The sequence below is a fragment of the Muriicola marianensis genome (assembly GCF_014638095.1).
GTDB classification, from domain to species: domain Bacteria; phylum Bacteroidota; class Bacteroidia; order Flavobacteriales; family Flavobacteriaceae; genus Muriicola; species Muriicola marianensis.
Map to the genome: position 1 here is coordinate 1,249,227 of NZ_BMFH01000001.1, position 115,343 is coordinate 1,364,569.

At 48.9% G+C, this 115,343-nt stretch carries 98 protein-coding genes and 3 tRNA genes (1 of these 101 only partly in view); 29 read left to right on the forward strand and 72 right to left on the reverse strand.

The features are described 5' to 3' along the window. The 5 genes from IEV19_RS05725 to IEV19_RS05745 form a co-directional block, all read right to left on the reverse strand. The coding region (locus IEV19_RS05725; protein WP_229732494.1) for a Calx-beta domain-containing protein at positions 1–771 on the reverse strand (771 nt) is incomplete at its 3' end. A 241-nt stretch (positions 772–1,012) separates the two neighbouring features. Beyond that, positions 1,013–1,903 carry an ACP S-malonyltransferase gene (fabD, locus tag IEV19_RS05730; RefSeq protein WP_188369709.1) on the reverse strand — a complete coding sequence of 297 codons (891 nt, stop codon included), beginning with the start codon at positions 1,901–1,903 and terminating at the stop codon, positions 1,013–1,015. A gap of 49 nt (positions 1,904–1,952) precedes the next feature. Beyond that, complete coding sequence (locus IEV19_RS05735; RefSeq protein WP_188369710.1) at positions 1,953–2,471, reverse strand: gamma carbonic anhydrase family protein; 519 nt, start codon at positions 2,469–2,471, stop codon at positions 1,953–1,955. Between the two features lie 40 nt (positions 2,472–2,511). Further along, the gene (locus IEV19_RS05740; protein ID WP_188369711.1) at positions 2,512–3,243 is read right to left on the reverse strand and encodes a LytR/AlgR family response regulator transcription factor; all 732 of its coding nucleotides are present in this window, start codon (positions 3,241–3,243) and stop codon (positions 2,512–2,514) included. Next, entirely contained in the window at positions 3,240–5,207 is a 1,968-nt protein-coding gene (locus IEV19_RS05745; RefSeq protein ID WP_188369712.1) for a tetratricopeptide repeat-containing sensor histidine kinase, read from the reverse strand. The genes IEV19_RS05740 and IEV19_RS05745 overlap by 4 nt, the downstream gene beginning before the upstream one ends. A 200-nt stretch (positions 5,208–5,407) precedes the next feature. On the opposite strand from IEV19_RS05745, the gene IEV19_RS05750 reads away from it, so the two are divergent. Then, a complete protein-coding gene (locus IEV19_RS05750; RefSeq protein ID WP_229732495.1) occupies positions 5,408–6,544 on the forward strand; it encodes a vWA domain-containing protein in 1,137 nt (378 codons plus the stop codon). Positions 6,545–6,594: 50 nt separating this feature from the next. On the opposite strand, the gene IEV19_RS05755 is transcribed toward IEV19_RS05750, so the two are convergent. Further along, positions 6,595–7,590 carry a PorP/SprF family type IX secretion system membrane protein gene (locus IEV19_RS05755; RefSeq protein ID WP_188369714.1) on the reverse strand — a complete coding sequence of 332 codons (996 nt, stop codon included), beginning with the start codon at positions 7,588–7,590 and terminating at the stop codon, positions 6,595–6,597. Between the two features lie 120 nt (positions 7,591–7,710). Here IEV19_RS05755 and IEV19_RS05760 point away from each other — a divergent pair, with 120 nt between their 5' ends. The 4 genes from IEV19_RS05760 to IEV19_RS05775 all read left to right on the forward strand — a co-directional run bounded on the left by IEV19_RS05760 (position 7,711) and on the right by IEV19_RS05775 (position 11,891). Then, positions 7,711–8,610 (forward strand): NifU family protein, encoded by a 900-nt coding sequence (locus tag IEV19_RS05760; RefSeq protein ID WP_188369715.1) that lies wholly within the window; start codon positions 7,711–7,713, stop codon positions 8,608–8,610. A 70-nt stretch (positions 8,611–8,680) separates the two neighbouring features. After that, positions 8,681–8,881, forward strand: a complete 201-nt coding sequence (locus IEV19_RS05765) for a dodecin family protein (RefSeq protein WP_188369716.1) — start codon at positions 8,681–8,683, stop codon at positions 8,879–8,881. Between the two features lie 65 nt (positions 8,882–8,946). After that, positions 8,947–10,995 carry a thioredoxin domain-containing protein gene (locus IEV19_RS05770; protein ID WP_229732496.1) on the forward strand — a complete coding sequence of 683 codons (2,049 nt, stop codon included), beginning with the start codon at positions 8,947–8,949 and terminating at the stop codon, positions 10,993–10,995. A gap of 74 nt (positions 10,996–11,069) precedes the next feature. Next, on the forward strand, positions 11,070–11,891 hold the full coding sequence (locus IEV19_RS05775; RefSeq protein WP_188369718.1) for a mechanosensitive ion channel family protein: 822 nt from the start codon (positions 11,070–11,072) through the stop codon (positions 11,889–11,891). A 26-nt stretch (positions 11,892–11,917) separates the two neighbouring features. Here the strand turns inward: IEV19_RS05775 and tsaB are convergent, their stop codons facing one another. From tsaB to ruvB, 29 genes are all read right to left on the reverse strand, one after another. After that, entirely contained in the window at positions 11,918–12,589 is a 672-nt protein-coding gene (gene tsaB, locus IEV19_RS05780; protein WP_188369719.1) for a tRNA (adenosine(37)-N6)-threonylcarbamoyltransferase complex dimerization subunit type 1 TsaB, read from the reverse strand. Positions 12,590–12,606: 17 nt separating this feature from the next. Beyond that, complete coding sequence (locus IEV19_RS05785) at positions 12,607–13,947, reverse strand: TolC family protein (protein ID WP_188369720.1); 1,341 nt, start codon at positions 13,945–13,947, stop codon at positions 12,607–12,609. 58 nt (positions 13,948–14,005) lie between these two features. After that, a complete protein-coding gene (locus tag IEV19_RS05790; protein WP_188369721.1) occupies positions 14,006–15,139 on the reverse strand; it encodes an efflux RND transporter periplasmic adaptor subunit in 1,134 nt (377 codons plus the stop codon). Positions 15,140–15,175: 36 nt separating this feature from the next. After that, positions 15,176–16,438: an ABC transporter permease gene (locus IEV19_RS05795; protein ID WP_188369722.1), complete on the reverse strand. Its 1,263-nt coding sequence runs from the start codon at positions 16,436–16,438 to the stop codon at positions 15,176–15,178. A 1-nt stretch (position 16,439) separates the two neighbouring features. Continuing rightward, a complete protein-coding gene (locus IEV19_RS05800; protein WP_188369723.1) occupies positions 16,440–17,672 on the reverse strand; it encodes an ABC transporter permease in 1,233 nt (410 codons plus the stop codon). Then, the gene (locus IEV19_RS05805; RefSeq protein WP_188369724.1) at positions 17,665–18,366 is read right to left on the reverse strand and encodes an ABC transporter ATP-binding protein; all 702 of its coding nucleotides are present in this window, start codon (positions 18,364–18,366) and stop codon (positions 17,665–17,667) included. The genes IEV19_RS05800 and IEV19_RS05805 overlap by 8 nt, the downstream gene beginning before the upstream one ends. 96 nt (positions 18,367–18,462) lie before the next feature. Continuing rightward, positions 18,463–19,575 (reverse strand): efflux RND transporter periplasmic adaptor subunit, encoded by a 1,113-nt coding sequence (locus IEV19_RS05810; protein ID WP_188369725.1) that lies wholly within the window; start codon positions 19,573–19,575, stop codon positions 18,463–18,465. A gap of 29 nt (positions 19,576–19,604) precedes the next feature. Continuing rightward, complete coding sequence (locus IEV19_RS05815) at positions 19,605–20,864, reverse strand: ABC transporter permease (RefSeq protein WP_188369726.1); 1,260 nt, start codon at positions 20,862–20,864, stop codon at positions 19,605–19,607. 13 nt (positions 20,865–20,877) lie between these two features. Beyond that, entirely contained in the window at positions 20,878–22,122 is a 1,245-nt protein-coding gene (locus IEV19_RS05820; RefSeq protein ID WP_188369727.1) for an ABC transporter permease, read from the reverse strand. A gap of 88 nt (positions 22,123–22,210) precedes the next feature. Beyond that, positions 22,211–22,453 (reverse strand): CAMCR motif-containing small membrane protein, encoded by a 243-nt coding sequence (locus tag IEV19_RS05825; RefSeq protein ID WP_188369728.1) that lies wholly within the window; start codon positions 22,451–22,453, stop codon positions 22,211–22,213. A 16-nt stretch (positions 22,454–22,469) separates the two neighbouring features. Beyond that, the gene (locus IEV19_RS05830) at positions 22,470–23,000 is read right to left on the reverse strand and encodes a DUF420 domain-containing protein (RefSeq protein WP_188369729.1); all 531 of its coding nucleotides are present in this window, start codon (positions 22,998–23,000) and stop codon (positions 22,470–22,472) included. 1 nt (position 23,001) lies between these two features. After that, positions 23,002–23,730, reverse strand: a complete 729-nt coding sequence (locus IEV19_RS05835) for an SCO family protein (RefSeq protein WP_188369730.1) — start codon at positions 23,728–23,730, stop codon at positions 23,002–23,004. Beyond that, a complete protein-coding gene (locus IEV19_RS05840; protein ID WP_188369731.1) occupies positions 23,727–24,362 on the reverse strand; it encodes a hypothetical protein in 636 nt (211 codons plus the stop codon). Before IEV19_RS05840 ends, IEV19_RS05835 begins: the two co-directional genes overlap by 4 nt. A gap of 71 nt (positions 24,363–24,433) precedes the next feature. Continuing rightward, positions 24,434–24,817, reverse strand: a complete 384-nt coding sequence (locus IEV19_RS05845) for a cytochrome C oxidase subunit IV family protein (protein WP_188369732.1) — start codon at positions 24,815–24,817, stop codon at positions 24,434–24,436. A gap of 33 nt (positions 24,818–24,850) precedes the next feature. Continuing rightward, a complete protein-coding gene (locus IEV19_RS05850; RefSeq protein WP_188369733.1) occupies positions 24,851–25,828 on the reverse strand; it encodes a cytochrome c oxidase subunit 3 in 978 nt (325 codons plus the stop codon). A 99-nt stretch (positions 25,829–25,927) separates the two neighbouring features. Beyond that, a complete protein-coding gene (locus IEV19_RS05855; RefSeq protein ID WP_188369734.1) occupies positions 25,928–26,506 on the reverse strand; it encodes a cytochrome c oxidase subunit 3 in 579 nt (192 codons plus the stop codon). Between the two features lies 1 nt (position 26,507). Further along, on the reverse strand, positions 26,508–27,410 hold the full coding sequence (gene cyoE / locus IEV19_RS05860) for a heme o synthase (RefSeq protein WP_188369735.1): 903 nt from the start codon (positions 27,408–27,410) through the stop codon (positions 26,508–26,510). Between the two features lie 240 nt (positions 27,411–27,650). Continuing rightward, a complete protein-coding gene (locus IEV19_RS05865; protein WP_188369736.1) occupies positions 27,651–28,355 on the reverse strand; it encodes an energy transducer TonB in 705 nt (234 codons plus the stop codon). Positions 28,356–28,414: 59 nt separating this feature from the next. Continuing rightward, the gene (locus tag IEV19_RS05870) at positions 28,415–28,807 is read right to left on the reverse strand and encodes a VanZ family protein (RefSeq protein WP_188369737.1); all 393 of its coding nucleotides are present in this window, start codon (positions 28,805–28,807) and stop codon (positions 28,415–28,417) included. Next, complete coding sequence (gene gcvH, locus IEV19_RS05875) at positions 28,800–29,180, reverse strand: glycine cleavage system protein GcvH (protein ID WP_188369738.1); 381 nt, start codon at positions 29,178–29,180, stop codon at positions 28,800–28,802. The genes IEV19_RS05870 and gcvH overlap by 8 nt, the downstream gene beginning before the upstream one ends. Positions 29,181–29,247: 67 nt before the next feature. Then, on the reverse strand, positions 29,248–36,357 hold the full coding sequence (gene sov, locus IEV19_RS05880; RefSeq protein ID WP_188369739.1) for a T9SS outer membrane translocon Sov/SprA: 7,110 nt from the start codon (positions 36,355–36,357) through the stop codon (positions 29,248–29,250). Between the two features lie 5 nt (positions 36,358–36,362). Beyond that, positions 36,363–36,944, reverse strand: coding sequence for a Holliday junction branch migration protein RuvA (ruvA, locus tag IEV19_RS05885; protein WP_188369740.1), 582 nt, complete (start codon positions 36,942–36,944; stop codon positions 36,363–36,365). Positions 36,945–36,976: 32 nt separating this feature from the next. Further along, the gene (locus IEV19_RS05890; protein WP_188369741.1) at positions 36,977–39,280 is read right to left on the reverse strand and encodes an NADP-dependent malic enzyme; all 2,304 of its coding nucleotides are present in this window, start codon (positions 39,278–39,280) and stop codon (positions 36,977–36,979) included. 119 nt (positions 39,281–39,399) lie between these two features. Then, positions 39,400–40,704 carry an MFS transporter gene (locus IEV19_RS05895; RefSeq protein ID WP_188369742.1) on the reverse strand — a complete coding sequence of 435 codons (1,305 nt, stop codon included), beginning with the start codon at positions 40,702–40,704 and terminating at the stop codon, positions 39,400–39,402. 125 nt (positions 40,705–40,829) lie between these two features. Next, positions 40,830–41,762 carry a tRNA epoxyqueuosine(34) reductase QueG gene (queG, locus tag IEV19_RS05900; RefSeq protein WP_188369743.1) on the reverse strand — a complete coding sequence of 311 codons (933 nt, stop codon included), beginning with the start codon at positions 41,760–41,762 and terminating at the stop codon, positions 40,830–40,832. 129 nt (positions 41,763–41,891) lie between these two features. Continuing rightward, positions 41,892–42,416, reverse strand: coding sequence for a hypothetical protein (locus tag IEV19_RS05905; RefSeq protein WP_188369744.1), 525 nt, complete (start codon positions 42,414–42,416; stop codon positions 41,892–41,894). Between the two features lie 88 nt (positions 42,417–42,504). After that, positions 42,505–43,485 (reverse strand): helix-turn-helix domain-containing protein, encoded by a 981-nt coding sequence (locus tag IEV19_RS05910; protein ID WP_188369745.1) that lies wholly within the window; start codon positions 43,483–43,485, stop codon positions 42,505–42,507. 192 nt (positions 43,486–43,677) lie between these two features. After that, positions 43,678–45,006: a cytochrome P450 gene (locus IEV19_RS05915; protein ID WP_188369746.1), complete on the reverse strand. Its 1,329-nt coding sequence runs from the start codon at positions 45,004–45,006 to the stop codon at positions 43,678–43,680. Beyond that, positions 45,007–46,029 carry a Holliday junction branch migration DNA helicase RuvB gene (gene ruvB / locus IEV19_RS05920; protein ID WP_188369747.1) on the reverse strand — a complete coding sequence of 341 codons (1,023 nt, stop codon included), beginning with the start codon at positions 46,027–46,029 and terminating at the stop codon, positions 45,007–45,009. Positions 46,030–46,187: 158 nt separating this feature from the next. On the opposite strand from ruvB, the gene pckA reads away from it, so the two are divergent. Then, the gene (gene pckA, locus IEV19_RS05925) at positions 46,188–47,789 is read left to right on the forward strand and encodes a phosphoenolpyruvate carboxykinase (ATP) (protein WP_188369748.1); all 1,602 of its coding nucleotides are present in this window, start codon (positions 46,188–46,190) and stop codon (positions 47,787–47,789) included. Positions 47,790–47,842: 53 nt separating this feature from the next. Here pckA and IEV19_RS05930 read toward each other — a convergent pair whose 3' ends face one another. From IEV19_RS05930 to IEV19_RS05970, 9 genes are all read right to left on the reverse strand, one after another. Further along, positions 47,843–48,685 carry a GIN domain-containing protein gene (locus IEV19_RS05930; RefSeq protein WP_188369749.1) on the reverse strand — a complete coding sequence of 281 codons (843 nt, stop codon included), beginning with the start codon at positions 48,683–48,685 and terminating at the stop codon, positions 47,843–47,845. Positions 48,686–48,836: 151 nt separating this feature from the next. Next, positions 48,837–50,660, reverse strand: coding sequence for a cytochrome c oxidase subunit I (locus tag IEV19_RS05935; RefSeq protein ID WP_188369750.1), 1,824 nt, complete (start codon positions 50,658–50,660; stop codon positions 48,837–48,839). Between the two features lie 47 nt (positions 50,661–50,707). Further along, a complete protein-coding gene (locus tag IEV19_RS05940) occupies positions 50,708–51,766 on the reverse strand; it encodes a cytochrome c oxidase subunit II (protein WP_188369751.1) in 1,059 nt (352 codons plus the stop codon). Positions 51,767–51,795: 29 nt separating this feature from the next. After that, positions 51,796–53,169, reverse strand: coding sequence for a quinol:cytochrome C oxidoreductase (locus IEV19_RS05945; RefSeq protein WP_188369752.1), 1,374 nt, complete (start codon positions 53,167–53,169; stop codon positions 51,796–51,798). A gap of 16 nt (positions 53,170–53,185) precedes the next feature. Next, a complete protein-coding gene (locus IEV19_RS05950; protein ID WP_188369753.1) occupies positions 53,186–53,746 on the reverse strand; it encodes a c-type cytochrome in 561 nt (186 codons plus the stop codon). Positions 53,747–53,756: 10 nt separating this feature from the next. Then, positions 53,757–54,278 (reverse strand): DUF3341 domain-containing protein, encoded by a 522-nt coding sequence (locus IEV19_RS05955; RefSeq protein WP_188369754.1) that lies wholly within the window; start codon positions 54,276–54,278, stop codon positions 53,757–53,759. Between the two features lie 2 nt (positions 54,279–54,280). Beyond that, positions 54,281–56,005, reverse strand: a complete 1,725-nt coding sequence (locus tag IEV19_RS05960; protein ID WP_188369755.1) for a helix-hairpin-helix domain-containing protein — start codon at positions 56,003–56,005, stop codon at positions 54,281–54,283. A 33-nt stretch (positions 56,006–56,038) separates the two neighbouring features. Next, on the reverse strand, positions 56,039–59,128 hold the full coding sequence (locus IEV19_RS05965) for a TAT-variant-translocated molybdopterin oxidoreductase (RefSeq protein WP_188369756.1): 3,090 nt from the start codon (positions 59,126–59,128) through the stop codon (positions 56,039–56,041). Between the two features lie 33 nt (positions 59,129–59,161). Further along, positions 59,162–60,535, reverse strand: a complete 1,374-nt coding sequence (locus IEV19_RS05970) for a cytochrome c3 family protein (protein WP_188369757.1) — start codon at positions 60,533–60,535, stop codon at positions 59,162–59,164. Between the two features lie 232 nt (positions 60,536–60,767). On the opposite strand from IEV19_RS05970, the gene IEV19_RS05975 reads away from it, so the two are divergent. Beyond that, positions 60,768–61,136: an SPOR domain-containing protein gene (locus IEV19_RS05975; RefSeq protein ID WP_188369758.1), complete on the forward strand. Its 369-nt coding sequence runs from the start codon at positions 60,768–60,770 to the stop codon at positions 61,134–61,136. Between the two features lie 65 nt (positions 61,137–61,201). On the opposite strand, the gene infB is transcribed toward IEV19_RS05975, so the two are convergent. The 3 genes from infB to rimP are packed head-to-tail and all read right to left on the reverse strand — an operon-like array spanning position 61,202 to position 65,604. Next, entirely contained in the window at positions 61,202–63,856 is a 2,655-nt protein-coding gene (infB, locus tag IEV19_RS05980; protein ID WP_188369759.1) for a translation initiation factor IF-2, read from the reverse strand. Positions 63,857–63,898: 42 nt separating this feature from the next. Next, positions 63,899–65,131: a transcription termination factor NusA gene (nusA, locus tag IEV19_RS05985; RefSeq protein ID WP_188369760.1), complete on the reverse strand. Its 1,233-nt coding sequence runs from the start codon at positions 65,129–65,131 to the stop codon at positions 63,899–63,901. Between the two features lie 11 nt (positions 65,132–65,142). Beyond that, entirely contained in the window at positions 65,143–65,604 is a 462-nt protein-coding gene (gene rimP / locus IEV19_RS05990) for a ribosome assembly cofactor RimP (RefSeq protein WP_188370741.1), read from the reverse strand. Between the two features lie 199 nt (positions 65,605–65,803). On the opposite strand from rimP, the gene IEV19_RS05995 reads away from it, so the two are divergent. Further along, positions 65,804–67,114: a cation:proton antiporter domain-containing protein gene (locus tag IEV19_RS05995; protein WP_188369761.1), complete on the forward strand. Its 1,311-nt coding sequence runs from the start codon at positions 65,804–65,806 to the stop codon at positions 67,112–67,114. 64 nt (positions 67,115–67,178) lie between these two features. Here the strand turns inward: IEV19_RS05995 and IEV19_RS06000 are convergent, their stop codons facing one another. Further along, positions 67,179–68,432 (reverse strand): S8 family serine peptidase, encoded by a 1,254-nt coding sequence (locus tag IEV19_RS06000; protein ID WP_188369762.1) that lies wholly within the window; start codon positions 68,430–68,432, stop codon positions 67,179–67,181. 181 nt (positions 68,433–68,613) lie between these two features. Beyond that, a tRNA-Gln gene (locus tag IEV19_RS06005) sits at positions 68,614–68,685 on the reverse strand. Positions 68,686–68,858: 173 nt separating this feature from the next. Here IEV19_RS06005 and IEV19_RS06010 point away from each other — a divergent pair. Further along, the gene (locus IEV19_RS06010) at positions 68,859–72,194 is read left to right on the forward strand and encodes a glycosyltransferase family 117 protein (RefSeq protein WP_188369763.1); all 3,336 of its coding nucleotides are present in this window, start codon (positions 68,859–68,861) and stop codon (positions 72,192–72,194) included. 46 nt (positions 72,195–72,240) lie between these two features. Here IEV19_RS06010 and IEV19_RS06015 read toward each other — a convergent pair whose 3' ends face one another. The 3 genes from IEV19_RS06015 to IEV19_RS06025 all read right to left on the reverse strand — a co-directional run bounded on the left by IEV19_RS06015 (position 72,241) and on the right by IEV19_RS06025 (position 74,635). Beyond that, the gene (locus tag IEV19_RS06015) at positions 72,241–72,537 is read right to left on the reverse strand and encodes a thioredoxin family protein (RefSeq protein ID WP_163691579.1); all 297 of its coding nucleotides are present in this window, start codon (positions 72,535–72,537) and stop codon (positions 72,241–72,243) included. 91 nt (positions 72,538–72,628) lie between these two features. Next, positions 72,629–73,858 carry a metallophosphoesterase gene (locus IEV19_RS06020; protein ID WP_188369764.1) on the reverse strand — a complete coding sequence of 410 codons (1,230 nt, stop codon included), beginning with the start codon at positions 73,856–73,858 and terminating at the stop codon, positions 72,629–72,631. A 54-nt stretch (positions 73,859–73,912) separates the two neighbouring features. Then, positions 73,913–74,635, reverse strand: coding sequence for a copper homeostasis protein CutC (locus tag IEV19_RS06025; protein ID WP_188369765.1), 723 nt, complete (start codon positions 74,633–74,635; stop codon positions 73,913–73,915). Between the two features lie 43 nt (positions 74,636–74,678). On the opposite strand from IEV19_RS06025, the gene IEV19_RS06030 reads away from it, so the two are divergent. Both IEV19_RS06030 and polA read left to right on the forward strand, forming a co-directional pair. Continuing rightward, positions 74,679–75,668, forward strand: coding sequence for a glycosylasparaginase (locus IEV19_RS06030; protein WP_188369766.1), 990 nt, complete (start codon positions 74,679–74,681; stop codon positions 75,666–75,668). A 55-nt stretch (positions 75,669–75,723) separates the two neighbouring features. Further along, the gene (gene polA, locus IEV19_RS06035) at positions 75,724–78,558 is read left to right on the forward strand and encodes a DNA polymerase I (protein ID WP_188369767.1); all 2,835 of its coding nucleotides are present in this window, start codon (positions 75,724–75,726) and stop codon (positions 78,556–78,558) included. Positions 78,559–78,607: 49 nt separating this feature from the next. On the opposite strand, the gene IEV19_RS06040 is transcribed toward polA, so the two are convergent. Continuing rightward, the gene (locus IEV19_RS06040) at positions 78,608–79,096 is read right to left on the reverse strand and encodes a lipocalin family protein (protein ID WP_229732497.1); all 489 of its coding nucleotides are present in this window, start codon (positions 79,094–79,096) and stop codon (positions 78,608–78,610) included. A 244-nt stretch (positions 79,097–79,340) separates the two neighbouring features. Between IEV19_RS06040 and rplM the strand changes: the two genes are divergently transcribed. The 4 genes from rplM (at position 79,341) to tsf (ending at position 82,418) form a co-directional block, all read left to right on the forward strand. Then, the gene (gene rplM, locus IEV19_RS06045) at positions 79,341–79,796 is read left to right on the forward strand and encodes a 50S ribosomal protein L13 (RefSeq protein ID WP_188369769.1); all 456 of its coding nucleotides are present in this window, start codon (positions 79,341–79,343) and stop codon (positions 79,794–79,796) included. Further along, positions 79,796–80,182 carry a 30S ribosomal protein S9 gene (rpsI, locus tag IEV19_RS06050; RefSeq protein ID WP_188369770.1) on the forward strand — a complete coding sequence of 129 codons (387 nt, stop codon included), beginning with the start codon at positions 79,796–79,798 and terminating at the stop codon, positions 80,180–80,182. Before rplM ends, rpsI begins: the two co-directional genes overlap by 1 nt. A 219-nt stretch (positions 80,183–80,401) precedes the next feature. Next, the gene (gene rpsB, locus IEV19_RS06055) at positions 80,402–81,535 is read left to right on the forward strand and encodes a 30S ribosomal protein S2 (RefSeq protein WP_188369771.1); all 1,134 of its coding nucleotides are present in this window, start codon (positions 80,402–80,404) and stop codon (positions 81,533–81,535) included. A 58-nt stretch (positions 81,536–81,593) separates the two neighbouring features. Continuing rightward, positions 81,594–82,418, forward strand: coding sequence for a translation elongation factor Ts (gene tsf / locus IEV19_RS06060; RefSeq protein ID WP_188370742.1), 825 nt, complete (start codon positions 81,594–81,596; stop codon positions 82,416–82,418). Positions 82,419–82,467: 49 nt separating this feature from the next. Here tsf and IEV19_RS06065 read toward each other — a convergent pair whose 3' ends face one another. After that, positions 82,468–84,339, reverse strand: a complete 1,872-nt coding sequence (locus IEV19_RS06065) for a M61 family metallopeptidase (RefSeq protein WP_188369772.1) — start codon at positions 84,337–84,339, stop codon at positions 82,468–82,470. 147 nt (positions 84,340–84,486) lie between these two features. Here IEV19_RS06065 and pyrH point away from each other — a divergent pair, with 147 nt between their 5' ends. Continuing rightward, complete coding sequence (pyrH, locus tag IEV19_RS06070) at positions 84,487–85,194, forward strand: UMP kinase (protein ID WP_188369773.1); 708 nt, start codon at positions 84,487–84,489, stop codon at positions 85,192–85,194. A gap of 40 nt (positions 85,195–85,234) precedes the next feature. Continuing rightward, entirely contained in the window at positions 85,235–85,789 is a 555-nt protein-coding gene (gene frr / locus IEV19_RS06075) for a ribosome recycling factor (protein ID WP_188369774.1), read from the forward strand. Positions 85,790–85,805: 16 nt separating this feature from the next. Here frr and IEV19_RS13885 read toward each other — a convergent pair whose 3' ends face one another. After that, a complete protein-coding gene (locus IEV19_RS13885; protein WP_262890082.1) occupies positions 85,806–85,934 on the reverse strand; it encodes a hypothetical protein in 129 nt (42 codons plus the stop codon). A 166-nt stretch (positions 85,935–86,100) separates the two neighbouring features. Here IEV19_RS13885 and IEV19_RS06080 point away from each other — a divergent pair, with 166 nt between their 5' ends. From IEV19_RS06080 to IEV19_RS06095, 4 genes are all read left to right on the forward strand, one after another. Then, positions 86,101–88,506, forward strand: a complete 2,406-nt coding sequence (locus tag IEV19_RS06080) for an efflux RND transporter permease subunit (RefSeq protein ID WP_188369775.1) — start codon at positions 86,101–86,103, stop codon at positions 88,504–88,506. 89 nt (positions 88,507–88,595) lie between these two features. Continuing rightward, the gene (gene asnS / locus IEV19_RS06085; protein WP_188369776.1) at positions 88,596–90,029 is read left to right on the forward strand and encodes an asparagine--tRNA ligase; all 1,434 of its coding nucleotides are present in this window, start codon (positions 88,596–88,598) and stop codon (positions 90,027–90,029) included. A gap of 43 nt (positions 90,030–90,072) precedes the next feature. Further along, complete coding sequence (gene rpoN / locus IEV19_RS06090) at positions 90,073–91,530, forward strand: RNA polymerase factor sigma-54 (RefSeq protein ID WP_188369777.1); 1,458 nt, start codon at positions 90,073–90,075, stop codon at positions 91,528–91,530. Further along, positions 91,530–92,135, forward strand: coding sequence for a phosphatase PAP2 family protein (locus IEV19_RS06095; protein ID WP_188369778.1), 606 nt, complete (start codon positions 91,530–91,532; stop codon positions 92,133–92,135). Before rpoN ends, IEV19_RS06095 begins: the two co-directional genes overlap by 1 nt. Before the next feature lie 13 nt (positions 92,136–92,148). Here IEV19_RS06095 and IEV19_RS06100 read toward each other — a convergent pair whose 3' ends face one another. The 8 genes from IEV19_RS06100 to IEV19_RS06135 all read right to left on the reverse strand — a co-directional run bounded on the left by IEV19_RS06100 (position 92,149) and on the right by IEV19_RS06135 (position 97,501). Further along, complete coding sequence (locus tag IEV19_RS06100; RefSeq protein ID WP_229732498.1) at positions 92,149–92,769, reverse strand: porin family protein; 621 nt, start codon at positions 92,767–92,769, stop codon at positions 92,149–92,151. Positions 92,770–92,922: 153 nt separating this feature from the next. Further along, positions 92,923–93,405, reverse strand: coding sequence for an ExbD/TolR family protein (locus IEV19_RS06105; protein ID WP_163691597.1), 483 nt, complete (start codon positions 93,403–93,405; stop codon positions 92,923–92,925). 19 nt (positions 93,406–93,424) lie between these two features. Continuing rightward, positions 93,425–94,033 carry an ExbD/TolR family protein gene (locus IEV19_RS06110; protein WP_188369780.1) on the reverse strand — a complete coding sequence of 203 codons (609 nt, stop codon included), beginning with the start codon at positions 94,031–94,033 and terminating at the stop codon, positions 93,425–93,427. Positions 94,034–94,047: 14 nt separating this feature from the next. After that, the gene (locus tag IEV19_RS06115) at positions 94,048–94,491 is read right to left on the reverse strand and encodes a hypothetical protein (RefSeq protein ID WP_188369781.1); all 444 of its coding nucleotides are present in this window, start codon (positions 94,489–94,491) and stop codon (positions 94,048–94,050) included. Positions 94,492–94,514: 23 nt separating this feature from the next. Then, positions 94,515–95,306 carry a MotA/TolQ/ExbB proton channel family protein gene (locus IEV19_RS06120; protein ID WP_188369782.1) on the reverse strand — a complete coding sequence of 264 codons (792 nt, stop codon included), beginning with the start codon at positions 95,304–95,306 and terminating at the stop codon, positions 94,515–94,517. A 187-nt stretch (positions 95,307–95,493) separates the two neighbouring features. Further along, a tRNA-Ser gene (locus IEV19_RS06125) sits at positions 95,494–95,581 on the reverse strand. Positions 95,582–95,651: 70 nt separating this feature from the next. Next, on the reverse strand, positions 95,652–96,689 hold the full coding sequence (locus tag IEV19_RS06130; RefSeq protein ID WP_188369783.1) for an asparaginase: 1,038 nt from the start codon (positions 96,687–96,689) through the stop codon (positions 95,652–95,654). A gap of 44 nt (positions 96,690–96,733) precedes the next feature. Next, a complete protein-coding gene (locus tag IEV19_RS06135) occupies positions 96,734–97,501 on the reverse strand; it encodes a TatD family hydrolase (protein WP_188369784.1) in 768 nt (255 codons plus the stop codon). 39 nt (positions 97,502–97,540) lie between these two features. Between IEV19_RS06135 and IEV19_RS06140 the strand changes: the two genes are divergently transcribed. Further along, positions 97,541–97,993, forward strand: a complete 453-nt coding sequence (locus tag IEV19_RS06140; protein ID WP_188369785.1) for a retropepsin-like aspartic protease — start codon at positions 97,541–97,543, stop codon at positions 97,991–97,993. A 30-nt stretch (positions 97,994–98,023) separates the two neighbouring features. On the opposite strand, the gene odhB is transcribed toward IEV19_RS06140, so the two are convergent. Genes odhB through IEV19_RS06155 form a run of 3 tightly spaced genes read right to left on the reverse strand, consistent with a single transcriptional unit; the run spans position 98,024 to position 103,053 of the window. Continuing rightward, positions 98,024–99,253 (reverse strand): 2-oxoglutarate dehydrogenase complex dihydrolipoyllysine-residue succinyltransferase, encoded by a 1,230-nt coding sequence (gene odhB / locus IEV19_RS06145; protein ID WP_188369786.1) that lies wholly within the window; start codon positions 99,251–99,253, stop codon positions 98,024–98,026. Between the two features lie 23 nt (positions 99,254–99,276). Beyond that, positions 99,277–100,245, reverse strand: a complete 969-nt coding sequence (locus IEV19_RS06150; RefSeq protein WP_188369787.1) for a M23 family metallopeptidase — start codon at positions 100,243–100,245, stop codon at positions 99,277–99,279. 3 nt (positions 100,246–100,248) lie between these two features. Then, positions 100,249–103,053, reverse strand: coding sequence for a 2-oxoglutarate dehydrogenase E1 component (locus IEV19_RS06155; RefSeq protein WP_188369788.1), 2,805 nt, complete (start codon positions 103,051–103,053; stop codon positions 100,249–100,251). A 100-nt stretch (positions 103,054–103,153) separates the two neighbouring features. On the opposite strand from IEV19_RS06155, the gene IEV19_RS06160 reads away from it, so the two are divergent. Beyond that, positions 103,154–103,687, forward strand: coding sequence for an alpha-ketoglutarate decarboxylase (locus tag IEV19_RS06160; RefSeq protein ID WP_188369789.1), 534 nt, complete (start codon positions 103,154–103,156; stop codon positions 103,685–103,687). 4 nt (positions 103,688–103,691) lie between these two features. On the opposite strand, the gene IEV19_RS06165 is transcribed toward IEV19_RS06160, so the two are convergent. From IEV19_RS06165 to IEV19_RS06175, 3 genes are read right to left on the reverse strand one after another with little or no spacing between them, the layout of a single operon-like run. Then, positions 103,692–104,057, reverse strand: coding sequence for a hypothetical protein (locus tag IEV19_RS06165; RefSeq protein WP_188369790.1), 366 nt, complete (start codon positions 104,055–104,057; stop codon positions 103,692–103,694). A 57-nt stretch (positions 104,058–104,114) separates the two neighbouring features. Beyond that, positions 104,115–105,131, reverse strand: a complete 1,017-nt coding sequence (gene galE / locus IEV19_RS06170; protein WP_188369791.1) for a UDP-glucose 4-epimerase GalE — start codon at positions 105,129–105,131, stop codon at positions 104,115–104,117. 6 nt (positions 105,132–105,137) lie between these two features. Then, complete coding sequence (locus IEV19_RS06175) at positions 105,138–106,286, reverse strand: DegT/DnrJ/EryC1/StrS family aminotransferase (protein WP_188369792.1); 1,149 nt, start codon at positions 106,284–106,286, stop codon at positions 105,138–105,140. 92 nt (positions 106,287–106,378) lie between these two features. Here IEV19_RS06175 and IEV19_RS06180 point away from each other — a divergent pair, with 92 nt between their 5' ends. From IEV19_RS06180 to IEV19_RS13890, 3 genes are all read left to right on the forward strand, one after another. Further along, positions 106,379–107,620, forward strand: a complete 1,242-nt coding sequence (locus IEV19_RS06180; RefSeq protein ID WP_188369793.1) for a 3-deoxy-D-manno-octulosonic acid transferase — start codon at positions 106,379–106,381, stop codon at positions 107,618–107,620. A gap of 62 nt (positions 107,621–107,682) precedes the next feature. Further along, on the forward strand, positions 107,683–109,023 hold the full coding sequence (locus tag IEV19_RS06185) for a sugar porter family MFS transporter (protein ID WP_188369794.1): 1,341 nt from the start codon (positions 107,683–107,685) through the stop codon (positions 109,021–109,023). 133 nt (positions 109,024–109,156) lie between these two features. Beyond that, positions 109,157–109,288, forward strand: a complete 132-nt coding sequence (locus IEV19_RS13890; RefSeq protein WP_262890083.1) for a hypothetical protein — start codon at positions 109,157–109,159, stop codon at positions 109,286–109,288. A gap of 149 nt (positions 109,289–109,437) precedes the next feature. Here the strand turns inward: IEV19_RS13890 and IEV19_RS06190 are convergent, their stop codons facing one another. After that, positions 109,438–111,990 carry an adenosylcobalamin-dependent ribonucleoside-diphosphate reductase gene (locus IEV19_RS06190; protein ID WP_188369795.1) on the reverse strand — a complete coding sequence of 851 codons (2,553 nt, stop codon included), beginning with the start codon at positions 111,988–111,990 and terminating at the stop codon, positions 109,438–109,440. Positions 111,991–112,380: 390 nt separating this feature from the next. After that, positions 112,381–112,462: transfer RNA gene (locus IEV19_RS06195), tRNA-Leu, on the reverse strand. A 253-nt stretch (positions 112,463–112,715) separates the two neighbouring features. Between IEV19_RS06195 and IEV19_RS06200 the strand changes: the two genes are divergently transcribed. Further along, a complete protein-coding gene (locus IEV19_RS06200) occupies positions 112,716–114,071 on the forward strand; it encodes a hypothetical protein (RefSeq protein WP_188369796.1) in 1,356 nt (451 codons plus the stop codon). A gap of 36 nt (positions 114,072–114,107) precedes the next feature. Here IEV19_RS06200 and IEV19_RS06205 read toward each other — a convergent pair whose 3' ends face one another. Next, positions 114,108–114,371 carry a CBU_0592 family membrane protein gene (locus IEV19_RS06205; RefSeq protein WP_229732499.1) on the reverse strand — a complete coding sequence of 88 codons (264 nt, stop codon included), beginning with the start codon at positions 114,369–114,371 and terminating at the stop codon, positions 114,108–114,110. 213 nt (positions 114,372–114,584) lie between these two features. Between IEV19_RS06205 and IEV19_RS06210 the strand changes: the two genes are divergently transcribed. After that, positions 114,585–115,100 carry a ClbS/DfsB family four-helix bundle protein gene (locus tag IEV19_RS06210; RefSeq protein WP_188369797.1) on the forward strand — a complete coding sequence of 172 codons (516 nt, stop codon included), beginning with the start codon at positions 114,585–114,587 and terminating at the stop codon, positions 115,098–115,100. 70 nt (positions 115,101–115,170) lie between these two features. Next, a protein-coding gene (locus tag IEV19_RS13840) for a hypothetical protein (protein ID WP_229732500.1) crosses the window boundary here: on the forward strand, positions 115,171–115,343 show its 5' portion. 700 nt of this gene lie beyond the right edge of the window; the window shows 173 of its 873 coding nt (coding positions 1–173); it begins with the start codon at positions 115,171–115,173; its stop codon lies off the right edge, out of view.

Below are 115,343 nucleotides of genomic sequence, written 5' to 3' on the forward strand. Positions count from 1 at the left end.
GCCTCCACTAGCCTCCAAATCCGAGGCTGATGCCCCGGAGAATTCTACCGTAACACTATCATCATCGGTAATGGTATAGGTAGTGGTGGTCTGTGCACCTAAACTCGCATCCCCCGTAGGTGCACTTAAGGTTAATCCAATCGTCTCACTGGGATTCTCCACTATTGCATCATCCACAATCGATAAGGTCGGGATCGCGATCTCCGTGCCCGCTGTCCCATCATAGGTCCCCGCCGGGATATTAACCACCTGAGGAGAAGTAAAACTGTAATCCGTGCCCCCTCCGGTAGCCGTACCGCCCGTGGCCGTCACCGTCACCGTAGTGGCCGCCGTGACCGTTCCGGTAACATACAACGTTGGAAGATTACCTCCACTGGCCTCCAGATCCGAGGCCGTAGCGATTGAGAACTCCACCGTCACACTGTCATCATTGAGAATAGTACCTATACCTGTGTCGTCTGTGATCGCACCCTGATCGGTATTAGTCAAAACCACGGAAAGTGTTTCATCCGGTTCAACTTTTAAATCAGAATTGGTAACAACTGTGATAGTCGTCGACAAGGACAATGCGGGAAGAATGACCTGGGAATCATTATCTACATAATCTGAATCTGCAACAGTCGCGGATCCGTCATTTGTTATGTAATCTATCGTCGTATCAGAAACAAAAGCTAATGAAGTTGAGACTGTAAAAACGAGATTCCCTCCTTCTGACACAGAAACATCATCTATTGTGATATTCTGGCCAAGGACAGCGCTACTGACAAACAAAATTGAAAAGGTAAGGAAGCCCGAGGACCGAATTGACTTGACCAGATTACTTGCCCAGTGAAATAATGAATTTCTTTTCATATACAATCCCAAACAGGTAATGTATTTGCACTTTCATCGACAAACAACACTCCAAAAAAAGGGAATCAATAATAAGAAAAATACATCCCCTACACTAATAAAAAGGCCATATTAACCTTTTTTCAGTTATACGGTGTGTATTCTCAGATATAAGCTGGTTTTAACCTTCCGGGAGCTCTGCAGAAGAAGCGACTGCATTGGGGTCGATCTTTTTCACCAGCCCCTGCAATACCTTGCCCGGGCCAACCTCGGTAAAATCAGAGGCACCGTCTGCGATCATCTGCTTCACGCTCTGTGTCCAGCGTACCGGTGCCGTGAGCTGGGCGATCAGGTTCTTCTGGATTTCGGAAGCCTTTTTTACTGCTGCAGCAGTTACATTCTGGTAGATCGGGCAGGCTGGTTCCGCGAAGCTCGTACTTTCTATAGCCGCAGCCAATTCTTCCCTGGCGGGTTCCATCATCGGCGAATGGAAGGCCCCACCTACCGGCAACACCAGTGCTCTTCTCGCTCCGGCTTCCTTTAGTTTTTCGCAGGCTTTTTCCACGGCACTGATCTCTCCGGAGATCACAAGCTGGCCGGGACAATTGTAGTTGGCGGGTACCACTACCCCTTCGATAGAAGCACAGATCTTTTCCACTACCTCATCTTCCAGCCCTAAAACTGCGGCCATGGTACTCGGGGTCTTTTCACAGGCCTTTTGCATGGCCATCGCACGTTTTGATACGAGGGTAAGCCCATCCTCGAATTTGAGGGCGCCGTTTGCAACCAGGGCAGAAAATTCTCCCAGGGAATGACCGGCCACCATGTCGGGCCGAAAACCATCGCCCAGGACCCTGCTGAGAATGACAGAATGTAAAAATATCGCCGGCTGGGTTACCTTGGTCTCCTTCAACTGGTCTGCCGTGCCTTCGAACATGATATCTGTGATCGCAAAGCCTAAAATGTCATTGGCTTCCTCGAATAATTCCTGTGCCTGTGGGTACTTCTCATACAGGTCGAGCCCCATCCCACTAAACTGTGCCCCCTGCCCGGGGAATACGTATGCTTTCATCCTCGATCGAGTTTAATTTGAATTCAAAAATAAGTATTTCAGGTCGATCCTATTCCGGTTCCTTAAACCAACTGGCATATTTCACGTAGGAATTCGCGATCCTTCGGATCTCTCCTTCACTTAGATCCTTGTTCACCTCCTTGATCTTCCTGGCCGGCATGCCGGCATATACGCTACCCGGAGGAACTATCGTTCCCTTGGTCAGCACAGCCCCAGCTGCGATAATGCTATTGGATCCCACCACACAATCGTCCATAATGATACTGCCCATCCCGATCAGTACATCATCCTCGATTGTACAACCGTGGACAATAGCATTATGCCCTATGGATACGTTATTGCCAATGTTCGTTGGGGCCTTCTGATAGGTACAGTGAATAACGGCTCCATCCTGTACATTCACCCTGTTACCCATCCGAATATAATGTACATCACCCCGAACCACAGCGTTGAACCAGACGCTGCATTCATCTCCCATCACCACATCCCCAACAACTGTCGCATTTTCAGCAAAAAAACAGTCCTTTCCGAATTCGGGCGACTTACCATTAACCGCTTTGATGATCATAACTTCACTTTGAATTTTATGTCGAATCGGGCAAACCGATTCATTCGTAATGCGAAAGTAATATCTTTTTCCTGGAAGCAGAGACCGTGAGTTCCTTTCCATTGGAAAGAATTACACTGCCCCCTTTACCTTTTTTATATCTGACCACCTCGTTGATATTTACCAGAAACGACTTGTGAATTCGAACAAAGGGGAAATCAGAAAGAGCGTCCTCGAAATACTTAAGTGTCTTGCTTACCAGAAGTTTCCTCCCTGCCAGATAGATCTCCGTGTAATTATCATCGGCCTTGCAAAACAGTATTTCCGACACATCCAGCACCTGGAATCCGTCCTGCTGAGGCAAGGTGATTTTACCCTCTACCTTCGGCGTCATGGAGGTGAGTACCCGATCCTTTAACGTTTCTTCCCGCCTGATGACTTCTTCTACATAGGTCACAGCCCTGATCAATTCGTCTATATCGATAGGCTTCATAAGGTAATAGGCCGCATGCTGGTTGAGGGCGTCCATGGCGTATTGGTTGTAGGCGGTCACAAATACGGTCTCAAAATTTCTGTCCGGCAGTGCCTCCAGCAGGTCAAAGGCATTGCCGAAAGGCATTTCAACATCGAGAAAAACTAACTGCGGATTTACCTTCCGGATAACCTCTACCCCTTCCGCAACCGTACCAGCCTCGCCTGAGACGGCTACCTGAGCACAATATTGTGAGAGATAATTCCGGAGGATTTCCCTGCTGGTCTGCTCGTCGTCGATTATGACTGCTTTCAGTTTCATCTTCCTTTACCTAAGTTAAGTACTACACGGGTACCGGTTCCATTTTGTTCCAGATCCTCTACAATGACCTCAATCCTGGTCTTATACATATCATTGAGGATGGCTATACGCTCCTTTATATTGCGCATGGCTGTGGATCGCTGCCTTTTTTGGTGGTCTGTCTTTAATTCCGCGGACTTCTTCCTGCCTATGCCATTGTCCTCTATACAGATCTCCAGGGTATCGGTATCCTTTTTACTGACCTTCATGAAAAGTAAACCTTTATCCTCTCTGTATCGAAGTCCGTGCCAAACCGCATTTTCCAGATAAGGTTGCAGGAGCATTGGAGGAATTGTGTAGGCTTCCCTGTCTATGGATTTGTCTACCTCCACCTTGTATTCAAATTTGTCCGGGAAACGGGAATGTTCCAGTTTTAAGTATAATTCGAGCAACTCGAGCTCCTTGCTTAAAGAGATAAAGTCCTTTTCGGAATTCTCGAGGACGGTCCGCATCAGCTTAGAGAAATCACTCAGGTATCTGTTAGCACTCCTTTCATCACGGTTAGATATGAAATTGTTTACCGAATTCAGGGCATTGAATATAAAGTGAGGATTCATTTGAGACCTAAGTGTCTTAAGGGCCAGGAGGTTGTTCGCCAATTTCTGTTTCTGATTGCTGCGATAGAAGAAAAATGCCGTGAGTGACATCAGGAACATCCCGAACAAAAGGGAATAAATGATCCAAAGTTGCCGCTTATTGCTCTCTTCCGTAAGGCGTTGTTCTGCCAGTGCCAGATCGTATCTGCTTTGTGACAGTTCCCTCTCCTGCTCCAGGCCTGTGATCCGGTTCTGGATTGAGGCAATTTCCCGGTTCAGTTGAGTCGCTCTTGAGATCTCCTGTTCTTTTCTCAAATACAGGGTGTCAACCACCGCCACGTATTTCTGATAGGTCTCCAGCGCCTTGGTAAAATCCCCTTGCTTGCGATACACTTCAGACAGGCTCCGGGTAGCCTCTTTTTGAACCACGAGGTCCTCTTCCAGATCTGCCTCTGCAATACTCCGCTCTAAAAAGGGAATTGCCTGCGCATACTGGTCCTGAGCTATATAGGCATTTGCGATCTTATAGTTAATGCCTTGCCTTGTGACAGAATCAGCGTTCACTGCCATTCCCATCTCCGGTTTTGATGGTTTTGGGATGGCCTCCAGATCTTTCAGGCTACTTTTGCGAAGCTGGATCTCGTCCTCATACCGGCTTCTCTTATTCAGGAAATCTGCCACCTTTTCCTTTTCTTTCACCGCTCTTTGAGGGGCCTGTTTCTCTGCCTCCTTCAGTGAATTATCGTAGTAGGCACCTGCTTCTTCCATTCGATTTACACTGGCATAGGTATCCGCGATTTTGGAATTCAGATCCGGGATCTTTGGGGTGACCTGATTTTTTGTAGCTATGGTCAGGCCTTCCCGGTAATAGGCCAGGGCCTTGTTCACCTCCCCTAACCCGGCCTGGGCTTCTCCCAGGGCTTCAAAGATCTCTACCCTGTTATAAGGGGCTAAGGTCTTGTTATCCTCCAATGGTGAAAGAATTGCGACAGCCTCCCCCCACTGACGGTTTCGGACATAGGTCTTCCCCAACGAAAGGGAAGTCATATCACTGTATCGGGTATCAAGAGCCTCCTTGTAATTGGCAATTGCCAGGTCAAATTGCCCGTAGAATGTATATACCTCCGCCAGGAGCACAAGGGATTCAGCCAGTTCCTTCCTGTTCTCCCGTGCGTCAAGTTCAGAAATGGAGCGGGAAATATAGTCTATGCTCTTACGGATGTCGGTCGTCTTAAATGTCCTTGCAGAGTCTAAATATGCCCAGTGCCGACTTACCCTGACCTCCACATCTGCCACGTTGCTGACAGGGCTCTTGTCCTGCGTTCTCCCGAAGGTGGTCATGAGCAGGGCAAAACCGATCAAAATACATTTGTACGAATTGCGTATCATCAAGTAAACTTAGTCCATTTACCCCGATTTGAAAAACGGTCTCTACCGTGTTTTATCCAAAATATCAATGAATTACAGGCTTTTACTAGGCGAGAGGACTCATTCCCTCAACCAGAAGTTGCCTTCCCTCATTTCCGTTTTTTATTGAAGTTTTTCCGGTCTACTTTTCACCTGAAACAAATCCAAAAATGATGAAGACGATGAAAAAAATTGCACTAAAATCAATGGTATTCCTGGCCCTGATGTTCATGGGAACAGGTCTTGCTTCCACAACACATAAGGAAGACAAAACGAAGCCTGAGCACCCCACCGTAAGGATCGCTCTGCTGTTGGATACCAGTAACAGTATGGACGGCCTCATCAACCAGGCCAAATCACAGCTCTGGGATATCGTAAACCAGTTCACGTATGCAAAATGCGGAAATGAAGGACGTCCCAGGCTGAAGATCGCCCTTTACCAATACGGCAACAATGACCTTGCACCTGAGGAAGGTTATATTCAGCAGGTCCTGGGATTTAGCTCTGATCTGGACGAAATATCCGCTAAACTTTTCTCTTTGACCACCAACGGAGGTGAGGAATACTGCGGACAGGTGATCCATCGATCCATGAAGCAATTAGACTGGGGGAAAAATCCCGATGACCTGAAAATGATCTTTATCGCCGGTAATGAACCCTTTACTCAGGGCAGGAAGGATTTCAGGGAAGCCGTTTTAAATGCGAAGGAAAGCGACGTCATCGTCAATACTATTTTTTGCGGGACGTATACCCTGGGGATCAATACCCACTGGCAGGAAGGCGCACGTTTGGGAGGGGGAGAATATATGGCCATAGATCACAACAGGCAGGTTGTACACGAAAAAACCCCTTATGATGAGATCATCATCAAATTGAACAAAAGGCTTAATAATACCTATGTCTCTTACGGCAGCAAGGGGGCGGATCGAATGGCCGTACAGGCACAGCAAGACGCAGAGGCGATGGAGTTACAGGAAGCGGTAGCCGTCAAACGGGCCGTTAGCAAGAGTTCCGCCTATTACAACAATTCAGGATGGGACCTGGTTGATGCATCTTCCCGGGAAGATTTTGATCTGGACGGAGTGCGTAAGGAAACGCTACCTGAAACGCTGAGGGGAAAGTCGGATCGTGAAATAAAGGCATATCTGGATGAAAAAAGAGAGGAACGCAGGAAAATCCAGGCAGAGATCCAACAGACCAACCTTAAGAGAGAAACTTATTTAAAGGATCTCCAAAAGAATGAAGCGGGAGAACTGGAAAAGGCGATCCTAGAGGCAATCAAAAAACAAGCTTCGAAAAAGAACCTGTATTGGGAGTAAGGAAAAGGAGTATTGGAAAAGGACTTCGGGATGATACCAGGAGTCCTTTTTTAATTCGCAGCAGGGCAGAAACAGTCGTACCTGTTCTGCCTTTCCGGACCGAAATCATACCCGAGAGTGATCTGGTGGAAACCGCCGTTATCGAAACGAATATCCCCATTCTGGTAGGAATAATTATAAGAGAACATAAAGCGGTTGTAGTTCAGTCCGATGATAGGCGTAAAAAGCTGAAGCCGTTGCTCCCCAAACTGACCGTTGGCCTGGTATTGAGCCCCGTCAAAACTGCGGCGATAGGAAAGTCCGGCCCATACCGTTCCGAAGGATACATCCCTGTACACCTTCGCATTGATATCTACGGTTTCCTCCTCTGTAAATTCTGTTAACTGGAAAAGAACGGAAGGTTCGACCCTCCAGTCGCCCTTTCCGAAAATATAGCCCACAGAGAATAAATATCTTCTCAAATTGTCGAATTCAATAGCCGTATAGAGGTCCCGACCTGTACCCAGTGCATTGAGAAGGGTGGCATGGGCATAGAATTCCATGTAGTTGTAAGACATCCCGAAATCGACATTGAAATACCCCACGCTGTTCCTGGCTCCACTGATAATTGGATCCGGGATCACGGACCTGAATTCCGTTTCATCCAGACTGCTCAATATAAATCCGGCGCTGAGACCAAAAGACAGCTGGTTGAGTAGTCTGATATCCTCACCAAATTGCAAATGGTGAGCGTAGGTCGCCTTTAATCCGGTTTGAGAATGGTAGCCGTTGGCATCGTTAAACAGGATGGCCCCTACCCCACTGGGAGTTTCACCTATTCGGTAATTCACACTTAATGTCTGTAGATTTGGTGCCTCATCAACGTTGAACCATTGCTTTCGGGCTGTAAGCCTGATCTTACCTCCGGGACCGATCCCCGCCATGGAGGGGTGCACTAGGTAATAATTGTCTGAGAGATAATCAAAATAAACCGGAATTCCCTCCTGCGCCTGGACAGCACCGAGATAACTCAGGGAAGCGAGCAAAAATAAAAGGATTTTTCTCATCTAGGATGGAACAAGGTGATTGGCCGGGTGTTCAAATATAAAGTATAACGGTTCAATACAGACATTATTATATCTTCTCCAGCCCGAAAAATGGTTGTATTTTTGCATAAAATAAGGACTATGAAAGAGTATGTCATTACGGTGAAGGAAACAAATAACAAGGCCATCCTGAAATTCGAGGCCAACCACTTCCTTACAACCCAGTCTAATTACGAATTCAAGAACATCGATGAGGCTAAGGCCTCTCCCCTTGCCCAGCAATTGTTTTACCTGCCTTTTATCAAGACAGTCTACATTTCGGGCAACTTTATAGCCCTGGAGCGATATGACATTGTGGAGTGGGATGATGTAAGGGATGAAGTGGCGCAACAATTGGTGGAATATTTGAATTCCGGTGCCCCCGTGATCATTGAGGATACACCAAAGGCCAGTGTTCCTGTAACCCTGTACGCCGAGGTGACACCCAACCCTGCGGTCATGAAATTTGTAGCCAACAAGAAGCTGGTACCCGCTTCTTTTGAATTCAAGAATATAGACGAGGCCAAAGACTCAGAACTGGCCCGGGCCCTCTTCCATTTGCCCTTTGTAAAAGAGGTATTCATGGATGAGAATTACATATCAGTGACCAAATTTGAGATGGCAGACTGGAATGAGATCACCATGGAACTCCGTGAGATGATCAGAAACCATATTGCCCAAGGAAAAGAGATCGTTTCAGACAAGGCTGAAAGTACCGTTCATAAAAATGCTGAAAAAAATGGTGCTCCCCTGGCAGAAGATGAGACTTCCCTTCAGATCATACAGATCCTTGAAGAATATGTAAAACCGGCGGTGGCCAGCGACGGTGGAAATATCCTTTTCCAGTCCTATGATGAAAAGGACCGCACCGTCAATGTTATCCTTCAGGGGGCATGCAGCGGATGTCCATCCTCTACCTTTACCCTGAAAAATGGGATAGAAACCATGTTGAAGAACATGCTGGGTGATAAGGTGAACGAAGTGGTTGCCATTAATGGTTAATAGGCTCCTGTTTATTTGTATTTGTCTCAATTTCTTTCGACCTTTAAAAGAACCATAAAATCAATACAACATGGCAATTTTAAAAGTTATAGAAGTGCTTGCAAATTCCAGTAAAAGCTGGGAAGAGGCAACCCAAAACGCAGTAGAACAGGCGTCCAAAACCGTTAAGAATATCCGCTCTGTCTATGTGCAGGAACAAAGCGCGACCGTAAAAGGTGGAAAGGTCGATGATTACAGGGTCAATGTGAAGATCACATTCGAAGTCAGCTAAAAAATCAACGCATACGAAAAGCACCTTTGAGGGTGCTTTTTTTTTGCCGAAAAACCATTGCAGCCTTGAGCAAATCTCAAAAACATACCAACTCCCTGATCCATGAGACAAGTCCGTATCTCCTGCAGCATGCTCACAATCCGGTAGACTGGTGCGCATGGAGCACAGAGACCCTGGAAAGAGCTGAAAAGGAAGACAAACTCCTACTGGTAAGCATAGGGTATGCAGCTTGTCACTGGTGTCATGTAATGGAACACGAGTGCTTTGAGGACGAGGATGTTGCCAGGGTTATGAACCAGCACTTTATCAATATAAAGATCGATAGGGAAGAGAGGCCGGACATCGACCATATTTACATGGATGCTCTGCAGATGATGACGGGAAGCGGAGGCTGGCCGCTCAACGTCGTCACCTTGCCGGACGGGCGTCCTTTCTGGGGGGCTACTTACGTGAAAAAGGAGCAATGGATCAAGGTACTCGAACAGCTCTCCCAGTTATACAAAAAGGACAAAGCCCGGGTGCTCGAATACGCAGACCAACTCACTCAGGGCCTAAGGTCCATCAACCTCATCCCTTCCCCGGAAAAAGATGAACCCATTGACCTGGAAGAACTAAAGTCTGCTGTCAAAAATTGGTCCCAATATTTCGACACTTTCCTGGGGGGTTACCGTAGAGCCCCAAAATTCATGATGCCTGTGAATCTGGATTTCCTCCTGCATTACGGCAAGCTCACAGGAGATTCCGAGATCGAAGACTATGTACACACCACCTTGAGACGGATGGCTTACGGCGGGGTATACGACCATATCGGAGGGGGTTTCTCCCGTTATGCGGTCGATGTAAAATGGCATGTGCCTCATTTTGAAAAAATGCTATATGACAACGCCCAGCTGATCTCCCTGTACGCCAAAGCCTATGCAGCCACAGGGGAAACCTTGTACAAAAATGTGGTTGAAGAATCCATAGCCTTTGTATGCCGGGAACTGAGATCGCCAGGGGGTGGGTTCTATTCCTCCCTGGATGCGGATAGCCTGGACACGAAGGGAGTTCTGAAAGAAGGTGCTTTTTATGTTTGGAAGGAGGAAGAACTTAGGGAATTACTCAAAGGAGATTTCCCCCTCTTCGCGGATTATTACAACATCAATGATTACGGACTTTGGGAAGAGGATCTCTACGTGCTTATCCGCGATGCTTCCAGGGAAGAGGTTGCAAATAAACACGGACTGACGAAGGAGATGCTAGACCAAAGAATCCATGCCTGTAAAGAAATACTCTTGGCAAAGCGTGAGTCCCGATCGAGACCCAGGCTGGACGACAAGATCCTCACCTCATGGAATGCCCTGATGGTCAAAGCCCTAGTCGAAGCTTCCCGTTACCTGGATAACGACACCTACCTCAACATGGCAATGGAGACCACTGAATTTATGGAACGTAGCATTGTCAGTGAAGATGGGAGCCTGTATCACAATCACAAGGAAGGGAAAAGTACCATTGCCGGGTTTTTGGAAGACTATGCCCTCCTCATAGATGGTTACATACATCTATACGAAGTGACCTTCACAGAACATTGGATACACAGGGCCCGGGAGCTTACAGACCACTGCCTGGACCATTTCCTGAATCCGGCGGGAGATCTCTTCTTTTTCACTTCAGATAAGGAAGCGGTGACGGTCAGGAGATCGGTGGAAACGGCTGACAATGTCATCCCCGCTTCCAATTCGGTCATGGCAACCAACCTGTACAGACTTTCCCTCCTTTTCCCAGACCGGAACTATGATGAAACTGCCAGCCGGATGCTCAGGACCATGAGGGAGAGCATCCTGGAAAACCCTAACAGCCATGCGCACTGGATGCATCTGCCCCTTTATAACTCGTATTCCTTTAGGGAAGTAGTTATCACCGGGGAGTCGGCTAATGATTACCGAAAGTCTTTGCAGCACCATTATCTTCCGAATACCCTCTTCGCAGGGGCTGTTCAGAAGGGGTCTCTGAGTTTGCTCCGCGACCGAATCCAAAAGGACAAAACCCTGGTCTATATCTGTGAAGCCGGTGCCTGCAAGCTGCCGGTTTCCTCTCCCGAAGAGGCCCTTGTACAGCTTCAGGCCGGGGGCTGACTTAACAAGACTTTATAGTTCCTGATTTGATATTGGGCCTTATTTTTGTTTGTTTTGCACAAAAACAGACCCATATGGCATCATTTTCAGAATATACAGAATATCTAGATCAGGGAATGAACTGGGTGATGGAGATCATTCCAAATCTCATCACCGCAGCTATCATTCTGGTTGTTGGTTGGTGGATCGTAAAGTTTATCAACAGAATGGTCCGCCGTTTTTTCCAGAAGAAGGACTACGACCAGGCGCTGGAGACTTTTCTGCAAAGTTTTATCAGTATTGCCCTGAAACTCCTGCTGTTTGTCCTGGTGATCACTCAGCTCGGTGTAAAATCTTCTTCCCTGGTCGCCCTGGTGGGTGCCGCAGGTCTTGCCGTCGGTCTGGCACTGCAGGGATCCCTTTCCAATTTTGCCGGTGGCGTTCTCATCCTGATCTTTAAACCTTTTAAAGTAGGGGATTTTATCTCTGCACAGGGGGTTGACGGGACGGTAAAGGAAATCACCATTTTCACCACTAAACTGAATACATTCGGGAATCAGCTTGCCATTCTTCCCAACGGGCAGTTGTCTAACAACAACATCATAAACTACAATGCTGAAGATACCCGAAGGGATAAGATCGACATCGGAATTGGTTATTCCTCCAACATTAAAAAGGCCAAGGACATTCTTCTTGAGATATGCTCGGAACACAGTGGAATTTTAAAAGATCCCGCGCCAGTAGTTTTTGTAGGGGAACTCGCCGACAGCTCGGTAAACCTGACACTCAGATTCTGGGCTAAGAACGAGGATTTCTGGGCAGCCCATTTTCACGTCATAGAAGAAACCAAGTTGAGGTTTGACAAGGCCGGCATTGAAATCCCGTTCCCACAGCTCGACGTGCATCAGAAAGCCTAAATGTATGTAAAACTTTTGATCCGGGACTACTTCGACTTGGGTTTCAGGATAAAATCCTTTAAATAATAAGGTTCAAAATAGGCGACGTCTTCAAACTGTTTCGCCTGAAACTTTTCATAGGCCTCTTTGCACATGGTCGTAGATGTAGGGACCAGGTGATCCAGTATCCTGAAGTTGGGGTGCTGCAGAAAATCCCTGCATTTACCGGCCCCACTGCCTACGAGATAGACCGGACCTTTTTGAGCGTAATCCTGGAAGGAATCCGTTTGTAGGATCAGGGCCTTAGTTGGTTCCAGTTCTTTGTGATCGACAGAAAATACAGCCGTATACACCTCCATTCTCCTGGCGTCCAGCATGGGGATGATCACCCCTTTCTCTTCTTTGATTTGAAGGGCAAGGGACCTGAGGGTCCTGGTCGAAATCAGGGGTATGTCCAGGGCGTAACAAAGTCCTTTGGCGCTGGAAACCCCGATTCTAAGTCCGGTATATGATCCCGGTCCCTTACTCACAGCGATGGCATCCAGATCCTGGAGAGAGATCCCTGATTTTGCGATCACTTCCTCAATGAAAATGTGCAATTGCTCGGAGTGGGAAAAAGACGGGCTGTTATGCTCTCTGCTAGAGAGGAGAATACCGTCTTGAGCCACTGAGACCGAACAGTTCGTGGATGCCGTTTCTAAATGCAGTATATAGGCCATAGGGCCGCAAAGATAGTCTAGTTCAGGACAATCGGAAGTCCGTAGAAGAATTCGAGAACCTTGATCCTGAATATATAATTGTACTTGTTTCGCACCACCTCAGCCTCGGCGTTGTCCACTCGGGACTGAGCCTGACTGAAATCAAAGGCATTCATGAGTCCAACCTCAAACCGGTCCTTGGTATATTCATATGCTGTTCTTCTGGCATCCAGGGTTTTCTGGGAAGCTTCATAGGCTTTGGCCGTATTCTGTACATCCACATAGGCCTGATTGATCGTCGTCTCCAGGTCGAGCTTGGTTTGCTCCAGTTGGAGTCTGGCCTGCTCTACGTTGATCTGGGAACGGCGGATATTGTTCCTCGTACTGAATCCATTGAATATCGGAATCGAAAGCTGAGCCCCGTAAGAGATACCGTCATTGATCCAGAGCTGGTCCTTAAAGGCAATCTTTTCCCCGGTAATAAAATCCCTGGTCTGGTCGGAATACCTTGTGTTGTAATTGAAAAAGGCCCCTATGGTAGGATATACGGCACCTTTGGCAATCTGCAGGTCCTTTTCTGCAAGATCTACTCCTGCCTCGGAAAATTTAATGTCGTTTCGAAAGGTCAGGGCCTTGTCGAAGATCACTTTGGGAGAATATTTAAGAATGTCCGAAGGAGGGACATCGAATTCCTCATCGGCAATGTCAAAATTCTCGTAATCCGTGATCTGCAGTAACTGTGCCAGGGCGATCTTTGACAGCAAAACCTGGTTCTGGTTATTGATGATGGTCTGTTCCTGTGTTGCCGCGGTGGCTTCCACCTCCAGGAGATCCCCCCTGGGAACCACCCCTGATTCTACCAGTTCCCTGGTGCGCTTCAGGTCCTCTACGGTCACAGCGTATTGGGCCTCCGCCACTTTCAGGGATTCCTTGTTGGAAAGGATGTTCAGGTAACTGTTCGCCACGTTGAGGCGGATATCATCTACCAGATTATCCAGTCTGTACTGATTGGCGATCTCATTGAGTTTGGCTCTGTTAAGGCGATGAACATTCCTAAGTCCGTCAAAAAGGTTAACTCCTGATGTAACACTACCATTGGCAGAAAAAATGGTGGACGTGACAAAAACGTTGGTAGTAGGGTCCAGGACAAGACCGGTGTTCCCTGCGGTGCTCATCTGAGCGTTCAGGCTGGGCAGGAAATTGCCAATGGCATCAGACCTGTCTACCCGCGCATTCTCTAGGTCGAGTTCAAACTGCTCTACCGTCAGGTTATTATCTACAGCATAGGCCACGCATTCCTCCAGGGTCCACTTTCTCATTTGCGCGGTGAGTGTCCCCACCGTGAGCAGGAATAAAAAGAGGGTGATTCTATATCTCATGATCTCGTTTCTTTTTTTGATTGCTTATTTATTTGATTACGGTTTTCATTCATTATGATCAGCTGGTGGCTTCTTCTTCCTCATCCTCCCCGCGTTTGATCGGTTCGGTCTTATTCCAGACCTTCACCTCGTCCTCTTCGGTCAGGCCGGAAATGATCTCGACATTCACCCCGTCGGAAATACCGATCTCGATATCCCTTCTTTCAAACTGCTGATCGCCGGTGGCTATCTCCACATAGGGCTTATCCGTTTCCTTATCAAATTGAAGCAAGGCTTCCGGGATCACCATGATACTGTCCTTTTTCTCAAGGACGAGTGAAGCGTTAGCGCTGTATCCCGCCCTGATAAAGATGGAATCATTCAGGGCCACATCCCCTTCGATCTTGAATTGAACTGCCCCGGCCTCTTCGATACCTTTTGGGGCGATAAATTTCAGTTTAGCCTCCAGTTTCTGATCCTCAATGGCGCCCAGGCTGATCTCCAGAGGCATCCCGATCTTCAACTTTCCTACTTCCCCTTCGTCTACCTTTCCTTCAAAGATCATGGTCTTGAGGTCTGCGATAGTGGCTATGGTAGTCCCGTCATTGAAGTTGTTACTCTGTATGACCTGGTCTCCTACCTCTACGGGTATCTCGAGGATGGTACCGTTCACTGTAGCCCGGATATTGGTATTGGCACTGGCCGACCCCCCTGCTGATCCCAGCCTGATGATCTGGTAATCGGCCCTTGAGTTTTCGAGTTCCAATTGAGCCTGATCATATCTCAGCTGCAGGTTATTGAAATCCTGGCTGGAAATCACACCACGATCAAAGAGCTGCTTATTCCTATCGTACTCAATCTTTACATTACTCAGTGCTGCCTCGGCATTCCTCACCCTTCCCAGGGCTGAATTAAGCGCCTGTTCGTTCGGCACCACCTTGATAACGGCAATCAGGTCTCCCGCTCTGACATCTTCGCCTTCCTCCAGAAAGATCTTGTCAATGATCCCTGAGATCTGAGGTTTGATCTCCACCTCTTCCTGGGGGATGACCTTACCCGTCGCAACCGTTTTCTTCTCAATACTGGAGATAAAAGGTTTTTTGGTATCGTAGGTAATGGCTCCCTTGCTGTTCGATTTGATAAAGAAAGCTGCCGCCCACAAGGCGCCTAATACCAGGACTCCGATCAGTCCGTATTTTACATATTTGTTCATCTTCTTACCGTGTTATTTATTTAAAGTTGTTAGTTATTATTCTTCTCTCAATGCGTCAATTGGTTTGATACTGACGGCTCTCTGAGCCGGGATAAGACCGATAAGTGTTCCCAGAACCACCATCACCAGAAGTGCTCCGATCACCAGGGGGATAGGCACCGTTGGATTGGTATAGGGAAACTCAATGTCTTGTGTGGCATTGTTGATGAGGTTGAGCACCCCGGCACCCATAATGATCCCCACAATACCGGCGATCATGGTCAGGAATACCGATTCCAGGATGATGAGCGACCTCACCTCCCTGGGGGTGGCCCCCAGCGCCCTTCTGATCCCCAGTTCTTTGGTTCTCTCCTTGACCGAGATGAGAAGTATATTGCCAATACCAATGACACCAGCTAAAATAGTGGCCAGGCCTACAATCAGGGATACGAACGTCAGACCATTGGCAAAGCCCATGATCTTACCGAATACCTCCCCCAGGTTAAAAGCCCCAAAGGCCCTTTCATCGTCAGGGTGTACATTGTGTATACTCTTCAAAACCGATTTGATGTCTTTTTCCACCTGTACCACATCGGCATCATCAAAGGCGGCTATTGTAAAGTACTGGGCATTGTCTCCCGTGTTGTAAAGTTTTCTGAACGTCGAGAAAGGTATGTAGACGTCACCGTCTGTGCCAAAAGGGGTGGTCTGCGTAAATTTATGGACCCCCACTACCTGAAAATAGATCCCGTCTAACCGGATATACCCGCCTATAGGATCCTCGTCCTTTTCGAACAATTCCTGCTGGGTCCGTTCCCCGATCACACAGACCTTACGCGCCTGATCCTCGTCCTCTTCATTGATAAATCGGCCGTTGTCGTAGATCTTCTGGGTGGCCATCTTGGCAATTACCGGGAAATACCCATACACAGGGTAACTGTTAGACTTCAGGCCCCGAACGCCCAGGGCGGCCTCTCCCCCAAATACGCCTTTGGTATTTACAGGGGCGATATATTGGATCTCAGGAATACGATTTTGTAAAGTAGTAGCGTCCTGTACCTTAATGGTTAACCTCCTGCCGGTTTTATAACCCGCATAGGGCATGCTGGTCGACTGTGACCAGGTCCAGATACTGTTTTTGGCTACCGATTCAAAATTGCGCTCGAAACCGTTGTCAAGTCCGGTCGAGGCACCGGCGAGGACGATATAGATAAAGATCCCCCATAAAACGCCGATAACGGTTATGATCGTCCTAGTCTTGTTCTTCCCAATAGAACCGAAGATCTCCTGCCATGTATTCTTGTCAAATAAAAACTTCATGCTATTCGTCTCTAAGTGCTACTATGGGTTTAATTCGGGCAGCCCGTTTGGCAGGGACATAGCCCGCCAGGGTGCCGAAAATGATCAACAGGAGGGTGGCGAAAACAGCCAGCCCGGTCCCGATTCCCGGATTTAGGATAAAATAATCATCCATGAGCTTATCCCCCAGGGTACCGAGCAGGGCGATACCTATAAACATCCCCAAAAAGCCCGATATGGTGGTGATAAAAATGGATTCAAGCAAGATCACGGAGATCACTGATCTGGGGGTAGCCCCGATCGCCTTGCGAATACCGATCTCCTTGGTCCTTTCCTTGACCACATAAACCATAATGTTAGAGATCCCGATGATCCCGGCTATGATGGTCCCGAAGGCCACCAGGGCCGCGATAATGGCCAGTACAAAGGCAAAATCCTGGTTTTGCTTTAACTGATCTGCTACATTTCGGATGAAGAATCCGTTGTTGTCCTCCGGACTGATAAATTTTTTCTGTTTCAGGTATTTCTCCAGGCTCCGCTGAAAGGCCATGGCCCCGGTATATCCCAGTTCTTCCTTAAACCCGATCACGATCTGGCCGATCTTATCAGTGTTCTTTTCTATGAGCTGGCGGGTGGTGTACGGAATATACAATTGTCGTTCTTCATTATCTCCCCCATCGTCCTGGAATACGCCAACGACCTTGAAGACACTGCCACCCACATCGATATACTTGCCCATGGAGTTCATGTTGCCAAAGAGGTCCTGTTCTACCAACCTGCCAATGACGGCATTCTTGGTCCGGTTCTTTACATCCTCCTGGTTGATATACCGGCCTTTCATCATAATGGTCTTTTCAGCGAATTGCTGCCCCCAGTCGACCCCGATCGTGGTGTAGTTATTGGACTCTTCCTTGTACTTGACCAGTGCGCTGCGGAAGATCCTGGGAGAGATATACTCCACGAACATGGGAAAGTCCTTTTTGATGTCTTCCAGGTCACTGTTCTCCAATTCGATCTGCCGAAGTGCCTTATATCCTTTGTAGGGCATTGAAGTACGGCCCGGGAAGATGTACATCACATTGGTGGCATCCTGGGAAAAGAAATATTCAAAGGTGTTCTGGAGCCCGTTCGTCAGCCCAACAAGGCCTACAAAGATGAGTATCCCCAAAGACACCGTAAACCCGGAAAGAACGGTTCTGAGCTTGTTCTTCCGGATGGTGAGAAATATTTCCTGCCAGGTATCTCTGCTAAACATTTACTTTGGCCCTAACTTGTTTGACTTTTTCATCCTTGACGATCACTCCGTCCTTCAGGTGGACAATGCGCTTACACATCTGCGCGATATCCGGCTCATGCGTTACCACCAGGATGGTATTTCCCTGGTCGTTGATGTTCTGTATAAGTTCCATCACCTCATAGGAGGTCTTACTGTCCAGTGCTCCTGTTAACTCGTCCGCAAGCAGTACTTTGGGTTCTGCAACCATAGCCCGGGCGATGGCCACCCTTTGCTTCTGCCCTCCAGATAATTCGCTGGGTAAATGGTGCGACCATTCTTTCAATCCCACCTGCTCCAGGTATTTCATCGCCTTCTCTTGTCGCTGCTTTCTGGGCATCTTCTGGTAGTAAAGCGGAAGGGCCACATTTTCCAGGGCCGTTTTATAGTTGATCAGGTTAAAAGACTGGAAGATGAAACCCAGGAACTTGTTGCGGTAGTTGGCAGCCTTGGTCTCGTTGAGATTCTTAATAGGGATGCCATCGAGGACATACGTACCTGAGTCAGCTTCGTCAAGCATCCCGAGGATATTCAAAAGAGTTGACTTGCCGGAACCCGAAGACCCCATGATGGCTACCAGTTCACCATCTTCAACATTAAAGTTGATCCCTTTGAGTACGTGGAGGGAATTGCTTCCCATTTTGTACGATTTGTGCAGATCTTTTATTTCAATCATGGTTGGTGCGTTTCTTTTTTCAGATTCCGTCCTGTCATTGGACTGACAAGGTGCGGAAATGTTACAAGATTTAATTAAAAATAGTGTTAAAATAGCCTAGCCGCCGAATGATTCGGGTTGAATGGCATTCCAGACCTTGATCCTGTCTTCGGAAGAGAGTCCGGACTGTACCTCCACATAGATCCCGTCGCTGATCCCCAACTCTATATCCTTGCGGGTAAACTGCTGTTCTCCTGTGGCCACTTCCACAAAGGGCTTCTTGGTCTCCGGATCGAATTGTACAAGGGCTTCCTTGATCGCCAGAACACTGTCTGCCCTGGCCAGGATGATAGATGCGTTAGCACTCAGACCGGCACGGATAAATACTGTATCTCCCTTCTCCAGGGTCCCTTTGATCTCGAACTGTATAGCGCCATTTTCGGCCTTCCCTTTGGGAGCGATGTAATCCAGTACTGCATTGAACACCTTGTTCTCAATAGCTCCCACGGTAATTTCGAGAGGCAGATCTTCTTTTATTTTCCCTACTTCCGATTCGTCTACCTTTCCCTCAAAGATCATCTTGTTCACATCGGCAATCGCTGCAATGGTAGTGCCTTCATTAAAGTTGTTGCTCTCGATCACCTGGTTGCCCACTTCTACAGGCACTTCCAGGACCATCCCACTGACGGTCGCACGGATCAGCGTATTGGCCGCATTGCTGAGTCCGCTGGTTGTACCGGTCTGAACGATGTCATAGCGTTTATTGGCAGCAGAATAGGCTTGTTTGGCCTGGTCATAGGTCACCTGGGCCCGCTCCAGATCCACCTTCGAGATCACGCCCCGTGAGAACAGCTCACTCTGGCGATCGAAGTTCCGTCTTTGGTCCTCCAGGCTGATCCTGGCATCTTCAATCGCATTTTTTGCATCGTTCAGGGCATTGAGGTTGGGCACCACCCTGATCCTGGCGATCAGATCCCCGGATTTAACATAGTCTCCCCCTTCCACATAGATCTCGTCGATGACCCCGGAAATATTAGGCTTGATCAGGACCTCTTCCAGGGGAAGGATACTGCCCGTCGCCACAGTTTTTTTGATGATGGTTCGCTTCTCTGCCTGTTCAGTCTCATAGACTACCGGATCCTCAGCGTTCTTTTGATAGAGGTAGATCATGGCTCCGCCGAAGGTGATCACAATAAGCAGGAGGATGATAACGGTAACAGATTTTTTCATTTTCAATTGGATTATTTCAGTTTGATTCTTTATTCAGTTCTCAGGGCGTCTATCGGTCGGACCTTGATCGCGCTCTGGGCCGGTATAAATCCTGCCAGGAGTCCGGAAATGATCAGGATAAACAAAGCCGCGGAGACCACTCCGAGGTTGACGCTGGGATTCATAAACATATCTACGGGCCCGTTGGCATCGAGAAGGGCGTTGACCCCGTAGATGAACAAGGCACCCACTACGATACCGGCCATACCGGAAATAATGGTCAGGAAGATCGACTCGAGCAGGATCTGTTTCCGGATAGACCAGGGATCTTCCCCCAGGGCCCTTCGGATCCCGATCTCCTTGGTACGCTCCTTAACCACAATAAGCATAATGTTGCTCACCCCTATGATCCCGGAAAGAAGGACGAGAATACCCACAAAATATCCGATAAAGCTCATGGCACCGAACAGGCTTTCCACCCTATTGAATTCTTCATAGAGATCAAAAAAGCCAATAGCGCGGGTGTCTTCAGGGTGTATTTTATGCACCCGTTTCATCTCATTAACAATCCCCATCTTCAGGCTGGTAATAGGGAATTCATCCTTTGCCGTAATGGCCATCCAACCCACATTATTTCCCCGGTTAAAGGCCTGGGAAAAAGAGGTAAAGGGAACATAGATCTCTTTCTGGCCTTCTTCGCCATTTCCATTTCCGGATCTTTTCTTGTAAGTCCCGACAACTAAAAAGTTAACTCCCTGAATCTTGATATAGGAACCCAGGATCTCTTCTCCTGCCTCGTAAAGTTCATTCTTAACACCAAGACCAATCACAGCCACCTTCCTCTTGTTCTCTATATCGCTCTGGTTGATGAACCGTCCAGCAGTAATAGCCATAGGTTCTTGCTGGATAATCTCAGGATAGTCGCCATAGACGTTATAAGCACCAGTCTTAAGGCCCCGAATCACATTGTTATTCCCGCCAAATCCCCCGAGTTGGTTCCGGGGAGATATAAATCTAAGCTGTGGAAATTTCTCCCAGAGGGTTTCGACATCTTCTGTTTTGTAATTGAAGTTCCGGCCTATCGGCAGTCCCATATGCGCCTTGGTCGTACTCCGTGTCCACATGAACATAGTGTTGGTCGCAATGTCACCAAAATCGGCTCGTATCCCATTTTCCAGCCCCTTTCCTGCAGAAAGCAGGATGATGAGAATAAGGATTCCCCAGAACACCCCAAATGCGGTCAGGACCGTCCGGAACCAGTTGGTGGTCAGCACTTCTAAAATCTCTTTCCAGCGATCCCGGTTAAACATCTTTTATATCTTTTTATTCATCCCTCAGGGCATCAATGGTATGGATATTGGCGGCACGCCAGGCTGGAAAGAATCCTGCCACCGTTCCCGCCAGTATCAGAACAAAAACCGTCGCCAGAGCGACATTGAAATTTACTGAGGGGTTGACGACGTAATCCACCTGTACATGGGGTCCGACGATCTCAAGGATAGCCATGCTGAAGATAAGGCCGGCAAAACCTGAAATAGCCGTTACAAAAATGGCCTCGTGCAGGATCATGAGTATGATCGACCAGGGTTTGGCACCCAGAGCCTTTCGGATCCCGATCTCCCTCGTCCTTTCTTTGACCACAATGAGCATGATATTGCTTACCCCTACCACCCCTGCGATGATGGTGCAGATCCCGACAAACCAAAAGAAGAACTTGATATTGCCGATAAGGCTGAAGTAGCGTTTGGCTTCCTCAAGAGCACTCCAGACCTGAATGGCACTCGTATCATCGGGAGCTACGGTATGTGCCTGCTGAAGATAGGAGCGGAGATTTTCCTTAAAGGAAACGGCCTGTGCCACGGCCTGGTCAAAATTATCGACCTTAGGCAGGGTGTAAGAAATATTGCTGATCCTGTCTGCACCATTAAATACCTTCTGAGCGGTTGTGACAGGAATATAGATACGTTCTTCCTCCCGCTCTTCCCGTTCGTCAAAAACACCGATGATTTTAAAAAGAACCCCTGAGATATTGATAAATTCTCCAATGGGGGTTTCCACATCGAGGAACACATCATCCTTTATCTTTTTACCGATGACCGCCACCTTGCCCGTACTGGTCATATCCTTGAGATTCAGGAACCGGCCTTCGTGCAATCTGGCATTTTCTATAAACTGGTAATCCTGAGAAACTCCTCGCACGGAATAGACGAGCGCTTCCTTCCCGTAGTTGACACTGACATTATTGACAAAGACCAGGGGCGATTTGTATTCAATTTCTTTACTGTAAAGCGAATTTGCAGTTTGGTAGTTCTCGTTCCGCAGCTGTATCCTCCTTCCAGGGTTTAACCCCATATATCCCTTTGTAGTCACTCCTGGCCAAACCTCTACTTCTGTAGTCGCATCCTCTTCGAACTCATAACTGATCCCATTCTGCATCCCTTGGCCAAATCCCAGGAGGATCACAAGGATAAAGATCCCCGAGGCTACAGATAAGCCGGTGAGAAAGGTGCGCAGTTTGTTTTTGCGGATGGTGTCGAAGATCTCTTGCCATCTCTCCAGATCGAACATTGGGTTAGTGTTAGGATTCCCGGGATACTAAAGAGACTCTCCAAGGTCCGATTTGTTACAGGAAGTTACATTAAATGAATGTTAAAATTCAGGCTGAGGACCTCATCTTCCGATAGATAAAGAAAAACAATGCCCCGATCAGGATATAGGGTATGGCCATCAGGTAGACGATCCCATTGTTGATGCCCTCGGCTACCGACGTATTTCCTTCGCTCTCCAGTACTGCGCGGCACATGGCACATTGGGCCTCAGCGATCCCAGGGAAAGCCAGCACTGCCAAAAGAAGCAGGAAAGGCAGAATTTTACGGGAATTTATTGGAAGCGTTTTCATCGCGTTCAAAGGATCCTTAGGTGTAATAGGGAGAGATCATCAAATATACAACAACCCCTGTAACGGCTACATACAACCACACCGGGAAGGTGATCCTGGCGAGTTTTCTATGTCTTTCGAAATTTTTCATGTACGCCCTGGCATAGGTATGAAGTACCAGAGGAATAATCGCGATGGAAAGAACTATATGTGAGATCAGGATAAAATAGTACAAGTATCTAATCCAACCTTCCCCTCCGTATGGGGTGCTGTCAGAGGTCATGTGATAGGCCACATACATCACCAGGAAAACCAGGGAAAGACCTATGCAGGTGGTCATCAATCGCTGATGCAACAGTCGTTTTCCGTTTTTAATGGCCCATACTGCCGCTATCAATAATACGGCGGTTAATCCATTGATCCCTGCATATATGGGGGGCAGGAAACTCAGGGGTTCCACATCAGGTAGTCTTACGCCAAACAATACAGCAACTACAATGGGGATCAGGATAGAGATAATTGTAATTCCCCTGTTTACCTGTTTTTCTGTTAATGTCATTGTACTCATCTTATTCTAGCAATAGTTTTTTTATGTCTTCTTTGAGAATACTTATCTGTTCCTGTTCTCCTTCAAAATTCTCACCCTGGGATTCGGTGATGGTTCCACGGTAATAGACTAAGGGATTACCGTAGGGGTCCTTTCTGGATCGGATATATCCGTTTTTGTCCACCAGGGCAAAAAGACCTGAATGCTCAAATCCGCCAGGGACGTTTGGGTCGCTTGCCGCAAAGATGTTAAAGCCTTCATTGGCCAGTTTCATCACTTCCTCCTGACTGCCGGTAAGGAGGTTCCAGTCCATATCCGTAATCCCGTACTTTTCCGCATAAGCCTTGAGGACGATGGGAGTGTCATACTCCGGATTGATGGTAAAGGAGGCGATCCCGAAATTGTCGAATTCGCGGAATTCATCCTGTATCTCTACCAGGTTCTGATTCATGATGGGGCAGATGGTGGGGCAGGTGGTAAAGAAGAATTCCACAACGTAGACCTTGCCTTTGTAATCCTCATTTGAGATCAGGAGACTGTCCTGGTTGAGAAAACTGAATTCAGGGACACGCCTCTTCTTGTTGTTGAGGGTGATATACTCCAGGGGCCTTTCCGTACCCTGGACTACGTTCATCCGGGTGTTCTCAACAACGCTGCCCGACTTCACCCTTTCTATGATCCTCGGGATAAAAATGATACCGAAGACGAGAATGACGAGAGAGACCCAGACGTAGGTGTACTTGTTTTTCATCCCTTCTTCCTTTGGGCGTTATTCTTTTTAAGGGCGAGGCGGTATTCGGCAAGGATGATCTTTACATCGTCTTCCATCTTGTTGTTCAATTCTGCTACGGAATTGGTATTGAACCCGTATTTGGTCCCTTCGTCCTCATCGTCTTTTCTCCCCCTAAGGTTCCTGTCTTTGTCTATGATAAAGACATAGGGGGTGCCCAGGCCTTCATCCAGCTGCAGGTCCGAATTCAGAGATGTGAACAACTCCTCGATCGCCTTGTCTTCTGCAAAGACGAAATTCCAGTTAGATGTATCGGTAAGGTTGCTGAGTTCCTCCCTGATCTCGTCCGCTATGTCCTCCGTTCCCTTCGGCATGACCATCACCATCTGAAAATCGTTGAATTCATAGAAGCGTTTGTAGATCTTCTGATTCAGGTTAAAGGCGTTTCCTTTCCTCAGAGAAGCATCTCTCCCCAGAAAACCCAGGATGGTGATCTTGTCCTGCAACCTCACTTCTGTATCCATCGCGTCCAATTCGGAAACGTTTTCGGTAAGGGTGGGAAGGCGTCCAAAGTTGTTTACCCCCGAGGCAAAAAAGAGGTAGGCCACCAGGGGAAGAATAAACAGGACAACAAGTACAAAGGTCTTTTTCATGCTGCTTCAAAAGCTTTACAAAAATAAAAAAGACGGTTGTGATACCGTCTTTTTAAGTTGTTAATTCAATGTTAGAAATTCCATTGCAAATACCCGTCCTTAAAGACATTATAGATATAATCGGCCTCGAAGAGGAGGATAAAGATCAGGTAGCTTACCAGGAAGATCGGGGTCCATACTATAGCCCTTCTCAATGAACTCTTCTCATCCCTGAGGTGCATAAAATCCCAGGCTATGTAATATGCCTTCACCAGGGTCAGGATGATGAAGATCCAGTTGAGTAACTTCATCCCAATAAGTGTATTCCCGGTGAGTATCTCAGGTTTGGTGATACCCAGGGCTACTTCTACGGTTGTCACAATCGAGAGGAAGATCAGGACACCCCAAATTTTTTGGGTGTTCGACTTAAATTTCAGTGTTCCCCTGAAGATTGCTAATTTATGTTCGTGTGCCATGCGAGATGCTTTTTATTCTTGTATTTATATGATTTAAACGAGGTAGAAGAACGTGAAGACGAATACCCAGACAAGGTCTACAAAGTGCCAGTACAACCCTACCTTCTCCACCATTTCGTAATGTCCCCGTCGCTCATAGGTTCCCAGGATGATATTGAAGAAGATGATCACGTTGATCACTACCCCGGAGAACACGTGAAATCCGTGAAAGCCCGTGATAAAGAAGAAAAAGTCTGCGAAGAGCCGGCTGCCGTATTCATTTCGGATCAGGTTGGCGCCTTCCACAACGAGCGTGGCATCCTTGATCTTGGCCAGGGATTCTTCCCGGGTCAGCAAGGTTTTCTCCCCTTCGGCGTTCAGTGTCTCTGTGCGGATCAGGATATTGGGATTAGACAAAAATCCCTGTTTTACCTCTTCCAGGGAATAAGAGGGAAGTGAGGATTCACTGGAGAACCATACTCCGTCATTCCGTTGAAGGGTTTCCCTTTCTGAAGGGATCACCTGAGCGAAGTCGGCCAGAGCCGCACGCTGTCCTGTATCGGCTTGTACAAACTGGAGGATACGCCCTCCTTTGGTCTCAAGGGCTCCGTAATCTCCTTTGATAAAGGTAGCCCATTCCCATGCCTGTGAGCCCACGAATATGGCCCCGCCTATGATGGTCAGGAACATGTAGAGGATCACTTTGTTTTTCATCATCCTGTGGCCAGCGTCTACAGCCAGTACCATTGTCACAGAAGACATGATGAGGATAAATGTCATAAAGGCCACGTAGTACATGGGGAAATTCCCGTGTATGAAAGGCACGTGGGTGAACACCTCATCGGCAATAGGCCAGGTCTCGATGAACTTGAATCTGGAAAATCCATAGGAAGCCAGGAAACCGGAGAAGGTAAGGGCATCAGAAACGATAAAGAACCACATCATGAGTTTGCCATAACTCGCCCCCAACGGACGGTTACCGCCACCCCATACACTTTCTTCTTCAGCTCCCGTAGAGATTGTCGTATCCATATAAATTTGGTCTTGTTAAGATAAGTTTAGCAAAAATACATTTTTTTACAGGAAAGAAAAGCGAATCCCATGGCAATGGGAGTGTTTTTTTTCCCTCTATTAGAAGAAATAGAAAAAGAGAACCAGGTATACCCATAAAAGGTCCAGGAAGTGCCAGAAGGTGGCCCCCAAATCCATCCCCAGCATATCATCCGGTATGTACTTGCCCCTGATCTGCCTGAACAGGACCACCAGGAGGGAAATGATCCCGGCTACCACGTGCAGGATATGCACGGCTGCGATCAGAAAAATATATGACATGGTGATATTGCTGGTCGGACCGGTAAAATAATACCCCTGTGCAATGATCTCGCTGAATCCCGCAAATTGAAGTACAATGAACACGATACCCAGTACAAGGGTACCAACCAGCCACCCGGTGGCCGATTTCTGGTCTCCTATCTTTACAGACTTTCGGGCGAGAATATAGGTAAGGCTGCTGAGCACGATCACCGCCGTGCTGTAATAGAAGGCTGTGGGCAGACTAAAATCGGTCAGCCAGTCTTCACGGGAGCTGCTCACGATAAAAGCACTGGTCCATCCGGCGAATCCCATCAGCAGACTGATGATCCCGAACCAGAGCATCATCTTCTTGGCTCTTTCGTTCTTTTGCTTTTGTGTTCCTTGTGTCAGATCCATATTAAGAAATGAATTTATCAGCTACGTATACCAGTTGCATAAGACTTATGTAGGAGACGCTGGCGAGCATGAGTTTCCTGGCAGAGGCATTGTCTCTTTTCTCGAAGAGCCTGAAGGCAAATCCGAGCATAGCCAGCCCCATCATCAGGATGACGATACCCCCCGCCAGGGAGAGTTGCAGGCGCCCGGTGATCCCAAAGTAGGGTATCACTGAGATGATGATCATCCAGACGGTGTACATGATGACCTGTACAGCTGTACCCTTGTCCTTTTTACCCGTGGGCAGCAAGCGGAAGCCGGCTTTCCTGTAGTCATCATCCAGCATCCAGGCCAGTGCCCAGAAATGGGGAAATTGCCAGAAGAACTGTATCATGAACAAGGTACCGGGTTCTATGCCGAAATCATTCGTAGCCGCCACCCATCCCAGCATAAAGGGAATGGCCCCGGGGATCGCACCCACAAAAACTGCCAGAGGGGTAACGGTCTTCAGGGGAGTATATACACTGGTATAAAGAAAAATCGAAATGGCCCCGAACATGGCCGTCTTTGGATTCAGAAAATAGAGGATGATCACACCCAGGACGGTCATACTCACGGCAATGGTCAGCGCGGTTCTTGTAGACATTCGCCCTGAAGGCACAGGCCGGTTCCTTGTTCTTGACATTAGGGCATCCAGGTCTTTTTCGATTACCTGATTATACGCATTGGAAGCCCCGACCATGCAATATCCACCTACAGCCAGTAGTGCCACGGAGGTCCATTCGATCTCATACGCTCCCAAGAAATATCCGGCGATCGAGGAAAAGACCACGCTCAAGGCCAGCCTTGCTTTGGTGATCTCCTTAAAGTCAGAAAAATTCAATATCCAGGAATATGAGGTTACCGTGCCTACTGCCGACTTCATCCACATTTTTATAAGGCTGCAAAGATACGGTCCGCAGTATATTTTTGCAACGAAATGAAGGGCTTTATACTATCTTTAGGATTCAGCACAAATTCCTGCCGATCAAAGGCTTTATACCCCGTTTCATCAGGTGAACTCTCTGCAAATTTCAACTCTATTTACAGGGTGATAAACGTTTATGTAATAATCAAAAAAACCCCGACTATCGTCAGGGTTTTCTGAATTGAATATGCTTTTCTTTTACTGAAGCTTAAACACGATCGGGATACTGAAGGGTACCCTTACCGGTCTTCCCCTTTGCTTCCCTGGAGTCATCCTCGGAAGCTTTTCGATAATTCTCAGGGCTTCAGCCTCCAGGTTCTTGTCCGGACCTCTGTAGCGGATATTACCAATCGTTCCGTCTTTTTGGATAGTAAACATCACGTTCACCCTTCCCTGTACTCCCATCTCCTGGGCGATCTCGGGATAGCGGAAATTCTTGATGATATGCTTCTGCATCATTTCGTTAAAACAAGCCCTCTTGTCACTGGCTCCTTCACAGCCGGGGAACACAGGTACGTCTTCGATGACCGCAAAGGGCACATCCACATCGATGTCATCCTCTTCAACAGCAACATCTTCTACCTCGATGATCTCTTCTTCCTGACTGGTCTCAGTAGACTCGATGATGGTCTCTTCCACTTCTTCCTCATCTTCTACAACTTCGATCACTTCAGGTGCTGCAGGTGGCGGTGGTGGCGGTGGGGTTTTGATCTGTTCCGTCATAGGAACTTCCTCATCCAGCATGTCTTCCACGTTTAGGGAGATATCGTAGTCAGCTACCTTGTCATAGGTCTTCCATTCGAAGGCGATGAAGACCAAAAGCATAACTACAGCCAGCCCGAGGACAAAATAGAGTCCGCTGTTCTTTCTTAAATCGGCTTTTGGATTCTTTTTCAGTTCCATATTTATTGATTTACAGGTTCGCTAATTTAACCATTAATTTATAAAAACCGTAATTTTTTTCAATTCGCTACGGCTCCTTTCCTATACACTACCCGGATTAGCAGTATTCCAATTATCGCCCCGACAGAATTCGCGAGGATATCCAGTAATTCGGCACTCCTGTAGGTCGTAAAGCTCCCTTGAAATACTTCAATAATTATACCATACCCTATGAGTCCGAATAAGAATTTCAGGAACAATTGTTTGTTTGCTTTTACCTTTTGTTTTGAGGAGAGCAAGAAAAGACCCCCCAGGACAGCGGCAATAAAGTAAAAGGTAAAGTGTACAATCTTATCGAAATATGGAATTTCCAGATCCAAAGAGGTGTCATCGTCAAAGGATACGAGACTTAGGACAGTGATGAACACCATCCAGGTGATAAAGGCAATACCGAAGAGGTTCCGCTTAGGCACCCACGAGTTCCTTATAATCCGAATCGCTCATTAAATCCTCGATCTCGGCTGCATCACTGAACTTGATCTTGATCATCCATCCTTCTCCGTATGGATCAGTATTTACCTTTTCAGGCTCGTCTTCAAGGGCTTCGTTAAAGGCGATGATCTCCCCGCTCAGAGGCAGAAAGAGATCAGACACTGTCTTTACGGCTTCCACCGTACCGAATACCTCTTCCTTATCGAGGGTCTCGTCCAGGGTCTCTACTTCCACATAAACGATATCGCCCAGCTCACCCTGTGCAAAATCTGTAATGCCTACCGTTGCGGTATCCCCCTCAATCCGGACCCACTCGTGATCCTTGGTATACTTCAAATCGGATGGTATGTTCATCTTCTGAAAATTAGTTGTGCAGGCAAATGTAACGGATTCTGTCTTGGTTTTCAAAAAACAAAACCCCTTAATTTCCGAAGTTGTAGCGCAGGGTAAAGCCCGTGTTGATCGTGGTCTGGGGAAAGGCTGTGGAGACCGCGAACTGGGAGAAGGAATGGTCGTAGAAGAAGAGGGCATTCAGGCTCTTGGTCAGGGCGTAATCTGCCGTGAATTTGATCGATAATAAATTCTGCCCTGAGGTGATCTGGTTGTTGTCGAGGTCAAGGTTTCTGATGATAGTGATGTTGTCCCTAAGGCTCACATCTGCCTTAAGGTTAAGGTCCCCTTTAAGCCTCTGTTTTTCTCCGCCGATGTTGGTCACAAAAGTGACGTCCTTGAACCGGTATCCGAGTCCCACCGTGTATTCCTTCCCGTTGATCTCCGTGAGCAGGTTGTTGTCAAAGCTCAAAGACAGGGCCCTGTCTGCCCTGACTTCTGCCACTACACTCAGGGAATTTTTCATTTCGAAGTCGACTCGCATCAGGGGATTAAACTGGTCTGTCAGGACCACATTATTGATGATGTTCGTGGGAAGGAGATCCTGAGTCTCCGGATCTATTGTCCCGTTCTGCCGTTCGAGGTTGGTCTGGAAGCTATTAATACTGTAGGCAGCCCTGTACCCATGACTGAGGGAAAAACGCTTGAACTTGCTCTTAAACCATTTGTTGCGCATGAGCCCTGTGTATTTGATATTCCAGTTGGGGATGGGGATCTCCCTGAATGCATCCAGGTTCACCCTGTTCACATCCTGACCCGTATAGGCCGCAAAAAATGCAGGCAGGAGTACGTCTTGGCTTGTTTTCCCATAACGGAGTGGGAACCCATCGGCGTCCAGGCCTTCATCGGCCCCGCCCCGGTCTGAAAGAATACGATTGGCGATGACGATCCTGTTCTCCTTAAAGGTCTCGAAATTTTCTGAGGTAAATTCATCGCTCTTGGAGAAGAACGTACCGAGCATCATGGTGGAGATACTAAAATTCCCAAAGGTATTCGGGGTCTGTACGATGTACTCCCCGTCCTGCACCTTAAAATTCTCCTGCAGGCTGCTAGAGAACTGCCTGTCTGCTACCAGGTCAATAGTGAGGTCCTGAACAGGCTGGGCAGTAGCGGTTACGTTTAATTGCTTGTTGGTCCTTTTGATGAATTGCTGATTGAATTCCGGGAAGACCGTTAACCAGCCGTTCCTGGCAGCTTCGAAACGTACATCGGCCTGGCTGCCGAATACAAATCCAAGGGAAGGTCTCGTCGTTCCAATAAACCCGATGGATTGGGTATATCCCGGCAGGACCTGCCCGTTGTTTTCGTTGTAGTTGATGTTCAGCCTCTTGACCATGGTAAGCACATCTACCGCTGTATTCCAAAGTCCGCTCGTCTTCTTGGGTGCGGCCGCTGCCTGGGCACCGGTGGGCAGGTTGCCTGCCTTATCTCTCCTTACAGTTGTCGCCGACACCTTTCCGGTTTCTTTCTTGAGTCCGATCTTGTCGTAAAACCGCTGCATGTTCAGGGTGGCGGTCAGGTTATGCGTATTGGCATTCTGAACGGTATTGATATCCTCTCCGGTCACTTCCCGAATGGCATCTCCCCCCCTCTGCCAGTCGAAGTTACTGGTATAGGTGTACTGTGCATTGATAAAATCGAGGATGGGTACCTTGTTGAGGGGCAGCTCGTAGTTCAGCTGCATCTGTTGTGCATGGCGGTTGGGTTCCCCTATGTCAAAGAAACCATCCCAGATGTTGAGTTGCTGATCGATCAGGGAGTTAGGATTCCCTTCTTCTTCGAAATAATTCCTCACGATGTTATTATTGGAGGCTGTGAGGTTGAGTCGAAGCGATCTCGTAATGCTGTAATTGAGTGCGTATTGCCAGTTAAACAGATAATTCCGCTGCTGCAGAAGGGGCAGTTCGAGCCTTTCAACCCCGGGTTCCAGTACGTCCCTGAATCGCTGCTGGTTGAACTGACGGTTGATGTCTGACTGGAGGGAGATACTCGTCGGCAGCAAGTTGAAGTTGAGGTCCTTCAGCCATTTCCAGTAATTCCCCCTGAAGAGTGAGTCGTTTTTGGCGAAGGGAGCCACGTTGGCCGGCCTGAAATTGTGGTTGTAGACAAAGCCTGCCCTCACATTCTGATCCCTGAGGCTGGCAACCTCAAAATCGCGATGCTCGGTTTCATTGTAGGAGTAGTTAAAGGTAAAATTCTCCACATCAAAGAAATTCGCCTCGGCTTCTTCCCCACGGTTCTTTCTGACGCCGATAAAGTTGATACTAGTGCGTTTGGTATAATCTTCGGCCTGCTCCCTTATCTCTTCGGCTTCCTGAGCAGTATTGGCTGCGGCAATCCTGTCTTCCAGCTTGAGATCGTCATAAACCGGGTCGAATTCAGGGGTGATCAATTGCTCGGAAATACCGTAGTTAAATGGAATCTGCAGATTCCAATTCCTCGGGAGGAGCTGACCCAGCTCTACGTTTGTCACCACGTCATAGGAGATCGCATCTTCCCTGGCCCTTTCATTAGGCATCTGGTCTATGGCTCCAAAGCCAGACGTACTCTTGCTTCCCGTAGCGGAAACATTGGCAAAATCGGCTATATTTCCATCAAAGGCCGCGATAGCTGCCCATCCGCCTTGGTTGTCAAGTCCGGCCAGACGGAGTTCGTTGAACCACACTTCTCCCCGTGCGGGGACATTGTCTATGTTCTTAACACCCACCATCATGCTGCGTATGCTTCCGAGGGAAGGGTTACCCCTGATCCCGATCCGGATCTGTCCCGGGGTCCTCGGTGCGAATTCTGTCACGGGGACTACGGTCCCACCGATGATCTCGTAATAGCTTATATCTCCGAGAGTCTGATCGGCAATGCCCTGGGATTTTACCTTTTTCAGATCGTCCAGGGCAATGTCCAGCTCGTTGATGGCGGGCCAGATATCTTCAGCCTGGGAAGCACCAAAAGATGTGAATTGGAGGGGAACCTCTATCTGGTAAAAGTTCTCAGAAAAATCAGTTCCTATCCTCAAGAAGCCCACCAGGGGAACATCGTCATCGAGGTAGTCCGAATCCAGGATCTTTTCGGCGTGCATGAACATTTTCAGGCGCTCATATTGCCTCAGGTCCATATTCACGTTCTTGAACACCCCTCTTGAATCCTCGGGCTCCAGGTTTTCCAGCAGGAAGGAAAGCGACTGCTCATTCTGGCGGATGATGGTATTGTTGTTGTTCAACTGTTCCCTGAAGACTCCCGGGGGCAGTACATAGGGGATAGGTATACGGGAATTGTTCTCTTCGATGTTGACTGTATTCACATCCACCAGCGTTCCATCGTCCGAGGGGTCGTCCCCGTTAGATTGCAGACTTTTCAGATAATTTCTCCAATCACCCCTGACCAGGTCGAGAGTGGCAAATCGAAGGACCACATCATCGGTAAAGCCCGTGAGGTACATCCGCATAAAGCTGATGGACCTGAAATCAGAGATCCCGCCAACTGCATTTGTAAAATCACTCAGGGGGATCTTGTACTGTATCCAGCGCCGGTTCAGTTGCGAGCCATTGGGCAGGTTGGGGGTAATGCCCTCCTTGATGTCAGTAACATAGGGATCATTCACTGTTGTGTTGGGCCTTATCTGAATTCGGTACTCGTAATAGCTGTTAATGGTATTCATAGTCAGGTCGCGGTCTATATCCTCCACGTCCGGTAGGGTTGTAGAACCCCGGTTCGTATTGCTTACTGCAACCGGTGAATTGCCATCAGGGTTATTGAAGTCGAAATAGCGCTCAAGGATGCCCCCTTCCCTGTTGAGGTAGTACTGGTAGTTGTCGAGGGCAGGGTCTTCGGGCGGACCGTTATATCCCTGTGTAGCTTCCTGGCTGTCATCCAGACCGTCAAAACCGAGGTCCTGCAAGGTCCTGTTGGTCTCGTCTGCATCGAAGGCATAGACCAGGGACTGGGTGGCAGGGACCCTACCCCAGATGGTACTGGTGGTCAGGTCATTGCTGTTCACCCCGGGCAGGCCATTCTCGTATTGCTTGCGCCCGTCGGCGAGGATATCTTCCGAAATGTTCCCCAGGTTGATAACCAGTTCCCCCGGGCCGGTAGCTATACCGTCCACATAGGGATCCATCACCCAGAACTGTACGAATTCCACATTCGACTGTTCAAAATTGGTACTGCTGAGGGAGCGCATGATCCCCGCCCACTTTTCTGTGGGTTGCTCCCCGGCAAAATTGGGGTTGGCATTGTAGGGACCCTTTTGGTTGGGGTAATAGGCGATATCCAGCGTATTCTGTACAGTGGTCTGCCCCTGTGCGATGTCGATCTGGGGGAAGACCTCATCAATAAACACCCTCCGGGTCTCATTGGTAGAGAGGTCGTTGTCCGAGATTCCCGGGGGTCTCTGGTTGGTAAAGAATATAGGGTCTATGGTGTACCAGGCCATTTTTGCCCTTTCATATCCGGTTTCCAGGCCCGTTTCCCCTTCATCTAAAAATTCAAGTGGCGTACTCGCCAGGGTCCAGCCCAGGGAAGCCCGTATATCGATCAGCGCCTGCGCCCCTTCAAAATCATCCAGATAGGTGGTCGTTTCTCCACGGAAATCTGCATTCTTTGGCGAATTCGGGATGAGATAAGCCACCTCGCTCCTCAGGGAGATGTTCGAGGGTACATCTGTGTCGATATTCGGCAATTTATTGACCAGGCGGGTCAGGAAGGGAACTTCGGTTGAGAAATTTCCATTAAGGCCAAAGATGGTATTGTTAACAGGCTCTATCCCGAAATTGGATTTTTGGGTGAGGGGTCGCTCATTCAGGTTAAGCAGGGTCCCTCCCAAAACGAACTTCTCATTGAACTGGTGCTCTATGTTCACCCCGGTGAATCGGCGGGTCTGCTGGCCAAACACCGCATTGTTCTCCACCGAGATGTTGATGGGCGTATCGGAATTCTGCAGGCTCGGATCGAGGATCTGTACCGTTCCTGCCTGGTAGTTGACCGTATAATCAATTCCTTCCTGCAATTGCCTTCCCCCGGCCGTGACGCGCACAGAACCCCTGGGTACGTTAAAAGCCCCGATGGGAATTCCGTTGCTGCCTTCCGATTTATATCGTCCCTTGAGCCGGAACCGGTTCTTTTCCGCATCCTGTAGGGAGGCTGCCTTCGTATTGGCGTACATATTCCGGAATACATATTTCTGTTGATTTACATTGTATCCCTGGTCATTATCGACATCATAGGTTCCACCCCCTAACAGGTTAAACAAGTACTCCCCGAAAGGCTCTACCTTGGTAAAGATGATCTGCCCTCCCTGGGTGTTGACCGTGATCCCGGGGACGAAGTCGAAGAATCCATCTCCTCCGGGTTGCACATCCCGATACACATTCAGGCGATCCAGGTTGAAGACATCCAGCAGGATTCGGTCTTCCAGGGGTTTGGGCACATCGGGCCAGCCCGCGTTGGGGTCAACAGGCGTGATATAGTTCCTGGGCGTGGGATCTGAGTAAAGGATATTCAGCTTAAAATCCTCCTCGCTCAACTGAAAAGCCCCTGTGGCGTATATGTTTTTCATCATGAGGTCCCAGATAGGATCGCCCACATTGGTGATATTGCTCTTGAGCAACTTCAGGACCAGGGTATTGTTGGTGATCTCCGGGGTCACTCCTCCGGCTACGGTAGTCGCGTCGAGGCCCCCGTTGGCAAATTCACCCACCTGGTAGACCTCTCCGTTGAAGGTGTACTGGAAAGCCACGGCCAATACCTCATCATTGCTGAGGCGCTGGTTGAGGGAAATGTACCCCAGCTGGGAATTGAACTGGTAATCCCGGGTGGGTTCCAGCTTACGGGCATTTTCAAGGATGGCGTAATCAAACCCCTGGTTGATCTGGTAGCCGGTAGAAATATTAAATCCGTTATCTACGGTCGCGATATCCCGGATATCCTCCGTCAGGACTCCTCCGCTCCCGATTAAAGCCGGGTCAAAATCGTTTGCCCCGTTCCTGGGAAGTTCCGGATTGGTGCCCGAGACATTAAAGAATCCGGCGGGTTCGCCATTGAGCCTGCCGATCCTGGTCTTCTCATCCAGGGCCTCTCCAAGGTCCTGCAGAGCCACAACATTCCGGACATTAAGGGTTTGCTGGCTGCGGTTGGTCACCCATACCTCGAGCCGGGTGATTTGCACCTGGCTGCGGATAAAAGGATAGTTGGCCAGGGCCTGATCATACTGGTCCCTGAAGTACTGGGCTAGGAAGAAGTGGCGATCCTCATCATAGTCGAGGGCGGTGAGTTCAAATTCGTTTACGGTTCCTCCCCCCTGCGCCACTACAGTATTGTTCTGCGAACGCTGCTCGGAAAAGACCGCGGTAACCGTGGTCTTACCGAACTGCAACTGGGTTTTCACCCCGAACAGGCTTTGGGCGCCTGTGATCAGGGAACTGTTCAGGGGCATGTTGACATTTCCCACTTCGATCTTTTGGATGATATCATCCTCAGTCGGGGTGTAATCCAGTTTTACAAGGTTTTGAAAGTCGAAGGTAGCCTCCGTATCGTAATTAGCTGTAACCTGCAGGCGCTCCCCTACCTTCCCGAGCATGCTCAGGCTGATACGCTGGTCGAAATCGAAGGAAAGGTTGGTCCTGTTCCTGGGAGAGAGGGCCGGGTTGTCATTCTTTTGCCAGATCACCCCGAGGTCCATGGCTACAGAACCCTGAGGTATCACTTCGATGGTATTTCCCCCGAAGACGGACTCAAAGAAATTGCTGTTGACATAGAAATTCGGAAGTAGGTTTCTCCTGGCTTCCTCGCTACCTTCTTTTTTCCCGGAATAGGCATCGATCTTGTCCTTGAAATAGCTTTTCATATTCTCCTTTCGCACCAGGGCCAGGTACTGGGCAGGAGTCAGGATCACAGGATATCCGATATCGTAATCGCCGATGGTCTCGGTGTAGATATAGCGATCTAACTGGGGGTCGTACGTATATTTGGAAACAATGCTCTTGGGGTTGGGCATCTTTATTTTCCCAAGGGCTATTCCGGTCTGGACTGAATCGGCAGCCGGTTCATCGGTTTCCTGGGACGTGGCAGTTCCGGTCCAAAGGAAAATGAAGAATAGGAAAAAAAGCTTAAATGAAAATTTAAGAAAAGTCTTTGCCCCTGTTTTCAAACTTTTTACAAATTTTTCAGCGCATGTTTGATAATGTTCTCTACGCTAAGCGAAGCATCCTGACTGATCACTTTGTCCACCGCCTTTTCGGCCTGCTTTCTCGGAAAGCCAAGAACCTCTAAAGCAGATAACGCTTCATCTTTCTTTGTATTGTTTGAATTTGAGTAAACTTCGTCCTGATCGTGAATTTTTAAAATCTTGTCCTTGAGGTCCAGGATCACCCGCTGGGCGGTCTTTGCACCTATCCCCTTGATTCCCTGGATCACAGGTACATTTGCCTGGGCTATGGCGTCCATGATCTGGTGTGGATCCATAGAGGAAAGCATGGTTCTCGCAATACTGGTTCCTATTCCCGAAACCGATATCAGCAAACGGAACAACTCCCGTTCGGATGCTTCCATAAACCCGAAAAGAGTATGGGAGTCCTCCTTTACCTGCAGATGTGTGAGCAGGCGGATGTTCTCACCCTCGGGCAACTGTGAGAAGGTATTCAGGGATATATTCACAAAATATCCAATGCCCTGACAGTCGATGACCACGTGTGTGGGGTGTTTTTCAACGAGTCGTCCCTGAAGGTGTGTAATCATAGGTCAATCCTTAAGGCAGACAGGTAACGGTCTTATTGTTTGTTTTGTTTTTTCTTCGCATTCCTTCGCTTTTCCCTTTCCTGAGCATCGATCACTGCCACTGCCGTCATATTGACCATTTCCTCCACGCTGGCGCCCAGCTGTAAGATATGTACAGGCCGTTTTAACCCGAGCATGATGGGTCCGATCGTGTCGGCGGCGTGCAATTCCTTGAGGAGTTTATAGGTGATATTTGCGGCTTCCAGGTTGGGAAAAATGAGGGTATTCACTTTCTTTCCTGCCAGCTTGGAGAATGGAAACTGGCTTTCGTGCAACTCACGGTTGAGGGCGAAATCTGTCTGGATCTCTCCGTCTACGACAAGTTCAGGATGGGTCTCATGCAAGATCCTGACTGCCTCTTTTACCTTGCTGGCGTGAGGGTGGTTAGAAGAACCGAAATTGGAGTAGGACAGCAGAGCCATCACCGGGTCGAAACTGAATGCCTTGGCCAGGTTAGCCGTCATGACAGCGATTTCAGCCAATTCTTCGGCGGACGGGTCGATATTGATCGAGGTGTCAGCCAGGAACAACGGACCCCGGCTGGTGATCATGATATGCACCGTAGCGGCCTTAGAGACGTTAGAAGCCCTGCCTATCACTTCAAAAACAGGTTTGATGGAGGTGGCATAAGACCTGGAATACCCGGAGATCATCCCATCTGCATCCCCTTCCAGGACCATCATGGAACCGAAGTAATTCCGCTCCCTCATACGGCTTTTTGCACTGTATAGGGTGGCCCCGTTCCTCCTTCTGGCCTCCCAGTATTTTTGGGCGTAATACATGCGCTTTTCGTAGGAATTCTGCCCGTACTGATCGATAATGGGAACCTCCGCATCGAACTCGAGTTCCTTTTTTAGCTCTTTGATGACCTCAGTGTTCCCCAGCAGGATGGGCATGGCGATCCCTTCCTCGTAAGCGATCTGCGCAGCCTTCAGAACATCCAGCTGATCTGCCTCGGCAAAGACGATTCGTTTGGGATTACTCTTGGCCCTGCTCATCAGGAGGCGCATTACCTTGTTGTCATCCCCGGAGCGCTGCAACAATTCTTCCCGGTATTTCTCCCAATCCGTGATAGGCATTTTCGCAACCCCGCTTTCGATCGCTGCCTTGGCAACAGCAGGTGGGATCTCCGAAATTAGCCGGGGATCGAAGGGTTTAGGGATGATATATTCGCGGCCAAAGGTGAGGCGGGTTTCCCCATAGGCTATATTCACCTGTTCAGGAACCGGTTGCTTTGCCAGCCTGGCCAGGGCTTTTACCGCGGCCATTTTCATTTCTTCGTTGATCTTGGTCGCCCGAACATCGAGCGCCCCCCGAAAGATGAACGGGAAACCCAGCACATTGTTCACCTGGTTGGGGTGATCAGACCTGCCTGTGGCCATGATCACGTCCTTCCGGGTCTTAACGGCCAGGCTGTATTTGATCTCGGGGTCGGGATTAGCCATGGCAAAAACAATGGGATTCTCGGCCATGGATTTCAACATGGCAGGAGTCATGATATCGGCAATGGAAAGTCCGATAAACACATCCGCATCTTTTAGGGAATCCTTGAGATCGTGGAAGTCGCGCTCCGTGGAGAACTCCAATTTCTCTTCAGAGAGGTTTTCCCTGTCCCTGCGGATTACCCCCTTGCTGTCTAACATGATAATATTGCCGGCCTTTGCTCCCAGGGCCTTGTACAGCTTGGTACAGGAGATCGCTGCGGCACCCGCACCGCTTATCACGATCCGCACATCTTCTATTTTCTTTTTAGCCAGTTCAAGTGCATTGAGCAGCGCAGCAGCTGAGATGATCGCGGTACCGTGCTGATCGTCATGCATCACAGGTATATCGAGTTCTTCTTTTAGCCGGCGTTCAATCTCAAAGGCCTCGGGTGCCTTGATATCTTCCAGGTTGATACCGCCAAAAGTGGGGGCTATTGCCTTGACCGTTTCGATGAACTTGTCGATGTCCTTGGTATCTACTTCAATATCGATCCCATCAATATCCGCAAAGATCTTGAACAGGAGGGATTTCCCTTCCATCACGGGTTTAGAAGCCTCAGGGCCTATATCTCCCAACCCCAAAACCGCCGTACCGTTGGAGATCACCGCTACCAGGTTGCCCTTGGCCGTATACTTGTATACATTTTCAACATCCTTGGCTATTTCCAGACAGGGCTCGGCCACCCCGGGGGAATAGGCCAATGCCAGGTCTCTTTGTGTGGAATATGGTTTTGTCGGGACTACCTTGATCTTACCCGGAGTGGGTTTCGCATGGTAAATAAGGGCTTCCCGTCTCTTTTTATCTTTCCCCATATGGTAAATGTCTTTCGCAAATGTAAGGGTATTTCCCTTTAAAATAAACCGGTCAACCCTCTTCAATGCAATTTGAGGACACCGGGAAGTGTATTCGAAAAATTATAGCAATATCCGAATTACTGGTGCTCTTTGGTGACCCTGAGTCGGGTCGCTAGAAGCGCCGCTATCACAAAGAAGGTCCCGGCAAAAAACATGGCATTCACAGAATTGGCCCCCAGCAGATTCTTGAAGATGGGACCAAAGGTAAGGGTCTGTATCCCCATCGGGATCACTATCATCATGTTGAGAATCCCCATGTATACCCCTCTTCGTTCCTGAGGTACGATTTTGGAAACCATACTGTACGGAATCCCCATCATGGCCGCCCATCCTATCCCAAAGAATACCATGGGGTAAAGCACATAAACAGGGTCTGTGATATTCGGAATGGTGAATAGGGCAACAGCTGTTCCCAGGAGACTTAAAGCATAGATCTTTTTTCCTCCAAATCTCATGGTCAGGGGTACCAGGACCAGGGCCACTACCGTGGTTACCACATTGTAAGTAGTGCTCATTTTGGCCGCCTGCGCAGCTGCCTGTGAAGTGTCGAAGCCCATGGTGGCCCTGAATAGCGGAGTGATAAATTGCCAGTAAATAAAAAGCGCATACCACTGAAAAAGATATACCGCCGAGAGTCTCCACATAAAATTGGGCATATCCTTGACCGCCTCAGCAATCTCCTTAAAGGGCAGTTTAAACCGGGCTGAAAAGGACATTTGCCTGTGGCTTCTGATCTCAGCTAATTCCTCATCTGAAGGGGGTATTTCCGGGGTTTTTAAGACCGACCATAAGATCGTGGCTATAGACAGGAAAGAGCCGATAAAGAAAGAGTAGTACAGCCATTTTGGAACTTCACCGGAAATTTCCTCTCCTCCTCCAAACCAGTCCTGGAACAGGAAGATTGAAGCATTGGCCAGCAGTATCCCGGCCCCTACGAACAAACTTTGCATCTGATATCCAAGGCTTAATTGCCTGTCCGGAAGTTTATCGCCTACGAATGCCCTATAGGGTTCCATGGCCATATTATTCCCCACATCGAGGATCCAGAGTAAACCCACTGCGAACCAAAGAGCCGGACTCAGGGGAAAGGCGAACAAACACATACTCCCCAGCAGGGCCCCTATGAGAAAAAAAGGTTTTCTTCTCCCCCATCGCGGAGACCAGGTCTTATCGGAAATTGCGCCGATCAGGGGCTGAACCACCAGTCCGGTAACCGGCCCGGCGATATTAAGGATGGGTAGTATTTCTTCAGACGCCCCTAAAAACAGGAAAATGGGATTGATCGCACTTTGCTGCAGTCCAAAACTGTATTGTATCCCCAGGAACCCGACATTCATATTAAATATCTGCCAGAAACTGAGTTCGGGTTTGCTGATCTTCATACTTTCTAGAATTTACCCGGTGCCCGGGGTGATTTTCGAGGTTAAACAGCTGTCAAGATAGTATTTTATCTCCCTCTTCCTAAAAATTCTTCCTAAAATACGGGGCATATCCCCCTGTTGGGCGGCTAATCTCCGGAGCCCAGGAAGGCTATATTCCTTTTCAGGCCCAGGAATTTGGTCCGCTTGACTGCCGATCCTTTAAACACCTTCTGGAATACCTCTTCCGTGATCTCCTCCCAATCCCTCTTGCTCATCCCCAGCAGGTCCGGATGGGGCTCAAATTCAGGCTCTGTGTGGGGCTTGGAGAATCTGTTCCACGGGCACACATCCTGGCAAACGTCACACCCAAAAGCCCAGTCGTCCATCTTGCCCCTGAAAGAGGTTGGGATCTCATCCCTCAATTCAATGGTGAGGTAGGAGATGCATTTGCTTCCGTCTACCACATAGGGTTGTATTATGGCCTGGGTCGGGCAGGCATCGATACAGGCGGTGCAGGAACCACAGTGATCTGTTACAGGGGTATCGTACTCCAGTTCCAGGTCTACGATCAGTTCGGCGATAAAGTAAAAGGACCCCACCTGCTGGGTGAGCAGGTTGCTGTGCTTGCCTATCCATCCTAGGCCGCTTCTGGCCGCCCATACTTTGTCTAAAACGGGAGCAGAATCCACGAAGGCCCTGCCTTGCACCTCCCCGATTTCCCTGTTGATAAACGCGTGTAACTCCCGGAGTTTGCTCTTGATCACCTGGTGATAGTCCTTGCCGTAGGCGTATTTAGAGATCTTATAGGTCCCTTCCTCCTGTTGCTGAGAAGGGTAATAATTGAGCAGGAGGGAGATTACAGACTTTGCCCCATCGACCAGCTTTCGGGGATCGAGCCTTTTGTCGAAGTGATTCTCCATATACCCCATCTCACCGTGCATGCCTTGCCTGAGCCATTTTTCAAGCCTGGGTGCTTCCTCCTCCAGGAATTCTGCTTTGGAGATCCCACAGGAGAGAAAACCAAGTCTATTGGCTTCCCTCTTAATGAATGCGGTATGTTTTGAAATGGGATTGCTCAATGCTCAGTAATTGATTTCAAACGAAAATAGGAAATTAGTATTATGCAGCCTCCCGAGCAGAGCGTGGTGCTGAATAAAAAAAACGCCCCGATTACTACAGGGGCGAAATTTTTTAAAACACTCAAGGTCTTATCCCATCGATTCCCCTTCCACACTTAGCTTCAGGTTCTTTTTGGCGCCGTCTTTTACGATCGTCACGGTGAATACTCTTCTGATATCACGGCCATCTTTGAATCGAACCAGGTAGTTGTTATCGGTAAGTTCCCATCCTGGATACTGGGAATGGACAGTATTTCTTACACCCGAAGGCAAGGAAATATCCTTATACCTCTCAACTGTGGTCAATATCTTGCCTGTTTTATCATAAGTCGCGAGGATACTGCCTTTGGAATTTTTAAAGATGATTTCATAGGCATCCATACTCTTGTCGTATACCGATGATTCATTCACATTATATCGGGCGGCAATTTCTTCCAGATCAACAACCGCTTCTGAATTGATTCCTTTAATTGCCATGTTCCTGTAGCTGTGGTTCAAAATGGGAGAAACGGTAACCGCCGCCAGGCTGATCTCCTGTACCTGAGGTTTCGCGTCCTGGGCCAGCCCTGTTCCGGAAAGTCCCAGAAGAAGGGCGCTGAAAAGAATTTGCTTCATGTTATTTGATATTAGGAGTTAATAACGATACAAAGTTGCGAAGGATCCCTGCTCTCAACCTAACAATTTTGATGCATTCTATTCCAATTTAAAATGGAAGTCTTCCGGTTTTGGCGGGTAGTTTTTTGGCCGATCTCGGTGACTGGCGACGGCTTATGTAACCCTGGATCGACTGGGCAATCTGCAGGGAGATGGATTGTTGAATTTGAACGGCATCGTACTCGCTCCAATGCCTTGTAAATTTCTCAGACCACAGGATATCATCTGAGTAGACATCGATCAATTGTACACTGACCAGGATCTCATCCGACGCAAGTTGAATATTTCCCTGCGTGATCAGATCCACCTGTAGCTGTCCTGCGATCTCTGTGGCCCCTAAGGTAGTCTCCTTGTATTTTAAAACTGAGGTGAAGGGTACTACCTTGGGCAAGGTGCTGATCTCTGAAAGTGTTGAACTTACCGAGTTGGTTACCCCGTCACAAAATCGATCCAGCCCGCTACGGTCACTCCAGTTCCTGAAGGGTAAAACTGCGATTGAATTCTTATAAGGAAAAACTGAATTGGTCTGTACATTACTGGAGGGGGACTCCCTATTTACATAGCGGTAGATAAAAACCCCGGCAAACATGGAAAGAAAGGCCACAATAGCCAGAATTCCAACACTGATAAACCTAGCCTTTTTGGGGACAGATAAGTTCTCAGTTATTACAGCCGGGGATAACACCTGAGTATTCCGGAACTTTGCCTCTCCCGGTGGGTATCCGAAGTGATTGTGGAAGCAGGTGTTGAAATAGGTAGGACTGGCAAATCCAACCTTGTAGGCAACCTCAGATACCGTCAGAAGGTCTTCCTTTAATAATTCCAGCGCCACTGACAATCTGTATTCACGGAGAAAGGCGCTTGTCGACTTGCCAAGGATGGAGGATACTTTTCGGTGCAGGTGAGGCCGGCTAAGACCTATTTCATTCGCCAGCTCCTGCACCCCGAACTGGTCGTTTCCCAAATGGGCCTCGATGATTTCGATCAGCTTTTCAATAAAAACTCGATCTCTTGAAGAATGTGAACCCATTGCCGTTTTCGTGTACCTAAGATCATATCAATTCCCAGTTTCAAAAACAACAAATCCTAGAATTCCTATATAAAGGTAGATAATTCCGGGGTACGGAATTGCGTCCTTCCAGGCAGGATTTCCCAAATTATTCATAAATCTGCAAACCGGATGGAACTGTATAAAATCCAGGGCAGGAAAAGATCAAGGTAACTACTCCCGCGGAATAAAGTTAAGAGCTACACTCACTGGTTTCAGGGAAATAAGGGGGTTGAGTACCACTTCCTCCGAATCACTTTCGATCCGGTACTTCGAAACGATCTCCACAAGGGTAAGGACCATTTCATACATCGCAAAGTTATTGCCGATACACATCCTCGGCCCTGCACCAAAGGGATAATAGTACGGCCCCATCTCCTTTTTCCTTTCCCTGCTGAAACGTTCCGGCATGAAAAGCTCCGGATTCTCCCAGAAAGACCGGTACCTGTGCAACTCGTATACGGACATCAGCAACAATGTGCCCTTTGTAAATCGGTGCCCTGAAAGCTCTACGGCCTCCGTCGCCATCCGGTCTATCACATAGACCGGTGGATACAATCTCATCGCCTCTTCTATGCATTGCTGGGTGTATTGAAAGCGTGCGATCCATTCCAGGGTGTCCACATCCCCGCCTTTATTTTTTTGGACCTCACGATATACTTTTTCCTGTATCTCGGGATGGGTAGCCAGAAGGAAGAGGGTAAAACTCAGGGCATTTGCCGTAGTCTCGTGGCCGGCAGTAAAGAGGATCAGGACTTCGTCTATAAGCTGGCGGCGCTCCATATGCGTACCGTCCTCATAGGTGGCTCCGAGCAGCATATCGAGGAGGTCATCCTCCTCCCTCTGTTGGGATACCCGTTCCTCGATAAGGGCATTGAGCAGCTCCCTTCCCCTTTCGGCATACCCCAGGTGTTTCCTGATTTTTCCGCTGAGTTTAAACCACCAGACCAGGTAAGGCTGCCTCATCTCGCGGATGAGCATTCTCTGATTGGTCTCAGTGATTTCCTGCAATTCTCGCATCTCTTCCCGGATCTCTGTATTGCTGAAAAGGGATTTAGCCACCACCTGAAAAGCGAGATCCCCCATAAGGGGAAAAATATCCTGCTCCCTGCCGGGTTGAATGCGCTTGATTTCTTCCCTGATCGCACTGCGCATAGTTCCCAGCAGACCCTCGAGTTTTTTCTTGTGGAAGGCAGGCTGGATCATCCTTCTCTGTACCCTCCAGTGTTCACCCTCTGCCGTGAGGAGTCCGTTCCCTATATACTTGGCCAGGTCCTTGGTCTGCAAGGGCGATTTTCGGAACTTTTTCTGCTGTTTCTGAAGTACCTGCTGTATGATCTCAGGATCCCGGGTAAACACAACAGGCCTGCCGGGTCCGACACGGACCTTAAATGTGTCTCCGTATTTTTCAAAGTTCTCGGAATGGAAAGGAAGGGGATTGGCCAGGATGCGTTTCCTGTTCTTCAACACCTCCAGCAGGGAAACGGTCTTGATTTCTCCCATCTAGAAAAGACCGGGTTGTGTTCCGCCTTTGATCCGCCCGAGGTGCTTGTAGGCGAGTTCGGTCACCTCCCGCCCCCGTGGAGTCCTCATAATGAATCCCTGTTGTATGAGGAAGGGTTCATAGACCTCTTCAATGGTCTCGGCACTTTCGGAAACCGCTGTAGCCAGGGTTGAAATCCCCACAGGTCCCCCTTTGAATTTATCGATGATGGTCATCAGGATCTTGTTGTCCATTTCGTCCAGGCCATGGGTATCCACATTCAGGGCCTTGAGACCAAACTTTGATATGTCTATGTCGATCTTACCATTCCCTTTGATCTGGGCAAAATCCCTGATCCTTCTCAGGAGCGCATTGGAGATACGGGGGGTTCCCCTGCTCCTACCTGCGATCTCAATAGCAGCCTCCTGGGTAATAGGCACCTTCAGGATATCCGCACTGCGCTCCACGATGGTGGAGAGGAGTTCCGTATTGTAGTACTCCAGCCTGCTTTGTATGCCGAAGCGCGCACGCATGGGAGCCGTTAGCAACCCCGACCTGGTCGTAGCACCGATAAGCGTAAAAGGGTTGAGGTTGATCTGTACTGACCGGGCGTTGGGGCCAGTTTCGATCATGATGTCTATCCTGTAATCCTCCATGGCAGAATACAGGTATTCCTCCACTATGGGGCTCAGCCTGTGTATCTCATCAATAAAGAGCACATCCCTTTCTTCCAGGTTGGTCAACAGGCCGGCCAGGTCACCGGGTTTGTCAAGTACTGGACCCGAGGTCACTTTGATCCCTACTCCCAGTTCATTGGCCAAGATATGTGCCAGGGTGGTCTTTCCCAGGCCGGGAGGACCGTGGAACAAGGTATGGTCCAGGGCTTCATTCCTCAAATTGGCAGCCTGCACAAAGATCTGCAGGTTTTCCAGGACGGATTCCTGCCCCGTAAAATCATCAAAGGATACGGGACGCAGCGCTCTTTCTATATCGAGCTCTTCCTGGGAAAAATGATCTGCAGTCGGATCGAGATGTTCGTTCATATTCTCAAAGATAATGAAAAACACAAGGGATTATCACGGTTTTAACCGGCTCTAAATCTTCAAAGATTTTCGCGGCATGACAAAAGTCATCTTTTAGCTGTGTTTTATTTCCAAATTTTGCAGTAGAAGTTCAACCAAATATTAAAAATATCATTTTCATGGGAACATTTGATTTAACGAAGTACGGAATTGAAGTAAAAGAGATACACCGAAATAGCAGTGTACCAGTTCTTTACGAGCTGGGATTGCGACTGGAAGAAGGAACTGCCATCTCCGATGTGGGTGCCCTGCTGGTATATTCCGGTGAGAAAACGGGACGTAGCCCGAAGGACAAGCGTGTGGTAAGGCATCCCGACTCTGAAAAGAATATAGACTGGGGGCCTATCAATATCGGCCTTGATGAGCATACCTATATGGTGAACAGGGAACGCGCCCTGGATTATCTCAACACCAGGCCCCGCATCTATGTGGTAGATGCCTTTGCGGGATGGGATCCCAAATACAGGCTAAAAGTAAGGATCATCTGCACACGTGCCTATCACGCCCTGTTCATGCAGAATATGCTGATCATGCCGACCGCCGCTGAACTCGAGCAGTTTGGGGAACCAGACTACGTGATCTTTAACGGAGGAGGTTTCCCGGCCAACCGCTATACTTCGGAGATGACCTCCAAGACCAGTGTGGACGTGAACCTGGAAGCCAAAGAAGTGGTCATCCTGGGTACCCAATACGCCGGGGAAATGAAGAAAGGGATATTCTCTATCATGAATTACCTCATGCCCCTGGAAGAAGTATTGCCTATGCACTGTTCCGCCAACGTGGGTGAGGAGGGTGATGTATCCATCCTCTTCGGACTCTCAGGAACCGGTAAGACTACGCTGAGTGCTGATCCAAAACGAAAACTCATTGGGGATGACGAGCACTGCTGGACAGACGACGGAACCTTCAACATAGAAGGCGGTTGTTATGCCAAGGCGATCAACCTGTCGGAAGAAAATGAACCGGACATTTACAACGCGATCAGGTTCGGTACCGTCCTTGAAAATGTGGTCTACGATAAGAAAACCCGAAAGGTGGACTATACGGATACCTCCATCACACAGAATACAAGGGCATCCTACCCTATCAACTTTATTGATAACGTACAGATCCCATGTGTAGCGGGTCATCCCGAAAATATCATTTTCCTTACCTGTGACGCCTTTGGTGTACTGCCTCCGGTAAGCAAACTCACCCCTGAACAGGCGAGCTATCACTTTATTTCAGGTTATACCGCCAAGGTAGCCGGTACCGAGATGGGAATTACCGAACCCCAGGCAACATTCAGTGCTTGTTTCGGTGCTGCCTTTATGATGTGGCATCCCAACCGGTATGCAGAGTTGCTGGCCGAAAAGATCAAGAAACACAATGCAACTGCCTGGCTGGTCAACACAGGTTGGACAGGCGGGGCACACGGTGTGGGTTCAAGGATTAAACTGAAGTATACGAGAGCAATGATCGATGCCATCCACAATGGAGATTTTGACAATGTCTCCTTTGTGAAGGATGAGGAATTTGGGTTTATGATCCCTGAGAGTTGTCCTAATGTGCCGTCTGAGGTCCTTATCCCCAGAAATACCTGGGAAGACAAGGAAAAATACGAGCAGGTGAAGGACAAACTGGTCGCCCTTTTCAATGAGAACTTCAAAAAGTTTGAAAAGGATGTGAACGGGGAGATCGTAGACGCCGGACCTAAACGTTCCCTGTCCGTAGAATCCTGATCTCAGATGGATCAGATCAATGAGGTTCCCTTTTCCATTAGGAAGGGGGAACCTTATTTATTTCGTTTAAAGAATTCAGAATTGTCCCTGAAGGCTGTTAGGGTGATATCCGGTTCACTGAAGAGGTAACATCGCGCATTTCCTGTCAGGCCTATCTGCAACCGGGTCCTCGCGAAGATGCGGGCATCCCCCGAATCCGATATCCCGGCAGTAAGGTCATCGACCTCAAAATCCTGACCCCGTAATTTGCCGTTGCCACTAACTTTCATGTCTAAACTACCCGAGGTACCCTCGAGCTGCAATGAGCTGTTGTCCTGAATGTCGACCGATCCTGAAAAAGCGTTCACATAGAGTTGTGCATCTGATTTTTGACTCATCTTCACCGACAGGCTGTCAGCAGTCATGGTATATTCCCCTTTGCTGTTGTCCTTCATCGCGATGGTGAGTGTCCCGACATCCCCATCGAAATGAACTCTTGAATTACCGAAGGTCTCTATTTGGAGAGCATCTGTATTGATCCTTTCCCCTTCGGCCGTTTCTACTCTCCCTTCCTGTACAGTGATGGTGTTGAGCTGAGAAAAAGACACCACAATGGTCAGTTCTTTTTTGGAAGTGATCTCGTAAAAGGAAGAGATCACGAGGGTACCGTCATTTACCCGGAATTTGATCACATCCACCAGATTGTCGTCTGCAGTAATGGTATAGGATTCTTCCGCAGACCTTTTCAGAACAATATCCAGGTCGTCCACCAGTTCAAGCCTGGAGAAAGGAGGCAGGGCTTCCGTGACCGTTGTGACTTCCCGGTTGCCTTTTAGCCGGGGTTTGCGTTGTGCGTATACTCCTGTGACCATTGTGAATACGAGGGTGATCAACAGATATCTCAGGGCGATCTTCATAGATTTGACGGTATTTATTCGCTTAATATGAAATAAAGATATTACAATTTCCTCAAGAACAGGGCCAAACTAACCATTGCCCTCAGGCAATCAAAAAACCCATCCACCGGTGCTACCGAGGGATGGGTTTGATATTTATAAATGAAATGATCTAGTGATGGAGTTCCTCTTCATCCTTATGGAGAGGGACGTCCTGAGGCACGAAATCCTGTCCTTTGATCACGTATTCCCCGTTAGGCAATGTCTTGCTGTAATCATAAGCCCATCGGTGTACGTGGGGGATCTCACCTTCCCAGTTACCGTGGAAGTGCTCAATAGGCGCAGTCCACTCCAGCGTATTGGAGTTCCATGGATTTTGTACAGTGGGCTTACCGTAGAACATACTGTGAATGAAGTTGTAGAGGAAGACCAGCTGAGCGGCTCCTGCGATCAGGGCGAAAACCGTGATCAGTACATTCACATCTGTGAGTTCGTCGAACATAGGGAAAGCTGTATTCTGGTAGTACCTCCTCGGTACACCGGCCATTCCCACAAAGTGCATGGGGAAGAAGACCCCGTAGGCACAAACAGCTGTCACCCAGAAATGTACATAGCCCAGGTTCTTGTTCATCATACGCTTGAACATTTTCGGGAACCAGTGGTAGACCCCGGCAAAAAGACCATAGAGGGCTGAGATACCCATTACAAGGTGGAAGTGAGCCACTACGAAATAGGTGTCGTGTACATTGATATCAAGGGTACTGTCCCCGAGGATGATCCCTGTGAGACCTCCTGTGATGAAGGTCGATACGAGGCCGATTGAGAACAACATGGCAGGGTTCATCTGCAGGTTCCCTTTCCAGAGGGTTGTGATATAGTTAAACGCCTTTACCGCAGATGGGATAGCGATCAATAGGGTCGTGAATGTAAATACGGATCCCAGGAAGGGGTTCATCCCGGAGATAAACATATGGTGTCCCCAAACAATGGTGGAGAGGAAGGCGATAGCCAGGATTGAGGCTACCATCGCCCTGTATCCGAAGATGGGCTTCCTTGCGTTGGTAGACATTACTTCTGAAGTGATCCCGAGAGCCGGGAGCAGTACGATATATACCTCAGGGTGGCCCAGGAACCAGAACAGGTGTTCATACAGTACCGGAGATCCTCCCTGGTAATGCAGCACCTCCCCCTGAATAAAAATATCTGAAAGGAAGAAAGATGTTCCGAAACTCCTGTCCATGATCAGCAGCAGGGCTGCAGAGAGCAACACCGTGAAAGAAATCACCCCGATAATGGCCGTTACGAAGAACGCCCAGATGGTCAGGGGAAGTCTGGTCATAGACATCCCTTTGGTACGAAGGTTTATGACGGTTACGATATAGTTCAGTGATCCCAGGAGGGAGGAGGCGATAAAGATCGCCATAGAGACCAGCCAGAGGGTCATCCCCATTCCGGATCCCGGTTGTGCCATTGGCAGTGCACTAAGGGGAGGATAGATGGTCCATCCTGCCGCAGCCGGACCCGCTTCCACAAACAATGAGATCACCATGATGACACTGGAAGTAAAGAACAACCAGTAGGAGACCATATTCAGGAAACCGGAGGCCATATCCCTGGCACCGATCTGCAATGGGATCAAAAGGTTACTGAAGGTACCGCTCAACCCGGCAGTGAGCACGAAAAACACCATGATGGTTCCGTGTATGGTCACCAGAGCCAGGTAGATATCAGCGTCCATTACCCCATCAGGGGCCCATTTTCCCAGCAGGGCTTCAAAGATGGGGAAGGATTCCCCGGGCCAGGCCAGCTGCAATCTGAAAAGCAGGGACATTGCGATCCCTATGATCCCCATGATCAGACCTGTGATCAGGTACTGCTTGGAGATCATTTTGTGATCCTGGCTAAAGATATATTTAGTGACAAACGTCTCTTTGTGATGATGATGTCCATGATCGTGTGCGTGATCATCAACATGTGCGTGTGCTGTAGCAGACATAATCTTGTTTAATTTTTATTAATTTTCTTTTCTAGCCTTGTTTTTATTTAATTCATGGATGCCATGAGCTGGGAGAAGGTCTGTTGACTTTCCATCCACGCGTTGTATTCTTCTTCGGTCTCCACTATGATCTTCATCTGCATGTTGTAATGCGACTTACCGCAGATCTTATTGCATAGCAAGACATAGTCGAACTCCCATGGATCGGAGTTGGGTTCGCCATTGGCAGCCCTTTCTGCCCTGATGGCGTTGGTACGCTTCACTTTGTCGACCACATCCGGATTGAGACGCATCTCTTCGGTAGTGATAGTCGGGGTGAAGGAAAATTCAGTGATCATTCCGGGAACGCAGTTCATTTGTGCCCTGAAATGCGGCATGTAAGCCGAGTGGAGCACATCCTGTGAACGGAACCTGAAATTGACTTTGCGTCCTACGGGAAGGTGTAATTCCTTTACGATCACATCATCACCTGCATAGGGATCAGATTCGTCCAGCCCAAGCACATTAGCGCGATCGATGTCGATCATACGCACGTTAGCTCCTCCCAAGACGTTATCTGCCCCGCCGTAGCGTGCCGTCCAGTTGAACTGCTGGGCGTATAATTCCACGATCAGTGGGTCGTCCTCATCATTCACGTCCATGATGTTCGTCCAGGTGTAAAGTCCCCAGAGGATGAGTCCGGCCAGTACGATCACCGGGATGATGGTCCAGATGAATTCCAGTCGGTCATTATCCGCATAGAACAAAGCCTTTTTGCCTTTTTCTCCCTTGTACTTATAGCCAAAGTAATGCAGGAGGGCCTGGGTTACGGTTTGCACGAAAAAGATGATCACGAAAGACCACAACATCAGATCGTCATAATCCCCTCCGTGTTCTGATGCGGCTTCCGGCAGCAATACCTTGGTGTATTTCCAGAAACTGAAAATGGTGATCCCGTAAATAAAGATCAGGAAGGCGAACATCAGGTAGCCGTTGTACTTGTTGTCCTTATCGCTGGCAACCTGGGTATTCTCTGCCCTGATCTGAGACAGTTCAAAGATCTTGGTCATCTGCCAGATGGCGATGGCTACTAGGATTAGAACAAGTATCGTAAGTAATGTCGTCATTATCTAAACTAAATAAGTTACTGTATTCATTAATAGTGAAAATGTCTGCTCTCCTCTATAAATGGGTTTCTTTTCGGTTGGAGCGGGACCTTGGTCAGCGTCCTGAACGTCCAGAATATGAACGCACCGGCAAAGAAAGACAAGGCTCCCAGTTCAGGAATACCGATGAACCACTGGTCGCCCACAGTACCGGGCATCACCATGTTGTAGACATCGAGATAGTGTCCTGCCAGGATCACGATTCCTGCCATGATCACGAACCAGTTCACCCTCTTGTAATCACTGTTCATAAGGACGAGGAGGGGAAACACGAAATTCATAACGATCATACCGAAGAAAGGCAGTTTGTAATCCTCAATCCGGGTCACAAAATATGTCACCTCTTCTGGGATATTGGCATACCAGATCAGCATGAACTGGCTAAACCAAAGATACGTCCAGAAGATACTGAATCCAAACATGAATTTAGCCAGGTCGTGTATGTGGCTGTCATTCACATCAGGTAAATATCCTTTTGATTTTAGGTAGATGGTTACCATGGCGATCACGGTGATCCCGGAGACCATCATGCTCGCAAATACATACCACCCGAACAAGGTACTGAACCAGTGGGGATCAATACTCATGATCCAATCCCATGACATCATGGATTCGGTAACGAGATAAAAGACCAGGAAGCCAGCAGACCACCTGAAGTTCTTCACAAAGTTTTTGTTGTCCTGTGCTTCGTCCTGGGCGAGGGACAAACGCCTGGAAACTTCCCTGTAGAGGATCCAGCCACCAAGGAATACAGCGGCTCGAATCAGAAAAAATGTGGGGTTCAGATAACCCGATTTTCCCTGTATTAAAGCATCTTCCGCTACCACTTCAGCATCCATCCAGACGAACATATGGTTAAAGTGCATTACAGAGAGCACGAAGATCACGAAGATCACGATACCCCCGGGTACGAGATAAGCAGTAATTCCTTCCATAACCCTGAATAAAAGGGGCGACCAGCCGGCCTGTGAAGCTCTCTGAATGGCGTAAAACGCCAATACCCCCAGGGAAATCATAAAGAAAAAGAACGCAGCCACGTACAAGGCAGACCAGGGCCTGTTTTGCAACTGGTGCATCAGGTGTTCGTCATGTGAGGCTCCATGGTCAGAAGCAGCAGCATGCTCAGCGTCAGCAGCCGGATGCTCACCTGCAGGATGCTCCCCTGCGGGATGTTCACCCGCCGTGGCGGGATGTTCGCTTTCCTCTGCGTGACCTCCACCATGACCGTCATCATGTGCGGCTACCATCGCCTTGGCTTCTTCCGGGGTGGAAGGGACCGATACAAACCCGACACCCATCCCCAGGATTCCGAGGGCCATGAGGACAATTGCTCCGATCTTAAGTCTGTTAGAAAATGTATACATAGTTGCTGTCAGTATCTTATTTAGTTAGGTCCTGCTTAAGTTTCATGACGTATTCCGCCACCTGCCACCTCTCTTCAAAATTGAGTTGTCCGGCATAGGATCCCATGGAGTTAAGGCCGTAATAAATTGTGTGATAGGTAGAGCCAACCGTAATATTCCGGGCTACATCGGCATAACTGGGCACTCCGAGGATCTTCTCCCTTTTTACCAGTGTTCCCTGACCGGCCCCGTTGGCACCGTGACAGATCGCACAATAGATATCGTATAATTCCTTTCCTTTTGCCAGATTGGCCTCAGCATTGAGGGAGTCAAGCGGACTAGCCTGCAACCTCGCCATGTCCTTTCCGGCCAGGTCATTAGCGAATTCGTAAGGCAGCCACCCCCTTGAGATCGTATTCTCAGCAGGCTGAAGGGCTTCAGAACCGCTTGGCAAAAAGTCTACCTGCTGATAGGTCTCATAGCCCACCGGAAAATACATGTTGGGCATGTACTGATAGTTCGGGCTGTCCTTGTCTGCACAGGAAACCATGGCCAGTACGGCCGTAAATACAATTCCTATTTTGAGTATATTCTTCATAAGTCCGGTACTACTTTTCTACCTTGTTAATCTCAACGGCGCCTGATTCCTGCAAGAGGGTCATCAGACCTTTCTCATCGCCGTGCACTTCTATTTCCATTACAAAATGGTCATCTGTGGTCCTGACATCAGGGTTTTCAGCTTTCTTGAATGGCCATAGCCTGCTTCTCAGGTAAAAGGTGATCACCATCAGGTGGGCTGCAAAAAATACGGTCATCTCGAACATAATTGGAACAAAGGCCGGCATGTTCTCGATATAGCTGAAACTCGGTTTCCCTCCGATGTCCTGTGGCCAGTCTTCGATCATGATATAATTCATCATAACGATCGCAACTGTAAGACCGAGACAGCCGTACATAAAGGAGGTAATAGCGATCCTCGTTGGAGCCAGCCCCATAGCCTTGTCTAGCCCGTGCACAGGGAAAGGGCAGTACACTTCCTCTATATGATGTTTGGCAGCCTTTACCTTTTTGACAGCCTGCATCAGGATGTCATCATCGTTGAAATAAGCGTGTATAACTTTAGAGGCCATAATTACGATTTCTTATTTAATTTCTTTGCCTGACCGGCCCAGTCGTCCCGCTGAGCCCTTCCCGGGAATGCCCCCGTCAGTTCATCCAGCATATTGTATTCGGCCTCGGTCATCCTGCTGACCTGGGCAAAGGTGTATATTCCTATCTGATTCAGCGTCTTTTCCATTTTGGGTCCGATTCCCTTCACTTTCTTAAGGTCGTCTGCCTTGTCTTTGGAAGGATCAAAAGTCCCGAGTTTGGAAAGCAAATCAGAAGCTTCAGCCCTTGGTATTTGTACAGAAGCTGATTCTGCTTTCGTCTCTTTCATCTGAGCCTTACCCGAAGGCATTTGATAAAGGGGTTTCCCGGCATCCCTCAAGGTCTTGTATTTGGACCCTGAAGATTTCAGTATAGATTTTACTTCCGCCTGCGCGATCACAGGGAAGGTCCTTGCATAGAGCAGGAAGAGGACAAAGAAGAACCCGATGGTACCGATAAAGATTCCGATATCCACGAAGGTCGGGGAGAACATGGTCCAGGATGAAGGCAGGTAATCCCTGTGGAGGGAGGTCACGATGATCACGAACCTCTCGAACCACATCCCGATATTCACAACGATGGAGATCACAAAGGAGATCACGATGCTGGTACGGATCTTTTTAAACCACATCACCTGAGGGGATACCACGTTACAGCTCATCATGAGCAGGTACGCCCACCAGTAAGGTCCGGTGGCCCGGTTCAGGAAGGCGTACTGTTCGTACTCTACCCCTGAATACCAGGCGATGAAAAGCTCCGTGATGTAGGCACATCCCACGATGGAACCTGTCACCATGATGATGATGTTCATCAATTCTATATGCTGAACCGTGATATAGGCTTCCAGGTTGCATACCTTCCTCATGATGATAAGGAGGGTCTGTACCATAGCGAACCCTGAAAAGATCGCCCCAGCCACAAAGTAAGGCGGAAAGATGGTGGTGTGCCATCCCGGGATCACGGAAGTAGCAAAGTCGAAGGATACGATGGTGTGTACAGAAAGTACAAGGGGCGTGGCCAAACCAGCGAGGACGAGGGAGACCTCTTCAAATCGCTGCCAGTCCTTGGCCCTGCCCGTCCAGCCGAAACTCACCAGGCTGTAGATCTTTTTCTGGAAAGGTTTAACCGCCCTGTCGCGTATCATCGCAAAGTCGGGTAACAACCCTGTCCACCAGAAAACCAGTGATACTGATAAATACGTTGAGATCGCAAATACGTCCCAGAGCAGAGGGGAATTAAAGTTCACCCAAAGGGAGCCGAACTGGTTGGGAATTGGAACCACCCAATAGGCAAGCCATGGCCTACCCATGTGGATGATAGGAAATAATCCCGCCTGTATCACCGAGAAGATGGTCATGGCCTCAGCCGACCGGTTGATCGCCATTCTCCATTTTTGTCTGAAGAGCAGCAGTACCGCCGAGATCAGTGTTCCGGCGTGACCGATACCCACCCACCATACGAAGTTGGTGATGTCCCAGGCCCAGTTGACCGTCTTGTTGAGTCCCCAAGTACCTATTCCCGTGGAGATCGTATAGATTATAGCACCTATTCCCCATAGGAGTGCCGCAAGGGCGATGGAAAACACTATCCACCACTGCCTGTTGGCCCTGCCTTCTATTGGAGCTGCAATGTCTACCGAAACGTCGTGGTAGTCTTTGTCTCCTATAACTAGGGGCTTCCTAATTGGTGCTTCGTAATGCGACGCCATAGATTTCTGTTATGTTAGGTTTTTTCTTCTTGTTTATGCTTCGTTGGTATTGCGTACCTTGACCTGATAGAACACATTAGGCTTGGTTCCCACTGCTTCCAGCAGGTGGTACATCCTGTCCTCTTTCTTGAGAGCTGCCACCTGACTCTTCTCGTCGTTGATATCTCCAAAGATGATAGCCCCGTTGCTACAAGCATTGGAACAGGCGGTCTGGAATTCCCCGTCCTCGATCTCGCGTCCTTCCCTCTTGGCATCCAGGATCGTCTTTTGAGTCATCTGGATACAGAGTGAACACTTCTCGATGACTCCCCTAGACCTTACAGTTACATCGGGGTTGATGACCATCTTACCGAGGTCGTTGTTCATATGGAAATCGAACTCGTCATTATTATTGTAAAGGAACCAGTTGAATCTTCTCACTTTGTAAGGACAGTTGTTTGCACAGTATCGTGTACCTACACAGCGGTTGTACGCCATATGGTTCTGACCCTGACGGCTGTGCGAGGTAGCGGCCACCGGACACACGGTCTCACAGGGAGCATGGTTACAGTGCTGGCACATCACGGGCTGGAAGGCTACCTGAGGATTCTCAGCGGCCCTCTCCATTTCTTCAAACCCGGCCTTGGAATCAAAAGCTCCGGAGAACTCGTCTTTTTTGATATTGTCATCCTGGAAGGTGTCTTCTGAAGAATAGTACCTGTCTATTCTAAGCCAGTGCATATCCCTTGACTTCCTCACCTCTGATTTTCCGACTACCGGGATGTTGTTCTCAGCATGGCAGGCGATCACACAAGCCCCGCATCCTGTACAGGCGTTCAGGTCGATAGACATGTTGAAATGGTGGCCTACTGACCTGTCAAAGGATTCCCAGAGGTCGACTGTGGTGGCCGGCACCTCCTGGTGGTTGAGAGATACCTCAGGAACGTGATTCCACTCATGAGGATCTTCTGTGTTGTATTTTTCGAGGGTGGTCTCCTTGATGATCTCCCCCCTTCCCATCAGGGTGTTTTGAAGCTGGATACAGGCAAATTCATGCATGCCTGCCGCTTTCTCCACTGTGACGGATTGAATGCTGTTGAAGTCGTTGTAAAGCGCATAAGCATTTACCCCGGTCTGCATCTCCTCCTTCATCCCCACTTTCCGGCCATAGCCAAATGAAAGTCCGATGGTATTTTTCGCCTGCCCGGGCTGTATGATCACAGGAACGTTGCTTAGGGTAACTCCATTGACGGTCACATTGGCGTAGCTGCCGTCGAGTCCACCATTGGCCGCATTCTCGTTAACAAGGCCGAGTTCATTCGCATCAGCCCTGGAGATAGTGAGATAGTTATCCCAGGTAACCCTGGTGATGGGATCAGGAAATTCCTGAAGCCATGGGTTGCTGGCCTGCTGACCGTCTCCCATCCCTACTTTGCTGTAAAGGGTAAGCTCCATTCCTTCTGAAGAGGCCGAAGCCAGGCTTTGAACGGCGCCGCTGAGCACCCCATCAGAGGCGGGCTCTGATGCAGTTTCCTCCTGGGTTACTTCCATGCTCATTTCAGAGCTGTATACTCCGTCGTGTAACGCTTTGTTCCAGGAATCGGTACCGAGGACGCTCTCCGTCCAGTTAGTTTTGATATAATCGTAGTAGCTCTGATCGCTGCCCATCCAGTTCAGGAGGGACTGCTGAAATTGACGGGTGTCAAACAGCTCCCTGATGGTAGGCTGGATCAGGCTGTAATGTCCTTTTTTCAATTGAGTATCTCCCCAGGATTCCAGGAAGTGATTGGCAGCTGCCGCGAATTGTGTGCGCTCTGTGGTCTCGTTCCAGTTGGTGGAGAAGGTGACAGATAGATCTACGTTCCCAAGGCCTTCCGCGAAGTCAGAAGCATTGGGCAGGGTGTACATAGGGTTTACCCCATCCATGATGAGCATACCCACATTGCCCGATTTCATATCGCTGATCAGCTGTTTTACGGTAGCCGTATTTCCCTGGCGAACATACTTGGGTGCAGCTGTATCCATAGCTTCGCTGCCGAGCATTTTATTGATAGCCAGGACCAGTTGCTGCGCATTCACATCGTCCAGTCCGGTAACTACCACAGCCTTGCTCCCTTTGCTACGGATTTCAGCAGCCGTGCTGTCTACCATGGCGAGGACCGCCTCACTGAGGTCAGTGCTTACCCTGCTGTTGTTCAGTTTGCCGTACAGGGCGGCCAGTGCTTTTTTCTGTTCAGACGGCTTCAGGGGCACCCGCTTGTCGGCATTTGCCCCGGTAAGCGTCATATTGGCTTCGAATTGGATGTGCCTTGACATCTTTCCGGCCTTGGGTACGCGCCCTTTGGAATATCCGGCATCGTATCCGCCTCCCTGCCAGTCGGACAGAAAATCTGCCCCGAAGGAAACGATAAGTTCGGCCTTGTCGAAATGATAATCGGCAAGCGCCCTTTCCCCGTAGGCCATTTCGAAAGCATTCAAAGCGGCATCCTCTGAAATGGCATCGTAGGTGACGTGTTTTGTATTGGGATAAGCAGCCGTAAAATCGGCGATCAATTTATCGGTAGACGGACTGGCGTAAGTCTGGGTAAGGAGGACCACTTGTTTCCCCGAACCGGCCAGAGCTCCCAGTTTGGATTTAACAGAGGCGTCCAGGATAGCCCATTCTACGGGCTCCCCGTTGGAAAGGGGCCCCTGGAGCCGGGTGCTGTCATACAGGGAAAGGACGGAAGCCTGGACCCTGGCGTTAGCACTGCCATTAGTAGCCGCTTCCTTGTTGTTTTCTACTTTGATAGGCCTTCCTTCCCTCGTCTTAATGAGGATACTGGCGAAATCAAAACCGTTGGCGATGGTAGTGGCGTAGTAATTGGCCACCCCAGGTACGATCCTTTCGGGTTGTACCACGTAGGGGATCGATTTGATAACAGGGCCCTCACAGGCAGCCAATGAAGCAGCTGCAGTGCTGAAGCCTATATACTTCAGAAAATCGCGCCTGTTTGTCTTGGAATCTGACAATCCCTCCTTGTCGCCGAGAAATTCATCTACGGGAATTTCTGTCGGAAACTCGTTATCTCTCAGCTGTTGAATATTGGAATCCGCGGGGAGCAGGTCCGCCTCGTTCTTCCAGTATACCTTATTTGATGCCATACGATCTATCTGTAATTAGCTTCTGTATTGTTCTTAATAATGACATTTTCCACATTCGAGTCCGCCCAGCTGCGCAGCTGTCAGTTTCTCAACGCCGTATTTCTCGGAAAGTGCCTTGTGAATCTTTTCGTAGTATTCGTTATCCTGAAGGTTTACCTCGGTCTCCCTGTGACAGTTTATACACCATCCCATAGTGAGGGGAGCATACTGGTACATGATCTCCATCTCTTCTACCGGGCCGTGGCAGGTCTGGCACTCGATGCCAGCGACTGATACGTGCTGGGAGTGGTTGAAGTACGCGAGGTCAGGGAGGTTGTGAATGCGGACCCATTCCACAGGTTTGGATTCACCGGTGTAACGCTGTTCTTCTTCATTCCACCCGACAGCCTTGTAGAGCTTTTTGATCTCGGCGGTGTAGAATTCGTTGGTGTATCCGTTTGCCAGATCCTCGGCTGAAGGGCCTTCCGGGTTGCCCTTGTATTCGTAGATCGACTTATGGCAATTCATACACACGTTGAGGGATGGGATCCCTGAGTGTTTTGAAACCCTGGCGGAAGAGTGGCAATACTTACATTCGATCTTGTTGTCTCCTGCGTGAATCTTGTGAGAATAGTGGATAGGCTGAATAGGCTGGTAACCCTGGTCTACCCCTATCTGCATCATCCAGCCATATGCGTAATAGGCACTGGCCAGAAGCAAGAAGATGACAGAGCACAGGACCAGAAACTGATTCTTGGCAAATGCCTTCCAAATCGGCATGCGTTTCTCGGCCTTCGCTTTTTCGACAACCACACCATTGGCCTCAGCGATCCGCTTCAGGGTGGTGTTTACCAGGATCAGCATCATGACCAGCAATCCGAAGACCAGTACAAGTGCACCCAGGATCACTTCATTGGTGATCCCTGAGGATGAAGCAGCGCCTCCGGGAACTTCTGCCGTTGTAGCGACTGCCTGTACAGGTGCCGGAGGAGGGGCCGCCGTATAGGCCAGAATATTATCTATGTCTGCGTTGCTCAGAGTAGGGAAGGCCGTCATGGCAGCCTGGTTGTATTCTGCATAGATCTTGTTGGCGTATGCATCTCCGGATGAGATCATTCCCGCACTGTTCTTGATCCAGGAATAGAGCCATTCCTTATCCAGGCCTTCTTCTTCAGCGAGGCGAGTCTCCACATTGGCCAGCGCTGGTCCCGTCATCTTGCGGTCCAGGGCGTGGCAGGCGGCACAGTTCTGATTGAACAACTGCTTACCTTTTACGGGATCACCTCCCAGTGAGGCATCGGCTTCCGTCGCCACAGCTTCGGCAGCAGCCTGATCCTGCGCAAAAAGATTGTTCGTGAGTAGTAGACTACCAACCAATAAAAAACTGAAAAGAGTAGAAATCTGAGAGCGGTACAGAACCTTTTTCATATTGAAATTATTTCTATCGAAATCCTGGCACGATATTTTCTCAATCCTAGGAAAATGGGTGAGTTATCGCCCGTGAAATTGGGGACAAAAATACGGAATAGACTTTATTTGGGAAATCGTTAACTATTGATAATTTATAATTTATAACTATTCTAAATAAGGCTTGTTTATTCTGTTTAAGCCCTAAAAAATTACCTTTGCAAAGAACGTTTTTTTACAAACCCTGAAACACATGAAAACTGCCTTATACACGTTAATTCTACTGCTTTTACCCCTGGGCATGAACGCTCAGAAGGGGATTGCAAAAGTTGAACAAGATCCTGATATCACCAAGCTTTTGGAGATCTACAAAAAGATGAATTCCAAGACCGAATATTTCACCATTCAGATAGGTTTCGGGTCCTATGCCGAAGCGACAAATCTCAAGGATGATGCCTCGGTGGATTTTCCTCAGTACGGGGCCAGAATTATCTTTGACTCCCCTACCTACAGGGTGCATTTGGGAAGATTCGCAAACAGGTTGGATGTGGAGCGGACTTTCGCGGAGGTGAGGAAAAAATATCCGCAATCTATCATCCTCCGGCCTCAAACAGGAAACTGAATCCTTAATCCAATAGAATAAAAAAACCTGCCGCTCGGCAGGTTTTTTTTTCTTCTTTACTTTCCCTAGAGGGTCTTTTTCACAGCCACCTCCTGGAAGGCCTCCACGATGTCGTTTTCCTTGATATCGTTGTAATTCTTGATCTGCAGTCCGCAGTCGTATCCTTTGGAAACTTCCTTCACATCGTCCTTGAATCGCTTCAGGGAGGCGAGCTCTCCTGTGTAGATAACTACTCCATCCCTGATGAGCCTTACGTTGGAATTCCTGAAGATCTTTCCGCTGGTCACCATACAACCTGCGATCGTTCCCACTTTGGAAATCTTGAAGGTCTCCCGTATTTCCGCAGTTCCCGTGACTTCCTCTTTGATCTCCGGAGACAGCATTCCTTCCATGGCGTCCTTGAGATCGTTGATAGCGTCGTAGATGATGGAATAGATCCTGATATCGATCTCTTCCTTATCAGCGATATCACGGGCATTGCCCATCGGCCTTACATTAAATCCGATCACGATAGCGTCTGAGGCCGAAGCGAGGAGCACATCCGATTCGGTGATGGCTCCCACACCTTTGTGGATGATGTTGACCTGGATCTCATCGGTAGACAGTTTCTGGAAACTGTCTGTGAGAGCTTCCACAGAACCATCCACATCACCTTTGAGGATAATGTTCAGTTCCTTGAAGTCGCCAAGGGCGATCCTTCTTCCGATCTCATCCAACGTGATATGCCTTTGCGTCCTTACAGATTGTTCTCTGAGGAGCTGACTTCTCTTGGCGGCGATCTGTTTGGCTTCCCTCTCATCTTCGAGAACATTGAACTTATCCCCTGCCTGAGGCGCTCCATCTAATCCCAAAATGGAAATGGGGGTAGCCGGCCCGGCAACTTTAACGTTCTTGCCTCTCTCATCCTGCATGGCCTTGATCTTTCCGCTGTGCGTACCCGCGAGTACGTAATCCCCTATTTTCAGGGATCCCGCGAGTACCAGCACTGTAGAGACATAACCCCTTCCCTTGTCGAGGAAGGCTTCCACCACAGTTCCTGAGGCCAGCTTGTCCGGGTTCGACTTGAGTTCGAGCAATTCTGCCTCCAGCAAAACCTTCTCAAGCAATTCCTTTACACCTTCCCCTGTTTTGGCTGAGATGTCGTGCGATTGAATCTTACCTCCCCAATCTTCTACCAACAGGTTCATGGCAGCCAGCCCTTCCTTGATCTTGTCCGGATTGGCATTGGGTCGGTCTATTTTATTGATGGCGAATACGATCGGTACCCCGGCAGCCTGTGCATGGCTGATAGCTTCCTTGGTCTGAGGCATGATATCGTCGTCTGCCGCGATCACAATAATGGCAATGTCCGTTACCTGAGCACCCCTCGCCCTCATGGCGGTAAAGGCCTCGTGACCCGGAGTATCCAGGAAGGTGATCTTCTGCCCGTTGTCCAGTTTCACCCCATATGCACCAATGTGCTGGGTGATACCACCGCTTTCTCCTGCGATCACGTTCTCGTTTCGAATATAATCGAGCAGGGAGGTCTTACCGTGGTCTACGTGTCCCATAACTGTGACGATAGGGGCCCTTGGTTTGAGATCTTCCGGTGCATCCTCCACCTCTTCGATCGCCTCTTCGATATCCGCGGTGACAAATTCCACCTCATAACCAAATTCATCGGCAACGATAGAAAGCGTCTCCGCATCGAGGCGCTGGTTCATGGTAACCATGATCCCCAGCGACATACATGCGGAAATGATCTGGGTGGTTGGCACGTCCATCATAGTAGCCACTTCTCCGACGGTGACAAATTCTGTGACCTTGAGTACTTTGTTTTCAAGTTCCTGTTGTTCGAGGTCCTTTTCAGACTGTTGCCTGTGCATGTCCCTCTTGTCCCTTCGGTATTTGGCTCCTTTTCCTTTCTTGGATTTTCCCTGTAGTTTTTCCAGGGTCTCTCTTACCTGCTTTTGTACTTCTTCTTCCGTAGGCTCTACCTTGGCACCACCACCGGACCTGGAGCGTTTGTCGTCAAAACGTCCCCGGCCACCACCACGGGAACCGGAATCGCTAACGATGCGCTTTCGCCTCTTCTTGCGGTCTGACGGATCGGCCTTGGCCCCGGCTTCCTTCTTTTTCTTGGGCTTTTCGAATTTTGACAGGTCGATCTTATCGCCCATGATCTTGGGCCCTGAAAGTTTCTGGTACTTTGTCTCGATAGCCTCTGGCTTTTCTTCCTTGGGAGGTGCCTCAGCTTTTTTCTCTTTAGCTTTCTTGGATTCTTTTTTAGCCGCAGGTTTGGCTACAGCAGGTTTTTCTTTTTCAGGTTCTGCCGCGGCAGTTTCTTTAGCCTCTTCCTTCTCTGCCTTTTTCTCCCCGTCGAGGTCGATCTTACCGACCATCTTGGGACCAGACAATTCGGCCTTGGCCTTCACTACTTCGGAGGCAGCATTCCTCTTCTCCCGGGCAAGGCGCTTTTCCTCCTGTTCCTGCTCGAGTTGCAGTCTAATGGCCTCCTTCTCCTTGCGCTTCTCCTCCCCGACCTCTATGGAAGCAACTTTCTTGCTCATGTCGGTCTGGAATTCGTCCAGGAGAATCTGATGCACCTCCTCCGTTATCTTGGTGGTAGGACGCGCGTCAATCTTATGCCCTTTTGAGGCCAGAAAATCGACCGCCCTGTCCAGGGAGATGTTGAGTTCTCTCAGAACTTTGTTAAGCCTTATTGTTGAGTTGTTTGCCATAAAAACTGTTTACTCTCTTTTTATTTTGTGCTAATATATAGCTTAATCTTCAAACTCGGCCTTGAGGATACGCACCACGTCGAGGATGGTTTCCTCTTCCAGGTCTGTTCTCTTGACCAGGTCTTCCACGTCCTGTTCAAGCACACTTCGCGCTGTATCCAGGCCTATTTTCTTCAATTCCTCTATGATCCAGCCTTCGATCTCATCTGAGAATTCTGTCAGTTCCACATCTTCCTCAACCCCTTCCCTGAAGACGTCGATCTCATATCCGGTAAGCTGCCCTGCCAGTCTGATATTGTGTCCGCCCCTACCGATGGCTTTTGAAACCTCTTCGGGTTTGAGGTAGACCTGGGCGGTCATATTCTCATCATTCAGTTTTACGGAAGTGACCCTAGCCGGACTCAAAGCCCGGGTGACCATCAGCTGGGGATTGTTGGTCCAGTTTATCACATCTATATTCTCATTGCCGAGTTCCCTTACGATCCCATGAATACGAGATCCTTTCATTCCGACACAGGCCCCTACCGGGTCGATGCGGTCATCATAGGAATCCACTGCTACCTTGGCTTTCTCCCCTGGGATGCGCACTGCCTTTTTGATCGTGATCAGACCATCGAACACTTCTGGGATCTCCTGGAAGAAGAGTTGCTCCAGGAAGATCGGTGAGGTGCGGGACATGATGATCATGGGCTTGTTCCCCTTCAGCTCCACGCTTTCGATGATCCCCCTCACATTGTCTCCCTTGCGGAAGAAATCGGATGGGATCTGTTTGTCTTTGGGAAGGATGATCTCGTTCCCCTCGTCATCGAGCAGGATGATCGCCTTGTGCCTGATATGGTGTACCTCAGCAGTGTAGATCTCCCCTTCGAGATCCTTGAACTGCTTGTAAATGGTCGTATTGTCGTGTTCGTGTATTTTGGAGATCAGGTTTTGTCGCAAGGCAAGAATAGCTCTCCTACCGAGGTCGATCAGTTTCACCTCTTCGGAAACGTCCTCCCCCACTTCAAAGTCGGGCTCGATCTTTCTAGCCTCAGACAGAGAGATCTGCTCATTGGGTTCCTCTACCTCTCCATCCGGAACTACCACACGGTTTCTCCAGATCTCAAGGTCTCCCTTATCCGGATTGATGATAATGTCAAAATTGTCATCCGATCCAAACTTTTTCTTCAGGGCATTTCGGAAGACGTCCTCCAAAATGGCCATCAGGGTTACCCGGTCGATGAATTTATCATCCTTGAATTCCGAGAACGATTCGATCAATGCGATATTTTCCATGCTGATCCTAATTAAAATTTAAGTACTACGTTCGCTTTTACAATATCCGTGAAAGGAACTTCTGCCGATTTCAATACGGTGGTCTTTCCCTTTCCAACGGGTTTGGGTTCCCTTGCTTTCCACTCCAGTTTTATCCCTTCTGCAGAAGCGGAGACCAGGGTTCCCGTTATGGTTGTTTCGGAGGTTTTCACCTCCAGTTTTCTCCCGATGTTCTTTGTGTACTGCCTGGGCATCTCCAGGGGTTCCGTAGCCCCGGGGGAGGTCACTTCCAGGGAAAAATCAGTCGATTCCCTGTCCAGATTGTGCTCTATCGCCCTGCTCACCTTCATACAGTCTTCCAGTGTCACTCCCTCATCCCCATCGATCACTACTTTAATATGCTGTGACGGACTCACCGAAAAATCGATCAGAAAAAGCGATGGATTCTCCAGTAAAATCTGGTCCAGCCTGCTTTTTACCTCTTCCTTCAACATAAATATGAGTAACAAAAGAGGGGACTTAACGGTCCCCTCATGAATACTTTACTATCCTTTCAGTGGCGCAAAGATACACAATTTTTCTTAATCGCGTTCGACTCACGCACATACAATTTCCAGAAGTTCGGAAGATTACCTATTTCCATCCTGTATGGAATAAGTCGTACATTTAACTCGTACAAATCAACCTGACCCCATGGATGTATTCTCTTCCTACAACATCATCATCGAGGCATCGGTAATCCTCATTCTCTCTTTTATCTTTAACGGTATTTCCAAAAGGACGAATATCCCCTCTGTACTCTTGCTGATCTTCCTGGGGGTGATCCTGCAGTTCGTGCTCTCCTACCTCTCCTCAGACGAGGTCGATTTCTTCCCGGCCCTGGAAGTTCTGGGTATTATCGGACTGATCATGATCGTGCTGGAGGCGGCCCTGGAACTGGAGCTGAAAAAGGATAAACTCGTACCTATACTCAAGTCGCTCGCAGTGGCCCTGGTGGGCCTGTTGGGCTCGGCCTACCTGGCAGCTATGATCCTGTATCAATTTGTGCCTGAGATGAGTATGCAGTCGGCCTGGCTGTACGCCACGCCCCTGTCTATCCTTTCCAGCGCCATCATCATCCCCAGTGTAAGTGGCCTTGATCCCTCCAAAAAAGAATTCCATATCTACGAGAGCACCTTCTCCGACATCATGGGGATCATGATGTTCTATTTCCTGGTAGGCGAGCTGAACCCGGCTTCCCAGGGAGGGGCCGGTGGGTTTGCATTGAATATCATCCTGACCATCGTGATCTCCGTGATGGCCAGTTATGCCATCATCCTGATCTTCCAGGAGATCAAGAGCCAGGCTAAACTCTTCCTCCTGATCGCCGTGCTTTTGTTACTATATGCCATAGGGAAGCAACTACACCTTTCGTCCCTGCTCATCATCCTGATCTTTGGACTGATCATAGCCAATATGAAGCTTTTCTTCAGAGGGAAGCTCGCCAACTTCCTGGACTACGAAAAAGCGCACAGGATCTACCACGAACTCCATATCGTTACCCTGGAGACCGCCTTTGTGGTCCGCACCTTTTTCTTTGTGATCTTCGGACTGACAATCGCTATCGCCTCCCTCTTTAGTTTTAGCGTCGCCCTGGTAAGCCTGCTTATTATCATCTCAATCTACCTCGTGCGCTTTGTGCTGCTCAGGACCTTTTATGGGAGTGATATCCTTCCCCAGCTATTTATAGCCCCCAGGGGACTCATCACTGTACTCCTCTTCTACGCCATCCCGGCAGAAGCTCAGGTGACCACCTTTGAGCCCGGAATTCTCCTTTTTGTAATTATCGGTTCAAGCCTGGTCATGACATGGGCGATGATCCGGGACAAGAAAAAGACCAGGACCCTGCTCGATCTGGCAGAAAAAGAGGAATTGTCAGGAACGCAGGAAGCCAGCGGGAGATCCACTCATGAAATTGCCGAGAGTGAAGATCCCTTTCCCGAAGAAGACCCTGAAAATCTCTAGGACTTTAAAGAAAAAGGCCCCTTTACAGGAGCCTTTCATTATTAGAGATATTTGTTGAGGTGTTCTAATTCACCCCTATGGTATCTGCATTTCCATCAGGATCCCCATTGACATTTCCACCGTTTCCTATATTACCCAAAAGCAATATGCCGGCCGCGTGGGGAGAGGCCATGGAAGTACCGCTGATGGTATTGTATCCCCCGCCTTTCCAGGTCGATTTGATCGCCACTCCTGGCTCACAATAATCGACCGGAGGATTGCCGTAATTAGAAAATGATGCCCAATTGTCACCCTGAGACATGGCCGAGATGGTATAGATATTCGGACCATTGGCAGAGGCAGGAGATTTAGTAGCTGCATTCGTGCTTTCGTTCCCTGCCGCGAGCGCAAATTTTACTCCAGTTCCTGCCGCGGCGATCACCGCATCATTGACAGCCTGCGAAAAACCGCCCCCTAAGCTCATGTTGGCGACATCGCCGTTGCTGCCATTGGCGGCTACGTGGTCTATGCCGGCAATCACACCGGAGTAGGAACCGCTACCACGTGAGTCAAGTACTTTTACAGGAATAACTGTAGCTCCTGCGGCCACACCTATTACACCCACTTCGTTATCGATAGCTGCCACAGTACCTGCGACATGAGTTCCGTGACCGTTTCCGTCTGCAGAAAGATCAGAGTCCTTGCCCTTTGTAAAGGCATTGAAACCTCGATTCACATCTACGTTAAGATCTTCATGCCCGGAATCGATACCTGAGTCAATGATCCAGGCAACTCCATTTCCGGTATAGGTAGCTCCGCCATTGACACGGGAAATCCCCCATGGGATCTCTTCGGCGGCAGAACCGCCTCCTCCACCGCCGCCGGGACCTTTTCCGGGAGGTGGGGCCAGGGTGAACATCTGGTCTCTCTCTACATAAGCAACACGTTCATCCGCCTCGAGTTCTGCCGCCTTTTCTTCGCTCATCTTGACAGAGACTCCGGTCAGAGCTTTGCTGAATACATGGCCGATGGCGTCTTCCTTCAGCTCCATACTACCCAAGATCTTGGTAGCCATCTCCCTGACGGCATTGTTGGCTGCTTTGTGATCATTGCCGAACCGGGCACCGACATCCCCTGTGACCTTGCGATCGAAAACCACGATATAAGAACCTTCGATGACATAACTCCCCTGATTAAATACAGCGGGTTCTTCCATTTGCTCCAGGACATTCTGAAGTTCGAGGTTCTCTTCCTGATTGAATGTATCGTCCGAACAGGAGAACAATACGATACCTGCGCCGGCCAGAACAGCCATACGCTTAAACATTGATTGCTTCATAAATAGAATGATTATGTTGTTAATGGCAGGAATTTAAGAAAATTTTAAGAATTTCAAAGAAAAGATATAAGATTTACTCTCCCTGTTTAAGGGGTGTCCGGTGTACATTGAACTAAATGGTTACAGGAAGGCTCTTGAGAAGATCTAAAATAAAAAACCCCGGAGAATTTCCGGGGTTTTGTTGGCCTACTAGGACTCGAACCTAGAATGACTGAACCAAAATCAGTAGTGTTGCCAATTACACCATAGGCCAATGCCTCTTAAGAGCGTGCAAATTTAAGACAAAGTTTTGTTTGCACAAATAAATTTAAGGACAATCCACACGGGGATCTGCCAATATCATAATGATGTTAAACCTTGGGAAATATTGATCCCGATAAATTTTTTAATTAGTAATTTCGCCTCTGTTGGTAAAAGGAAGACCTGATGGTATCAAAAAACTTCGCTAAATGGGACTCTCTGACCGGTTGGGGGGTCTTTTTTATATCCCTGATCGTTTATGGCCTCACCGTGGAACCTACCGGTAGCTGGTGGGATGCGGGAGAATACATCACTACATCGGCCAAACTTCAGGTGGCGCATCCACCAGGAGCACCCCTTTTTCAAATGATAGGTGCCTTTTTTGCCATGTTTGCCATGGAGCCTGAGCAGGTGGCCAGGATGGTGAACTATATGTCTGCTGTGTCCAGTGCTTTCACCATCCTTTTTATGTTCTGGACCATTACCAACCTCACCCGCAAACTCATTGCCGGGTCCGGGGCGCTCAGCAATCCCCAGGCCATCGCCATCCTCGGGAGTGGTTTGGTAGGCTCACTGGCCCTGACTTTCTCAGACAGCTTCTGGTTCAATGCTGTGGAGACCGAGGTGTACGCCATGGCGAGCCTGATCATGGCCCTGTTGCTCTGGCTGGGGCTGAAATGGACAGACAACCTTGATCATCCCAGGGGCAACAAATACCTTATCTTGATCTCTTTTGTGGTCGGACTCACCTTCGGGATTCAGTTTATGGGCTTCCTCGCCATCCCTTCCATTGGCCTGCTCTATTACTTTAAAAAATACAAACAAACCACCGTCAAGAATTTCCTGCTCGCCAATATCACGGTGGTAGCTGTACTAATGCTGGTATATAAATTTTCCCTGACCTATGTGCTCAAGCTTTTCGGGTGGAGTGAGGTCTTCTTTATCAATAGCATAGGCCTGCCCTTTAATTCAGGGACCATCATCATGGGTCTTATCTTTGTCGGTGTTTTCTATTACGCCCTGAGGTACACCCGTAAAAACAACTACGTAACAGCCAATACCCTCGTCCTCTGTGCGATGTTCCTCTTCCTGGGCTTCTCTTCCTGGCTGATGCTGCCCATAAGGGCCAACGCCAACGTGGTGATCAACGAGAACAACCCATCGGATGCCAGGTCCCTCCTCGCCTATTACAACAGGGAACAGTATCCCGGGGTAGACAGCCCTTTTTACGGTACCTATTACTCCGATGCCTTTGCCAAACCCGGACCTGACAAGGACGATAAACCCAAATACGAGAAAGACGAAGCCCTTGGCAAATACATTATCGTCAACAAATATGAAGATGCCATACAGGGGCCTAACCCTGATCACCAGGGTGTTTTACCCAGGATGTGGAGCGACCAGCATGCGGAGAACTATATGAAGTTCTTTGGCCCCCTCGATTTCAGGATGACCACCAGCAATGAGGAATTGCAGAGGGCGGTCAACCAGATCAAAACAGGCTATGCCAACGGGGAGATAGACGAAGGGCAGTACATCAGTTTCCTCCGGCAGTTCAGCGAATACCTTGAAGTACAACCCCCAAGTTTGTGGGACAACATCAATTATATGTTTCAATTCCAGTTCGGCTACATGTACTGGAGGTACTTTATGTGGAATTTTGTCGGAAAGCAGGACGATGTACAGGGCCGTTACAACGGGAACGGAGAATGGCTGAGCGGGATTGGCTTTATCGACAGCCTTCGCCTGGGGAGCCAGGAGAACCTGCCCAAAGATGTGCTGGAAAACAAAGGGAGGAACACCTACTTTTTCCTGCCGTTACTCCTGGGGATCATTGGCCTGGTCTTCCAGGTATCCCGAAACCCTAAGCAATTCTGGGTGCTCTTTGTCTTCTTTATCTTTACGGGGCTCGCCATACAATTCTATACAAACCCATATATCTTTCAACCGAGGGAAAGGGATTATTCCCTGGTCGGATCTTTCTACATCTTCGCCATCTGGATAGGGATTGGGGTCTATGGCCTGTATGAGGAATTCAGCAAACTCCTTACCCCGAAAATATGGGCACCGGTGATCACCGCGGTTTGCCTTCTGGCTGTTCCGGTGGTGATGGCTTATCAGAACTGGGACGACCATGACCGCTCGGGCCGATACACGGCGAGGGCAGCGGCAAAAGCCTACCTGGATTCCTGCCAGGAAGATGCCGGGGCCATGCTGTTCACCATAGGAGACAATGACACCTTCCCGCTCTGGTATGTGCAGGAGGTGGAAGGGCACCGAACCGATGTCAGGGTGATCTGTACAAGCCTTTTTGCGACAGACTGGTACGTAGACCAGATGAAGCGAAAAGCCTACAAGAGTGACCCCATCCCCTCTCAACTCACCCACGACCTGTACCGATACGGTAACAGGGATGTGATCTATTACCAGGGGATCACGGAAAAGCGATGGGACATCAAAGACTTCATGAATTGGGTAGGCAGCAACAACCCCCAGACCAAACTGGGATCACTTCTCGAAAAGCAGGGGGCTGATACCAGCGGATACTCCGAAAGCACTCTTGACCTGGTCTACTATCCCACCAACAAGATCCGGATCCCGGTCAACAAGAAAAACGTGCTGGAATCCGGACTGGTCAAAGAAAAGGATTCTGCCCTGATCGTGGATTATATCGATATTGACCTGCCTCAGGCCCTGCCGAAAAACCGCATCATGATGTTAGACATTATGGCGAATAACGACTGGAAGCGGCCTATCTATTTCTCAGGGGGAAGTTTTGACAAGGCAGAATACATCTGGATGAAAGACTACCTGCAGCTGGAGGGGATGGCCTACAAACTGGTGCCCATCAAGACAAAGAATCCCAGTTCCTATGAGATGGGTCGCATCGATACCGAGATCATGTACAATATCGTCAAAGGCTGGGAATGGGGAAATTCGGGTAGTCCGGATATCTATCACGACCCTCAGACCCGTACTCAGGGGCTCTCATTCAGGAGCAACCTGGCCAGGCTGGTTGAGGCCCTCATCGATGAGAATGAGATCGACAAAGCCAGGGAGATCATCGACCTGACCATGGAAAACCTGCCGGTGGACTATTACGGCTTCTACACTTTTGTGGAACCTTTCCTCGACGGGTATTACAAAGTGGGGGAGACCACCAAGGCAAGGGCCCTTTACGAGCAGCTCAAAGAGATCTACCAAAGCAGGTTGAATTACTACGCGGGCACCCCCCTGGACGAGCAGTATGACAATCTCGAGGATATCATCGGGGACATGGAGGGATATCGAAGGATCATCGATATCCTGATCGAGAATGACGACAGGGAAATGGCGGAGAAGGAAACCTCTGTATTCAATGACCAGATCGATCAGTTCAGCCATTTCTACCAGGACGACCTCCTTGAGGAACTTCCGGAAGAAGACATGGACACCCCTGGCATCATAGATACGCTTCCCGCATCAGATACCATCAATGCCGATGCGACACAGGTGGAAGAAATTGAGGTTCCTGAAAATTAGATAGCTCCGGAAGATTTTCCCGGGTGAAATAAATGGAAAATTCAGATTAGATGTATTCGTTGAGAATACCGATCAAAGTATTGGCATCCTGCTCCCCACTCTGCCGCCAGACCATTTCCCCTTTTTTGTAGATCATTAAGGTAGGCAGGCCTTTAACTCTAAGTGCCTGGGACAATTCCTTGTTCTTGTCCACATCGATCTTGATCACCTTGCCCTTGTCACCGAGAGCTGCAGCAACATCCCTCAATACGGGGTGCATGGCCGTTGATTGCTCATTCCATTCTGCGTAGAAATCGAGTAGAACCGGCACATTGAGATCTATCAGTTCACCGAATTTAGACATAGGTATTGAGTTGGGTTACGATCCAAATGTAGTAAAAATTGTTAAACACCACGGAAATCAAAGGCTTACACGGTATTCTTTAACGTATTTTTTACACAATTCCCTTCTTCTTGAGACGGATCACCGTGATCTCGGGCCAGATCCCTACCCGACCCGGATAGCCGAGAAAGCCGAACCCCCTGTTCACATTGATGTATTGCCCCAATTCCTCATAGATCCCGGCCCAGTATTTATAGCGCCATTTAACTGGGCTCCATTTTACCCATCCCGGGATCTCAATCCCGAATTGCATACCATGGGTATGTCCGCTCAGGGTGAGGTGATAATGGTACTCATCCTGTATCACCACATCCTCCCAATGGGAAGGGTCATGGCTCATCAGGATCTTGAAGTCATCTTTGTCGATCTGACTGACCGCTTTCTTCAGGTCGCCTGCTTTTTTAAAACCGCCCCGACCCCAATTCTCTACGCCCACGAGGGCGAGTTTGTCCTGGCCTTTTCGCAAGTACCGACTTTCATTCAGCAACAGGTCGAAGCCCATCTCCTTCTGCATATCCTTTAAGGCCTCGAGATTCTCCGCTTTGAGTTCAGGAGTATCCCACCGCACGTAATCCCCGTAATCGTGGTTACCCAGGATTGAGAATTTTCCATCCCTGGCCGTAAGGGTGGAAAAAAGATCTTTCCATGGAGCCATCTCCAGGGCCATGTTATTGACCATATCACCCGTAAAGAGAATCACATCGCTCTCCTGTTTATTGATCAGGTCGACGGCGTATTCAATCTTCTTCCTGTTGTCGAAACTCCCGCTGTGGATATCCGAGATCTGAGTGATCTGATAGTTGTGAAAACCATCCGGGAGGTCATCAAACTCCAGGTCGTATGTCAGGACCTGGAAATTGTATTTACCCCTGTACATTCCATAGAGCAATGCACTGAAGGGAATGGCAGCAATCCCCATGGCGATCATACTGAGAAAACGCCTCCGTGCGGGTAAACTGAACTCTGTGGAAGAACCGAACATCCGACCTAACCCGGCAGAGATCGTTCTGAATATGTCCTCTGAGAACAGGAAGATAATGGTTATGACCTCAAAGGTGAGCATGGCGATGAGGAAGCCGAAGGCATAGCTCTTTGGCCGATTCAGCACACTGCCATCACTCTCCCCGAAGGTGAATTGATAGATAAAATTTCCAAGGACCAGAAGCCCGAGAGCCATAAATGAGTAATAGACCCAAGGAAAGCGGGAAACCGTTTTGATCGCCTGAAGGGAGTAGAACCCCATGATGCAGTAAATGGCAATAAAAACAACCCAGCGAAGCATATTCCTTTTTTGCAAATATATTTTATTACGCAGCCATGAGGGATTCTTTTAGACTTAATTAACGCTTTCGATCACTTTTCTGAGGATTTCAGGATCCGTTTGTAGGACGTGATTCTCCGGCGGGAAGTTTGATGACCTCATAATTAATGGATGCGTTTTCGGCGTGTTGACAACCTGTCGGCTGGCGGAAAGATGCAGTGCTGCGAAGCCATTTTCCTCAAAAAGTGAAGCGTTCCGGGCATTGATCCCTCCTCCCGGCATCACAACACACCCGGATGAAAGGTTCAATAACTCCTGAAGGACTCCAATCCCTTTTTCGGCTGTTTGTGCCTGCCCGGAGGTAAGTAAGGTGTGCACCCCCAATTCCTGCAACCTGAGAAAGGTTCCGGCTGGGTCAGGTACCCAGTCGAATGCCCGGTGAAAGGTGAAGGACATGCCCTCACTGTGATGCAATAGTTCCGAGGTCCTTTCCCAATCCACTGTCATATCCCTTTCCAACACTCCAGCTACGATCCCATCAACACCCTGGGACCTGCAGCTCTCTATGTCCCGTAACATAATCGTGAACTCTTGTTCCGAATAGGTAAAGTCGCCGCTCCGGGGCCTGATCAGGACGTGCACCGGGATCTGAATAGCTTCCCTGACCGTGCTGATAAGGCCGATGGACGGGGTGATCCCTCCCAGTGAAAGTTCCGCACAAAGTTCTATCCGCTGTGCCCCTGCCTGTTGAGCAAGCAGGGCGGATTCCAGGGAGGTCACACAAACTTCTACGGTCATTATCCCTATCTTTAATCGCATAAATGTAATCAACGCAAACGGTATGGACAGAAGAAAGTTCATTAAAAACGGAGGCCTGGGCGGAGCAGCCCTTATGGGAGGTGCCTGGGCGTCTTCCTGTAAGGACGATCCACAGGAAATGGAGAATAAAACTAAATCCCTGTCAGCACCGATGGTAATCGCGACCTGGGATGTGCCAAACGCTACGGCAAAGGCCTATGAAGTTCTGGAGGGAGAAGGTTCTGCCCTGGATGCTGTGGAACAAGGCGTTATGGTGGAGGAGGCCGACGTGAACAACCAATCGGTCGGGAAAGGTGGAAGACCAGACCGGGACGGTCACGTGACCCTGGACGCCTGTATCATGGACAAGGACAGCCGATGTGGGGCCGTGGTGTATTTAAAGGACGTCGTTCATGCCGTATCCGTCGCAAGGAAAGTCATGGAGGAGACTCCTCATGTGCTTCTGGCCGGGGAAGGCGCCAGGAAATTTGCCCTGGAGATGGGATTTCCGGAGGAAAATCTGCTCACGGAAAAATCGCGTCAGGAATGGCTCGAATGGAAAAAAACCTCTAAGTACGAGCCCGTCATCAACATCGAGAACCACGATACCATCGGCATGCTGGCTATTGACTCAAACGGGGATATAGCAGGGGCCTGCACGACCAGCGGCATGGCTTACAAAATGGCCGGAAGGGTTGGCGATTCCCCTATTATCGGGGCGGGATTGTTTGTAGACAATGAAATAGGAGGCGCCACAGCCACAGGCATGGGAGAAGAGGTGGTGCGCACAGTGGGCAGCTTCCTGATCGTGGAGTTGATGAGGCAGGGCAAATCCCCCCAGGAAGCCTGTGAGGAAGGAGTACGGAGGATCATTGCTAAAAAGGAGAATTATCGTGACATACAGATCGGCTTTATCGCAGTCAATAAGGCGGGTGAGACAGGGGCCTATTGTATACATCCGGGCTTCTCCTACAGGAAATTCAGTGAGAGAGGACATGAAAATATTCCAGCCCCCAGTTATCTGCAAAGCTGACCCTTTAGTTTGGCGGATATTCTTCGTAGTTTTGGTACCCTTATAAAAAGCAGTTATGGCCGAACAAAAGCGACTTTTTTTACTGGATGCCTATGCCCTGATCTTCAGGGGCTATTACGCCCTGATCAAGAACCCCAGGATCAATTCAAAAGGGATGGATACGTCGGCCATCATGGGCTTTATGAATTCCCTTTTCGATGTGATCAAGAGGGAAAAACCGGACCATCTCGCTGTTTGCTTCGACAAGGACGGCAGCACAGAACGCACGGAGCTGTTCCCCGAGTACAAGGCTAACCGCGACGAGACCCCGGATGCCATCAGGATCGCCGTCCCTTATATTCAGAAGATCCTCAAGGCCATGCACATCCCCTGTGTGGAGATCTCGGGCCTGGAGGCCGATGACATCATTGGAACCCTGGCCAAACAGGCCGAACGGGAAGGCTATAAGGTCTTTATGGTCACCCCTGACAAGGATTTCGGTCAGCTGGTCTCAGAGAACATCTTTATGTACCGCCCGGCCCGGATGGGAAATGGGATTGAGATATGGGGCATCCCTGAGGTGCAAAAGCGGTTTGGAGTAGAACGACCCGAGCAGGTGATCGATTACCTGGGGATGATGGGAGATTCATCGGACAATATACCCGGCTTTCCCGGAGTGGGTGAAAAGACCGCCAAGAAATTCATCGCGGAATTCGGTTCCCTTGAGGGCTTGCTGGAAAATACGGACAAGCTCAAGGGCAAGATGAAGGAACGCATCATCGAGAACGCAGAACTGGGAAAGATATCAAAGCAACTGGCCACCATTTGCGTGACCTGCGATGTCACCTTTGATGCCGAGGACTACGAACTGTCAGCCCCCGACAATGAAAAAGTGCAGGCGATCTTCGAAGAACTGGAATTCAGAAGGCTGAGGGAGCAATTCATCAAGATATTTTCCGGAGAGACCGAAGGCACACCTACCATGGTCACCAATACAGAAACCGGGAAACAACAAGCCCAGGCAGCGGGAAGCGGGCAGTTCTCCCTTTTTGGCAACAAGGGGGAGGAACCCGCCACACTCGAAGTGGTTTCGAGCAGGAAGACCATTGAAGAAGTCCCCCATGTTTACCAGAGCGTACAGGGCGGTATGGCCCTGGATCTCTTTCTGAAAAACCTTATGAAACAGGAGAGGGTGTGCTTCGATACCGAGACCACTTCCCTGAACCCGATTGAAGCAGAATTGGTGGGGATCGCTTTTTCATGGGAAACCGGCAAGGGATTCTACCTGCCCTTTCCGGAGGCAAGAGGTGAAGCCGATGCGCTGATCGATAGGCTCAGGCCATTCTTTGCCTCCGAGGACATAGAGAAAGTAGGACAAAACCTGAAGTATGATATCAAGGTGCTTCGCAAATACGGGGTAGAGGTAAAAGGACCGCTTTTTGACACTATGCTGGCCCACTACCTGATCAATCCCGATATGAGGCACAATATGGACGTGCTCTCGGAGACCTACCTCAATTACACCCCGATCTCCATCAGTGAACTCATCGGGAAAAAAGGCAAGAACCAGCTGAGCATGCGAGAAGTACCCCTCGACAAGCAGACGGAGTACGCAGTAGAAGATGCAGACATCACCCTGCAGTTGGCTCAACATTTTGAAAAGGAATTGAAAGAGGCCGAAACCATGGACCTGTTCAGGGATATAGAGATACCCCTGCTCAGGGTCCTTGCAGATATGGAACTGGAGGGGATCAACCTCGACAAGGATTTTCTGAAGGGCTTGTCGACCCAACTCGACACCGATATCGCCTTCCTGGAAGAAAAGATCTACAAAGAAGCCGGAGAGACCTTCAATATAGGTTCGCCCAAGCAGTTGGGGGAGATACTCTTTGACAAGCTGAAACTGGTAGACAAACCCAAAAAGACCAAAACCGGGCAGTATTCCACGGCCGAAGATGTGCTGTCCTACCTGGCTAAAGACCACCAGATCATCAGGGATGTACTTGAGTACAGGGGACTTACCAAATTAAAGAGTACGTATGTGGATGCCCTGCCCACCCAGGTGGAGGAACGTACAGGACGGGTTCATACGGACTATATGCAAACCGTGGCAGCTACAGGACGTCTCAGCAGCAACAATCCCAATCTGCAAAACATCCCCATCAGGACCGAAAGGGGACGGGAGGTTCGCAAAGCCTTTATTCCAAGGGATAAGGACCACGTGTTGCTCGCGGCAGACTACTCCCAGATAGAATTGAGGATCATCGCAGCCCTGAGCGATGAGGACACCATGATAGAAGCTTTTAAGAACGGAGAGGATATCCACGCATCCACGGCTTCGAAGGTCTTTAACATACCCCTGAATGAGGTGACAAGGGAGCAGAGGGCCAATGCCAAAACCGTGAATTTCGGAATCATTTACGGGGTCTCGGCCTTTGGGTTGAGCAACCAGACAGACCTGAGCAGAACGGAGGCCAAGGAACTCATCGACACCTATTATAAGACCTACCCTAAATTGAGGAAATACATGGCCGACCAAGTCGATTTTGCCAGGGAGCACGGCTATGTACAGACGGTCCTTGGCAGGCGCCGGTACCTCAAGGACATCAATGGCAGCAATGCAGTGGTCAGGGGAGCTGCGGAGAGGAACGCTATCAATGCGCCTATTCAGGGAAGCGCCGCCGATATCATCAAGATCGCCATGATCGATATACATCGCAAACTGGAAGAAGGGAATTTCAAGACCAGGATGTTGTTACAGGTACATGACGAACTGGTCTTCGATGTGCATGAACCGGAGCTAGAGGAGGTCAGTACCCTAATAAAGAAATCCATGGAGTCTGCCTATGCCCTGAAAGTACCCCTCGATGTAGAGATCGGAGTAGGACACAATTGGCTCGAGGCCCACTGAGTCTAGCAATAAACCCTAAACAAGAGAGGGTAAATGTATACTATGCGGGTTATCTACGTGAAAATACCAGATTCCCCTCAGAGTTGAAGTTTTCCACAGCCAGATCCCGGGCTGAGATGACCATCGTATTCCCATTTATTAGGGCATCCACAGTAACGGATTGCTGATTCTCGTCAGTAAAGGTCAGCGTTCCCTCTACATAGGTATAGCTGGTCGTAAAGGTATCCCGCTGAACAGGACAAGGTACATCCAGTCCTGTTCCCGAACTGTTAACTCCTATCTCAAGGTAGTTAGTAGCATCCTGGGTGACCAAAGTAAGGTCTTCGTTGAAGATCAGGGTAAGGAGATAACAATCCGAAGCAGAAAGAACATCCAGGATGTCCTGTGCAAATTCTGCTTCAGAGCTTGCCGAGCCGTCATTGATCTCGAGGGCAGTGAGCTCCCATGTTCCGATGATTCCATCAATACCATTATCTGCCATCTTATCAGTGGAACAGGCTGCAATAAGGAACCCCATCAGCAGATAATAAATCGCCATCTTTTTCATAACCCATGAATCTTGTTACCCTGTATAACGTGGGAAACAGGTGAAAATTATAGTTTATCGGGCTCAGAAATGACCATTGAGAACAGATCATCGGTTTACGCCCCGGTAGGAGGGTTGTCAAAACCACTGAAAAAAAATAAAAAAGAGGAAAACAACCATTTGTAATTCAACTTAATAATTGTACATTTGCAGCCCGATATTCGGGAAGAATTGTTTAACAATAAAATAGAACGTAGTGGATACATTGAGCTACAAGACTGTTTCGGCCAATAAAGCTACCGTGCAAAAGCAATGGTTGCTGGTAGATGCTGAAGGGCAGACCTTGGGAAGACTGGCCTCAAAAGTGGCTACCATCCTGAGAGGGAAGAACAAACCCAACTTCACCCCTCACGTGGATTGCGGGGACAACGTGATCGTGATCAATGCCGAGAAGGTACAGCTATCAGGCAACAAATGGGACCAGAAGACCTATATCAGACATACAGGTTACCCAGGTGGGCAGCGTTCCCTGACCGCCAATGAGCTGAAAGCAAAAAATCCTGCGGCCGTGGTGGAAAAAGCTGTAAAGGGCATGTTGCCAAAGAACAAACTGGGAGCAGACCTTTTCAGGAACCTCAAGGTGTATGCCGGAGCCGAACATCAGCATGAAGCACAAAAACCCACGACTATAAACCTCAACGATCTCAAGTAATGGATGTAGTACATAAAATAGGCAGAAGGAAGACAGCAGTAGCCCGTGTATACCTCTCTAAAGGAAAAGGTTCTATTTCCGTCAACAACAGGGACCTTGCAGAATATTTCCCAACAGCAACCCTGCAGTACAAAGTGAAGCAGCCTTTCGCCCTTACCGGCAACGACGATGCCTTTGACGTGAAGGTAAACGTTTACGGAGGAGGGATCACCGGACAGGCAGAGGCCATCAGACTCGCCCTTTCCAGAGCGCTTTGTGAGATCGACGAAGAGAACAGGCAAACGCTGAAACCTGAAGGGCTCCTTACCAGGGATCCAAGAATGGTGGAGAGAAAGAAATACGGTCAGAAAAAGGCCAGGAAGAAATTCCAGTTCTCCAAGCGATAAGAATTTAATGACCGGGCTCTTTAGGCCCAAACCCAGTAATAACTCAAGTTCATTGAAAGTCCCTTGTCATGGGACAATTAAAATTCCGGAATTAAAACTGATCTCCTTTGGGGATTCGAGGATCCGGATACATTTAGTTTAGCATCTAAATGACAGAGGCTTTCCCAAAAGGAATACCACTCTAGCATTGCTAATTCAAAAGAACGTAAACTAAGAAAAATGGCAAAAAAAGTAGAAGTAAAAGACCTCCTTGAGGCAGGTGTACACTTTGGTCACCTTACCAGAAAATGGAACCCAAACATGGCCCCGTATATCTATATGGAGCGCAACGGGATCCACGTAATCAACCTTTACAAAACCGCTGCAAAATTGGAGGACGCCTGTGAGGCCCTCCAGAAGATCGCATCTTCAGGAAGAAAGATCCTTTTTGTCGCAACTAAAAAGCAGGCTAAGGACATCGTTGCTGAAAAAGTAGCGAATGTAAACATGCCTTATATCACTGAAAGGTGGCCCGGCGGAATGCTGACCAACTTTGTGACCATCAGGAAGGCTGTGAAGAAAATGGCCTCCATCGACCGAATGAAGAAGGATGGAACATTCAACACCCTCTCCAAGAAAGAAAGATTGCAGGTTGATCGTTTGCGGGCCAAACTGGAAAAAAACCTGGGTTCCATCTCGGAAATGACCCGTCTTCCGGGTGCCCTCTTTATCGTTGACACCATGCGCGAGCACATCGCCGTAAAAGAGGCACAGAAACTGAACATCCCCATCTTCGCCATGGTGGATACCAACTCTGACCCGAGGCCTATCGACTTTGTCATCCCTTCCAACGATGATGCCTCCAAGTCGATTGAGATCATCATGACGCACGTGACCAACGCTGTGGCAGAAGGATTGGCAGAGCGCAAATCAGAGAAGCAGGCCGATGAGGAAGGAAAAGAAGTAAAAGCTCCCAAGGCCAGGAAAAAAGTGGTAGTGGAAGTGGAAGAAGACGAAGAGGAGACACCGAAGGCCACAGCTGCTCCGGAAGTAGAGGACATGGCCGAAGAGATAGAGGAAGAAGTACAGAAAGAAGCTCCCAAGAAAACCAAGAAGCCAGCCGCAGACGACCTGACCAAGGTGGAAGGGATCGGTCCCAAGATTTCAGAAGTCTTTAAAAAAGCCGGTATCAGGACCTTTGGTGATCTGGCAGATAAAACAGAGGACGACCTTAAAGCCATCCTTTCGGAAGCCGGTTCGCGTTATGCTTCCAAGAATCCGGCATCATGGCCAAAGCAGGCTAAAATGGCTGCTGAAGGCAAATGGGATGAACTGAAGGAATGGCAGGACAATGCCAAAGCCGGCGTAGAATAAATTAAACACATTCAATAATAAGGATAGCCTGAGGCATCCATAAATAAAAAACGACATGATGGTAAAAATTACCGCAGCTGACGTAAACACACTGAGAAAGACCACCGGAGCCGGGATGATGGATTGCAAGAATGCCCTGGTTGAGGCCGAAGGTGATTTCGACAAGGCGATTGAGATCCTGCGCAAAAAGGGTCAGAAAGTTGCCGCGAAAAGGGCAGACCGGGAATCTTCAGAAGGAGCTGCTATTGCCAAGGTCAACAATGGCAGGACTGAAGGAGTGATCATCTCCCTGAACTGTGAAACAGATTTTGTCGCCAAAAATGAGTCCTTCGTAGCTCTGGCCAATGATCTGGCGGAACTCGCTTTGGGATACAATGACCTGGATTCATTGTTGCAGGCAGACTACAACGGGATTACCGTGCAGGAAAAGCTTACTGAACAGACCGGGGTGATCGGAGAAAAGATCGAGATCGGTGGTTTCAGGAAACTGTCTGCTCCCTTTGTTGGCTCATACATCCACGCAGGAAACAAGATCGCCACGCTCGTGGGGCTTTCCGCAGCCGTCAACGGAGCTGAAGAAGCCGCCAAGGACGTTGCCATGCAGGCGGCAGCTATGAATCCTGTGGCCCTGGATCCTTCCGGTGTTGATCAGGAGACTATTGACAAGGAGATTGAGATCGCGAAAGATCAGCTCAGGCAGGAAGGAAAGCCTGAAGCTATGCTCGACAAGATCGCCCAGGGAAAACTCCAGCGATTCTTTAAAGACAATACGCTGGTGAATCAGGATTTTATCAAGGACAGTAAAGTAAGCGTAGCCAATTACGTAAAATCTGTGGATAAGGACCTCGAGGTAACCGGATTTGAAAGAGTTGCCCTGGGATAATGATCCCGGAAAAGAACAAAGACCGCCTCCCTGAAAAGAGGCGGTTTTTTTATGGATTCAGCCAGGACTTCCTCAGGGAAAGTGCTTCTTCACCAACCCCTTCAATTTCGGTGATCCTGCGTTCGGTGTAGGTAGGCATTCCGGCCTTTCCGCTCAGTTCGATCGTATTCCCATCACGCAGTACAGTCATCCGGATATCTTTCTCTGCGTCCCAGCTAAAACTCTCCCCTATGATAACCCTTATACTGTCTAAGGTGATGAGGGTATCATTAATTTTTAAGATCACGTCCCCTCCCATGGCTCCAAGATCCCTGAAAAAGGAGTTCAATTCCATCCCTTTTTGGACAAAAATAGTATCCAGGTCTGCCGGATCTGCATCTATATAGGGAATCTGCCCCATAAAGAAAAAGGACGCCGGAGCCTCCGATGTCTCCACCTTAAGGCCTGTTCTCTTCAGGTAATCACCGTAAGGGATGGGCTCGTTGCCCTGCACATGCCTGCTGAAGAACTGGCCGACCTCAGGATAGGTCATAGCCGTGATCTCTGCGATCAGATCTGCGTCTTCAAAGGGCGTATTTTCGTTGTATTTAGCAGCGAGCTCCCCCATAAGCCAAAGCACTCCCTTCTCCCCTTTGCTCTTTTCCCTGAGCAGGATATCCAGGCACATATTGATCAGGGCTCCTTTTTCATAGACGTTTAAATAGTTCTCTTTGTAGGGCGAACTCAGCACATTCTTACTCATCTCAGTGAATGACATCCTATCCTCATAGGCTTTGGAATTGGAGATCTTTTTTGCCATCCTATCATAGAAATCCGACTCTGTGATCAGGCCTTCCTGTACCTGGAACAGATTGGCAAAATACTCTGTCGTTCCCTCGTACATCCAGAGATGCATGGACATTTTAGGCTCGTTGAAATCAAAAAACTGTATTTCCCTCGAATGGACAGACAGTGGTGTAAGGGTATGAAAAAATTCATGTGATACCACATCCACCATGGCTTCCTCCAGGGCAGGTCTGGGCAACATCTCGGGGAGGACCACTACGGTTGAGGTATGGTGTTCGAGTGCTCCGTAGCCAGTGGCATCGGGATTATCAAACTGGGAAAGGTACAGCAAGATAGTATAGGTCTTGGTACCGCTTAGTGTTCCCAGAAATTCCTTTTGTGCCTTCATCATGGCTTCCATCTTGGGCTGCAGATCCTTTGCCGAATAAGTCGCATTAGGGGAATATACACTCAGGGTTACATCGATATCCGCCAGGCTAAAGGTCACCGAGTTGGGTTTAGCGAACATGATAGGGTTGTCAATGAGTTCAAAATACCTCCTGGCCAAAAAACGATGTGTCCCCTTACCTTCGCGTTCGGTTGCCATACGAGGCAAGGAGGTGGTGGCTTCCAGGGATGCAGGGGAAGCGATGTTCAATTCATAAGGCACTTCCTTAAAACTCTGAAAATAACCAACAAATCCGTGAAGATTGAGAAGGAAGTTCTCTCCATCCAGGATATTGGTACCTGCAGGTGAAAACACAGGATCCTCATACTCCGTTTCCGTATCAAAAGTATCATTCACTACATACTCCAGCAGGTCCAGGTTTCGGGCATTAGGGATCCGCCAGGTATTGAGATCTTTTTGTTCAATCTCCAGGGGATTCCCCTGATAGTCCAGAGCAACCAGTTCTGATACGAACTGGCCAAAATCGTTCTCGCTGTAGGTGCCGGGCACTACCTTGGGGAGAAAGAAATGGACCTCATCCTCAGTGAACGGCCCGGGATCTACCCGCACTTTTACCTTATCATCCACCACCTGCAAAAGGTCTATGCTGACCTGAACCGGGTTATTGCAAGCAGCAGTACCTGTACTAACTGTTTTACAACCCAGGAGCAGGGCCAGGGAGAGTAACGGAGCGATCTTTTTGTACATCCGTAATGTTTTTACAGCGGGAAACCCTTCCTATTCGCTCGATGAATGGCGGAAAGAACCCACAAAATTACTTCGGGTTTAAGGGGTAAGATAGAGAATTGTCCTCAATAATTTTGATTATTTTTGTCTGCAAATCAAATACGCAAGATGGCTTACAAACGAATCCTCCTCAAGCTCAGCGGTGAGGCCCTGATGGGTGAAAAACAATACGGGATAGATCCGGGACGACTGGCAGCTTATGCCGATGAGATCAAGGCGGTCGTTGACAAAGGCATCGAAGTGGCCATAGTCATCGGAGGCGGTAATATTTTCCGCGGTCTGGCCGGGGCCAGTAGTGGTATGGACCGGGTGCAGGGAGACCATATGGGAATGCTGGCTACTGTGATCAACGGACTTGCCCTGCAGAGTGCCCTCGAAAACAAAGGGGTGCAAACCCGGTTGCAATCGGCTATCAAGATCAACGAGGTGGCCGAGCCTTTTATCAGGAGGAGAGCTATGAGACACCTTGAAAAAGGACGGGTAGTCATCTTCGGAGGGGGGACCGGAAACCCCTACTTCACAACTGATTCGGCAGCCGTACTCAGAGCGATAGAGGTAGAGGCCGATGTGATCCTCAAAGGTACCCGGGTAGACGGAATATACACCAGTGATCCGGAAAAGGACAAGAACGCCACAAAATTCGACACTATATCCTTCAATGAGGTCCTCCGAAAGGGCCTGAAGGTCATGGATACGACAGCCTTTACCCTGAGCCAGGAAAATGAATTGCCCATAGTTGTTTTTGACATGAACAAGAAGGGCAACCTGCTCAAGATCGTTTCGGGTCAGAACATCGGAACGGTCGTAAACCTTTAGTTTTTCAAAAATTTGTGTTACTTTGTTTTAAAATCAATTCATGAACGAAGAGGTTACATTTGTCATTGATTCTGCCAAGGAAAGTATGGATGCGGCCATTGCGCATCTCGAAAAGGAACTGGTAAAGATCAGGGCCGGTAAGGCGAGCCCGGCCATGCTTTCTTCCGTTATGGTCGAGTACTACGGTTCCATGACGCCCCTCTCTCAGGTCTCCAACATCAATACTCCGGACGCCAGGACCATCTCGGTTCAGCCCTGGGAGAAAAGCATGTTACAGGTAATTGAGACCGCGATCATGAATGCAAATTTGGGCTTCAACCCCATGAATAACGGCGACTTCGTTATCATCAATGTTCCGCCCCTGACAGAAGAACGAAGGATACAGCTGGTCAAACAAGCTAAGGCAGAAGCCGAGGACGCCAAGGTAAGCGTGCGCAGCGCAAGGCAGGAAGCCAACAAAGAGATCAAAAACCTCGACATCTCAGAGGATCTTGAAAAAAATGCCGAAATCGACATTCAGGAACTTACAGACACCTATGTTAAAAAGATAGACAAGATCCTGGAAGTGAAAGAGGCAGAGATCATGAAGGTCTGATCTCAGATTCCGTAATTCAGGGATTCCCTGATTCCCCCAGAAAATACCAGGCCAGTATAGCGACTATCAGGGCCAGAGTACAGAGTACGATCAGCACCCGATAGACCCTGCGTTCGAATTTCCAGAATTTCTTGTGTTCAGACACCCTTCTTCCCTTTTTGAACCCGGCGGTAATCTTATAAAGATAGTGGATTCACAAGGCTTAGACTAGGAACACTGCACTGCATTTTCTACCTTTGACCCGCTTTAGATAAGCCCCCTGGTCCCATACCCTCACGGAGTATTTGGAACTGGGCATTTTAAAGAATCGCATGGTAGCTAAGCTCTCTCAAAACTTTTGGACAAGGACCGCCAGGATCATTCTGAGGAACCGTATCCTGATCCTGATCATCATTGCTGCCATTACGGTGTTCTTTGGTTTCCAGTGGCAAAATATGCGCTTCTCCAATACGGAAGCCAATCTCTTGCCTGATGATCACCCTACCAACCTGGAGTACGAGGAATTCCTCGACCGATTCGGAGAAGAGGGGAACGCCATTGTGATCGGCGTCCGGGATTCAACCTTGTTCACCCTTGAGAAATTCAACAGCTGGAATATCCTGAACAAACAACTCGCCGCCTTTCCGGAGGTAGAATTCGTGGTCTCTACAGATAACCTGCAAGAACTGGTGAAGGACAATGAGCTGCAGGAGTTCGTTCTCAAGCCCTTTATGGAAACCCCTCCTGAGACCCAGGAGGCTCTGGATAGTCTTAGAACCCACCTGTTCAACGACCTGCCGTTTTATGATCAGCTACTGTTCAACAAAGAGAGTGAGACAGTCAGGACCATCGTCTATCTGGATAAGGATATCGTCAATACCTCGGTGCGGAAAGACTTCATTCTAAATGACTTTCGAACCCTTATCCACAATTTCGAAATAGAATCCGGCCTGGATGTACGCGTCTCAGGAATGCCCTATATCCGGACCATGAATTCCCAGAACATCATCGATGAGATCGGGATGTTCATCACGGCAGCCCTGGTTGTCACCTCCCTGATCTTCTTTTTCTTCTTCAGGAGTTTCCGCGCCACATTCATTTCCATGTGTGTGGTGATCATCGGTGTGATGTGGGCTTTCGGAATCCTCGGTTTGCTCAGGTACGAGATCACCGTCCTCACCGCCCTGATCCCTCCCCTGATCATCGTAATCGGGATCCCTAACTGTATATTTCTGATCAACAAGTACCAGCAGGAGGTAAAGAAACACGGTAACCAGGCCCTGTCCCTCCAGCGGGTGATCTCCAAGATTGGAAACGCTACCCTGATGACGAATATGACCACGGCTTCAGGCTTCGCCACCTTTATCATTACAGACAGTAAACTGCTGACAGAGTTCGGGATCGTGGCTTCCATCAACATCATATTTATCTTTATCCTTTCCCTCCTGATCATCCCGATCATTTACAGCTTTATGGCCCTGCCTAAAACGAAGCACCTGAAACACCTCAACAAGAGGTGGATCGACGCTTTTGTCAACTGGATGGAACGCATCGTACGGGAAAAACGGATCAGTGTGTACGCAACTTCCGTGATCCTGCTGGTTGTCAGTATTATCGGTATTTACCAGATTCGTATCTCGGGAAGCCCCATTGAGGATATGCCCAAGAATGCCCAGTTTTTCAAGGACATACGATTTTTCGAGGAGGAGTTCGACGGCATCATGCCCGTGGAGATCGTCGTGGACACCGAGAGGAAGAACGGCGTACTGAGGTCGGCCAACCTCCGCCGCATGGAGGAATTGAGTCAGGTGATCCGGGAATTCCCGGAGCTGTCGAGGCCTACCTCTGTTGTCGACCTCGTAAAGTATTCCAAACAGGCTTTTTACAACGGTATCCCGCGTTACTACCAACTGCCCACCTCCCAGGAAAACACCTTTATCATGGACGTTGCGAGGAAGTCGAAGGGAGAGAGCGACCTGCTCAAGAATTTTGTGGACAGTACCGGGCAGGTGGCCCGCATCACCACCTACATCAGGGATGTCAAGACCGAACGGATGGAGGAGATCGAGATGCGGCTGAAAGAGAACCTGGAAAAAACCTTTCCCGAAGACCGGTACACCACATCAATGACAGGTAAGGCACTGCTTTTTTTAAAAGGGACTAAGTACCTGGTGAAAAACCTGATCCTGTCCCTGACCCTGGCCATTGGCCTGATCGCCCTCTTTATGGCGTACCTGTTCCGCTCTTTCAGGATGATCATCATCTCCCTGATCCCTAACCTCCTACCCCTGGTCGTCACTGCCGGGGTCATGGGTTTTGTGGGGGTTCCGATCAAACCTTCAACCATACTGGTCTTTAGTATCGCTTTCGGAATATCCGTAGATGATACTATCCATTTCCTGGCAAAATACAGGCAGGAACTCACGGCTAACCGATGGAGGATCCAAAAATCGGTTTACGCAGCCCTAAGAGAAACCGGGGTGAGTATGTTCTATACTTCCATCGTCCTGTTCTTCGGTTTTTCGGTCTTTGTCCTGTCGAGTTTTGGCGGAACGGTGGCCCTGGGGGCCCTGGTCTCGGCAACCCTTCTTTTTGCCATGCTGGCCAACCTTATCCTCCTGCCTTCCCTGCTCCTGTCACTCGAGAGGAGTATCGCGAACAAGGCGGTCCTGAAAGAACCTCAGATAGACATCCTTCCCCTGGATGAATTGCCCGAAACAGACAGCCTGGAAAACTGAGGCCCGAGGGGTCGATTTATGAGTTTTCATTTCCTGATAGTTCTATCCAATGGACTATCTTTGCGGGGTTAATCAGAATTTAGAATTACATGGTCAGGACACAGATCAAGACATTGTTGCAGGAATCCCCAAGGAGTCAGGAAGTTCAGGTGAATGGATGGGTGAAGACTTTCAGAAGCAATCGGTTCATTGCCCTGAATGACGGATCTACCCTGCAGAATATACAGTGTGTGGTCGACTTTGAGAAATTTGATGACGGCCTACTGAAGCAGATCGCGACTGGAGCGGCTATTGGAGTAAAGGGAAACCTTGTGGAGAGTCAGGGAAAAGGACAGGCTGTGGAGATACAGGTTACCGAGCTCATCGTTCACGGTTCAGCAGATCCGGAGACCTACCCCATACAACCCAAGAAACACTCTATGGAGTTCCTCAGGGAACAGGCGCATTTGAGGGTGCGCACCAACACCTTTGCCGCAGTGATGCGGGTGCGCTCTGCCCTGGCCTTTGCCATTCACGAGTATTTTCGAAAGAATGGGTTCTACTATATGCACGCTCCTATTATTACCGGATCGGACGCAGAAGGGGCCGGAGAGATGTTCCGGGTAACCACCCTCGACCCCAAGAACCCTCCTCTCACTGAAGAAGGAGAGGTTAATTACCGTGAGGATTTCTTTGGCAAAGAGACCAACCTCACTGTTTCGGGACAATTGGAGGCCGAGGCCTATGCAATGGGCCTGGGGAAGGTATACACCTTTGGACCCACCTTCAGGGCTGAAAATTCAAACACTTCGAGGCACCTTGCTGAATTCTGGATGATAGAACCCGAGATGGCATTCTATGATCTGCACGACAATATGGATCTGGCAGAGGATTTTATCAAAGAGGTGCTGCGCTATGTGATTCAGCAGTGCGGGGAAGACCTCGAGTTCCTTGAAAAGAGGCTGCTCGATGAGGAAAAGACAAAGCCCCAGGCCGAAAGAAGCGATCTCAGCCTAATGGAGAAACTGAAATTCGTTATTGACAACCAGTTCGTCAGGGTAACCTATACGGAGGCGATTGATATCCTGCGGAACAGCAAGCCGAACAAGAAAAAGAAATTTCAGTACCTGATCGAAGAATGGGGTGCAGATCTTCAGAGCGAACACGAGCGGTATTTAGTGGAAAAACACTTCAACTGCCCTGTGATCCTGTACGACTACCCGGCCAAGATTAAAGCGTTCTACATGCGCCTCAATGAAGACGGTAAGACGGTCAGGGCCATGGACATCCTTTTCCCTGGAATCGGAGAGATCGTCGGTGGGTCCCAGAGGGAAGAACGGCTGGATGTGTTAGTGCAGAAGATCAAAGATCTCGGGATAGACGAGAAGGAACTCTGGTGGTACCTCGACCTGAGAAAATACGGTACGGCCGTACACAGTGGTTTTGGACTCGGATTCGAAAGACTGGTGCAATTTGCCACCGGTATGGGCAACATTCGGGACGTTATTCCGTTTCCCAGAACACCGCAGAATGCGGAGTTCTAACGGTAAATTCGTTATTTTTATATAACGAGAATGTAATGCCCCCATGCTGAAGCAACACTTACAATTTAAACTTTCTCAAAAGCTTTCTCCTCAGCAGATCCAGCTGATGAAACTCATTCAATTGCCTACCCAGGCTTTTGAACAGAGGCTGAAACAGGAACTAGAGGAAAATCCCGCCCTGGAATCCGGGAAGGAGGAAACAAATTCCTTTGAGGACGAGTTTGAAGAGGTCTACGAAGGGGACAACGACAATGAGACCATCAATACGGAGGACATCAATATTGATGACTACCTCAGTGATGATGAGATTCCGGACTACAGGACCCGTACCAGCAACTACAGTGCCGATGATGAAGAAAAGACCGTGCCTTATGCGGCCGGCATCTCCTTTAACCAGTACCTCATCAATCAATTAAATACCTTTTACCTGAACGATGAAGAATGGGCTATTGCCGAGTTCCTGGTAGGAAGTGTGGACGAGAGCGGGTACATCAGGCGGCCTGTAAACGACATCATGGACGACCTGGCCTTTACCCAGAATATATATACGGACCAGAAGACCATTGAGAAAGTGCTGGAGATCGTGCAGGAACTCGATCCGCCGGGCGTCGCAGCCCGTTCACTGGATGAATGCCTGCTGATCCAGCTCAGAAGGAAAGACCCTAGTCCGGCCATAGAACTGGCCATCCTCATCCTGGAGAAATCCTTTGATCATTTCACCAAAAAGCACTACAAAAAACTCCTTCAAAAACACAACATTACCGAAGAGGAACTGAAAGAGGCCATCACGGAGATAGAAAAGCTCAATCCAAAACCGGGCGGTTCCTATTCGGGCAGCAACCGGATCATCGAACACATCGTGCCCGACTTCTCTATCCGGATCGTAGACGGGGAACTGGAGCTGAGCCTCAACAGTCGCAATGCCCCCGAACTCCACGTGTCCAAGGAGTACAGCAATATGCTGGCGGGATATAAGAGCGCCAAAGAGCGATCGAAGTCACAAAAGGATGCCGTGCTCTTTATCAAGCAAAAACTCGATGCAGCCAAATGGTTTATCGATGCGATCAGACAGCGGCAACAGACCCTCTACGTAACCATGAACGCCATCATGGAATACCAGAAAGAATATTTCCTGACAGGAGATGAGCGGAAACTCAGGCCGATGATCCTCAAGGACATTGCCGATGCTATTGATATGGACGTGTCCACAGTTTCGAGGGTAGCCAACAGTAAGTACGTAGACACCCCTTATGGTACCAAGCTGATCAAGGAGTATTTTTCGGAATCCATGAAGAATGAGCAAGGCGAAGACGTGTCTACCAAGGAGATCAAGAAGATACTCGAGACAGTCGTGAAGGATGAGCCCAAAAGAAAACCCCTTACCGATGACAAACTGGCTGCTATCCTCAAAGAAAAAGGCTATCCTATAGCCAGAAGAACGGTGGCCAAGTACAGAGAACAACTGGGAATTCCCGTGGCACGTTTAAGAAAGGAGATCTGATGCGATTTCTCTCTCAACTGGTGTCTTATATCTTTCACCCCATCTTTTTGCCTTTGGCGGGAACGGTGTCTTATTTTCTGATCACCCCCAAATACACCTCCCTGGAGATGAGGAGTGGGAATATCCTGCCGGTCTTTATTCTGACCATCATCATACCCATCCTGAGTTTCTTCATACTCAAAAACCTCGGGGTAGTGGGATCGATTTTCCTCAATAAACCGGAGGAAAGGAAATACCCGTTGATGATCAGCCTTATCCTTTTGTTCCTGATCCTGCTGAAGGTCATCCCCGACAATTACAACATAGAATTGTATTTTTTCTTTCTGGGACTGATCGCTGCGAGCAGCACCTGCCTCTTACTGCTCTACATTCCTTTTAAGACCAGTCTGCATATGATGGGAATGGGCAGTATGCTTATGTTTCTCATAGCCCTGAGTTACCACTTCGAACGCAACATTGTACTGGCCATCAGTTTTATGTTCTTTGCTTCCGGCCTTGTAGCCTCCTCCAGGTTATACCTGAAAGCCCATTCGCGTTCAGAACTTCTCATAGGATTTCTCGTAGGGCTGGTCTCCCAATTACTTACCCTGAAATTCTGGCTCTAAATGACAGCAATGTTCAAAGGATGTAGAAAATCAAACCGATCCTAAGGGGTTTAAAGGTGAGGTCCTGCCCTGTATCAAGTGTGAGTCCATCCTTAAACAGATTGTTAAGGGCGTAATAGACGTGGATGTTGAAGGTGTTGTACCCGAAATTGGCCATGACTCCATATCTGAACTTTTCTATGTCCGTCACGTAGAAGGAATCTTTAAAGTCTGCGGTCACGGTCTTTGCTCTTCCCCCCAGTACGTAGCCCAGCTTAGCACCGAAATACAGTCGCCAGAAACGGTATTCTGAGGGGGTGGAATTTCGAAAACGAATCTCGAAAGGCACCTCTATAAGATGGGTCTCTACCTTATTGCGTTTTGCCCCCAGATCACTGCTTAATAACTGATACCGGAAGCCTTCTTCCAGCTCAACTACCTGCAGGTTGGAATAATAGGAATTAAAGGCATATCCCAGGCCCAGGCCCAGGCCAATATTTCTCTCCTCATTCAGGGGCAGGTCTTTGATAAAACCGAGTTGCAGGCCATAGGAAAGATTCTGCTGGTTGACTGTCTCTGGTTTGTTCAATATGAAATTATAGGTAAGACCCACATAAAACTGATCCTCCAGGTAGTTCAGATCAGGTGGCTGCAAAGAATCCTGAGCTGAAGTGAAGGATAGAAAAAAGAGTGACAATAAAATTAGCGGGAAAAGCCTCATGCTAATAAAGGTAGGACTTTTGGGTTAATGGAAATAAAAAAACGCCCCTGAAATAGGAGCGTTTTATAAGAATGTTATGTAATGGATCTACTGGATATTCCTGAAAGCGTCCCCTTCATAGGTGGTATAGTTCACCTTGAGGGCATTCACCTTCCGCAATTCCTGTTTGATGTCTGAGATCAGACCCATGTTAGCGTCCTTATCCACCTTGAGAGCCGTGGTCAGTACGTTTTGTAATTCCTGAGGCTTTTTGGCCCTTTCTTCAAGGATGAAATCACCTACATCGGAAACGTTGGCGAATTTATCATTGAGCTGAATCTTGGGCTCGGTCCCGAACACCTTCTGGTAATCCCTCGTCGGTTTACCTACATAGATGTACAGCACCCTGTCCTTCTTTTCGAGCTTTTTCACCTCACTCGCATTGGGCAAGGTATTTTCCACCATCAGGGAACTGTCTTTCATGGTGGTAACCGTCATGAAAAAGAACAGGAGCATAAAGACAATATCCGGCAGGGAAGCTGTGGATACAGCTGGTAAATCTCCGTCTTTTTTCTTTGTGAATTTAGCCATAATCGATTGTTCCTAAAGGTTAATTTGATGTTGAGGTTTCCGCTTCAGAAAGTTTCTGTGGAAACAGGTCCTGTATCCTTTGCACCTTGTCTTTCAGGTCATCGCGAATACTGGATGGCGTTTCCGGATTGAGGTACTCTGCCTCCATATCCGTAAAATCCCTTCCGAACAGCCTCTGGGCTTCCCGGTTCCTCAATTCGTTATAGGCGCCCACCAATTCATTCTGCACGGTAATATAGGTACCGTACTTGGTCTCCCGGTCGTTCTTCAGGGAAATGATCGCCTTGGTCGGGTTATCCGATGAAGACTCATCTCTCCGGCCCTTGCAATAGTTGCAGGTACCGTCTCCCCCGTTGTCGAGGAAGGCAACCGCTTTCTTGCGAAGATCTTTCAGGTTCGTCAACTCCTCTTCTACCAGAAGTTGGCCGCTTTTATTGATGTTTACCGTAAAAATATTCTTCTGCTTGATCACCACATTCTCGTCTGGCGGTTCCATTGGAGGCAGCATCCTGTCCAATCCCGCATCTGTTTCGATGGTTGTGGTAACCAGGAAAAAGATGAGCAGCAGGAAGGCAATGTCTGCCATAGATCCGGCATTTACTTCTGGTGGTCCTCCTCTTCTTGACATAACGCGTCTATTTATTATTTACTTGTCATCTTTTTTATCCCTCCCCATAGCATGGAACCTACTGCAACGATTACCAGCACGAAGAACAGATTCAACCCTGTGCCGATATTCTTAACAGTTTCTTCCGTAGTGGGAATTCCCCTTCTGGCCATCTCATCCAGGTTTACATCGGAGCCCGTTGATATCGCCCAGGAAAAGCCCAGGAGAATCAGGAAAACACCAATGGTGATGAGGGTTTTTTTCAATTTTTGAGGATGAGCGAACAAATTGATCAGGGTAAAGAGCAAACTCGCTACCACGGCTACAGCCAACAGGATGTAGGTAATGGTAAACATCCCCGTCAGAGCGCCACTTTGGACAGCCTCTGAGGCCGGCATATCCTGGCCCGGAAGCTGATACCAGAGTATCGCCGAGACTAGACCTAAAACGGCCAGTACTATTTTAACTATCTTATTCATATTCTTTCGGTTTTAGGCGCTTATTATTTCTTGTGATCTACCAGCATGTCGATCAGGGTGATCGAAGAATCTTCCATGTCGTTCACTATACCATCGATCTTGGCGATGATGTAGTTGTAGAAAATCTGAAGGATGATCGCAGTAATAAGACCAAATACCGTGGTTAAGAGAGCTACCTGAATATCACCTGCAATCAGGGAAGCACTCAGGTTACCTACCGCACTAATTTTCTGGAAGGCCTGAATCATACCGATTACCGTTCCCATGAATCCAAGCATAGGGGCGATAGCGATAAAGAGAGACAACCAGGAGACATTCTTCTCCAACTGTCCCATCTGTACTCCACCGTATGCCACTACTGCTTTTTCCGCAGACTCTACTCCTTCACCGGCCCTGTCCAGACCCTGGTAGTAAATAGAGGCAACCGGACCGCGAGTGTTTCGGCATACTTCTTTGGCAGCTTCAACCCCACCGGAGGCCAGGGCGTCTTCAACCTGTTGCTTGAGTTTATCAGTGTTGGTGCTCGCCATATTCAGATAAATAATCCTTTCAATGGCTACAGCGAGACCCAGGATCAGACAGAGAAGTACGATTCCCATAAAGCCTGCACCCCCCTGGATGAACTGCTCTTTCAAAACTTGTTGGAATCCTTTTTCTTCCACCATCTCTTCAGCTGGCGTTTCCTGAATCATCATTGCCGCGGAAGCAACAGTCGCAGAGAGATTAGTTGCCATTGCATTCGCTTTTGCGCTTACCGTATTTGTGCTTAGGACAAATAGCCCAGCCATAGCCAGGATCGAGAATAATCTTTTCATTTTGTTTAACTTGAATTTAGTTAGTTAATAGGTTTTAAAGATATAAAAAATAAACAATTAAAAATTAAAAGATTTGCACTTCAGGACATTAAATCCTTACTATTTTGCCAACTTGACAAATATAAGTGGAAAAATTAGAAATCCTAATTTTTGTCCGCGGAGTGAGGCTTCTCCAAATTGGCATTTGCAGAGAGGAAGGGATTCGAACCCTCGATACACTTTTGGTGTATACACACTTTCCAGGCGTGCGCCTTCGACCACTCGGCCACCTCTCTATTTTCCGTTTGAAACGGGCGCTCAAGAAACAAAAAAAATCGGGATCTTTAAAATTTTAAACCTTAAAATTTAGGTCATTTCCCCCCTCAGTGAAGTCTCGAATATGGTTCCGAATGAACTGACGGAAACCTTGCTGCCCAGGAGGTACATCAGCTTGGTGATAGCCGCTTCCGTGGTGATATCCCGACCGTTGATCACAGACATTCTCTCCAGCTCCCTGCTGGTCTCATACTGCCCCATGATCACACTTCCTCCGGAACACTGGGTAACGTTCACAATATACAATCCACTGTCTATAGCTTTCTTCAGATCGTCCAGCAACCAGGTTTCGGTCGGGGCATTTCCAGCCCCGTACGTCTCCAGGACCAGGGCCCTCAAACGTGAAATCCCCAATACCCCCCTGAGCAGGTCGCGGTTAAAGCCCGGGAAGAGTTTGAGGATGGCCACCCGGTCATCGAGTTCCTTGTGCACTTTCAGGGGTTTTTTGATGCGGTTTCGCCAGAGATTTTCCTTGTGCACTTTCAGATGTACCCCGGATTCTGCCAGGATGGGATAGTTGAGAGAAGCAAAGGCTTCGAAATGTTCTGCGTTTATCTTGGTTGTTCGGTTTGCCCGATAGAGCTTGTTCTCGAAATAGAGTCCGACTTCCCTAACCACCGGCAAGCCTTCTTCCTTCAGCGCAGCGATCTGTATGGAGGTGATCAGGTTCTCCTTTGCGTCCGTTCGCAGGTCCCCTATAGGTAATTGGGAGCCTGTAAAAATAACAGGCTTCTCCAGGTTTTCCAGCATATAGCTCAGGGCCGATGAGGTATAGCTCATCGTATCGCTCCCGTGCAACACCACAAATCCGTCGTAATCCGAATAATGCTTCTCCACAATGCTGGCAATGGTGACCCAGTGTCCGGGGTTCATATTGGAGGAGTCGATGGGAGATCTGAAGGAAACACTGTCTATCGCACAATCGAGCTGACCCAGTTCCGGGATACCCTCCACCACTTTTGCAAAATCAAATGCCTTCAGGGCTCCCGAGTGATAGTCCTTGACCATCCCTATGGTTCCTCCTGTATAGATCAGCAGAATCTTGCTGTGTTCTCTTTTGGCAGCCATACAGAAAAAGGTGTTTTACAATATTGTAACCGTTCTATTTGTTCTCAAATCCCGAAAACCTGTTTGGAGTTCTCCGTGGTGATACGGGCTATTTCCTCCTGAGAAACTCCGTAAATATCAGAAAGTTTGCGCAGAATCTCCATGAGATAAGAGGGTTGATTGCGCTTCCCGCGATAGGGCGCGGGCGCCAGGTAGGGGGCATCCGTCTCCAGGACGATATGCTCCTTCCCTATCTCCTTCAGAAACCTATCTATCTTCCCGTTTTTAAAGGTCGCAACTCCGCCGATCCCCAGTTTCATATTAAAGCCTATAGCCCTTAACGCCTGTTCATAGGTCCCGGTGAAGCAATGAAATATCCCGAAAAGGTCGTCCCCTCGTTCTTCTTCCAATACTTCAAAGATCTCATCGAAGGATTCCCTGCAGTGGATCACGATGGGCAGGCCGTACTCCTTCGCCAGGGCGATCTGATCCTTAAATGCCTGTCGTTGCTGAGCAAAAAAAGTCTTGTCCCAATAGAGGTCGATCCCGATCTCTCCGATCGCGCAAAATTTCCTTTGCGACAGAAGTTGGCGAACGTGGTCGAGTTCTTCCCGGAAGTTCTCTTTCACATGGGTAGGATGCAGTCCGGCCATCAGAAATACCTTCCCGGGGAAGTCTTTTTCCAGTTGGAACATGGCCTCGGTATACCCGGAATCAATAGCCGGAATAAAGAAACGATCTATGCCGAGGGCCAGCGCCTCTTCAACTACTTGGGTACGGTCCTCATCAAAGGCCTCGGAATACAGGTGAATATGAGTGTCCGTGATCTGCACGTGACAAAAATAGGATTATCTTTAGCACAAAACACGGGAATGGGAAGCATAAAATCGTTTTTGAAAAAAAGGAAATACGTATCAGTACCTCTGACCCTGACTGCAACCCATCACCTCGAACTAACGGCTGCGATCAACGGAGTAAGTGGGAGGTTTATCCTTGACACAGGGGCTTCTAATACCTGTGTAGGAGTAGACAAAATGGAGTTCTTCAAACTCAACTCCAAAGCCTCAGAGGTTAAGGCAGCGGGAGCAGGCGCCACGGATATGGAAACCCAGCTGTCTACAAAGAATACCCTTGAGATAGGCGATTGGAAAAGAAAGAAGATCAAGATCATCCTTTTTGACCTGAGCCATATCAACGAGGCCCTGACCTCCCATGAGGCTCTCCCAGTAGATGGCATCATCGGTGCCGATGTCCTGGAAAAAGGCAAGGCTGTAATCGACTATAAATCGAGTAAACTATACCTAAAAAAGAAAAAGCGCTCCTGAGGAGCGCTTTTCAAACTTTATTTCACAGGCCTATAATTCCAGGGCTTTTTTCACATCTCCGTCCATCAGGAGTTCTTCCGGACTCTCGAGGGCTTCTTTGACAGCCACCAGGAAACCTACAGATTCCCGACCATCAATGATCCTGTGATCATAGGACAGGGCGACATACATCACCGGGGCAATGGCGATCTCTCCGTTCTTCACCACCGGTCTTTCAACAATATTGTGCATCCCCAGTATCCCGCTTTGCGGAGGGTTGATGATGGGCGTCGACAACATGGAACCAAAAACACCCCCATTCGAAATGGTAAAAGTACCCCCCGTCATCTCATCTACAGTGATCTGTCCTTCACGGGCGCGGATAGCGAGGCGCTTGACCTCGGCTTCAACTCCCCTGAAAGTGAGGTTTTCTGCATTCCGGATCACAGGGACCATCAGGCCCTTGGGCCCGGAAACAGCTATGCTGATATCGCAAAAGTCGTAAGTGATCATGTCCTTGCCGTCTATCATGGAATTCACCGCGGGGAATTCCTGCAGGGCACGGATGACAGCTTTGGTAAAAAAGGACATAAAGCCCAGGCTTACCCCGTGTCTTTCCTTGAATTCTTCCTTGTATTTGCTCCTGAGTTCGAAGATGGCTGACATGTCGACCTCGTTAAAGGTGGTGAGCATGGCCGTTTCATTCTTGGCAGAGACCAGGCGCTCTGCAACCTTCCTCCTGAGCATGGAAAGTTTGGTCCGGGTCTCTCCCCTCTTGCCTCCGGTGGGCGTTCCCATAGACGGAACGGCACTGACGGCATCTTCCTTGGTGATCCTCCCATCCTTACCTGTTCCTTTTACTGAGGAGGCCTGAATACCTTTTTCATCGAGTATCTTCTTAGCTGCCGGAGAGGGCGTGCCGCTTGCATAGGTCTTCTTGGTCTCTTCAGGCTGGGATTTCTCAGCAGGCTTTGGCTTCTCTTCCTTCGGCGGTTTTTCAGCTTTGGTTTCTTTGGCTTCCCCACCCTTTCCTTCGGGTTTGGGAGCATCCGTATCAATCAGGCAAACCACCTCCCCAACAGCTACGGCATCGCCTTCCTCTGCTTTCAGGGTGATCACCCCGCTTTCCTCAGCCGGCAGTTCCAGGGTTGCCTTGTCCGAATCCACCTCGGCTATAGCCTGATCCTTTTCGACATAATCCCCATCCTTGACCAGCCATTCAGCGATCTCAACCTCCGTTATGGATTCTCCCGGAGAGGGAACTTTCATTTCTAATATCATGGTCTTGCTTTTGTATGTATGCGTTATTCCAAATTTCTGATAAAATCTTCTTTTACCGGTAGATAATCGGTATTTATTTCGCCATTGACATAAATCTGGTCAAAATACAGCCTGGCGCCCGTCGCCTCCTCCTCTTCCAGGGTATTCTGAAGACTCAGGTGTAAATGGGGCTCGGTGGTATTGCCCGAATTCCCGCATAGGGCCAGAAGTTCACCCTGTTGCACGTCCTGCCCTTCCTCCACCACAATGGAGTCGAGCATAAGGTGGGCCAACACAATGTATTCCTCGTTATCGGTTCGCAAAATGATGTGATTACCCGCGTGTTGTACCGGGTTGACCTCACCGGGGACATTATCTGCTATCCCATTCACCACTCTCACGACCCTCGCCGCGCAGGGGGCGATGATCTCCTTCCCGAAAATAAAATAACTGTTATTGTCCTTTGGGTCGCCCTGATAGGAACTCCCATCTGCTTCCATAAGTATATCATAGGCGTACTGTTGAGAGATCTCAGCCAAGTGGTAATTCTGTTCGAGCGTAGTTCCTCCCCAGTATACGAATACCTCTTCCTGCAAGGGAATGATCATTTTGGTGGTATTTCTTTCCAGGACGGGGATCCCAATAGGTCTGGCAGGGGCAATGTAGAACCCGACGATCCTGTTGTTCTGCCCGCTGATGGTCAGCATCAGGTTGGTCAGGGCCCGGTCAAAAAGGGTGCGGTACACATGCGCTCCTCTTTGAAAGCCGATAAATTCCCATTCTTTGATATTCCCCATGATCCTGTTGACGTTATCAGTAAAGAACTTGCGGTTCTCCTCCTGTGTGATCGCCTTCTGCATGTTCTCATCGTACAGCCGATAGATGCCCTGATAATCCTGGGCATTATACAGGCTGGCGATCTGTGAGATCATGTTGGAATACTGGGGCAGCTCGGTTTGGGAAAAAGCAAATCCGGAAACGAGCATCAAAAGAAGGAGTATCCTTATACGCATGGATCAGTTTTTCGTCGCAGGTCGGGTCATATTATCCTTGGTCTTGTCAAAGACGTAATCGATTACCTGCTGGTGCCTCAGTTTGGACCTCACCGAACTTCCGGCCGCCGGGGCAGCATAGATTCTCCTGGAGGCGACCCTAAAGGTCCGCGCTTCCTCAAAATGCATGAGAAGATGGGCCCATGCCCCCATATTCCTGGGCTCTTCCTGTGCCCAGACCACTTCCTCGGCCTTTTTGTATTTGGCTATGATCTCCCTCATCTGTTCTGCCGGCAGGGGAAACAGCTGTTCAACCCTGACCAGTGCCACATCCTCCCTGCCGAGTTCCTCTCTGGCCGCCAGGAGGTCGTAGTAGAATTTCCCCGTACAGAAGACAAGGGACTTCACTTTGTCTGCCTTCACCGATTGATCATCAATTACCTCCATAAACCTGCCATCGGTCATTTCGCTTACGGACGATACGGCCCTGGGATGCCTCAACAAGCTCTTGGGAGTAAATACGATCAGGGGTTTCCTGAAATTGCTTTTCATCTGGCGCCTTAGCAAATGGAACATATTGGCCGGGGTGGTCACATCGGCCACGTACATATTGTCCCGGGCGCACAACTGGAGATATCTTTCCATCCTGGCAGAGGAGTGTTCTGCTCCCTGCCCCTCGTATCCGTGAGGCAGGAACATGACCAATCCGTTCTGCAACTTCCATTTGTCTTCGGCTGCCGAGATATACTGATCTATCATGATCTGGGCCCCGTTGCTGAAATCCCCGAACTGGGCCTCCCATATTGTCAGGGTATTCGGGCTCGCCATGGCATAGCCATAATCGAAGCCCAGCACCCCGTATTCTGACAGAAGGGAATTGTAGATCTGAAATTCACCCTGGTTCTCAGCGATGTGATTTAAGAGCATGACCTCCTCTTCACTCTCTTCAACCTTCATGACCGCGTGCCGGTGTGAGAAGGTACCCCTTTCCACGTCCTGCCCGCTCATCCGGACCCCAAACCCTTCCTGCAAGAGGGAACCGTAGGCGAGTAACTCTCCCATCGCCCAGTCGAGTTTATCGGTCTCAAAATACATGCTCTTCCGGTCGCTGACGAGTTTCTCAACTTTCCTCAGGAATTTCTTTCCTTCAGGCAGAGTGGTAATGGTCTCAGCTATGGTATCGAGTTTCTTTCTGTCATAGGTTGTATCTACGGGATCCATCATTTCCCATTCCCGTACATTCTGGAACCCACTCCACTCATCCGCCATAAATGGGGTGATCTCTGTCTTTTCCTCTTTTCTGGAATCCTCGAGTTCTTCTTCCAGGGTGCCTTTGTACTCTTCTTCGAGCTGACGCACATAATCCTTGTCGATGACTCCTTCAGTCATCAATTTCTCCGCATAGATATCCCTCGGGTTCGGGTGTTTGGCGATGGCCTTATAGAGCTTTGGTTGGGTAAATCTGGGCTCATCCCCTTCATTGTGCCCGTACTTCCGGTATCCTAGCAGATCGAGGAACACATCCCGCTGAAATCGCATGCGGTATTCCAAAGCAAATAAGGAAGCGTGCACTACGCTTTCCACATCGTCTGCATTGACGTGGAGGACCGGACTCAGGGTAACTTTTCCCACATCCGTACAATAGGTAGAGGAACGGCCGTCGAGATAATTCGTCGTAAAGCCGATCTGGTTATTGACGACAATATGGATCGTCCCGTTAGTTCTGTACCCGTCGAGGTCTGCCATCTGCACCACCTCGTAGGCAATCCCCTGTCCGGCGATGGCTGCATCCCCGTGAACGACAATGGGCAGCACCTTGGAGAAGTCCTCCGGAAAATGCGCGTCCTGTTTGGCCCGGGTGATCCCTTCTACCACCGCTCCCACTGTTTCCAGGTGAGAGGGGTTGGGGGCGATGTTCATATTGATCTTGTTGCCGTTCTCTGTGGTTCTTTCAGAGGTCCACCCAAGGTGGTATTTCACGTCCCCGTCAAAGATCTCCTGTTCGTAATCCTTCCCGTCGAACTCGCTGAAAATGTCCTTGGGCGCCTTCCCGAAGATGTTGGTCAGCACATTGAGCCTTCCCCTGTGAGCCATCCCCATGACGAATTGTTTTACTCCCATCCGGGCTGCCCTTTCAACGATGGTGTCTACCGCCGGGATGAGGGACTCGTTCCCTTCCAGGGAGAATCTTTTCTGCCCCACGTATTTGGTGTGCAGGAAACCCTCAAAGGAGACGGCCTGGTTGAGTTTTTTAAGGATGTGTTTTTTTTGATCGGAGCTGAAGTCCGGGTGATTATTGTTTCGGTTCAGCCAAGCCTGGATCCATTCTACCCTTTCGGGACTCCTTATGTACATGTATTCCACCCCTATGGAATCACAGTAGATCTGCTCCAGGTGAGCGATGATATTCCTGAGGGTATTTGAACCTAACCCTATGATCTCGCCGGCATTGAAAACAGTGTCGAGGTCGGCTTCCGTCAGGCCAAAATTCTCAATATCCAGGGTGGGGGAATACTTCCTCCTTTCCCTTACCGGGTTAGTCTTGGTGAAAAGGTGACCCCTGCTTCGGTATCCGTCGATCAGGCGGACGACCTGAAATTCCTTTTGCAATGTCTCCGGGATCTCCACAGCATGGCCGTTAGACAGAGTTGCTGTCCCGGATTGAGTATCGATACCGACTTCATCCAGCGCGCTCTCCATCCCGAAATCAAATCCCTGGAAGAAAGCCCTCCAACTGGGTTCCACACTATCCGGGTGAGTGAGGTACTTGTCGTACATCTCTGCAAAAAAGGAAGTATGAGCAGCGTTTAGAAAGGAATATTTGTCCATATATTCAGGTGGTCTTAACCGTTTGAAAAATTTATCAAAAATACAATATTTAATACTATTTACAGGGATGTCCCGTTCTAATATTTGCTAAGTCGAATCCATGACCCACTGTCGGAAAATAAGAAGATCTGTTTTTATAATTGCCTTCATCCTGGCAACTGTTCCGATGTGTCTCAACGCCCAGGGAATTCCTTCCGGCAGCCCTTTTTGGAGCAAGGTGAGATTTGGAGGCGCCATCGGACTCGGTTTTGGCAACAATTCATTTAATTTCATCGCCTCCCCCGCAGCCATTTACCCCGTGAATCCTTACGTGGCTCTGGGTACGAATGTCAGTTTCTCCTATGCCAAATTCGGGGAAGACAGATTCACAGCTTATGGGGCGGGTGCTTTGGCCTATTTCACTCCGGTAAGGGGGCTTCAACTATCTTCCGAGTTTGAACAATTACGCGTACACCGGAGGTTTCAGTTCAACGCCGTGCCCGTGGAGGAAGATTACTGGTTACCCATGCTTTTTCTCGGGATAGGCTACAATTCGGGGCCCGTCACGTTTGGGATTCGTTACGATATCCTGTACGATGAGGATAAAAGTATCTATGCCGATCCCTGGATCCCCTTTATCAGGGTCTTCTTTTAAGATTTTACGAATTTCCTCCCCCGTAAGAATCCTTAAACCACACCTTTTGCCACTCTCTTTTCAGGATGAGATATGCAGCTTCATCGGCCATATCTGCAGCGTCCTTGATGTCTCCCTCGGAAAATGACTTTTCAGGCACGTCGATGATGTACAAAAGGTTGAGATACTCCGGGAACTGTTCCATCAGCAAGACATAGATCTTTTCCCTGAGCAGGGAGGTGAGTTCGATGGGGGTTACATCCTCCCGCGGATGGAAAGGGATATTGGCCAGGGCAAAATCCTTTTTTAGCTGAACCAGCAGTTTGTGATACAGGTCGAGGGAGATAGCCCGTTGCAGTACAGATGCACTATTGATCAGTTCGTCACCCATATTCAATATACGAGGAGTTGGCTTCCCTGGGATCTTAGCTCGATTTGCAGAAAGAGATCAGGATCTGATCTTCTGCTCCCATTTCCAGGCGGAGCGCATGGCGTCGTCCAGGGTCGACTCTGCTTTCCAGCCCAGCACCCGATTGGCCAAAGAAGTATCGGCATACGCCTGAGTAATGTCTCCTGCCCTTCTTCCGACAACCTTGTAATTCAATTTTGTGCCTGAGACCCTTTCAAAACTGTGGATGACCTCCATCACTGAACTTCCGGTACCGGTACCCACATTAAATACCTCGTAGTTTTCCTCGTTCTTCCCATCCATCAGTCGCTTCAGTGCCACCACATGAGCACGGGCCAGATCCACCACGTGGATATAATCCCGTATACAGGTACCGTCTTCAGTGGGATAGTCATCCCCGAAGACAGAAAGTTGTTCTCTGAGCCCGATCCCGGTCTGGGTTATAAAAGGCACCAGGTTTTGCGGAACCCCCAGGGGCAATTCCCCTATCTCTGCACTGGGGTGTGCTCCCATGGGATTGAAATACCTAAGGGAGATGGCCTGTAATTGAGGACACACCCTGCAGGTATCGCGAATGATCTCCTCCCCTATCTGCTTTGTGTTCCCATAAGGCGACTCTGCGGGTTTTACCGGGGCGTTCTCCGTGATAGGCATTTCATCGGCCTGGCCGTAAACCGTACAGGAAGAGCTGAAAATAAAATGGGCCTTTTTCTTTTGGGTCAGTTGTTGCAGCAGGTAAACCAGGGTAGTAAGGTTGTTCTCATAATACAACAGAGGTTTTTCCACACTCTCCCCCACGGCTTTAGACGCTGCAAAGTGTATTACCCCCGCCACGTCGGAATGTCGATCGAAGAAACTGATCACATCGGCCTTATCTCTCAGGTCCATCTTTTCAAAAAGAGGTCTTTTCCCGGTAATGGCGGTGATACCCTCCAGGACCTCCTCCGAAGCATTGGAGCAGTTGTCGATGATCACCACTTCATAGCCTTCCTTTTGTAGTTCAACAACAGTATGCGAGCCTATGAACCCAAGGCCTCCGGTTACCAGTATCTTCATATCGATTTATATAAAATTCAGGACAGTCGCAGTTATGAATTCGATCTGGTCGTCGTCCAGTTCGGTATGCATGGGCAAGGAGATCACCTCCTTCACCAGCTGGTTTGTGACCGGAAAATCGGCTTCCCTGTACCGGGGATCCGTATATGCCTTTTGCCTGTGCAATGGGATGGGATAGTAGATCCCAAAGGGAATCCCTTTTTCCGACAGGTGGGCAGCCAGGGCATCCCTTTTGCCGTTTGTGATCCTCAGGGTATATTGGTGGAACACATGGCAGTCGCATGTAGGACATATCCCGTCGCAATTATTCACCGTTTTAGGAAGGATGAGGGCACTATTCCCTTTAAAAGCCTTGTTGTACTTCCTCGCAGCTTCCCTCCTTCTGCTGCAATAGTCATCCAGGCGGGGTAATTTAGCCCGAAGGACTGCAGCCTGAATAGAATCCAGGCGGGAGTTCACCCCTATCACATCGTGGTGGTACCGCTCGTACATTCCGTGGTTCACGATCCCACGGATGAAATGTGCAAGGTCGTCATCATTCGTAAAGATCGCCCCTCCATCGCCGTAACATCCCAGATTCTTAGATGGGAAAAATGAAGTGGCTGCTACGTGACCCATCGTTCCGGCCATCTTCTTGCTCCCATCCTTGAAAGTATGGGTTGCCCCGATGGCCTGGGCGTTATCCTCGATCAGGAAAAGCCCGTTTTCTTCGGCTATGGCTAGGAGTTCGTCCATGGGGGCACACTGGCCGAAGAGATGGACGGGAACGATCGCCTTTGTTTTTGGAGTGATCGCTTTTCTTACTGCTTCGGGGTTGATATTAAAGGTCTCGGCATCTACATCCACCAGGACGGGGGTAAGGCCCAAAAGGGCGATGACCTCCACTGTGGCCGCAAAGGTAAAATCAGCCGTGATCACCTCGTCACCGGGCTTCAGGCCAAGTCCCATCATGGCGATCTGCAGGGCATCCGTGCCGTTGGCACAGGGAATTACGTGCTTTACGCCCAGGTAGTCTTCCAGTTCTTTTTGAAAACCGTGGACCTCAGGACCGTTGATGAAAGCTGCCGTTTCCATGACCTGCTGGATGGACTTGTTGACTTCCTCCCGAATGTCTTCGTACTGACCCGTAAGGTCAACCATTTGTATCTTTTTCATGCCTGAATCTATGCCCGCAATATTACGAAATTACGGAACGGCGACCAATGTAATTCCCTAAAGAAGCTTATTTTAGCGACAAATGAACCCTTGTGTATTCCCTCTATAATCTTCTTATCTACATCACCTGGCAATTCCTGAAGATCGCGGCCTACTTCAGTCCAAAATTGACGCTTTTCGTAAAGGGCCGGCAGGAAGTTTTCGGGTATCTCAAAGAGAACATACGGAAAGGGGAGCGCCTCATCTGGGTACACACGGCTTCCCTTGGAGAGTTTGAACAGGGGTTACCGGTGATCAAGGCGCTCAAAAGTACTTACCCCCAACACAAAGTGCTGGTAACTTTTTTTTCTCCCTCCGGATATGAGGTCAAAAAGAATTCCCGGGAGGCCGATCTTATCACCTACCTGCCTGTCGACATCAGGAGGAATACCAGAAAATTCCTGGAGCTTACAAGGCCTGAGATCGCGCTTTTTGTAAAATACGAGATCTGGCCTAATTACCTCAAGGAACTAAACCTGAGGGAGATTCCTGCGGTACTGATCTCCGGGAGATTCACCCCGGACCAGGTGTTCTTCAAAGGTTATGGAGGATTTATGAGGAAGGCCCTGAGGAAGTTCTCTCACTACTTTGTACAGGATGAGAGGTCTGTCCAATTGCTGGAGCGATTGAAAATCAATGATGTTACCCTCTCCGGGGATACCCGTTTCGATCGTGTAAGCGAGATCCTGGAGCGCGACAATACCCTGCGATTTATGGATGATTTTAAAGGGAAGGACCTGTGTTTTGTTCTCGGCAGCACCTGGCCGGAGGACGAGGCATTGCTCATTCCCTTTTTACAGGATCCGCCACCCGGTATCAAGTTCCTAATAGCCCCCCATGATATCAAGGAGGCGCATCTGAGTTCCCTCAGGGAAAAACTTCCAGGGAATGCGCTGTTCTATACAAATATGGAGAATCAGGATCCTTCCCGCTACGATATTCTGGTGCTGGACACCATTGGCCTGCTTACCAAAGTGTATTCCTATGCAGACCTGGCCTATGTGGGAGGAGGCTTTGCTACCGGACTCCACAACACCCTGGAGCCTGCTGTCTTTGGCATCCCGGTGATCACGGGTCCGAAGTATCAGGGATTTGCTGAAGCTGAAGAACTCGTAGCACTTGGGGGTATCACCGTCGTGGACAGTCCGGATACATTTGCCGCTGTTGTTCGCGACCTATTGAGCAACGAAAATACACGTGAACGGCAGGGTAAGATCAACACTGATTATGTAGCCCTGAGAAAAGGGGCTACACGAAAGATCATGGAATTCCTTCAAAACCGGATGGAATTTTGAATCCGCTGATCCTGGAGGCAATTGACAATTAATTTTTCTAGATTTACAGGAAACCCTTAGGTATGGACCGGAAAATTCTGCGCTTTTCTGTTACGGCTGCCTTGGCCGGATTCTTGTTTGGCTTTGACACCGTGGTGATTTCCGGAGCGGAAAAGACCCTGCAGACCCTGTGGCAATCCTCGGATAGTTTTCACGGCATCGTGGTCATCGGCATGGCCTTATGGGGAACTGTAGTCGGCGCTTTACTCGGAGGCTTCCCAACAAATCAGCTTGGAAGGAAAAAAACCCTGGTGTGGATAGGGATTCTCTATACCGTTTCGGCTCTTGGCTCGGCATTTGCCAATGACCCGGTGACCTTCGCGATCTTCAGGTTTATAGGCGGACTGGGCGTGGGTGCCTCAACGGTGGCAGCCCCCACCTATATCTCAGAGATCGCCCCGGCAAAAAGAAGGGGGAAACTGGTCGGCCTCTACCAGTTCAACATCGTCTTTGGAATCCTGATCGCCTTCTTTTCCAATTATCTGCTCAGCAATGTGGGCGAGAATTCCTGGAGGTGGATGGTAGGGGTAGAGGCGATCCCTGCATTCATATATACGGTCATGTCCTTCGGACTCCCTAAAAGCCCGCGTTGGCTTCTCAGCAGGTCCCGATTCGATGAGGCCCGCAGCGTATTACTGAAGATAAATCCACAGGGAAACATAGAACAACTCCTTGAAGATGTAAAGCTCGAGAATATGAACACCGTACCCGGAGAGACCATCTTTATCCGGAAATATCGCTTCCCCCTGATCCTGGCCTTCCTGATCGCCTTCTTTAATCAATTCTCAGGGATCAATGCTTTCCTGTACTACGCTCCCCGTATCCTGGAGGAGGCCGGACTCGGATCGAGCGCGGCCCTGCTCAGCAGTATAGGGATTGGGATCACCAACATGGTCTTCACCCTGGTTGGCATCAACCTGATAGACCGCATGGGAAGGAAGCAACTCATGTACATTGGGTCTGTGGGATATATCGTTTCCCTCGCGCTCGTAGCTTGCGCTTTCTTCCTCAACTGGGAAGGACTGGCCGTAGCCGGCTTCCTGTTTGTTTTTATCGCCGCCCACGCCATAGGGCAGGGAACGGTTATCTGGGTGTTCATCTCCGAGATCTTTCCCAACCACCTCAGGGGCTATGGCCAGAGTTTCGGGTGTTCGGTCCACTGGGTATTAGCTGCTATCATCCCCTCCTCTATCCCCTTCCTTTTCAGCAGTGTGGGGCCGGGGATCGTCTTCAGTATTTTCGCTTTCATGATGGTACTCCAGTTGCTGTTCGTGATGTTTATGATGCCGGAAACCAAGGGGGTTTCCCTGGAGGAACTCAGTCTTAAGCTGAGTCCGCAATCAGTTGAAGGTGACCATAGCTAAGCCTCCATTTATCGAAAATTTTGGCGGCATACCCTTTAAATGCAATAAGCCGTCTTTTTTTGATCAAATTGGGGGGTGCAAATAAAAACCGGGCGTTGGTTTTTTTTGTAACTTTCACCTAAGCACGAGAACAATGAATGAACAACTGAGCTTCGGCACCAAACTCCTGAATGGTTTTTTACGTGTAATGGTCATTGTACTGGTGCTCATCCTCGCATCCGTGGTAGTGGCACTCATTCTGGCCCTGTTCGGTGTTTGGTCTTGATCAAGACCGTTTCCAAATCCTCGATTTTCATACAATTCACCTCGATAGGAGGAGTGTAAAACTACATCGCTATAGCCGGCCAATCCGGTAAAGGAGCTGAATGTATTTCTTGTCCATTACCCTGAAAGGTTCGGCTACGCCAAGATCCATTACCCGCATTTTGAAGAACCGCAGTCCTTGCAGGTAAGGCAGCCCTCCTGGTAGACGAGGTTGGTCGACTCACAATTGCTGCATTTCTGTCCTTTTGCCGCTACACCATCGGCCACATATCGCTTCAGGGCGCGGGCAACACCGTTCTTCCAGGTGTTGATCTGCTCGCTGTCGAGATGCAGGCTGTTGATCAGGTCGACGACCTTTTCTATCGGCATCCCGTGCCTGAGAGTACTCGAGATGAGTTTGGCATAGTTCCAGTACTCCGGATCGAATTTGTGAGACAGACCTTCGATGGTGGTCTTATACCCACGTGTATTCTTGTACTGGAAGTCGTATCGCGAATTCCCATCCTCATCCCTGCCTTTTATGATCAGGCCTTTGGTCACCCATCGCGGGATAAGGATTCCGTCCTCATCATCTGCCAGCCCGGTGAAGATCTCGTACGGATTGTCATCGATCAAGCCGATGAAGGCGATCCATTTCTCCTTGTTGTTCTGGAACCTCACCACATCGGCTTCGAGAATTTGAGGCCTTTTGGTAGGGAATGGGGTCAGGGTGTTGGCCTGTTCCTCTTTCTTGTCCTCGTTCGAGATCAGTACCCCGGAACGAGAGCCATCGCGGTATACGGTCACCCCTTTGCACCCTGCTTTCCATGCTTCAAGGTAAAGTTCTCCCACCAGCTCTTCAGAAACCTCATTCGGAAGGTTGATGGTGACACTGATGGAATGGTCTACCCATTTCTGCACGGCTCCCTGCAAGCGGACTTTGCTCAACCAGTCTACGTCATTAGAGGTGGCTTTGTAATATGGAGATTTTTCTACCAGGGCATTGATCTCATCCTGGGAATAATGCTTTTCGGTATCGTAGCCATTGGCGGTCATCCAGGCTTTAAACTGATGGTGAAATACCGGGTACTCTTCCCAGGAGTCCCCTACCTCATCCACAAAATCAACCCGAACACCTTTTTCGTTGGGGTTTACCTTCCTCCTCCTTTTGTAAACCGGAAGGAAAACAGGCTCAATTCCGGAGGTAGTCTGGGTCATCAGGCTTGTGGTTCCTGTCGGAGCGATGGTCAGTAAGGCGATGTTTCTCCTGCCGTACTCCAGCATTTCGTAATACAACTGTTCATCGGCCTCCTTCAAACGAAGGATAAAGGGATTGTCCTTTTCCCGTTCGGCATCGAAGATTTCGAAGGCACCCCGGTCCCTGGCTGTGTGAACACTGGCCCTGTAGGCTTCCACGGCAATGGTCTTGTGCACCCTCACAGAGAAATCATTGGCCTCTTCGCTTCCATATCTCAGGCCCAGAGCAGCCAGCATGTCTCCCTCTGCGGTGATCCCGATTCCGGTGCGCCGGCCCTCCTGCGCCTTCCTTTGTATATTCTTCCATAGCTTGTGTTCTACCATTTTGGTCTCTTCCAGTTCAGGATCCGATTCGATCTTCCTCAGAATGGCGTCGATCTTTTCCAGCTCCAGGTCGATGATATCGTCCATGATGCGCTGAGCGGCAGCCACGTGTTCAGCGAAGAGAGTAAAGTTAAATGACGCCTGGTCCGTGAATGGGGCCTCCACATAAGAAAGGAGGTTGATGGCCAGCAGACGACAGGAGTCATAAGGACACAAGGGAATTTCCCCACAGGGGTTGGTCGATACGGTCCTGTAGCCCAGATCAGCATAGCAGTCCGGTACGGATTCCCTGGTGATGGTGTCCCAGAACAGGATTCCCGGTTCTGCAGATTTCCAGGCGTTGTGGACGATCTTCTTCCAAAGGTCTGAGGCCTGAATTTCCTTTTTGTACTTGGGTTGGACGCTGTGGATGGGAAATTTCTGTGTGTAGACCTGATCCGTTTCCACCGCCCTCATAAATGCATCGTCTATGCGTACAGAAACATTCGCACCTGTGACTTTTCCCTGTTCCATTTTGGCGTCGATAAAGTCTTCAGCATCGGGGTGATTGATGGATACAGAAAGCATCAATGCCCCCCGCCTGCCATCCTGGGCCACTTCGCGTGTAGAGTTTGAGTACCGTTCCATAAAAGGTACCAGTCCGGTGGAAGTCAATGCCGAATTCTTTACCGGGGACCCTTTGGGTCGAATATGGGAAAGGTCGTGCCCTACCCCACCCCGGCGTTTCATCAACTGCACCTGTTCCTGGTCGACCTTCATAATGGCCCCATAGGAATCCGAGCTCCCATCCGTACCAATCACAAAACAGTTGGATAGGGAAGCGATCTGGAAGGGGTTACCGATCCCTGCCATCGGACTACCCTGGGGGACGATATACCTGAAATTCGCAATGAGGTCGAATATCTGCTGTTCTGACATAGGATTCGGATATTTCGCCTCGATCCTCGCGATCTCACCAGCGATCCTTCTGTGCATATCATCCGGGGTCTTTTCATAAATGTTTCCTTCGGAATCTTTGAGGGCGTACTTATTTACCCAGACCCGGGCGGCGAGGTCATCCCCGTCAAAATAAGTCAATGAGGCCTTAAATGCCTCCTCTTGTGTATAGGTTTTGGAGAGGGCAGTTTTGGAAGTCGTTTGCATGTTTACAGTGTAAGGTTGATGGATAATTTGGAGTTAAAATTAGAGAAGAATTACCAAACCCTTTTATGATAAATATCATATAGTTTACCAAACAAAACAGTATTTAACCTGATTATCAGGTATTTAAAAATTTATCAACACAAAAAAGTTGACAAATTTTTTAAACTTCTTTCGAGTGGTTGAATCCCCGGAGTTTAGGTGATTCCACCGGATTAAAGAGTGTGATTTTGGCCATAAAAAAACCCTCCGTTTCCGAAGGGTCATTCTCTTTTTGTACAGGTGGGGAGACTTCCCGAGCTTGCGCTCGGGACAGGCCTCTCGTCTCCCTGAATTAGACGAAACATCTTCAAATAAATAACCCTCCGTTTCCGAAGGGTCATTTTTAATCTGTACAGGTGGGGAGACTCGAACTCCCAAGCCTCGCGGCACTAGTTCCTGATACTAGCGTGTCTACCAATTCCACCACACCTGCAAACAGGGCAGCAAAGATACAAAAGTTGAATTATTATGTAAAAGGAATATTACCATAAAAATTACAGGTGTTAGAAACAAAGACAGCACTTTTCTACTTCAGCATTTTTAAATATCCTCAACTTGTCCCTTCCCAGAGCGACAATCATTCTTCCGCTGAGTAACCCAGGTTACCGGGGAAGTCGGATCCCAACCCTAATTTTACCTGCAATTATGCCACACCCATCCTCTCAGCACCCTGTGTCTGCTTGCATATGAAAAAGACCTTGCTTCTCGCTTTGATATTGCTATCCACCCGACCACAGGCTCAGGAGGCTGAGCGAAATGAAGAACCCAAAAGTTTGAAAGAGATCTTTACAGGTTCGGAAGTGGAAGGGCATATCCGGAATTTCTTTATGACCACCCTTAATGAGGGTGATTTGAAGGACTACTACACCAACGCGATAGGGGGAGCGCTGGCCATCAAAACAAAAGAATACAAAGGGTTTGAAATAGGCGTGAAAGGGATCTTTACCTACAAGGGATTTTCTGCAGACCTCAATGAAGCAGATGAAACAACTGGCCGGATCTCCAAATGGGAACACGAGCTTTACGACATCACCGATTTCGATAATTTCAATGACCTGGATCGCCTGGAGGAGCTTTACCTCCGATACAATTTCAAAAGGGGATATATTACCTATGGCAAACTTGCTGTTGAAGAAACCCCCTTGCTCAATGAAAGCGATGGCCGCATGAAACCCTTTGCCTTTAAAGGCATCTGGCTTCAGCACAAGACCCGTGACCACCTTATCAATCTCAGCTGGCTCGACCGACTCTCTCCACGGAGTACAGTTGAATGGTACGGGTTCAACGAGGCAATAGGGCTGGTGAACAACGGTTTCCAGCCCAATGGGGAAATTGCAGATTACAGGGGTAAGACAGAATCCAAAGGAATCGCCCTGCTGGAGTATGAGTACAACCTTCCCTACCTTAACCTGCGGGTGAATCATTGGTACATTCACCACATCAGTCATACCGGCATGGTGGAATTAAATCTACTCCGGAATAATTGGGAACTCGGAATGCAGTACGCCTATCAGTTTCCGGATGGATTCCAGGCAGACCTGCCTTATGTCAACCGTTACGTACAACCCGGGGAGAACGGGCAGGTACTAAGTGCCAGGGTAGCCTACGATCCGGAGCGGTGGCAGGTAAGTCTCGGGTTTACACGGGCCTTCGATTCGGGAAGATTCCTGTTTCCCAAAGAATTGGGACGAGACCATTTCTTTACTTCTATCCCCCGTTCACGGCTCGAGGGTTTTGGGGATGCCGAGGTCCTTACCCTTTCCGGGGAGTACCGCTTCAGAAGGGAGGGATTCTTTGCCCGGGTTGACCTCACTGAGGTTTTTGGCCCCAGGGTAGGCGATTTCGAATTCAACAAATACAATCTGGATGAATATTACCAGATGAACTTGCGATTACACTATGAATTAAAGGGATTTTTAAAAGGCCTTGCTTTTGACCTGCTTTACATTCACAACAAAAACAGGAATACATCGACACCGGACGTGATCTTTAACAGCAGCAATTTTCACCAGCTGAGTTTTGTGACCAACTACAATTTCTAAGCTCTGAGTGCGATCCTATATCCAGGGATCACCGGTTCAGATCAGCCCCGAAGCGCGCATGATCCCTATAAGTCCGACCCCAATCCAAAACACGTTTAACAGGGTATAGGCATTGTCCTTCTTTAATATGGAGGTCCAGGACAACAGGACTGCATCGGCGGTATTGAAGATCCAAACAAAAAGAAAGGGGCTGTCCTCCCCCAGCCAACTCACCAGGGAAAAACTGAAGATCCGCATCAATACGCCAAGCATCTCAATGGGCCGGATGTATTGCAAGACAAAAGTGTTGATCATATTCATAGCTCGACGTGTTTAAAACCTCTAATCACATCCGATGTCACTAACGCCCAGATGCACAGTAAAAGTAACTAATTCACAGGCTAAGCCTGTGGAATATTATCAGGCAACAAATCATCGGTAGCTTCTTTATGACATCAAGAGTAACCAAAATGGAATAAGACCTCGAAAAGCGAGTTGTATTATCCGTACCTTTCATAAACAAGATGCACTGAAATGCCACGTCCCAAGAATAAAAAGGAGTTACTCGAGCTGAGTAAAAGTACATTTGGCGAACTGAACAGATTGATCGATTCACTTCCTCCCGGAGAACGAAATAAAGAGTTTACTCCAGGCACAATGAATCGAAATGTTCGGGATGTTCTGGCCCATCTGTACCATTGGCACCTGTTGTTCTTCGACTGGTATAAGGTTGGTATGGGAGGTGGCAAGGCTGCTATGCCGGCAGATGGCTACACCTGGAAAACCACCCCTGCTCTCAACAGATGGATCTGGCAGTACTATCAGAACACGGACCTGGAAGAAGTACGGAGATTATTTAACCAATCCCATAAAAAGATCTACGGCATCATTGAAAGGCATTCGGATCCTGAACTCTTTGAGAAAAAGAGGTATCTGTGGACAGGATCGACCTCCCTTGGGTCGTATCTCGTCTCCTCTACCTCGAGTCATTACGACTGGGCCCTGAAACTCATAAAAAAAGGAATGAAATCGCAAGATTCCTTATCTTAGGAAGTGTGTCTGTTCAAGTCTGTCAAGAAGGCCCCTTAGGCACCATGGGGTCTCAGTAACTCAGAGTCCTATGAAAGACAAATTGAAGTTTTCAAGAAGAGTCATGGTCAGAAGCAGCCTCTTCGGGCTGTTGTCTGTCCCTTTTTCCAGCATGTTGTTTGCCAGCAACCCGTCAGCCGCCGGAGAGGATATCCCACCAGACGACCCCCTGTTTCACAGGTATCCATCCATTGATGATGCCAT

Coding starts and splice junctions, on each gene's coding strand:
- fabD (WP_188369709.1), bottom strand. CDS start 1,903: ATGAAAGCATACGTATTCCCCGGGCAGGGGGCACAGTTTAGTGGGATG.
- IEV19_RS05735 (WP_188369710.1), bottom strand. CDS start 2,471: ATGATCATCAAAGCGGTTAATGGTAAGTCGCCCGAATTCGGAAAGGAC.
- IEV19_RS05740 (WP_188369711.1), bottom strand. CDS start 3,243: ATGAAACTGAAAGCAGTCATAATCGACGACGAGCAGACCAGCAGGGAA.
- IEV19_RS05745 (WP_188369712.1), bottom strand. CDS start 5,207: ATGATACGCAATTCGTACAAATGTATTTTGATCGGTTTTGCCCTGCTC.
- IEV19_RS05750 (WP_229732495.1), top strand. CDS start 5,408: ATGAAAAAAATTGCACTAAAATCAATGGTATTCCTGGCCCTGATGTTC.
- IEV19_RS05755 (WP_188369714.1), bottom strand. CDS start 7,590: ATGAGAAAAATCCTTTTATTTTTGCTCGCTTCCCTGAGTTATCTCGGT.
- IEV19_RS05760 (WP_188369715.1), top strand. CDS start 7,711: ATGAAAGAGTATGTCATTACGGTGAAGGAAACAAATAACAAGGCCATC.
- IEV19_RS05765 (WP_188369716.1), top strand. CDS start 8,681: ATGGCAATTTTAAAAGTTATAGAAGTGCTTGCAAATTCCAGTAAAAGC.
- IEV19_RS05775 (WP_188369718.1), top strand. CDS start 11,070: ATGGCATCATTTTCAGAATATACAGAATATCTAGATCAGGGAATGAAC.
- tsaB (WP_188369719.1), bottom strand. CDS start 12,589: ATGGCCTATATACTGCATTTAGAAACGGCATCCACGAACTGTTCGGTC.
- IEV19_RS05785 (WP_188369720.1), bottom strand. CDS start 13,947: ATGAGATATAGAATCACCCTCTTTTTATTCCTGCTCACGGTGGGGACA.
- IEV19_RS05790 (WP_188369721.1), bottom strand. CDS start 15,139: ATGAACAAATATGTAAAATACGGACTGATCGGAGTCCTGGTATTAGGC.
- IEV19_RS05795 (WP_188369722.1), bottom strand. CDS start 16,438: ATGAAGTTTTTATTTGACAAGAATACATGGCAGGAGATCTTCGGTTCT.
- IEV19_RS05800 (WP_188369723.1), bottom strand. CDS start 17,672: ATGTTTAGCAGAGATACCTGGCAGGAAATATTTCTCACCATCCGGAAG.
- IEV19_RS05805 (WP_188369724.1), bottom strand. CDS start 18,366: ATGATTGAAATAAAAGATCTGCACAAATCGTACAAAATGGGAAGCAAT.
- IEV19_RS05810 (WP_188369725.1), bottom strand. CDS start 19,575: ATGAAAAAATCTGTTACCGTTATCATCCTCCTGCTTATTGTGATCACC.
- IEV19_RS05815 (WP_188369726.1), bottom strand. CDS start 20,864: ATGTTTAACCGGGATCGCTGGAAAGAGATTTTAGAAGTGCTGACCACC.
- IEV19_RS05820 (WP_188369727.1), bottom strand. CDS start 22,122: ATGTTCGATCTGGAGAGATGGCAAGAGATCTTCGACACCATCCGCAAA.
- IEV19_RS05825 (WP_188369728.1), bottom strand. CDS start 22,453: ATGAAAACGCTTCCAATAAATTCCCGTAAAATTCTGCCTTTCCTGCTT.
- IEV19_RS05830 (WP_188369729.1), bottom strand. CDS start 23,000: ATGAGTACAATGACATTAACAGAAAAACAGGTAAACAGGGGAATTACA.
- IEV19_RS05835 (WP_188369730.1), bottom strand. CDS start 23,730: ATGAAAAACAAGTACACCTACGTCTGGGTCTCTCTCGTCATTCTCGTC.
- IEV19_RS05840 (WP_188369731.1), bottom strand. CDS start 24,362: ATGAAAAAGACCTTTGTACTTGTTGTCCTGTTTATTCTTCCCCTGGTG.
- IEV19_RS05845 (WP_188369732.1), bottom strand. CDS start 24,817: ATGGCACACGAACATAAATTAGCAATCTTCAGGGGAACACTGAAATTT.
- IEV19_RS05850 (WP_188369733.1), bottom strand. CDS start 25,828: ATGGATACGACAATCTCTACGGGAGCTGAAGAAGAAAGTGTATGGGGT.
- IEV19_RS05855 (WP_188369734.1), bottom strand. CDS start 26,506: ATGGATCTGACACAAGGAACACAAAAGCAAAAGAACGAAAGAGCCAAG.
- cyoE (WP_188369735.1), bottom strand. CDS start 27,410: ATGAAGTCGGCAGTAGGCACGGTAACCTCATATTCCTGGATATTGAAT.
- IEV19_RS05865 (WP_188369736.1), bottom strand. CDS start 28,355: ATGGAACTGAAAAAGAATCCAAAAGCCGATTTAAGAAAGAACAGCGGA.
- gcvH (WP_188369738.1), bottom strand. CDS start 29,180: ATGAACATACCATCCGATTTGAAGTATACCAAGGATCACGAGTGGGTC.
- ruvA (WP_188369740.1), bottom strand. CDS start 36,944: ATGATTACACACCTTCAGGGACGACTCGTTGAAAAACACCCCACACAC.
- IEV19_RS05890 (WP_188369741.1), bottom strand. CDS start 39,280: ATGGGGAAAGATAAAAAGAGACGGGAAGCCCTTATTTACCATGCGAAA.
- IEV19_RS05895 (WP_188369742.1), bottom strand. CDS start 40,704: ATGAAGATCAGCAAACCCGAACTCAGTTTCTGGCAGATATTTAATATG.
- IEV19_RS05905 (WP_188369744.1), bottom strand. CDS start 42,416: ATGAAGCAAATTCTTTTCAGCGCCCTTCTTCTGGGACTTTCCGGAACA.
- IEV19_RS05910 (WP_188369745.1), bottom strand. CDS start 43,485: ATGGGTTCACATTCTTCAAGAGATCGAGTTTTTATTGAAAAGCTGATC.
- IEV19_RS05915 (WP_188369746.1), bottom strand. CDS start 45,006: ATGGGAGAAATCAAGACCGTTTCCCTGCTGGAGGTGTTGAAGAACAGG.
- ruvB (WP_188369747.1), bottom strand. CDS start 46,029: ATGAACGAACATCTCGATCCGACTGCAGATCATTTTTCCCAGGAAGAG.
- pckA (WP_188369748.1), top strand. CDS start 46,188: ATGGGAACATTTGATTTAACGAAGTACGGAATTGAAGTAAAAGAGATA.
- IEV19_RS05930 (WP_188369749.1), bottom strand. CDS start 48,685: ATGAAGATCGCCCTGAGATATCTGTTGATCACCCTCGTATTCACAATG.
- IEV19_RS05935 (WP_188369750.1), bottom strand. CDS start 50,660: ATGTCTGCTACAGCACACGCACATGTTGATGATCACGCACACGATCAT.
- IEV19_RS05940 (WP_188369751.1), bottom strand. CDS start 51,766: ATGACGACATTACTTACGATACTTGTTCTAATCCTAGTAGCCATCGCC.
- IEV19_RS05945 (WP_188369752.1), bottom strand. CDS start 53,169: ATGTATACATTTTCTAACAGACTTAAGATCGGAGCAATTGTCCTCATG.
- IEV19_RS05950 (WP_188369753.1), bottom strand. CDS start 53,746: ATGAAGAATATACTCAAAATAGGAATTGTATTTACGGCCGTACTGGCC.
- IEV19_RS05955 (WP_188369754.1), bottom strand. CDS start 54,278: ATGGCCTCTAAAGTTATACACGCTTATTTCAACGATGATGACATCCTG.
- IEV19_RS05960 (WP_188369755.1), bottom strand. CDS start 56,005: ATGGCGTCGCATTACGAAGCACCAATTAGGAAGCCCCTAGTTATAGGA.
- IEV19_RS05965 (WP_188369756.1), bottom strand. CDS start 59,128: ATGGCATCAAATAAGGTATACTGGAAGAACGAGGCGGACCTGCTCCCC.
- IEV19_RS05970 (WP_188369757.1), bottom strand. CDS start 60,535: ATGAAAAAGGTTCTGTACCGCTCTCAGATTTCTACTCTTTTCAGTTTT.
- IEV19_RS05975 (WP_188369758.1), top strand. CDS start 60,768: ATGAAAACTGCCTTATACACGTTAATTCTACTGCTTTTACCCCTGGGC.
- infB (WP_188369759.1), bottom strand. CDS start 63,856: ATGGCAAACAACTCAACAATAAGGCTTAACAAAGTTCTGAGAGAACTC.
- nusA (WP_188369760.1), bottom strand. CDS start 65,131: ATGGAAAATATCGCATTGATCGAATCGTTCTCGGAATTCAAGGATGAT.
- rimP (WP_188370741.1), bottom strand. CDS start 65,604: ATGTTGAAGGAAGAGGTAAAAAGCAGGCTGGACCAGATTTTACTGGAG.
- IEV19_RS05995 (WP_188369761.1), top strand. CDS start 65,804: ATGGATGTATTCTCTTCCTACAACATCATCATCGAGGCATCGGTAATC.
- IEV19_RS06000 (WP_188369762.1), bottom strand. CDS start 68,432: ATGAAGCAATCAATGTTTAAGCGTATGGCTGTTCTGGCCGGCGCAGGT.
- IEV19_RS06010 (WP_188369763.1), top strand. CDS start 68,859: ATGGTATCAAAAAACTTCGCTAAATGGGACTCTCTGACCGGTTGGGGG.
- IEV19_RS06015 (WP_163691579.1), bottom strand. CDS start 72,537: ATGTCTAAATTCGGTGAACTGATAGATCTCAATGTGCCGGTTCTACTC.
- IEV19_RS06020 (WP_188369764.1), bottom strand. CDS start 73,858: ATGCTTCGCTGGGTTGTTTTTATTGCCATTTACTGCATCATGGGGTTC.
- IEV19_RS06025 (WP_188369765.1), bottom strand. CDS start 74,635: ATGACCGTAGAAGTTTGTGTGACCTCCCTGGAATCCGCCCTGCTTGCT.
- IEV19_RS06030 (WP_188369766.1), top strand. CDS start 74,679: ATGGACAGAAGAAAGTTCATTAAAAACGGAGGCCTGGGCGGAGCAGCC.
- polA (WP_188369767.1), top strand. CDS start 75,724: ATGGCCGAACAAAAGCGACTTTTTTTACTGGATGCCTATGCCCTGATC.
- IEV19_RS06040 (WP_229732497.1), bottom strand. CDS start 79,096: ATGGCGATTTATTATCTGCTGATGGGGTTCCTTATTGCAGCCTGTTCC.
- rpsI (WP_188369770.1), top strand. CDS start 79,796: ATGGATGTAGTACATAAAATAGGCAGAAGGAAGACAGCAGTAGCCCGT.
- rpsB (WP_188369771.1), top strand. CDS start 80,402: ATGGCAAAAAAAGTAGAAGTAAAAGACCTCCTTGAGGCAGGTGTACAC.
- tsf (WP_188370742.1), top strand. CDS start 81,594: ATGGTAAAAATTACCGCAGCTGACGTAAACACACTGAGAAAGACCACC.
- IEV19_RS06065 (WP_188369772.1), bottom strand. CDS start 84,339: ATGTACAAAAAGATCGCTCCGTTACTCTCCCTGGCCCTGCTCCTGGGT.
- pyrH (WP_188369773.1), top strand. CDS start 84,487: ATGGCTTACAAACGAATCCTCCTCAAGCTCAGCGGTGAGGCCCTGATG.
- frr (WP_188369774.1), top strand. CDS start 85,235: ATGAACGAAGAGGTTACATTTGTCATTGATTCTGCCAAGGAAAGTATG.
- IEV19_RS06080 (WP_188369775.1), top strand. CDS start 86,101: ATGGTAGCTAAGCTCTCTCAAAACTTTTGGACAAGGACCGCCAGGATC.
- asnS (WP_188369776.1), top strand. CDS start 88,596: ATGGTCAGGACACAGATCAAGACATTGTTGCAGGAATCCCCAAGGAGT.
- rpoN (WP_188369777.1), top strand. CDS start 90,073: ATGCTGAAGCAACACTTACAATTTAAACTTTCTCAAAAGCTTTCTCCT.
- IEV19_RS06095 (WP_188369778.1), top strand. CDS start 91,530: ATGCGATTTCTCTCTCAACTGGTGTCTTATATCTTTCACCCCATCTTT.
- IEV19_RS06105 (WP_163691597.1), bottom strand. CDS start 93,405: ATGGCTAAATTCACAAAGAAAAAAGACGGAGATTTACCAGCTGTATCC.
- IEV19_RS06110 (WP_188369780.1), bottom strand. CDS start 94,033: ATGTCAAGAAGAGGAGGACCACCAGAAGTAAATGCCGGATCTATGGCA.
- IEV19_RS06115 (WP_188369781.1), bottom strand. CDS start 94,491: ATGAATAAGATAGTTAAAATAGTACTGGCCGTTTTAGGTCTAGTCTCG.
- IEV19_RS06120 (WP_188369782.1), bottom strand. CDS start 95,306: ATGAAAAGATTATTCTCGATCCTGGCTATGGCTGGGCTATTTGTCCTA.
- IEV19_RS06130 (WP_188369783.1), bottom strand. CDS start 96,689: ATGGCTGCCAAAAGAGAACACAGCAAGATTCTGCTGATCTATACAGGA.
- IEV19_RS06140 (WP_188369785.1), top strand. CDS start 97,541: ATGGGAAGCATAAAATCGTTTTTGAAAAAAAGGAAATACGTATCAGTA.
- odhB (WP_188369786.1), bottom strand. CDS start 99,253: ATGATATTAGAAATGAAAGTTCCCTCTCCGGGAGAATCCATAACGGAG.
- IEV19_RS06150 (WP_188369787.1), bottom strand. CDS start 100,245: ATGCGTATAAGGATACTCCTTCTTTTGATGCTCGTTTCCGGATTTGCT.
- IEV19_RS06155 (WP_188369788.1), bottom strand. CDS start 103,053: ATGGACAAATATTCCTTTCTAAACGCTGCTCATACTTCCTTTTTTGCA.
- IEV19_RS06160 (WP_188369789.1), top strand. CDS start 103,154: ATGACCCACTGTCGGAAAATAAGAAGATCTGTTTTTATAATTGCCTTC.
- IEV19_RS06165 (WP_188369790.1), bottom strand. CDS start 104,057: ATGGGTGACGAACTGATCAATAGTGCATCTGTACTGCAACGGGCTATC.
- galE (WP_188369791.1), bottom strand. CDS start 105,131: ATGAAGATACTGGTAACCGGAGGCCTTGGGTTCATAGGCTCGCATACT.
- IEV19_RS06175 (WP_188369792.1), bottom strand. CDS start 106,286: ATGAAAAAGATACAAATGGTTGACCTTACGGGTCAGTACGAAGACATT.
- IEV19_RS06185 (WP_188369794.1), top strand. CDS start 107,683: ATGGACCGGAAAATTCTGCGCTTTTCTGTTACGGCTGCCTTGGCCGGA.
- IEV19_RS13890 (WP_262890083.1), top strand. CDS start 109,157: ATGAATGAACAACTGAGCTTCGGCACCAAACTCCTGAATGGTTTTTTA.
- IEV19_RS06190 (WP_188369795.1), bottom strand. CDS start 111,990: ATGCAAACGACTTCCAAAACTGCCCTCTCCAAAACCTATACACAAGAG.
- IEV19_RS06200 (WP_188369796.1), top strand. CDS start 112,716: ATGAAAAAGACCTTGCTTCTCGCTTTGATATTGCTATCCACCCGACCA.
- IEV19_RS06205 (WP_229732499.1), bottom strand. CDS start 114,371: ATGAATATGATCAACACTTTTGTCTTGCAATACATCCGGCCCATTGAG.
- IEV19_RS06210 (WP_188369797.1), top strand. CDS start 114,585: ATGCCACGTCCCAAGAATAAAAAGGAGTTACTCGAGCTGAGTAAAAGT.